Below are 115,343 nucleotides of genomic sequence, written 5' to 3'. Positions count from 1 at the left end.
GTGATGTCTATCTGACATTTACGCATGACATTCATGTTGCGCAATACGGTGTTTTTGCCTCGACAGCTGAAATTAGCCTGGAAGGGGCGGAGCTGCAGGTAGAGACCAGGATTCTTAACGAAACAGGGGAAGCCGCAGAGATCAGCGTACTTCACACTCTTGTAGATGAGGATGGCATCAATGCGGGAACTTCGGTGGAGCTGTTGCCGGCGGCGGGCGGTACGGAACTCAGTCAACAGGTCATTCAAGTGAAGGGGCCGAAGCTCTGGTCGCCGGAAGCCCCCAATATGTATACACTCATTACAGAAATTATCTGGAAGGGTGCAACGGTTGATGAGGTCCGCACTCCCGTCGGCCTCCGGAGCATTCACTTCGATCCGGCAGAAGGGTTCAAGCTGAATGGAGAGGCTCTTAAGATCAAGGGAGTCTGTGTACATCATGACGCCGGTTGCCTCGGCGCTGCCGTTCCCGGCGATGTCTGGATCCGGCGGCTACGCTACCTTAAGGACATGGGCTGCAATGCCATCCGTATGAGCCATAATCCGCCAGCTCCGGTTCTCCTGGATTTGTGTGATCAAATGGGATTTATGGTGATGGACGAAGCCTTTGATGAATGGGAAGGCGTCAAGAACAAATGGTCTACCGGACATAATGTATATCCTCCCAAGCACTTCGGTTATTATGAGGATTTCCCGGACTGGGGCATTACGGATATTCAGGAGATGGTGAAGCGCGACCGGAATCATCCTTCTATTATTATGTGGAGTATCGGCAATGAGGTAGACTATCCTAATGATCCTTACTGCCACCCCTCCTTCCAGACGATGACCGGCAACAATGATGCCAACAAGCCTGCTGAAGAACGTGTATATGATCCGAACAAGCCGAATGCTGAACGTCTTGCTGTCATAGCTAGAAGACTGGTGCAGGCTGTGAAGGCATGTGACAAGACACGGCCAGTAACGGCGGCGCTCGCTTATCCGGAACTAGCTAATCTTATCGGTTATTCCGATACGCTCGACGTGGTCGGCTATAATTACAGGGAGTCTTTATACTTCAAGGATCGGAGCGCTTACCCGGATCGTGTGCTCTACGGCAGCGAGAATTCGCCGGGACTGCAGGAGTGGCTGGCGGTCCGCGATAACCCCGATATTTGCGCACAGTTCATATGGACTGGAATCGACTATCTGGGAGAAGCGCATGGCTGGCCGATTCGGGCCTCGCAGGCAGGGTTCATGGACCTTGCCGGCTTCCCGAAACCAAGCTATTATTACCGCCAGAGCCTGTGGAGCGATACGCCGATGGCTTATCTCGCCGTCCGCAGGGCAGAGGAACCGGGAATATCTGATACCGGTGGACGCTCAGGCGGTAAGCCAAGCTGGAACTGGGAGCCGGGCGAGCGGTTGATTGTAGACGGTTATACCAATCTGGCGGCTGCGGAACTGTACCTTAACGGCAAGCTGCTCGGGGTAGGACGTCCTGATGAGAGCGGAGAGCTGCTGCTGAGCTGGGAAGTGAGCTTTGAACCGGGAACGCTGCTTTTAACGGGGAAAGACGGACAGGGCAGAACGGTCAAGCGGGAGCTTCACACGGCGGCAGCGCCGGAGCAGCTAAGAGTGACAGCCGATACCCTGCAGCTGCGGGCCAACCTGCGGGATATCGCCCATGTGGAGCTCGACATTGTGGATGCGGCGGGCACCGGAGTATACGGCGCGGAGGTTCCTGTCACGGTGACCGTAGAGGGAGCAGGTGAACTATTGGGATTGGAGAATGGAAATGTGCAGGATCTGGAGCCTTACCGCTCCCATACGCGAAATACCCATCACGGCAAGCTGCTGGCCTATATCCGGGCCGGAGCCGTCTCCGGAACGATTAAGCTCACTGCGGTCATTCCGGGATTACCGCAGGCTGAGCTTGAAATAAGCTCTTTATGAGTTGGACGGTATAAGTCTAACAACACCTCAGCCTTAGAGGGAATACCACAGTTGGTTCTAATAAAATGACTGCTGCCAATTCCGGCGCAGTCATTTTTATTTTTACTTTATCCAAACCCCTGTAATCTGACAGGACGCAATCGTCCGAATGTGCGGCTGAAGCGGTAGATGGTATTGAAGCGGGCACAATTGGAGTATGAGCATATTGAGACTAAGGAGACTTCGGAGTTAATCCATAGGGTGTGCGGCGATCCGGTAGGTCATTTCACGGCGGGTTCAACAATATGATTAGTGGCCTGAATATGTTGATTAGGACTATTTCGCTGCTTGTGATTGTGATGTCGTCCACTTCATTACGGGGATAGTGATTGTGTTGGTTCCGGTGCCTTTGTCCTACATCGCCATGAAGACGGGCAAAACGAATTATATGCTGGGGATAGAGGCGCAGTGGATACGGAGGAGGAGTGCGGATCTGGCCCATATTTTGACCAGCGGAGAGGATGCAGAGGATCGCACGTTCTCGGTTATAGTCGAGCGCTCAGGGATCTGGTACGACAAGCTGTATGATCAGACTCCACAACCCGGATACGAGGAGATACATATTGAATCGGTGCTCGTTAACCATGGTTAGCGGGAAAAGCTATGCCATTGTCGGCAGAACGGGGCGGGCCGGCGAGTCCATCCTCATCAAACTACTCACCGGGATGTACGATAACTACGAGGGAGAAATCTTCATTAATAATAGGAACCTTCGGGAGTACAGCTACCCTGAGCTGAAAAGCATCATCGCAGTGGTCTTCCAGAATTACGCCAGATACGCGCTGGCGATCCAGGATAATGTCCGGCTGGGGAATATCCTGAAGCTGGATGAAGAGCGAATCCTTCACAATAAAAGAAAGATGAATCTGGGTGAGATGGTTCTCTGAGGCTGGAAGCCGGTCTCGATACTTATGTTGGCAAAATCAAAGAGAACAACCTGGATCTCTCCGGCGGGCAATGGCAGCGATTGGCGATAGCCAGACTGTTGTACTCCAACTCAACTGAGCCTACTGCTGCCTGGACCCCATCGAAGAGAGCAGGCTGTATGAGATGTTTGGCAGCATCCGCGCAGACCGTTTCACTCCCACAGGCTGGGTGTTGCGAGAATCTCGGATGAGATCCTGGTGGTGCGTAGCGGGCGGATTGCGGAGCAGGGCTCCCATGAGCAATTGATGGAAAATCCGGACGGGATATACCGGAAGATGTTTGTCAGCCAGAAGTCGTGGTATGAAGCAGAGAGCATAGTGCAACATGTATAGAATACGGGGGAAGGGTTTCCTGAGGAACGGAGCCCAATACCTGCGGCTTTTATTTCAGGTGAATCCAGGGATGTCTTACGTGTACATCAGGATTGCTTTGCTCCAGGCGGTCCCCTGGGTGCTGCGGCTGCCTATGCTACGCAACAAATAGACTTCAAGATGATTCTCTTTTCCTTGGGCGCACTGGCATTTATGTATCTGTTCTATCATGTCTGGATGGACTCGGGAACTGTTATGAGGAGATTTACGGGCTAAGCGTGGGCAAGCACCTCAACCCGATGGTTTTTAAGCGAGCAGATTTGATACAGGTCTCTGAATCTGAGGACATGGGGCGGCTGGATTATATGAATTCGGCTGTGATATTCTTGTTTATTTTCTGATGAATCGAACTCAAATTCAATTGATATATTGCTGAATAATTATGCTTTCTGATATTTAGACAACAGCTTTAAAGTATAGCAATAATAAAGGCAGTTCTAAAAAACACTCCGGTTAACAATTGCATATCATTGCTATTTGCAAAATTGTCTATACATTGCTATATTTCGAATGGAATTGAAATACAAATCCATAATCGTATCTAATAGTCTGAACGAAAGGTGAGGATTAAAATAGAAGAAGAAATAACATTGAAGGATAAACTTGAGTACTTTCATTTAGTTTTTGCGGAAGAATTTGATTCGATCTTTTCAGCTGAAATCATATGTTGTGAAAAATGTGTAGTTGAATTTATGAAGTGCTGGCCTGGTGTCTATTTGAATGACCGGGATTTTCATTCATATTCTATACAAATTTCGTCATTGTATTTCATGATGCGATTCTGTGATTTTATAACTGAAGATGAATTTAAGAAATTTTCCTCTGATTTAGTATGTCCACGCTGCGACCAAAAATTAGATGGAGTTATATATCCCTATAATATGCCTTTTAATGTTCCATATGGATTTGAGCAACTTATAGAGGAAATCACTAATATAGCATATGAAACCCCCTTTTTACTACTAGCACATCCTTTTGCAAATGAGGTTTTTCAAGAAATCAGTTATATATCTCAAACAGTAGAAGCTAGGGTTTTACCTGATATAGTTTATAGAGCTCGAATATTTAATAATGCAATAAATTATACTGTAACTGATTTTTTTGCTTCTCCTAAAGAAAAGATTGTTGAGGGAAGATATAATCATGCTGGCCAACAAGTATTATATCTATCTCAGGAGCCAGAAACATGCTTTCATGAGCTTCGTTCGCCCAAGGAGGGGGTGATAATTGCAGGCCTTCGTATAAATAAACCTATCAAAGTATTAGACTTAACAATGCAAACTCATGATTCAGACATCATTAAAATTATAAGATGGTCATCTTTAATGAATTCACCAAATGGAGGAGATGGATGGCATAAACCTCACTATGTCTTTACGAGATTCATTTCAGATTGTGCTAAATCTTTGGGATTCAATGCCATTAAATATCCAAGTGTTCGTTTTAATGAAGGTGTGAATCTTGCACTAATTAGTTATTCGGAAAATTTTAAAAAAATTCAATTTGATGAAATGTTTTTTTTTAATGCAAGCGATACTAAACTTGAAGAGCTAAAAAAAATATTAAGTAGAGATATACTTTGACGTATTGATTGTATATCTCTGCTCTTGGCTTATCTTGAATCAGTGAAAAATAAAAAACGCTTGAATCTCAATTCAAGCGTTTTTTGATCTTAAGATTTTGACGGGAGAATCAAGTAGATTTCCGATATGAATTTTGTGTCAACGGTAATTAAACATGATCAAGAATGTCGATATGTAATTTTAGCTTCGATAACTGTATTGGGTAGTTAGAGAAATAATAAAGGATTGCAAAGAGCACTATAAAAGAGCTTCTAATTGTAATTTTATCATATTGGAGAACTTACTTTAAATGGGGATTCCAAGGAAGGGTTTAGATAGAATTTTTCCTTGTCATTGTTTCTTGAATATTATAGTGGAATTTTTAATGCAAGGATGTAACCGTATTCATTTTTACTTTGTTGTAGGCGGAAACCGTATTTGAAAATTTAGGTGAACTCCCTATACCATAAGTTTGAGCATTTAGGTAAGAGTGCTTTTATTGCTTTGAATGTAACCAAGTAACATTCGATACTCAAGCAAGGATCTCTCCTTCCCAATTCAGTAGAATGATGCTCAAACATCAATGCGCCGTTTACATAATTTAACTCTGAATAGCACGCAAGTTCTACAAAATCTATCTCCTGAAAAAAGTTAAAGACAGAAAAGGGTTTGGGTTAACAAGTCATTCTACTAGGATCTAAAGTCCTGGATTTGTTTTGTCTCATTGTGAAAGTTATTTGCGAACAAAACAAAAAATAGATATTTGTGGAGGAATATGGATTTTGAATGTCGAAAATAAGACTAAAGAAGTGAGTCTTTAGGCACGAATAGTTCTATATGATAAAAAATACTAGGAGGTAATGAAAATGGGCATTGATTTAGCTAAAGATGGAAAATTATTATATCATTTAACTAAGTTAGATAATCTTGAATCCATTATAGAACATGGACTTATTCCAAGGAGAACTTTATTAGAAAGTGGAGCTATCTTTGAGGATGTTGCTAATCCTGATATAATACATAAAAGAACTCAATTGGGGCTTGATATTTATACCCCTTTTCATTTTCACCCATACTCTTCATTTGATGTTGCTGTAAAACATACTTATTGGAAAGATGAATTTGTTTATATTTGTATAACACGAGTTAAGGCAAAGCATAATAATTTTAAAATTCTTCCCAAACATCCTTTATCAATTGATGAATGTAATTTACTCGATTATGACGAAGGTTTTTCTGAAATAGATTGGGCTGTGTTAACCAAGAAAGGTTTAATTGATGAATACTCTAAACATGTCAAGATGGCCGAATGTTTGACTGATCTTACAGTGCCTGCAGAAGGTTTTCATTCAATTAATGTGCGCAGTGAGCAAACGAAACAATTGGTTGAGGATATTTTAGATCAATACGGGATAAATGGTAATAGACCCTATGTCAACATTAGAAGTTGGTTTTAAGCCCGCTATAATTAATTCTATATAGAAAGGAGGAAGTTAATTGATAACCTATACTTCAGGTGATTTATTAAAGTCATATACAGAAGCTTTAGTTAATACAGTCAATTGTGAAGGATATATGGGAAAAGGGATTGCTTATCAGTTTAAATTGCAATTCCCAGAGAACAACAAAGATTATATAAAAGCTTGTAAAAGTGGTATCCTCACGGTTGGGAAATTACATTACTCCAACGAACAGGGAAAACTAATTATTAACTTTCCAACAAAAGATAAGTGGCGTGAGAAATCTAAAATTTCGTATATAGAAAAGGGCCTGGATGCGTTAAATGATCTTATTAGACAACTGAAAATAAAGAGTATTTCCATTCCCCCACTAGGTAGTGGTAATGGCGGTTTAATATGGGGAGAAGTTAAGCCACTAATTGAAAAAAAATTAGAAACGACAGCTCTTACTACAGACATTCTTATATTTGAACCTTCCAAGAGCTACATTTCTCAACCTACTGCTGAACCTAAATTAAGCACTTCGGCTTTGGTATTAATGGAAATCAAGAATCAACTCCTTCAATTTAATAAACTTCGGCTACAGAAAACAGCATTCATGGTAGATATTTTTTCTGAAAAAAAATACTTTAATTTCCAAAAACATTTATATGGACCTTATGATAATTCTATAACTATTATCAGTCGAAATATTAGAGAATATCAAATTTATCATAATGTGAGAAATACTGAAGAAGCTAAGTCTATTCTCTTTAAAAAAATAGTTAGTGAAAATGTTGAGTTGAAATTAACATTTTTAGCACCCTTAATTGAAAGAGCCTGTACTTTTATTAATTCGATAAATACTGATCACGAATTGGAATGTCTTACAACTATACTCTTCTTAATAGAGGAAGATGGTACTCTATCTGAAGAGGAAATTATTAATAAATTTTTATCATGGTCAGATGATAAGGCTAATCGATTTTCTAGACAAGAAATTATGCAGGGAATAGCATTTTTAATGCAAGCTAACTTACTTAAAAAAGAATTAATAGGTTATACCATTATTAAGAATAATATTCATTAGGTGGACAAATATTATTTTAGCAATAGTCATTAAGTAAAAATTTGATTAATCCTCCTCAACATTTTGGGAAGCCTTTGATTTTTAACTCAGAAAACTTAAATCAGATTATCCTACAGAAACTTTTATAGTTTGTATTCAAAATCAAAGGGACAGTCAGCTTAAACATTTTGTTTAATGGATATTCCTCTTTGAATATTTTCCCCCTCATCTTCACCTCTTTCTTGTATTTTCGTAGTATTTTAGAGGAAAGTTTTTGAATTATAGTATCGTTGGAGGGACAGAAATGTTAGATGACTCAGAAAAATCATCAGTATCTGAGAAAGATGAATTGAATAAAACTTATAATGTCTCTGATAATACAAAGTTGGCGATGGGGAATTCTATAAGGATAGGAATCATCCCTGAAACTACAAAAATAGGAATGGCAGCAATGGAGGCTACAAGAATAGGAATCTCATCAGAGGCAAGGATGGCAATGTTTGATTTTCTTGAAAATGGAATTTATTATGATGCAACAAAAGTTGGGTTAGCAGCAATGGAGGCTACAAGAGGAATCTCACCAGAGGTACGGATAGAAGGATTAAATTTCGCAAAGATAGGAATTAATCCTGAAGTGACAAAAATGGGTATGGCAGCAAAAGAGGCGTTTAGAATAGGGATCACCCCTGAAGCAACAAGAATAGTGACGGCAGCAATAGAGGCTACCAGAGTAGGGATCATACCAGAGGTAAAGATGGCATTAGAGGCTGCAACTAGCAATCAATTTAAGAATCTAGTTGTACCAAAAGAGACTTTTGAAAAAGCATACCCATCCTTAAACATAGATAATCAAAATGTAAAGAGCATATTATCTGGGATTTCTCCATCTAAATTCAAAATTGAAAATGAGGTTTTGGAAAAAGGTGAAATAGACTCATTCTTTGTAATGAATGATACGAGTGATAAAATACCAGTTAAGTCAATGGTAAGTACAGTTAGTTCAACTGAACTACTTAACAGTATAACAAAAGAAGAAGCTTTGTCGTTCTATAATTATTTGGCAAAATTCCCGATGCTAGGGCTTGAACATAATGTAGGAAAGAAAATATTCGATGAATTAAATAACATTAAAATAAGAACTGTTCACAACAATACTCTATTATTCAGAGCAAGACCAAGGGATTCTGAAAAAAGAGAAATTCCATATACTACAGAAGAAATGTTTTCTGCACCTTATGGGGTCACAGGAATTGGACGTTTTAATTATTCAGGACATGGGGAGTTATATACTTGCGATAACAAAGATGTTGCAATAAAAGAATGTTTGAAAAATAGCAACATTTCTGTCGATATTATGAAACTTGAATTGATTAAAACAGTTGATTTAATTGATTTAACTGAAAAGGATACTCCATTAGTCCAGTTTTGCAGCTTTAGCGTAAATACTTCATCCGGTTTAGAGTATTTAGTACCTACATTTATTGCTCAATGTGCAAAAAGAAAGGGGATTACAGGCATAGTCTTTAATAGTAGTCAAGATAGTAATGCTTTAAATTATGTCTTCTTTGATTACTTGAGAGGTTGGTTTAAAGCGAGTCTAGTAGGAACAAATGTGAGATAAATAAAAATTTTATTTAGTTTCTATCACTACTATGTTTAGAACTTTACAACTCATGCGATATGACTAGAGTTGTTTAAAAATTTTGACGGTGCTGTAAGCCCCGCCAAGCTAGGACTCTCACAAATAGTCTGGCCTGATTTACAAATCAGGCAGTGTACATCCAAGCCCGCATTAAGCACTCTACTTGTTTCAAGGTAATACCCCGCTTTTTGGGGTTATTTTTTGTTTTTTCCTATACTGTGACGGCGTCAGCCCCGTCTGCTGCTTGAACTGGCGCATGAAGTGGATCTCGCTGGCGTAGCCGCTCATTTCGGCGATTTTTTTGACGGAGATGTCTGTGGTGGTGAGCAGGTATTTGGCATGTTCGATCCGGCTGGCAATAACGTCGGCCATCGGGCTTACGCCGAAGTAATCTTTATACAGGTGCTGGAAGCAGGAGCGGCTCATGGTCAACTCGTGGGACAGCCCATCGATGGTCCAGTTCAGGAAGGGCTGGTTGAAGATTTTGGTGCGGATGACGGACATCTTGTTGAAGTGCGTGTTGCCGACTTCCTTCTGGGTAGAGTGAATCCGGTTGCTCAGCTTAATGAAGAATAGGCGCAGATATAATTCGATCGTCTCGTCCTGATGCGGGTTCTCGGAATACACCTCATAGCACAAATGGTTAATGATGATCGACAGCTCGTTCAGGTCGCCAATCGGGATGACTTCATCCTTGGGGATCGCCAGCCGCTCCAGCAGCGCTTCATCGTCGGGGTTGTCCAGCCGGAAATGGAACCAGTCATTGGTGAACTGCGGCCCGTATGCCCGGTAGAGCTGAGGAGTATGCTCGCTGTACAGGATGAAGGAGTCCGGCCCTGTCACCCGGCTCTCTCCCTCCAAAGTGAAGATGGCCTGGGTCTTCAGCAGCAATAGCATATGGTCGCCCGAGCCCTGGGGCCGGTTAATGATGAAGTCCGCGTCATGGCTGTGATTGTAGCCGATATTGTGTATGTTCATAGGAGCCTCCCACATAGCAGATAGATCTATTGTAATAGCAAATAGGCTGCCTTGCAAAGGGAGATTGCACAATAGGTTAGTACTTACGCACGATGTGTAATTGTCCTGCGGCCAGGGTTTATCTATGCTTAAGACAGGTAGGAGTAAGAGCTTACAATGAAGGCTGAGGCCGGAGAGGATGATCGTGATGAAAGAATGGACGGGTTATACCAGAGGGGTGAATCTCGGAGGCTGGCTGTCCCAGTGTCCGTATCAGCATGCCCATTATGAGAGCTTCATTACGGAGAAGGATATTGAGACGATTGCTTCGTGGGGCCTGGACCATGTCCGGCTGCCGGTGGATTATGAAGTGATAGAGGATACAGGGAATGCAGAGGCTTACGCCGGGTTCAAGCATATCGACAACTGCATCCGCTGGTGTGCTGCTAATGGGCTGAATCTTATTATTGATCTGCATAAGACGCCGGGCTTCTCCTTCAATAGCGTGGCCGAGAATTCCCTGTTCGATGACCCGGCGCTCCAGGAACGGTTCCTGAATCTGTGGAAGGCGATTGCCAGCCGGTATGCCGACTATAAGGATACTGTGGCTTTTGAATTATTGAATGAGATTGTGGAGCAGGACAGCAGCCGCTGGAATGCGCTGGCCCAACGGACGATTGCCGAGATCCGCAAGCATGCCCCAGAGACCAAAATTGTCATCGGCGGCATCCAGTGGAACAGCGTGCATACCCTCGGGCTGCTGGATCAGCCTTTTGATGAGAATATCGTATACACCTTCCACTTCTATGAGCCGTTCCTGTTCACACACCAGCGTGCGGCTTGGGTGGAGCAGATGCCAAAGAGCAGCATGGACTATCCGGGTGACCTGGAGAACTACCGCAGCACTTCGGCGGCCATTGGCGCTTTCGGCTCGGGGCTGCATGCAGAAGGTATCCACGAGATGGGTCCAGCATACATGACCAGCCTGATCCAGAATGCCATCGACGTTGCAGCAGAGCGGAATGTGTATCTGTACTGCGGCGAGTATGGAGTCATTGAGCAAGCCCCATCTCAGAGCGTGGTGAACTGGTACAAGGACGTGCACGGGGTGTTCGAGCAATACAAGATCGGGCGGGCCGCATGGACGTATAAAAAGATGGACTTCGGCATCTCCGACCGCTACGACAGCAGCATTACGTCTGAGATTATTTCTTATTTGTAGGCGTGGATAGAGAGAACTGGAAGAAATACAGACAAGGGAAAGTGGCGGAGGGAAATAAATGAAACTACAAATTACAGATAAGCCTGGAGTATCGATATCCAAGGGGATGATTGGGCTCTTCTTCGAGGATATCAACTATGGTCTGGACGGCGGGCTGCATGCCGAGATGATTGAGAACCGTTCCTTTGAGTTCATGAAGGCGCAGGGTGACAGGGAGAGCTACAGCGAGAGTCATGACGGTCTTTATGGTTGGACAGCTTATCCCGCAGAGGCAAGTGGAGCCACACTTCAGATTGGGGCGGAGCATCCGCAGAATGAGGTGAATCCTCATTATCTGGCGTTTACCGCCGGGGAGACGCAGAAAGCTTTTACCAATAAGGCCTATGATGGAGTCTCTCTGAAGCAGGGACTATCGTATGAGGTATCCTTCTATGCCAGAGCGGAGGGTTATGCAGGCGGCATTGAAGTTTCGGTTGAGCAAAATAGTACGGTTATGGCGCAGGCTGTCATCGCGACAGCGGTAGGGGAAGAGTGGACACGTTATACAGCGCAGCTTAGCTGCAATGAGCCTGTATTGTATGGGGATTTCGTCATCCGGCTGGATGCTCCGGGTATGGTCTGCTTCGACTTCGTCTCCATGATTCCCTCCGACGCGGTGCTGGGTCTGTTCCGCCGGGATCTGGTCGGGCTGCTGGAGGAGATGAAGCCAGGCTTCCTGCGGTTCCCCGGAGGGTGTATTGTTGAGGGCTATAACCTGGAGAACCGTTACCAATGGAAGCGGAGTGTGGGAGCCGCCGAGCAGCGCAAGAATAACAGCAGCCGCTGGGCTCTGCACGGCAATCATGAAGAGAATCAGTACACGAGCGAGTATAGCCACTATAATCAGAGTCTGGGGATCGGTTTTTATGAGTATTTTCTGCTGTGTGAATATCTGGGAGCGCGGCCGATTCCGGTGCTGAATGTCGGGCTGGCTTGCCAGTTCCAGTCTACAGAGCATGTGGGCGTGCATGATGAAGATTTCCAGGAGTATATCCAGGATGCGCTGGACCTGCTGGAATTCGCCAACGGACCGGTGGATTCACCGTGGGGCCGCTTGCGGAGTGAGATGGGTCACCCAGAGCCGTTTGGTCTGGAGATGATTGGAATCGGCAATGAGCAGTGGGAGACGGAGCATGCAGACTTTTTCACCAGGTACGATCTGTTCGAGCAGGCGATTCATGCCAAGTATCCATCTGTGCAGCTAATCGGGTCTGCGGGGCCGGATGTCAGCTCAGACAACTACACCCGGGCGTGGGAATATTATCGTAAGCGGGCTGCGGGTAATCCGAACTTCGTCTACGCTATCGATGAGCATTATTATGTGAAGCCGGAATGGCTGTGCGAGAATGTGCATTTCTATGATCAGTATCCGAGAGACATCAAGGTGTTCGCCGGGGAATATGCGGGTCACTATGGCAACGGGATGAATTCGCCGCACTTCAACAGCTGGGGCGCTGCGCTGGCAGAAGCTGCATTCCTGACAGGCCTGGAGCGCAATGCCGACATTGTCGTGCTGGCCTCTTACGCTCCGTTGTTCGCCAGACTCGGCTACGCTCAGTGGTCGCCGGATATGATCTGGTTCGATGGGGAGAGCAGCTACGGTACGCCAAGTTATTATGTGCAGCAAATGTACAGTACGCTGATGGGAACAAAGGTGCTCCAGACCGTACATGATCAGGAGGAGATTCCTTACACTGTTTCTTATGATGAGGAGCAGCAAGTCCTTTATGTGAAGCTGGTGAACACCCTGGACCGTAAGGTTCAGGTAGAACTGGAGACCGCGCTGTCCTTAACTGGACGCGGGGTGGCGTATGTCATGCAGGGGCAGGAGGCGGACGTGAACTCTATTGAGGCTCCGCGCAACATCGCGCCTAAGCTTGTGCCGCTTGAAACCGCGGACTCGATGGTGTATGAGCTGGGGCCGAAGTCTTTTCATGTGCTGCGGATGGAGTGCGGGGTAAGGTAAGGTGATTTGGGCGAAAGTAATGCTCGAAAGATCAAATAAAAGGAATATGGGGGAGACGTGAGGTTGCCGTCTTCCCTTCTTTTTGTAAGAGTGAGTTTAATTGTATTCAGTACATCTAAAAGTAGCCTAAAGCCCGGATAAGCTGAGTTAACTGTATTCTGTACAATTAAAATGAGGCGAAAGCAGACTTTTAGATCATTTACTTTTAAATTGATGTACCAAATGCAATTAAACCGCACATAGAGCCAGCATTGTTCAGTTTAGTTGCATGAAATACAGTTAACCCTTCGCCAACGCGCATTGGAGGTTTGACACCACCCACCTCCCGGTATAAAATAAACTCAAATGATAGATAAACATATCATTATAATAATTAAAGTATCATTATGTTAACTGAAATATCACTCATCCTACAGCAGAGGCAGGCCTATATTCATGAAAACCAGTGTTAAAGATACCAAACGGAAGGCCATTCTGGATGCATCGACGGAGCTGCTGGCGATGAAGCCGACGGCTACACTGCAGGAGATAGCAGATCACTCAGGGATCGGTATTGCGACGCTGCACCGGTATTTCTCTACCAGGGAGCTGCTGCTGGATGCGCTGGCGCTGAATGCGATCGGGCTGGTGGAAGAAGCGCTCGGGGGAGTTACCGCAGAGGAGCATGATATGCTCCCATTCCTGACGGAAGTGTTCGAGGTGCTGATTCCTTTGGGCGGCAAGGTGTCTTTTCTCAGCTCTGCAGCCTCAGTGGACGAGAATCCGCATATTGTAGCCGAGGAAGCAAGGATCAAGCAGCCGCTGCGTGAAGCGGTGGAGGGCTGGCAGGCACGCGGTCTGCTGAATACCGGAATGCCCGCCCACTGGATCATCACGGTCATGTATAATCTCTTGTTCGTTGCCTGGCAGGAGATTCAGAAGGGGAATCTGGCGAAGAATGACGCTCCGAAGCTGCTGGTTAATACAGTCCTCCAAGGCTTCGGCAGAACAGGGCAAGGGGACAGCAGGTAACCGTGAAGCGGGCTGGTTCCCTAAGGTGGATAGAATCTGGAGTGGAACAATAAGGAGGAACCTGTATGTCAACGCTGCAAGTAGAGATTGTGAGCCGGCTGGATGAAGAACAAAAACGTGAGGTCGCCAGGCTATATTATCAGGCTTTTACCTTGAAATTCAGTGGAATATGGATCTTCTCCCGTGAAGAGCAGGATATTGTGGAGGTGCTGAGCCGCTGCCTGCGTTATGACAACGCCCTGTACGCGGTGTATGAGGGAAGGGTCGTAGGCTTTGCCGGTCTGGAGACAGGCGATGGCTTCTTCATGATGCTGAGCTACCGTTCGCTCAGACAGACCTTCGGTGTGCTCGGCGGCGCTTGGCGTTACGCAGCTTATGGCTTCTACCGCCTGCTCAATGGCAATACCCCCTCTAATGCAGTGCATATCGATCCGCTTGTAGTGTCCGAGCAGGCCAGAGGGCTGGGCGTCGGAACCCGGCTGCTGGAGGCCGTCTTCGCGTGGTCCCGGGAGGCGGACCGCAGTAAGGTGATGCTGGAGGTTGTCGATACGAATCCGCTGGCGAAGAAGCTGTATGAGCGGGTGGGCTTCCGGACCTTCAAGGTACAGAATACCCGCTTGTTCTCCGCTCAGGCCGGCTTCCACAAAGTGCTGCATATGGAGAAAATGCTGAATTAGCCCGGCACTCATTCCCGATCCGCAGGAGGATCGGGAATTTTCGTGTTTTGGGAGAGGGGGAGATGAGGAAAGAGGGGCTGGATAAATCGCCCGAAAGACTGTATATTAGACTATACATTAAGTTAGTAAACTTAATTAACTATATATAGAACGGAGTATGAATCGTGAGAATTCAAACAGCCGGGACCCCAAAGGTCATGCGCAATCTGAATGAATTTCTGATTCTGGACCAGATCATCGGCGGCGGACCGCAATCCAGAGCGGATCTTAGCCGGTATACCGGCTTAAGCAAGCCTACGGTATCCTCGGCCATTGCTCATCTTATAGAACGCGGACTGGTCAGAGAGACCGGCAGAGCGGAGAACACCCAGGGCCGCAAGGCAACACTAGTGGAATTCAACCCGAAATGCTTCTATACCCTAGGGGCCGAGGTCGGGGGAAGCGGTCTGCGGATAGCACTTGCGGATATGGGCGGAGAGATCTGCTATTACAAGCAGCTGGCTATGCCGGAGGGCGGGCTGACAGAGACGGTGTGTCAAGACTTCCTGGTTCAGAGCATAGAGGGACTGCTTGCGGATTCCGGGATCTCCCGGGAGAAGCTGCGGGCGGCGGCCTTCGGCATTCCAGGCGTGGTGGACCCGGCAGATGGAAGCGTGTCTGACCTGGTTGCCCCGCTGCGCGGGTGTGAAGCGGTGCTCGCGAGGGCTAATCTGGCCCGGCTGATCCCCGTGCCTGTCGTGACGGAGAACGATGTCAACCTCGCCGCTCTGGCAGAGTATACCTCTTCGGGGATGGCGGCAAGCGGCTCTCTGCTGTACTTCTCCATCGGCGCAGGAACCGGGGGCGGTCTCATTATTCATGGGGAGATCTACCGGGGGCTTGGCGGCGGTGCAGGCGAACTAGCCAATCTGATGCTGAGCGCAGGCAGGCTGGAGGATGTGTTGTCTACAGACGGATTAAGGCAACTGGCCAACCGGATGGCAAAAGAATATACAGGCGCAGGTGATACAGCGCATCTGCTGTCTACACCTGGAGGAACGGCAGCACAGATATGGGATGCAGTGCGCAGAGGCGAGCCTCTTGCACTGGCTATTATCGAGGCCTACTGCAATCTGCTTGCAGAGGCGGTGGGCAGTATTTGTACCGTGATGGCTCCAACGACTGTGGTCCTTGGAGGCGAACTGGGCAGCCATGGGGATATCCTGCTGGAGAGACTGGAATCCCGGCTCGGGGGGCTTCACCGGAAGCCCCGGCTGGCTGCTTCCAGCCACGGGGACAAGGATGTGGTACTTGGAGCGGTCCAGACCGCGGTCCAATTGGCTTTTCGTGAGATGCGGGCATAAGGAGCATAAGCTTATATTTTATAGAATGACGGGGGAATCCTAGATGAATATGTTAACTGCCGGAATTGATGTTGGCGGCACCAAGACACTGCTATGCCTCACAGATGAAGTAGGAACGGTGCTTGAACAGTACAAGGTGGAAACGCAGCTGAGCCGGGAGCCGGAGGTGTTCTTCCGCTGGTTATTCGCCGAACTGGAGCAGCTCTGCAAGCGTAACGGCACTACGCTCGCTTCTCTGAAGGGAGTGGGCATCGGGTTCCCTGGAGTCATGAATGAGCGTACCGGAACACTGACCAGCGCACCGGCGCTCAATTGGCCTGCAACCACGGATATTCGTCCGGTAATTGCCGATTATTATCCCGGACTGGTGGTGCTGGATAATGATGTGAACATGGCAGCTATGGGCGAGTATGCAGCAGGCTCGGCTGCCGGATCTGAGCATTTCATTATGATCACAGTCGGTACTGGTGTGGGCAGCGCCTTGTTCCTGAACGGCCAGCTCTACCGGGGAGCCAGCTTCGCTGCGGGTGAGATTGGCTATCTCATCGTTGAGCCGGGAGCGGTTCATGCTGCTGCCGATCCGGAGTACAGTGAGTTCGGCCCGTTTGAGATGGAGGTATCCGGCACGGGAATCGGGGCGAAGGCGGCGGCCAGGCTGCACGGGAACAACAGTAGTTCATTGATCAGAGAACTGGCGCAGGGCGATGCGGTCCGGGCGGAGCATGTATTTGCAGCCGCGCAGCAGCAGGATGAGACGGCACTGGCGCTGCTGGATCATGCGTATGAACAGATGGCGGCGGCGGTCAAGAATATAGCGATTACGCTGGATCTGGAGCTGGTCATTCTCGGCGGTGGTGTTGTGGAGAAGAACCCGGGCTATGTGCAGGAGGTTGCAGCGCGGATCAGCCGGTATACTCCTGAGCAATCCTTAACTGTCCGGCAGGCGGTGCTCGGCAATCAGGCGGGAGCAATAGGTGCTGCGGCGGCGGCCCGAAGCAGGCTGAGCGCAGGAACCGGACAGAATTGAGGCTATGAATATGAGACGCGGAACAAGTATAATGAGATTCTCTGTAGGCAGCAAGGAGAGCGAGGTCCTGCTGAAGATGCGCGGTCTGTACCTGTTCACAGGTCTGGCCGGGGGCAGCTTCAACCCTTATGTCACCTCTCTTCTGGTTCATCAGGGCATGACGAGCCAGAGGATTGGAGTGATGATGGCATTCGGCACCTTGCTGGCGATTCTGTTTCAGCCGTTATGGGGAATTCTGGTGGACCGCTATCAACGAACAAGACTGGTACTAATGCTTACCCTGATTGTTCCCGGCACCATAGTCTATCTCTACAATGTAAAATGGCTTGTCGTCATTGTGCTAGTATACAGCTTGTATACGATTTTTCAGAGCACCCAGACGCCGATTGCCGACGCTTATGCAGTGAATGCAGCTTCAGCCGCAGGCACCTCGTTCGGGACCATCCGGCTGTTCGGCAGTATCGGCACGGCGCTGGGAGGGTACTTCGGCGGACTGTATCTGAACTGGATGGGGGTCACCGAGCTGTGGATTCCCTTCCTGCTCTTCAACCTGCTTGCTCTTATCCTCGTGATGACCATTCCCGTGAATGTGCAGCGGCGGGCGCAGCATGTAACGTTCACCAGCGGAATCAGGCAACTGCTGGGTAACCGGGTCTTTCTGCTATTTCTCGCCGGTTGTTTTCTGGTGAACCAGACGCTTACGGCCTTCAACTCCTTCTTTGTGCTGACCTTCCAGATGGCGGGCGGGAGCTTCGCGTGGTCAGGCATCGCCCTGATGATTGCTTCCATTACCAGTGTTCCGGCAATGCTCGTGGCCGCAAGAGTCCTGAAGAAGTACGGCTATGAGAAAACATTGATGCTGGCCTCCGTTGTCTACATGCTCCGCTGGGCGATCCAATGGCTCATTCCTGTTCCCGGTGTTATGATAGGTGTCCAGACGCTGCACGGCATGTCTTTTGGTTTCTTCTACATTGCAGCCGTAGAATATGTGGCCTCCATTACGGGTAAAGAGCTGCAAGCCACAGGACAAAGTCTGTTCAATATGGTGTTTGTCGGTCTTGGTGGCATTGCCGGGAATCTGCTGAACGGGTATCTGCTGGAGACCGGCGGACCGGGACTGATGTATTTCTCCTGTACGGTCAGCGCCGCGCTCGGCGCATTGCTGCTGTACAAGGTAAGCTCAATTTCACGTAAGCAGCAGTCTGAATAAGAAGAAGGGGGAAGCTCTATGAAGCGCAGTTGGTATAGTCGGATGCTATTCTCATACTTCCCTGTCTTCCTGCTTGTAGTCACTGTTCTAATCTTCCTGGCCTTCATGGTCATTACGGAGCTGTCCCGCAGCGAGACGGAGAAGGCTAACTACGTATCCACCAGCTATGTGGCGGATACGGTGGAGCGGACCTTGAATGAGATAGAGCTGGGGGTGCTGCAGGAGATCGGAAATAACTATTCCTATAATGACTTCCTGGATGCGCCCTCCGGCACGGACTCACCGGCAGGCAGCTCGTATGAAATTGTGCAAAGTATGAACCGTCTATCCGAACGCTTCAGCCTGATTGATTCAATCTATGTCTACCGTAACAAGGACAAGCTGATGCTGGGCCAGAGCGGATACGTGAATCCGGGGCAGGGCCAAGGGCTGGAGGCAGAATATTTGCAGCAGCTCTCTGCGAATAAGAATAAGCAGCAACAGGGGTGGAGCGCTGTACGGATGGTTCAGCCCAGGAACTCTAAGGACTTGCGGCCGGTGATCAGCCTGGCCAGCAGGCTGCCGATTCCTTGGGGCTCCGACGGTTATATTGTTATTAATGTCAGTGTGTACCGCGTAGAGCGTCTAGTGGACAGCTTGACGAGTGGAGAACTGTCCTTCCTGCGGATCAAGGATGTCTCGGGAACGGCGATCTATGATTCTGCTCCGGCCGCAGACGGCGAGAATAACAGAACGCTCTCGAAGGTCGAGGCGAAGAATCTGGGCTGGACCTTCGAGAGCGGACTCCGGGCCGGGCGCTTATTCGATTGGATCTCGGTGATCTCCTACGTCTGGTTCATTCTCGGGCTGCTGACGATTGCGCTGGGCGTAGTGTATATCATCTACATCACCCGGCGGAATTACCGGCCCATCCATCAACTGATGGTGCGGATTCAAGGACTTCAGCCTGCGGCCCAGAATGCCGCACCTGGCGTAGCTTCCGATGAGCTGGCCCTGATGCATAATGCGCTGGACCGGCTGGTGCAGATCACTACCGACTATGAGCGGGAACGTTATGAGAATCTGGTCATTCAGCGACGGGAGCTGTTCCAGGATTTCCTCAGCGGGCAGCGGCTGGAGGATGTGGCAGAGCGGCTGGAGACGCTGGACCCCTTCGAGGGCACCAGGGAGTTCGAAGCGTTCGTTGTATTCACAGCCGAGCTGAACCGGGAGAAGGACTGGCATGCGCTGCCTGCTCAGGATCAGAACCTGCTGAAATTCGCCTTAACCAATGTACTGGGTGACCTGATGGCAGATAAGCAGCTTCAAGCCTGGGCCGAGTGGATCAGCGGGGAGCGGCTGGGGATGATTATTGGCCTCCGGTTCCAGCCGGTGAAGGATGACAGTGATACGATGCTGGAGCTGGCAAGAGACTGCCACCGCTGGATTATGGATAATCTGCGGGTATCCCTGACCTTCGGAGTGGGTACGGTCGTCCGGGACTGGCGGGAGATCCGGGATTCTTACGCGGCAGCGGCTGAGGTGCTCAGTCACAGGCTGGCCTTGGGAACAGATATTGCTGCAGTCCAAATGGATCAGCAGGACGATTCCGGATTGAAGAGCTATAAATACTTCGGAAGCTTCACCCAGCTGGTCCGTGAATTCCGCTTGTCGGGCGAGAACTGGCGAATCCGGCTGGACGAAATCTTCGATTCCTTCCGCAAGGACCGCCTGAAGGACGAAGAGATCTATATGCTGCTGGAAGTGCTGCTCCAGGCGCTGGAGCAGGAGCTTAAGGGGATAGCGGAGACGCTGGACCGTCAGCTCGCGGCAGCATGGAGCAGCGGTCTGCGGGAACGCATCCGGGGCAGCACCAATCTTGAAGAGATCCGGGAGCTGCTGACCGGCTGGCTGAATGAAACCTACCATGTCTATGTGTCGGTCAATGAGCTGAAGAGCCACCGGGTGATGATTACCGAGGTTAAGCATTATATAGAAGAGCATTATGCGAATCCTGATCTGTCCTTGAATCATCTGAGCGAGCGGTTCCAGATCTCTGCGAAATACGCCAGCTACCTGTTCAAGGAAGAATTCAATATGAAGTTCGTGGACTTTCTCGCAGAGCTGCGGCTGATGAAGGCCAAGGAACTGCTGGAGACGACTTCAGAGAGCATACAGGATATTGCCCTGCAGATTGGATATGCTAATTCCATTACCTTCGGACGGGTCTTCAAGCGTATTACGGGCATGACCCCGGGGGATTACCGCAAATCGAAGCTCCATAAAGATGAATAAGCAATGCGTAAATCCGGCTTCAGCTGATTCCGGGTTTGCGCTTTTTTTGATTATTGTGGGAGGTCTGGTGCAATGGGTAGTAAATACATGACATGACTAGTTATATATGAGTTAGATATTTAGGTTTATGGATACGATTTTCGTGAAGCATTCCTGCGATAATTGTATATTCAGAATGAAAAATGCTGCAATTCCATTGGGTTTTTCATGAAAATTCAATAAGAAACATGTATATTGTCGAATTCCGCAAACGATGTAATAATTCATCACATGGTCAAGCCGTAAGCATCATACAGAGACAACAGGCTGATTGAAATCAGAAATCGAAAGGGATAGGTGATAGGAAATATGACAAATGATAACGGTAAAAGAAAGTTGGCTCTCGGTCTCTCAGCGGTTCTTATGTCATCCATGGTATTGTCTGCATGCTCGTCTAAAGATTCCAGTGAAGCAAGCGGCAACGGTGCAGCACCAGCCGGCAGCTTGAAGATCGAAATTTTTGACCGTGGCAATGCGCCGGCCGGTGTTACGGCATCCGATAACTTCCTCACCAATTATGTTAAAGAGAATTTCGGAAAGGCTAACAATATTAATGTGGAATTCGTTCCTATCCCCCGCTCGGAAGAAGTGACTAAGCTTAATGTCCTGATGGCCAGCGGAACCGATGTTCCTGATATCGTCTTCACCTATGATTCCGGGACCTTCAACAAATATGCCGAGCAAGGCGGGCTGACGGATCTGACTCCGCTGCTGCAAGAACACGGACAGAACCTGACCAAGTTCCTTGGCGAGGATACTTTGCGCTACGGTCAATACGATGGCGTCCAGTATAGCATTCCCGCCAAACGCTCTACGATAGGTAAATATGCTTCCTTCATCCGTCAGGATTGGCTGGATAAGCTGGGGCTTCCCGTTCCGGCTACCTCAGAGGAGCTATATAATACACTGACCGCCTTCAAGACCAAAGATCCGGGTGAAACCGGCGGCAAAGTGATTCCTCTGGGCATGACGATTGCAGCGGCGCAGTATGATTCGCTGGTCTGGTCCTTCATCAAGCCGGTCAGCGAGCAGGAGCGCTTCGAGCTTACGCAGAATCTCAGCTCCCGAGACTACCCGATTCTGCTGCCCGGATTCAAGGATGCCATTCAATATATGAACAAGCTGTATAACGAAGGGCTGATCAGCAAGGACTTTGCCCTGGATGAGAATAAAGAGACCCTTACGCAGAATATCGGGAACGGGCTTGTGGGCGCATTCAGCGATGATAACGATGCGATCTTCTACCCTGACGGTACTTATGATGTTCTGACGAAGAATAACCCGAAGGCTGTGCTGAGCGCCATTGATCCGTTCACGAACAGCGAGGGGAAGACGGCCAAGCCGGTATCTGCTCCGAACGGGATGTACATTATGATTCCGAAGTCCAGCAAGCATGCGGTGGAAGCTATCAAGTATCTGGACTGGATGTCTACAGAGGGTCATTTGCAATATATCCAGAACGGGATTGAAGGCGAGCATTATACGCTGGAAGACGGCGTGCCGGTCTCCATTCCGGATCTGTCTGTCGAATCCTCGAACAAGCTGTCTGGCGGCGGGGATATCGGGATTATTGCGAACGGACGGATTTTTGAGAGCCAGGAGAAGAATAATGAGGCCTTCGTGAAGAGCTTCCGCACCCAGTATCAGGACATCATCGCGAAATCACTGACGATTTCCACCACTAACCCGATTGAGCCGGTGTTCACCAGCCGTCCGATTGAGGCCGAGAGCAAATACGGCACGACACTTAGCGATAAAATCAAGCAGCTAATGGTGAAAGCTACAATGGTCCCCCCTGGTGAATTCGAAGTCACCTATGAGAGTATGCTGAAGGACTACATGTCGAGCGGCGGACAGGCCATTCTGGATGAACGCAAGGCTGCCTACAGCGAGCAGAAATAATTGAATTCGAGGTCCGTGAGGGAGGGGAGCGGCAGGGCTGCCGGTCTTGGCTGCTTCCCCTTACAGCCTCAGGGGCACAGTGGAGGAGGAATCGTTGTGGGATACACCCGTTATTTCCGCAGAAATTGGCAGATGTACGCATTGCTGGTCTTACCCATGCTGTTCTTTATTATTTTCAAATACGGTCCAATGTATGGTGTGCAGATTGCGTTCAAGGACTTCAACTTCTTCAAAGGCATTGGTGGCAGTGAATGGATTGGTCTTGACGGATTCCGCGAGGTATTTGCGAATCAGGACTTTTATATAACCTTACGCAACACGTTGATGCTGAACTTTCTGGATCTGATCGTTTCTTTTCCCGCCCCCTTGATTATTGCCATTATGCTATTTGAGCTGAAGGTGGTCTGGTTCAAGAAGCTGTCTCAGACGATTCTGTATATTCCGCATTTTATTTCCTGGGTAATCATCGGCGGGATTGTGTACCAGCTCTTTGGCCAGCAGTCCGGGATGATTAACAACCTGTTAACGAGCCTGGGGCTGGATGCCATTCCTTTTCTCTCTGACAAAAATTATTGGCTGATCACGTACCTGCTGACTGGTGTCTGGCAGAGCGCAGGCTGGGGGACGATTCTCTATCTGGCGGCACTCGCGGGCATTAATAAAGAGCTCTTCGAAGCGGCGGAGGTCGATGGGGCCGGAAGAATCAAGCGCATTCTGCATATTACGATTCCGGGGATCAAGCCGACGATTGTTACGCTGCTGATCATTAATCTGGGCAACATGATCTCGATTGGCTTCGAGCGGCCGTTCGTAATCGGTAACCTTGCGGTTATGGAATACTCGGATGTGCTGAGTACCTTTGTCTACCGGATCGGTCTGGAATCGGGGCAGTATACGCTGGCTACGGTGGTTGGATTGTTCCAGGCGGTGGTCGGACTTCTTTTCCTGCTGGCGGCGAATTATATCTCCAAGAAGCTTACAGACGAGAGCATCCTATAATCAACCTTTGGATCGGGAGTGTACATTATGAATGAAAGAGCAGCTAACAAGGCGTTTGATACATGGATTGTGATCTGCTTAACCTTATCGGTGCTGGCATGTCTGATTCCGTTCGTGCATATTCTCGCGGTCTCCTTCAGCGGAACCGTCCCGATTGCTTCGGGCAGAGTCACTCTGTTCCCTATGGACTTCAATATTGAGGCGTATAAAAAAGTGTTCAGTGATGCTGCGATGATCCGCTCGCTGGGCTTCACGATATTCCTGACGGTGCTGTTCACAGCGCTGTGCATGATGATGACGGTTGCGGCGGGCTATGCCCTGTCGAAGAAGGATCTGAAGGGCCGTAAAATCTTCATGTTCCTCATTGTCGTCACCATGTTCTTCAGCGGCGGTATTATTCCAGAGTATATTCTGACACGGGAGCTGCATTTGCTCAATACGATCTGGGCGCTGGTTCTCCCTGGACTTATTAGCCCCTTCTATATGATTATCCTGATTTCTTTTCTGGCCGGTATTCCTGACGCGCTCAAGGAATCTGCTGAGATTGACGGCAGCAGCCAGTTCGGGACGCTGATCCGTATCATTCTGCCGTTATCCATGCCGGTGCTTGCTACCCTAAGCCTGTTCTATGCCGTCGGCAGATGGAACGGATTTCAGGATACGCTGATGTATATCACGAAGCCGGAGCTGTATCCGCTCCAGCTTAAGCTCTATCATATGATCCAGAACAGCCAGGTATCCGATCTGATGAGAATGGAGGGGAACGCGGTCAGCACGGTTGTGCCGGAGAGTCTGAAGGCGGCTACTGTAATGTTCGCCACAGTTCCTATTCTGCTCGTCTATCCATGGCTGCAAAGATACTTCGTCTCGGGTGTAATGACCGGAGCCGTGAAGGGCTGAGGCTATTGACTGGTACTGTATTGGCTGGTGTGGGTGCAGGTTCAGTATAAATCACGCCCTAACAGGGCTGGCAGATAGGGGAGTCGAGCAGATGTTCAAGAAGATAACGGACATTAATGACAAATGGACAGAGGAATCCATGGAGCTGCAGATCAGTGAGCGGGAGAGCCGGTACTTCGGGGGCGTGCGTGATCCGCTGAGCGGTGTAGCCTGGCCGAATCATACCGGCACGGCCCAGTATCTGGCGGCATGGGCGGCAGCCCTGGTGAATCCGCAGTCCCGGTATTACCGGGATCTGGAGCTGCTGGAGCAGCTGCATGAGGGGATGGCATTCATGCTGCGCTTCCAGCATGAGGACGGCACGATCTCGCCGGGCTGGACGAATTATCATTCCCCGCCGGATACGGCGTTCGTCGTGGTCGGATTAGCCAATATCCTCACGCTGCTGGAGCGGCAGAGCTGGCCGCCGCTGCAGCCGGTGACGGATCAGATTCGAGCCTTCCTTGTGCGGACGATTCCGGCGATGCTGACCGGGGGTGTACATACCCCCAATCACCGCTGGGTGCTGACTGCCGCGCTGGGGTCTTTGTACCGGATATTTGCCCTGGAGGAGTTACAGGCAAGAGCCGGGGAATGGCTTCAGGAGGGGATGGACATTACGCCGGACGGCGAATGGACGGAGCGGAGTAACGGAATTTACAATACGGTCAGCGACATCATGCTCTATTACGCCGCGCAGGATCTGAACCGTCCAGAGCTGCTGGAGCCGGTCCGCCAGAATCTGCGGATGATGAAATACCTGGTTCACCCGGATGGTGAGGTGGTCACCGATTACTCGGGGCGGCAGGATTTCGGCAGCGTCTACTCGCTGGCTGACTATTATCTGTGCTACCAGCTGATGGCTGAGCATGACCGAGACCCGGAATTCGCTGCTCTTGCGGAGCTGGCAGGCCGCTCGGTTATCCATCCGGGTTCGCTGCCCAATCAGATTATGCTGGGGTTCCTGCTCTATCCGCAGATGCAGGCGGCTTCAGTCTCGCCGGGAGAATTGCCGGACAGCTACCGCAAGGTGATCAATGGCACGTTTAATCGTCAGGAGCTGATGGGCCGAATCGGTCAGGACGGCTACGGCGGGCCTGTCCGCCACAGCAAGCAGCATACGGAATTCGGTGCTCCGGTTGCCCGTGTGCGCAGCGGAGAGACCAGTGTAAGCGTGATGACCGAGGCTTCCTCGCTGTTCTCGCTGCGGCATGGCCGGGCAAGGCTGCTTGGGGTTCAGCTGGCTTCAAGCTTCGAGCCTGGACTGATTACGATGGATACGCTGACGGAGATTTCGGGCGGCTATCGTCTGGAGTCTGTAGCCGGAAAGGGCTATTACGGCACCATTCCGGGGGACAAGCTGCCATCCCGGACCGGCTTGCCTTGCAGCCCGTGGTATCTGCTGCCTCATGGAGAGCGGCCGCTTACCCATAACCAGACGAGCAGTGTCTGCGTGAAGGTAAGCGAGTGGGAAGCTGGCTGGGATCTGCATTTCTCAGCGCCGTCTCCGGCAGATGTGCTGACCCAGATCGTCCTGCTCTTCGGCAGCGAGGGCAGACTTGAGGGCTCCGAGCTGACGCCGGTGCCGGGGATGAGCGAGGCTTCCTTCTGGACCGCCGGAACACTCCGCTATAGCGCAGGGGAGGACTGGATGGAGCTTGAGCAGGGCTGTCATGAGCATCACCTGGCCGATATCCGCGGGATGAGCTATCCCGAAGGCTGCCAGAAAGTCATCGTAACACTCATCACTCCTCTGGAATATAGCCTGCGGATTCGTCTTTCCTGACAGATGCCTATATAATGAAAGGGTTATCAGGATTTATCAGGACTTAAGGGTTCAGCCAGATTAGAAATTACGGTGTATGGAGGTAAGCTGCGCAATGAATATTTCATTTAATACCCCCGCCACTTATTGGGTGGAGGCGCTTCCAGTCGGGAACGGACGGCTGGGGGCTATGATTTTTGGCGGCATCGAGAAGGAACGTCTGGCGCTGAATGAGGACACACTGTGGTCCGGGTACAAGACAGACTGGAATAATCCGGAGGCCCGCGAGGTTCTCCCTGAGGTCAGGGCGCTGATTGCAGAAGGCAGGAATGAAGAAGCGGATCAGCTATGCAAAAAAATGATGGGCCCCTACGCCCAGTCCTACCTGCCGTTCGGGGATCTGCTGCTTACGATGGAGCACGGGCAGACCATAGACGGGGAATATAGCCGGAAGCTGGACTTGTCCACAGGTGTTGGTACCGTCTCCTATGTAATCGGCGGTGTCCGCTATACCCGGGAGGTCTTCGCCTCTCACCCGGACCAGGCGATCATTGTCCGCTTAACGGCCAGCGAGGAGAACCGGCTCAGCTTCCGGGCGAAGCTGGACAGTCCGCTCCGCCACCGTTCGGAAGCAGAAGGGGAGCACTACACGATTACCGGACATGCTCCTGAATATGTAGCACCGAATTATTACGAAGTCGATCAGCCGGTCCGTTACGGTGGAGAGTCCCCCCGGAGTCTGGAGTTCCACGGCCGTCTGGCTGCGGTCCAGACTGGAGGCCGCCTGGAAGCTACTGCTGACGGTATCCAAGTTACCGGCGCAACGGAAGCGGTTCTATACTTCAGTGCGGCGACCTCGTTCGATGCGGAATCGGGCACAGTGAAGGCGGATTACGATGTGCGGCAGCAGACTGCGCAAACGGTACAGCGTATCACTAATGAGCCTTATGCCGGGCTGCTGGGCCGTCATGTTGACGACCACCGGGAGCTGTTTGACCGGGTAGAGCTGCATCTGGGAGAGAGCCTGGCTCCGGAGGGCATGCCGACAGATCAGAGAATTGCCGCCTACGGCAGCAATGATCCGGGGCTGGTAGAGCTTCTGTTCCATTATGGCCGTTATCTGCTGATTGCCAGCTCCCGCCCCGGCACACAGCCGGCGAACCTCCAGGGCATCTGGAATCAGGATACCCGGGCGCCGTGGAGCAGCAATTACACGCTGAATATCAATGCGGAGATGAATTATTGGCCGGCAGAGATCTGCAATCTGTCCGAGCTGCATCAGCCGCTGATTGACTATACCCGGAGGCTGGCGGTCAACGGCAGCGAGACGGCCCGGATTAACTATGGCGCACGCGGCTGGGTAGCCCATCATAACGCCGATCTCTGGGCGCAGTCGGCTCCCGTTGGCGGCTACGGCGACGGAGATCCGGTCTGGGCATCCTGGGCGATGGGCGGGGTATGGCTTACCCAGCATCTGTGGGAGCATTATGCCTTCAGCGGCGATCTGTCCTATCTGCGGGAGACCGCGTATCCTGTGATGAAGGAAGCGGCCTTGTTCTGCCTGGATTGGCTGATCGAGAACCCGGACGGGTACCTGATTACCTCACCATCCACTTCTCCTGAGCACAAAATCGTAGACGGCGGCAAGAAGTATGCCGTCAGCGAAGCGGCAACCATGGATCTGTCGCTGATCGCGGAGCTGTTCACGAACTGCAGCTTTGCTGCCGGATTGCTTGGGCTGGACGGCGAATTTGCAGCTGAGCTGGAGACTGCTCGCGCGCGGCTGCTGCCGTTGCAGGTAGGTGCAGGCGGCCGGCTTCAGGAGTGGTCAGCGGATATGGAGGATGAGGATGTGCATCACCGCCATGTCTCCCATCTGGTCGGGGTCTACCCGGGCAGATTGATCACGGAGAAGTTAGTTCCCGAGCTGTATGAAGCAGCCAGAACCTCGCTTGAGATTCGCGGAGACGGCGGAACCGGCTGGAGCCTGGGCTGGAAAATCGGACTATGGGCCAGATTCAGACAGGGTGACCGCGCCAAGCAACTGATCACGAACCTGCTGACGCTGGTTCAGCCGGAGGCCGTTAACAATGAACGCGGCGGTGTCTATCCGAACCTGTTCGACGCTCATCCGCCGTTCCAGATTGACGGGAACTTCGCGGCTACAGCCGGAATTGCCGAGATGCTGCTGCAATCCCACCAGGGTTATCTGGAGCTTCTGCCCGCCTTGCCTTCAAGCTGGAGCGAAGGTAGAGTGAAGGGGCTGCGGGCGCGCGGCGGCTATGAGGTGAACCTGACCTGGAGTGCTGGCGTTCTCGGACAAGCGGAGGTTACCGCTCATCTTGGTGGAGAGTGCTCCATTATGGCAGAACGTCCGGTAACTGTGGAGCGCGGAGAGCTCCGGCAGCAGATGGAGCCTGGATCAGATGGATTGGTGCGTGTTCAGATGCAGGCTGGGGAACGTGTCGTTATCCGGTATGCAGCAGTATAGTAGTATGGTAAATAAAGCAGAGTAAATCAGACCGAGTAAATATAGTCTGTACAGTTTGCAGCACACTTCAGATGGATGGAGTGTGCTGTTTTTGCGTTGTTCGGGTAGGCGCGTGGGCCAAATGTATGCGAAAAACTGACCACATTGCGCCGGATGGTGATGTGCGGACCAAATGTAATCGAAAAACCGACCACATTGCGCCGGACGGTGCCATACGGACTAAATGTAATCAAAAAACCGATTACATTGCGCCGGACGGTGCCATACGGACTAAATGTAATCGAAAAACCGATTACATTGCGCCGGACGGTGCCATACGGACTAAGTGTAATCGAAAAACCGATTACATTGCGCCGGACGGTGCCATACGGACTAAGTGTAATCGAAAAACCGATTATATTGCGCCGGACGGTGCCATACGGACTAAATGTAATCGAAAAACCGATTACATTGCGCCGGATGGGATGTGCGGACCAAATGTAATCGAAAAACCGACCACATTGCGCTGGGTGGTAGTGTGCGGGCCAAATGTAATCGAAAAACTGACCACATTGCGCTGGGTGGTAGTGTGCAGGCCAAATGTAATCAAAAAAACCGATTACATTGCGCTGGATGGTGATGTGCGGACCGAATGTAATCGGAAAACCGACCACATTGCGCTGGGTGGTAGTGTGCGGGCCAAATGTAATCGAAAAACAGGCATGACAAGACAGAGGCCTTGTCACCCCCAGGAATGAAAATAAGTCGGGTGCATCAGTCGCATCCCGACTTTTATTTTCGTATTAAACCGATTACATTGTGCTGGCGCGAGGGGGAGCCGGGTGTATGCGGAAAACCGCTAATTTCCCCAGCCCCGCTTATCATTTTGTTATCAATCCTATCAAATTGTTATTTGTAAACGATTTCCAATCGGCTATAATCCATTATGTAAACGCTTTATTATGATGAATCTAAGGAGGGTACAGATGCTCAAGCCTAAACGAATAATGAGCCTCACGCTGGCGCTGGTCGTCCTCGCAGCCTCGGTGCTGCCCATGCGGACACCGCTCTATGCGGCGGCCGAGGGAGGCCCGGCCGTTGTTCTCGCTTCGGACTATGAGGATGGCACCGCGCAGGGCTGGACCAAGAAAGGCGACGAACAGCTAACGGTAACGAAGGAAGTCTATCATGGAGGCTCCTACAGTCTGTATGTGGATGGACGGACCAAGGATTGGGAAGGGCCCAATCAGTTGCTAACGGACCAGATGACTCCGAATACAGCCTACACCGTGGGAGCATGGGTGAAATCTCCGGCGCCGGTCAAATTCACGGTACATACCAAAATCGGCGAAGCCGAGGATTGGAAGGCTGTAGCGGAATTGAACGGCGGGCAATGGTCTGAGGAATGGACTTATCTGGAAGGTACTTATATTACAGGCGATAAGGTAGGCTTCACGGAGATCTATGCGGAAGCCGCAGCAGGAACTGCATTCTACTTGGATGATATCAAGATTACCGCCGCTGCGGTTGACGTCCCGGAGGGGGAGGAAGGGCTGCGTACGGATTTTGAAGACGGAACGCTTCAGGGCTGGAAGCACCGGATTGGCCCGGAATCGTTGTCGGTGAGTCAGGATACGGCCAATACCGGAACTCACAGTATGCTGGTAGAGGGAAGGGAGCGCAGCTTCTACGGGCCAAGCCTGAGTGTGAAGGAGCATCTGCGGCCGGGCAAGAGCTACCAGTTCTCGCTGTATGTCCGCCTGAAGGAGAAGCCGGAGGCAGACAAAAGCCTGCAAATGACCGTGTATAAGAAGGCTGGCTCCGAGAGCTGGAATGCGATTGATAAGGTTAGCATTAAGGCTGATGAGTGGGATCAATGGCATCTGCTGAAGGGGAATTTCCAGTACAGCGACCAGCCGTCCGAGCTGAACCTGTTCGTGGAGACGCCTTATATTACAGAGGATACCGTCGATACCTTATCCTTCTATGTGGATGATGTAACCGCCCAGCCTGCTACAGAGCTGAGCATTGAACAGGATATTCCGTCGTTAAAAGACATCTACGCTGGTGACTTCGCCATCGGAGCCGCAGCGTATTCCTGGCAAATGGAAGGGGTCTACGGAGAGCTGCTGAAAAAGCATTTCAACAGCATCACAGCCACCTATGAAATGAAGCCCAAGTTCCTTGCGCCTTCCGAAGGCACCTATGTCTTCGACGGTGCGGATAAATATGTGGAGTTTGCCCAGGCAAACGGGATGGGACTTCGCGGACACGCACTGCTCTGGCACATCGATGCTGCGGAGTGGATGTTCACGGGTCCTGACGGCCAGCCGGCCAGCAGAGAACTGCTGCTTACGCGCCTACAGAGTTATATCGAGACGGTTATGCACCGCTATAAGGGCAAAATCTACGCCTGGGATGTAGTGAACGAAGCGATTGCCGACAATGGCGGCGGTCCGGACGGCATGAGAATCACGCCTTGGTATACCCTGATAGGCCCGGATTATATCGAGAAGGCGTTCGAATTCGCACGTGCGGCCGACCCGGAAGCGAAGCTCTATTACAATGACTATTACACCGAGGTTCCCGAAAAGCGTGAGCATATCTACAAGCTGCTGAAGACGCTCAAGGCGAAGAATCTGATTGACGGCGTGGGCCTCCAGTCTCACCATGGCCTGTATTCACCGTCCATTCCGGAGATCGAGAAGACGATTCAGCAGTTCTCCCAGCTGGGGCTGGATATTCAGATCACCGAGCTGGATGTCGATTCGGGCATTAGCCCGTCCTCCCCGCTGCCGGCGGATATCGCTGCACGGCAGGGCAAGCGCTATAATGATCTGTTCGAGTTATACAAGAAGTACAAGGACACAATCTCCTCGGTCTCTATCTGGGGCGTGCAGGATGAGAAAAGCTACAATAACCATGCCATGTTATTCGATGAGCAGCTGAAGGCGAAGCCTGCTTTCTGGGGAGCGGCTGATCCCTCCAAGCTGCCGGACATCCATAATGTAGCTGTGGCTCTGGAGGGTACGCCTCAGACAGGCGAAGCCGGGCAAGCCCTGTGGAGCAAAACAGCAGGGATTCCGCTGGAACAGGGCAGTACAGTAACTGCCAAGGTTCATACGCTGTGGGATACGAACAATCTGTATGTGAAGGCAGACGTTACCGATGCTAGTCGGAACGCGGAAGACAAGGTTGAGCTTTTCCTGGATGAGAACAATGGGAAGACTACGGCTTATCAGCCGGATGACCGCAAGATCAGCTTACTGCGTTCGGGCTCCGGGACCGAAGGAGTCAGCTTCACCAGCACAGAACGTGAGGGCGGTTATATCATTGAAGCGAAAATTCCGCTTATAACCGTCAAAGGTTCCGCAGGCGCGGAGTTGGGTCTTGATATCCGTGTCAGTGACGCCAGTGTTCCGGGTTCTGTTCCTGCCTACTGGAATGATAGAAGCCAATCCCAGGATACGGATACCAGCCGTTACGGAGTCCTCCAGCTCTCTGCAATGCCTAATTCAGCGGAGTCAGTGAAGGGTCAGGTGCAGATTGACGGGCAGATGGATGCGGTATGGGAGCTGGCGAAGCCTTTTGAAGTTAAATTGGCTTCCTCGCCTTACAGCACCACCGCAGAAGCCAGATCAATGTGGTCGGAGGACAGCCTCTACCTGATCGTAGACGTGAAGGATGCCGTTCTGAAGGCAGATGCTGTAAATCCATGGGATCAGGACTCCGTGGAAATCTTCATCGATGAGAATTTCAACAGAACCCCTTATTACGAGGGGGATGATGGCCAATACCGGATTAATATTAATAATGTGGCTTCCTTCGGCGGAGGCGCCTCGGATAGCAGATTGACCAGCGCGGTAGTCCATACGGACACCGGGTACCGCGTGGAAGCGCAGATCGACTTCGGCACGATTAAGGCAAAGGCGGGAAGCTCCATCGGGCTTGATCTGCAGATCAATGATGATCGGGGCGACGGCACCCGCAGTACGATTAAGTGGAATGACAGGGGAGAGGATACCTGGCGGGACACCTCCAATTTCGGGATTTTGACCTTTGTGGCGTCTGAGGCGGCACCGCAAACCCCTACAGACGGGACTTCTACGTATCCATCGTCAAGCTCGACACCATCCGTGAAGGCACCTGCTCCGGCGGCAGTGAACTTCACGGACGGCAAGCTTTCCGTTCAGGCTTCCCCGGATAAGGCAGGAATCCTGCATGTGAATCTCATGCCTGAGGCCGTCCGCCAGGCGGTGCTTCAGTCGCTGGACAGCGGCATTCTGAAGATCGCCGTTAAACCTGCGGCAGGAGCCGAAATGCTACAGCTCGGGCTTCCGCTTCAGAGTCTGGCCGCACAGCCGAAGATTAAGGAGATTCAGATTGAGAGCGGCTTCGGGGCGGTTCTGAGCCTGAATACAGAGCTGCTGAAATTGCAGGATACACAGGCAGGAGATGTTCTACAGCTTCAAGTGAAGCGTGTGGCCCAGGACGGATGGCCGGCAGATGTGAAGGCCCGCTTGAATGGAGCGGCTGTACTGGACTTCTCGCTCACTATCCATGGAGCCAAGATTACAGCAGTTGACGCAACGGCGCTTACCTTGCTGCTGCCTTATGAACTTAAGTCAGGCGAGCGGGCGCACCAGCTTGTGGTATATCAGGTGCTGGAGAATGGGCGGCTTGTAGTTGTGAAGGATCGTCAGTATGATCCGGCTACAGGCTATGTCTCCTTCAAGACCAAGGAGCTTGGACAATATGCGGTTGCCACGGTGAAGCTAACCGATCACAAGGGCAGCAAATGGGCAGCCGAGAGTGTTGAAGCTCTGACTGCAAAAGGAATACTTCCTCTGGGAGCAGAGGCTTCCTATGAGACCGGGGTATTGATGAACCGTGCGGAATTTGCCCAGCTTCTGGTCGATGCTTTTGACCTTCACGCTGACGCAGCCGCTCCAGGCTTCAAGGATGTCAGCATGGATTCCCCATATGCCGAGGCTATCCACATTGCTGGAGCCTTAGGCATTGTAAAAGGTAGAGCAGACGGGCTCTACAGTCCCAACGCTACACTCAGCCGTCAGGAAATGGCGGTCATGCTGAACCGGCTCGTCCAGCTGGAGCAGATCGTGCTGAAGGGCGATTCCCCTGCTGTGCACAGCTTCAAGGATCTGAACCAGCTGAGCGGGGAAGCTTCGGGCGCTATTGAGAAGCTGCGGGCTGCCGGAGTCATCCAAGGCGCACAGAACGGCAACTTCCTGCCGAAGGCCCAGATGACCAAGGAGCAGGCTGCCGTGGTAGTATACCGGATAATCAGCCTCAATCAGTAGAGTAGTATCCGCGAGTCTATAGCACTGATCCAAGCAGCGGTTCTCCCAGGTAAGGGGCCGCTGCTTTTTGCGATGGGAGGGAGCGTACCATGTGGGAGGACAATCGATGGATAGAGGTGTCGCTAGGAGCGAGTGGATGTCAACAGGGAGAGTGAGCCGCTTGGAGCGTTTGGACATTGATGAGTGGAGAGTAGTGCCTGGAACGGGTGGATGTTTGTGATGGGAGTAATATGGCTGCGGTGTCTGCTTTAGGGGACTGTTATGTCTGCATTGTCCGCGTTGCCCCAGTACTGTATGAGGAAATAGTTGGATTTTGGGCACTTGTTCGCGCGCGGAAGAGACCCGGCCAGACAATAGGTGGAAAAAAGGCACTTGTTACGCCGGGGTCGGAGCAAAAAGAAGAAATTCACAAAAATATATAGCATAAATCCACCTAATTTCCTCAAAAGCTCCAAACCGGCTAAATTAAGATACATTTGTCCAACTAATTCTGTAGTAGGCTGTGCAACCATCGTTTGGACGGCGGCACAACTGGAAGGTACTCGATGTTGCCGGGGTACCTCAGAGTTGCCGAAGTTTCTCATTGCTGTTTGAAGTTGTTTGAACCTATTCTAAGCTACAATCCACGATGTCATGTCCGTAACGGATTGTCCTTTTGTAGTAACCTTGCCCCCGCTTAAACAGCGGAGAGGACGGAACGATTGTGGAAAAGCGGCAGCGGTCGCCTTGGTCTCCGGATTTTCACCGCTAAGGGAAATAAATAAAATCTGGAGATCACAGCGATTGTAACAACGGTCCGTTCGCGGAGCGTCCACCCAAGTGCTACCGTAATGCTACGTCCAAAACTGTTGTGGTTATCATTTTGTTATCAATGCTTTGTATTTATCATGTATCTGTCATGTCCGGCTAGGTATGATTAATTTATAAACTAAGTAAACGGATACACGTTGACCAGCAAAGGGGAGCAGAAGCATGAAAAACATGGTTACGCCAGCCAGCGTAAAAGGCGAGAAACTGGATGTCAATGCGGGGAGTCCCCGAAAAAAATCGAAATGGACCAAGAACCTTAGTCTCGATCTGATGGTTCTGCCGGCTTTGATCCTAACCGTGATCTTCGCCTATATTCCAATGACGGGCCTTGCGATTGCCTTCAAGAATTACAAGCCGGGCTTAGGCTTTAGCGCCTCCAAGTGGGTGGGGCTGGAGCATTTTGAATATCTGTTCAGTATTCCCGAGAACGTTCAGATCATCTGGAACACACTGATTATTGCCGGTCTGAAAATGATCGCCAACCTGATCGTTCCTTTCTTGTTCGCACTGCTGCTGAATGAGATCCGCAAGATGGCATTCAAAAAAATGGTACAAACCATTGTCTATATGCCCCACTTCCTGTCATGGGTGATCCTGGGCGGTATTCTCTCCGACCTGCTGGCCAGAGACGGCGGCCTGATCAACCAGGTGCTGGTCAGTGTATTCGGCATCCAGCCGATTTTCTTCCTGGGTGACGGGAACTGGTTCCGGTTTGTCGTAGTAGTGAGTGATGTCTGGAAAGAGTTCGGCTTCAACACTATCGTCTTCCTGGCCTCCCTGGCGGGAATTAACCCGGCACTCTATGAAGCGGCTGAGGTAGACGGAGCAGGACGCTGGCAGCAGACCTGGTCGATTACGATGCCGGCCATGCTGCCGATTACCATCGTGGTAGGAACACTGGCGCTGGGTAACGTGCTTAACGGAGGCTTTGACCAGATCTTTAACCTGTATAACGCGCTTGTCTTCGATAAAGGGGACATCATCGATACATTTGTCTACAGACTAGGAATTGTTGACGGTAAGTTCAGCTTCTCCACAGCGGTCGGATTGTTCAAATCCGTTGTCAGCTTTGTCTTGATCGTAACAGCTTACCGCCTTTCGTATAAATTTGCTAACTACCGTATTTTCTAGAATGGAGGCTAATAGGGCATGTATCATAAAACAAAACCTTACCGCATGTTCACCGTGTTCAACTATATCCTGATGATCGCAGTTTCAATTATGTGTGTTGTCCCTCTGATTCACGTTCTTGCTGTATCGTTCAGCGGGAAATCGGCAGCCAATGCCAATCTGGTGGGTCTGTGGCCGGTAGATTTCACGGTGGACGCCTACACCAAGACCGTAGCCAATGAGAATTTCACCCGGTCCATCTGGGTGACGCTGCAGCGCACGGTGCTGGGAACGCTGTTCAGCATGGGGGTAGTCATTCTGGCTGCCTATGCGCTGTCCAAAGAGAACGCCCGGTTCAGACGCCGGAACATGTATATCTGGCTGCTGGTCTTCACCATGCTGTTCAGCGGCGGTCTGGTGCCAATGTACATTCTGATTCAGAAGCTGCACCTGATGAACTCCTTATGGGTGCTGATTCTGCCGGGTGCCGTCTCGGTCTGGAATATCATTCTGCTGCTTAACTTCTTCCGGGCCGTGCCCAAAGAAATGGAAGAAGCCGCCTTCATCGACGGCGCAGGTCATTTCAGAACACTGTTCAGCGTGTATCTCCCGGTATCTATGCCGGCTATTGCTACACTGTCGCTGTTCACGATTGTCGGTCACTGGAACTCCTGGTTCGACGGCCTGCTGTATATGACGGATCACCGCAACTATCCGCTGGCGACCTTCCTGCAGTCAGTCATTGTCCAGCAGGACTTCAGTAAGGTGACTGTACGGCCGGAGGATCTGGAGAATATCTCGCAAAGAACGGTCAAAGCCGCTCAGATCTTCATCGGGATGGCACCGATCCTCATCGTGTACCCATTCCTGCAGCGTTTCTTCGTGAAGGGAATTGTCCTCGGGGCGGTTAAGGAATAGCCGTCCTTCCTATTAAAGGGGGTGATGCACGCGCTGAAAGCTGAAAAAGATTGACTCATATAATTAATATGATTAAATTTTAATTAAAGGGGTGCAAGATTAAATGATAAAGAAAATGAAATTCTCTGCGGCGGCAGTGTTATCCACAGTCATGCTGGGCAGCTTGCTGGCCGGCTGCGGCGGAAATGCTGACAACAAGAAGGCGGAAGGGGATAACAAGCCGGCGGCAAGCGAAGACGCTATGTATTCGGCTCCCTTTGAGAATGGCAAATATACAGAACCGGTAACCATCTCAACCGTATTTCCCATCGCAAGCAGCCTGAAATTCAAGAATGGCGAAAATATTGAAAATAACGTGCACACCAAATGGGCCAAGGATACGCTGGGTATTGACATCAAGTATCTCTGGACCGTAAGTGACCAGAACAACGCCTATGAAACCAAGCTGCGCCTGATGCTGACCTCAGGTGAAAAAATGCCGGACATCATCTCATTCCGTGGAAGCCCTTCCCTGATCTCTGATCTGATTGACAGCGGCCAGTTCACCGATGCGGGCGAATTGTTCGACAAATATGCTTCCGATATCTACAAAAAAGCGATGGCCGAAGAGCCAACCGTATGGAATCCCTACATGAGAGACGGCAAGCGGATGGGGATCCCGATTCTGGAAAACGCTTATAATAATGACCCGGTTATGTATATCCGTGAGGATTGGCTGAAGAAGTTGAACCTTAAGGCTCCGACGAATCTGGCTGAGCTGGAAACCGTGCTCGATGCGTTTACGAACCAGGACCCTGACGGCAACGGCAAGAAGGATACAACGGGACTGGCTGTAGGCTTCAAAAACAATCTGAACACATGGATGTCGGAAGCCGGATGGGTCTTCGGGATGTTCGGCGCCATGCCTAATCAGTGGAACAAGACGGCGGACAACCAGCTCGCTTACGGCTCTGTTCAGCCGGAGATGAAGGAAGGCCTGGCAACGATGCAGAAATGGATGAAAGAAGGCTATATCTCCTCCGAATCCGGTCTGTATGATGAGAACAAAGCAACAGAAGCTTTTACAGCAGGCAAAGCCGGTATCATTGTCGGCCCTTACTGGATGACAGGCTGGCCGCTGCCGGATCTGCAGAAGAACGTTCCAGGTGCAGTGCATAAGGCTTATCCGCTTCCGGCAGGCCCGGATGGCAAGGTAGGCAGACACGGCACGAAGATCGCCTCCGGTGCTGTATTGATCAACAAGGATATGGAGCATAAAGACGCATTCTTCGTCTACCAGAACTATCTGTTTGATAACTGGGCTAACCCGGACAGTACAACCTTCGTGAACGGCTTCGCCAAAGGCTACGATTATGATATCGCTGAAGACGGAACCGTCCTGAAAGAGCAGGATACGGATAAGATTCCAGGCGGCTGGGTGGATGCGATCCGTTATACCCTGACTTACGATGGAGCCATTATTCCTAACCTGATGATGAATACACTGGCCAAGCTGGCCGGCGGTGCTGAGCCTGCTAACCAGTATGAGAAGAATCTGTCCGAGCGTATTCCTGAGCAGATCTTAGCAGCCAAAATCATCGTCGATCAGAAGGACAGTGTAATGCCTGAGATGTTCACAGGTACGCCTACTGAAACTCAGCTCTCCCGTGGAGATATGCTGGAGAAGCTGGAGAAGGAAATTCTGAACAAAATTATTTATGACAAAGCGCCGGTAGACGAATTCGATACCTTTGTAGAGAAATGGAAAACTACAGGCGGCGATAAAGTGACCACAGAGGTCAATGAATGGTATCAATCTCTATCGAAGTAAAGATACGGAGAATCAGGGCGGCCCCCAGGCCGTCCTTTCATTTGGAGGAGGGCAATGTGAAATATCGTCTGTCTATCTTTCAGTGGCTGTCGTTTGTTCTGATGCTGATGCTGCTGATTATCGTAGGTGCGTTTTGGCTCATCTACCGGCTGAACGTGAAGGACATTCAGAATGAGCTGAGAAAAAATAAAATGTACGAGGTTGAATTCATGACCTCCCAGCTATCCACGCAATTTGAACAGGTGCTGACAAATACCATTACTTTGTCACAGGACCAGTCTGTGCGTGGATATCCTTATATTCTGAAGTTCGGGGATCAATATTCCAAATATGAGATGAAGCTGACTATCATCGATAAGCTCGCCCTGAACACCGCCTCTACCTCCTGGAAGAATACGGTTATTCTGTACTATGAGGATGAGAAAGAGACGGTATCCTCTGATTCCTCCTTCTCCTTCAGCACCTTCAGCCCTCCGGAGCAGGCGCGGAACCGTTGGGTGCTGCACATGGATAAGGAAGGCAAGGGATATTACTCCAACATCATGCGCAGTCATATCAGCTCGCTGTTAATTGAAGTCAGGATTTCGCTGGATAATCTGGTGAAAATGATGGATCAGTATGTCTCCGGTATGCCGCTGCTGTACGATGCCTCTGAGCGGGCCTTTATTCAGCCGGGGGCAGCATTTCCGCAGGAGCTGTTACAGTCGATCAGTCCTGGGATTAACGGGAACAGGGGAACCATCTCCGCTACAGAGAATCGTGCAGAGTATCTGATTAACTATATGAAGTCGGACATGCTGGATTTGTATTTCATAGACGCCTATCCCAAGCGCCAGTATATCGAACCGATTAACCGCAATAACCGGCTGTTCCTCTATGCGGTACTGGTGGTGCTGGTGGGTATTATGTTCTACACGCTGCTTCTTCGCCGTCAGGTGCAGAAGCCGGTGATTATGCTGCGCAAGGCGATCGACCGGTTCGACCGGGGCGACTTTTCCAGCCGTGCCGTCGATCTGCAGGTCAATGAGTTCAAGGTGTTGGGTAATTCCTTTAACCGGATGGCGGAGAATACCCAGACACTGATCGAGCAGGTTCTGCTGGGCGAGCTTGAAGTGAAGGAAGCGAAGCTGAAGCAGTATCAGGCGCAGATTAATCCGCATTTTCTCTATAACTGCCTGAATTTCATTCAGAGCAAAGCAAGCATCGAAGATTATCATGCGGTCACCGCGATGACGCTGCATCTGGCTTCCTACTGCCGGTACATTCATAAGATTGAACAGCTGGATTCTACGCTCCAGGATGAACTGGATTTCGTCGAGCATTATCTGCACATGGTCCACCTGCGCAAAAGAGAGATCACCTTCGAATTCGGTGTCACAGCGGAGGCGGGCAGATACCGGTTGCCAAGGATGATTCTGCAGCCGCTCGTGGAGAACTGCATTAAGCATGGCATTGAACCGGGCCTGAGGCCCGGCATCATCTCGGTTGCCGCCGAGGAAGATGATTCGTATCTTCTGATTACCGTGAAGGATAACGGAATCGGCATGACGGAAGAACGGCTCGGTGCGGTCCGCCGCCATATCGAGGATAATATTATCAGCAATGAACAGCTCGGAACGGGGCTAAGGAATGTGAATCAGCGGCTGCGATTGTATTTTGGCAAGGACTCCGGGTTATCCGTAGACTCCGTGCTGTCCGAAGGCACCTGTTACCGGATTCGGATTGAAAAGGAGGGAGAAGCTCATTCTGCAAATTCTGCTGGTAGATGATGAACAATATGTCGTAGATGATCTGGAGCTTGCTTTTCCATGGCAGGACTTCGGGATTGAAAAAGTATATAAAGCCTACTCCGGCGCCCAGGCGTTGCAGATGATCGGGCAATACCCGGTTGATATAGTCATTACGGATATCGCCATGCCCGGGATGAGCGGGCTGGAGCTGGTGAAGCAGGTGCGGAAGACCCACCGGAGAATCAAGTGTATTCTGCTAACCGGCTACGCCGAGTTCGAATATGCCAGGGAAGCCCTTCAGTATGGGGTGGCAGAGTATCTTGTTAAGCCGCTGGATCACCAGAAGCTGCGTGCTGCTCTGGAGAGCACGATTAAGACGATTAAGAAGGAAATCGACCGGACGGCATCTTATGAGCAGGCGATGCTGGCCTTCCGGGAGCATCTCCCGGCGCTGAAGGATAAGCTGCTGGCCGAGCTGATTCAGGGCAAATCCTATCCGCAGGAACGGCTGAAGGACAAGCTTAGCGGATATCAGATTGATTTTCAGCTGAACGACCGGGTCTTCCTGATTCTGATCCGTCTGGAGGAGCATTTCACGAACTTCGGGCCGGACAGCCAATTGCTCTTTGAATACGCGGTGACGAACATTGCCTGCGAGCTGCTGGGCCCGGGCTTCGAGCTGTGGCATGGCCGGGATGCTTACGAGAACCTGGTGTTTATTGTGAAGAGCAGTGAAGCGGGGGCGGTTGACCCGGACAAGATTCTCAAGCAGCTAACCCATAATACCCATCAGCTGCACAGCAGTGTGAATGAATATCTGAATGGCGGAATCTCGGTTATTCTGTCCTACCCGGGGGAATTCCCGCTGGATATCCGCGCCATGTATGAGGATTCCCAGTCGGCGTTAAGACAGCAAGTGGGCAATGATCAGGGCTATTTCATCTCCTTGACGGACAAGCAGAAGAGCTCGCCGGTCCAGCCGCTCAAGGACTTATATGCTTCCCCGACACTGATGCATCTGCTGGAGACCGGCCAGTGGCATGGGTATAAGGAACGGTTGCAGCAGTTGAGAGAATTCAGCAACAACCTGCCGTCGTATAACGAAGAATATATTGAGGAGATCCGTACTATGATTCTCGGCTCCTTTCACTATATTGCCCATAAGAATCATAGCCTGCTCTCCGATCTGGTCGGGCGGGAGCTGCTGGATAAGACCCTCTTCCGTTCCGTGTCCCAACTGGTCAGCTGGGGTGAGGCGCTGGTGGATACCCTGCAGGGCAAGCTCGAACGGGATACACAGAATAACCGGATGGGCATCGTCAAGGAGATGCAGAGCTGTATCGCGTCTAATCTGGCAGAGGCCAGCCAGCAATTCGTTGCGGACGCGGTCTCGCTTCATCCGGCATATGTCTCCAGACTGTTCAAGCAGGTCAGCGGGATCAGCATCAGCGAGTATATCCTGAATAGGAAGATGGAGCAGGCCGTAGCCAGCCTCCGCAACTCCGAGCTGAAGATCTATGAGATCTCCGAGCAGCTTGGCTACGCCAACAGCCAATATTTCATCAAAGTGTTCAAGGAGCAGTTCGGCATGACGCCCCAGGATTACCGGGGGAAATTGTAGGGGTTAATTTTAAGCTCACCGCGCACAGTTAGTATGTATTAATGCTAAGGAAATTATAGATTACAAAATGTTGATAACTCAGAAGAAAAGGAGTTAGGGATGAATATAAAAAATAGAGGACATGATTTCTAAGAAATTCAAGTATACCACCTGCCCAAGGGGCTATATAATGGTATAACTGAATTGATGGATACTCTATTTGTTGTGGCATTTAAAATATGGGCAGGCGAGGATTATTGTAAGGGATGTACAAAAAGAATGGAAAACTCAATCAATACTAAAGGTTTAGTGATAGCTTAAATAGCACGAAAGGTACTGTGCTCGCTCACTGCAGAAACAAGATTTTCGCTAAATTTAAAAAATATAGACTGTGAAGAACGTGCTTCCGCCCGAATTTTTGAAGAAATGGTGTGAGCTTCTCATTAGGAATCACCGATTACAGAATGTTCGGGTAATAAGGCCACCTCTTTTCGGGTGTTTTTAGGTATAAAAACACTGTAACGAAAGAGTGGTCTTTTTCTATCTTTTGCTAACCAGCACATTTTTTAAACTAATAATCGAAATTCACAATCTACTTCGCTTTACTTGTTTAGTTCTTATGGTACAAATACTTGCGATGATTTCAACATGGATTTAAGAATTCTTAATTAATCAAGGTTTTTTTTAGATGCTGTCGAATATTTATAAGCAGAAAGTTTACAATATAACTGTGGAGGAAATAATGAGCTTAATAGTTGAGCAAGTTCGAATAAGAAATTTTAGATCTTTAAAAGAAGTTAATGTAAAATTAGAACCCCTTACTCTATTAGTTGGAACAAATAATTCGGGAAAGACTTCCTTCCTAAAAGCATTAGAGTTAGTCTTTGGTATTGATCAAAAACAAATTCGCAAGGAGGATTTTTATACTGATGCTTCAACTCAGTTGAATTCTGCTCAAGAATCAAATATTGATGTCCTTCTTATACCAGTTAATCAAGAAGGGGAGAGAGTACGTACATTTAATGAAGCATGGTCTAATTATTGGGGAGAAGCATTAATCCGAACTGATGATAATGATTTTGAACATATTCCAATAAGGACGATTATAGGGTTTAATACTTCAAAAAGAGATTTTATTATTCAACGACATGTTCTTTCGAACTGGGAGGAAAATCCAAAAGATTGGCGGCAGTCATTTCTATTAGGAGAAATCCCATTGGAGAAAATGGAGAAAATTCCATTACTTTATTTAGATGCACAAAGGGATATTCAGAAAGAGATGAAGAATCCACTCTCTTTCTGGGGGAAATTAATAGCTGATATTGATCTTGATAAAGAGAAAATTGAAAGTATTGAAACTGATCTTATGCAACTTAATAAATTAATTTTAGATAGTAGTAGTATCCTATCACATCTACAAAAAAATTTGAATTATTTAAACAATGTCTCTTTTGATGAACATAAAGGTGTGGAAATAACGCCCGTTACAAGGAAAGTTAGAGATATCCAAAGAGGCATTGATGTGCTTTTTAGCGAGTTTGGCACTGAAAGTTTTCCTTTGGAATATCACGGTATGGGAACGAGAAGTTGGGCGACATTATTAACATTTCGGAGTTATGCTTCATGGATTGAGAAGGTAAGTAAGGAAGAACAAATGCCATTTTGGTGTATTTTAGCATTAGAAGAACCAGAATCACATCTTCACCCACAAGCACAAAGAAAAATATTAAAACAAATGACAGCATTTGAAGGTCAAAAGATAATAAGCTCTCATTCGCCGTATATAGCTAGCCTTGCACCTCTAAATTCAATTCGACATTTTAGTAAGAATCGCGCAGAGACAATTGTTTCTTATGTTGATATGTCAAAATTAAGCAAAGAAGAAATTCGGAAAATAAATAGAGAAGTTATGAATACTCGTGGTGAATTGCTTTTTTCAAAAACAATTATTTTGTGTGAAGGAGAAACAGAAGAACAAGCACTTCCAATATTTTTTGAAGCTTATTTCGGTTATACTCCATTTGAACTTGGTGTGAATATTGTGGGAGTAGGTGGCAAAGGGAAAAAATATCTTCCGTTTCTACATGTTGCTGAAGGGTTGAAAATTAATTGGCTTATTTTTTCAGATGGAGAACATGATGTATTAAATGAATTGGAAAGTGCTTTATCATTAATAGATTCAAGTCTTACTGATTCTCGTGTAATCTACTTAGAAAATCACGAGAATTTCGAGGAATATATACTAGCAAATTATCCTGCAGAAGCCAAAGAATCAATAATTGATTGTGATGCAAAGAATGAAATTCATAGAATGGCGCTAAGTAAAATGGAACTATCTAATGAAGATATTTTGCGAAAGTTAAAAAGTGGTAAAACAAAATATGCTACTATGATTGCTGATAAAATTACCAATAGTAGTGACGAAGAGGAACGAGTTCCAGAAAAAATAAAACAACTCTTTCAAAAAATTAAAGTCTGATAATATTTTTATATGAGGGCGGTGAAAATCTGTGGATTATGCCTTATCTGCAAGTCAAAAACAAGTAGTTGAGCATATTGAAGGTCCTTTACTAGTGAATTCCTCACCTGGAACTGGAAAGCAATTAGCGACAGTGAAGAGACTAGCAAACATTATCCGAAATCATAAAGGGAATTTTAAAATATTGATTTTAACCTTTACTCGTATAGAGGCACAACAAGTTAAAGAAAGAATAGAGCAGGAATTTGAGAAAGAACATAAGGAAGTTTCTGATCGTTTTTTTATAGGGACTATCCACCAGTTTTCGAAGGAAATTGTTGAGACACGTGGTGATACTTTAGGGTTAAGTACCAAGGAAATTATTCTAATTGATAGTAATGAGATAGAGAATATCTTAAAAAATATTCTAACTTCGGATTCTAGTCTAGGTTCATTTTATCAAAATTCACCTCTTGAAAAAAATGATAAATTAATAAGAGATGTTTCATTTTATATTAGTAATCAAAAAAAAATGTTGAAACAACCTAAATTGATTAAGGAGCATGAGAATGAAGATCAAAAGTTTTTCGATTCGATTTATTACGAATATGATCTTTTCCTAAAATCTCAATCTTTAATAGACATTGATGATCTTATCTTACTTGCTTATAGAATTCTTAATGAAAGGGCATCAATTAAAGAAATCTATCAACGAATCTACAAATTTGCATGTATTTTTGAAGCGCAAGATTTGACCTTTGCTTCTTTCGAGTTATTACGTACTTTATATCCAGACAAAAATAGTAATATTATGTTTGTTGGTGATAAAAATCAAGCGATTTATTCCTTTAGAGGTTCAATTACCTCATTTATGGAGGAAATTGAAAATCATTATAGCCCTTCTATTGTAAATTTGACACAGAATTATCGATCATCGGTCGAGATTATTTCTATTTCTAAAAAACTAATGCCTTCATCATTAAATATAAGCGCCAACTCAGCAATTAAAGGTGAAGTTATACTAAAAGAGTTTGAAAATGAAAATGCAGAAGCTATATGGATCGCAGATAATATAATGAATCTTGTGGAGTCCAATCATAAAAAGCTTATTCAACAAATTCAGTGGGATAACATAGCGGTAATTGCAAGAAATCGTTATATTTTAAGAAGCATTGAGAAGCAATTTTTAAAACGAAATATACCGTTTGCTAATAGAACTTTTGGGAATTTGGAAAGTGAATCAACACTTATGAAAGTTTTTGAATTAGGTATGAGACTAATCATAAACCCACAGGATCAATATTATATTGAACAATTTCAAAGTTTATTGAAATTTAAAAGTAGTTCAATCGATCATAAAAAATCTTTTGAAAGTGGAAAAGTATTACTAAATTATTTTGAGAAACATGTTGCTGATAATTGGAAGGATACTTACAAGATACTATTAAAATCTTGGGCTTTAATATGGGGGACGGAGATTAGATTTTCAGATGCTCTCCATCTATTAGAGAATTACTTTGTCTCAAGTTCACAAACACAAGATATTGAAGTATTGAATATTATCATTAGTGATATAAATTTGTGGCGTGATTACTGGGTGAACTACGCTTCAGGAGCAAAAGAACATAATTTACTCGGATTTAGAAATAAAGTTTCTTCATTATCAAAAGTGTCTTCCAGAGGCATTAGTTTGCTTACTGTGCATTCCTCTCAAGGCAGAGAGTTTGATGTAGTTTATGTTATTGGTTTGAACGAAGGAATATTTCCAACAAATGAAGAAACTACAGATGTGGATCGAAATATTTTATATGTAGCAATTACTCGGGCTAAAGTTTTACTTTATCTTTCGTATACGAGATCAAGTATCTATTCAGATAATAAAAAAAGGATACCTTCTCGTTTTCTCAGAGAAATGGGATTATTATAAATGTGGTTAAGAGAGGGGGATAGTCCCAAATAAGTACTTTTTCTTAAAGTGTCTTATTTTAATGATACTTTCTTTCCAAATATTTATGATAGCACAGGCTTCGGCTCTATTGGGCCGAGGCCTTTTTTGTCGTCGGATGTAGGCAGAAAAGTGAATACACCGGGCGTTCGCGAGGGTGTGTGTGGGATTTTATTAGCTAAAATTTAAATATGATAACCGATTGACATAAATATGTTAACCGGTTATCATAAAATTGCATCCGAAATGTATGCGCATTCAAAACAATTATAAGTATGGGGGGAATTCAGTTGAAATTGAGAAAAGCTGCAAGCTTCGCTATCGCTCTGACGGTGGTCACCGGGTTACTGGCAGGCTGCTCCAAAGGGAATTCAGCAACCAATGCTGGCAAGGAAGACAAGGGGAATGAGGGAACACAAACAGAGCAAGCCTCCAAGGACGTTAAGCTCACGTTCTTCAATACCTCCGCAGAAGTGAACACAGTGTTCGAGGAGCTGTTCAAGAAGTATCATGAGCAGAATCCGCAGGTGACAATTGAACTGATTCCTACACCGATCGGCGGCGCGCAGCTTGAGAAGTTCCAATCCCTGCTGGCCTCCGGCAATCCGGCGACAATCGTGAACTTGGATGCAGGCACCATACTTCAATATAAGGATGATTTTCTGGATTTAGAGCCGGAGAAGGCGAAGTATGAAGCGCTGACCAATCCGGGAGCCATCGATGGCGCATTGCTGGACGGACAATTCCTGGGTATTCCCTGGACTGCCCAAGGCTACGGTCTGCTGTACAACAAGCGTGCGGTAGAAGAGGGTATCGGCGGTGCTTTTGATCCTGCATCGGTGAAGACCCGTGATGATCTCGAAGCGATTTTCAAGAAGATCGAAGCCTCCGGCAAAGCACCGGTCATGCTTCACGGAGCAGACTGGTCGCTCGGCGCCCACTATCTGGGATTGACCTATTCCCTGCAGTCGCAGAAGGTGGAGGACAACCGGAAGTTCGTGGAGGAGCTGAAGAACGGGCAGGTTCAACTGACGGAGAATCCGCAGTTCACCGGACTGATGGATACCTTCGATCTGCTGAAAAAATACAACGCGCGTAAGAGCGACCCGCTCGTTGCCGATTATAACCGCGACAGCGCGGATTTCGCCAAGGGAGCTGCCGCCTTCTACTTCATGGGAGACTGGAGCTGGGCGGTTATCGGAACACTGGAAGGCCGCGATGCCGACTTCGGTATCCTGCCGCTGCCTATTAGCAATAATCCAGAGGATTTCGGCAACGCGCAAGTCGCCTACAGCGAGCCTAAGCTGTTCGCCATCGATGATTCGAAGTCTACGCCAGAGCAGCAGGAGGCCGCCAAAGCGTTCATCGAATGGATGGTCAGCAGTGAGGACGGACAAAAGGCCATTATTACCGATATGGGGCTGTCCATGCCGTACAAGGATCTTAAGGCGAAGAGCACGAACGTCATGTCTAACGCTGTCAGCGAATACGTGAAGCAAGGGAAGATTATCAACATCGGTGTCATCAATTACCTGCCGCAGGATTACTGGGCCAAGACCGGAGCTGCGATGCAGAAGTATCTGGTAGGCAATATCGACCGCCAGGGGCTGGCGCAGGAGGTTCAGGATTACTGGAAATCGTATGCAGGGAAATAGAGAATCTCTTCGTTTGTGCTAAAAGAACAGGCTGAACCGGGATATTCTCCAGTTCAGCCTGTTAAGAGGAAAGGGGGCAGCACTATGAACAAAAAGCTATCACTGAAGAATGCGGGGACGTTTCTGGTCTTCGGAGGTCCCTCTATCTTCGCTTTTGCCGCCGTTGTGATCATACCGTTCATCGTCGGCTTATATTTGACCTTCACGAATTGGGATGTCCGGACAGGCGACAGCAGCCTGATCGGCTTCACGAATTATCTGGAGGTGTTCCGGGATAAGGTGTTCCTTCAGCAGCTGTGGTTCACCCTGAAGTATGTCTTCTTCACCGTGGTGATTGCCAATGTGTTCGCTTTCTTCATCGCACTCGCCCTGACGAGAGGCGGGAGAGGTGAGCAATGGCTGCGCACAGGCTTCTTCACGCCAAATCTGGTCGGCGGGATTGTACTCGGATACCTGTGGCAGACGCTTTTCTCACAGGTGCTGCCTTACCTTGGCGCTAAATACGGCTGGGAGCTGTTTCAGACCTCATGGCTGACGAATACGGGGACGGCATTCTGGGCGCTGATCATTGCGACCGCCTGGCAGCTGGTCGGGTATCTGATGATCATTTATATCGCGGGCTTCACAGGCGTTCCGAATGATGTGCTGGAGGCGGCGAGCATCGACGGGGCGGGGCGGACTTCGGTGATCCGCAGAATCATCCTGCCGCTGACGGTTCCTGCGATCGTCATCTGTATTTTCATCTCCCTGTCCCGATCCTTCTTAACGTATGACATCAACCTGGCGTTAACCAAGGGCGGACCGTTCAATTCAACGGAGCTGGCCACCTACCATATCGTGCAAAAAGCCTTCCTGTCCAATCAATACGGTGTCGGCCAGGCAGAGGCAGTCGTTCTGTTCGCTGTCGTCGCGATTATCGCCTTGACGCAATCCTATCTGCTGAAGAAGCTGGAGGTGGAATCTTAATGAATGCTAACCGGCGCATCCTCCCGGGCCTGCGGACAGGATTCCTGTACCTGCTGCTGTTGGCCTTTTTAACACCGTTCCTGCTGATTATTATGAACTCCTTCAAGACCACCCAGCAATTCTTCGAGAGTCCGCTGTCGCTGCCGACAACGATAAATTTCAAGAACTATGCCAGCGCTTTTGACAATATGGACTTTATGCAGGGGTTCATGAACTCGCTGATCATTACGGGGATTTCCGTTACGATCATTATTATTTTCTCGGCGATGACCGGGTACTTATTCGTCCGTTACAAATGGAAGGTGAATTCCATCCTCTTCTTCCTCATGCTGGCCTCCATGGCTCTGCCCTTCCAGGTACTGATGATTCCAATGGTCATGCTGTACGGGAATATGGGGCTGTTGAATACCAAGCTGACGCTTTTGTTCATGTATCTCGGCTTCGGAGTGCCGTTCGGCGTCTTCACGTTCCACGGCTTTATCAAAGGGATTCCTTACGAGCTGGAAGAATCGGCGTTTATCGAAGGGAGCAGTACGCTGCGGACGTTTTTCAGTATTGTGCTGCCCTTGCTGAAGCCGGTGTTCGTTACCCTGCTGGTGCTCGATGTGCTCTGGATCTGGAATGACTATCTCCTGCCCAGCCTGGTGCTGCTGTCGCCGGATCAGAAGACACTGCCGCTGTCCACGTATACCTTCTTCTCCTCCTATTCCGTGGACTATGCGCCGCTGATGGCCGGGCTGATTATGACGATCATTCCCGTGCTGATCATCTACCTGTTCCTGCAAAAACAGATCATCAAAGGAATCACAGAAGGGGCGCTGAAATAAGGGGGAGCGGGGAAGTCCCAATTTACACCGCAGTGACGATTACGCTTCAATAGCTGAAATCCATGCGAAATTCATCTATAATTGGAACTAAAAAGCAAGGTGGTTTCTATGGCGAATCTGAAGGATGTTGCGAAGCAGGCAGGACTTTCTGTGAATACAGTGTCCAGAGTCCTTAACAATAGAGGGTATATTAGCGACAAGACGAAGGAGAAGGTCTACCGGGTGATGAAGGAAATGAACTATCAGCCGAATGAAATGGCTCGGGCCCTGTTCCGCAAAAAATCCAATATGATCGGGCTGATCATCCCGGCGATTTCCCATCCTTTTTTTGCCGAGCTGACCGCTTATCTCGAATATTACGCAGACCTTAAGGGCTACAAGCTGCTGCTCTGCAATTCCAACCGCAACGTCTCCAAGGAAGTGGATTATATCGAGATGCTCAAAAAAAATCAGGTTGACGCCATCATCATGGGCAGTGCCGTGCTGGATGTGCAGCATTATCTTCACCTGGACCTGCCGATCGTCTCCTTCGACCGTGTTATCTCGGAGGATATCCCCGTGGTCACCTCGGATAATCTGGAGGGCGGCCGGCTGGCTGCCCGGTTATTAACCGGCCAGGGCTGCCGGCACACGGTCTATATCCAGCGGGGGATCGACGGTCCCCAGCATCACTTCATGCTGGCCGGCCTGAGAAGGCAGGGGTACGAAGAAGAGCTGAAGCGCGCCGGACTTGCGCCGCTGTACTTGCAGCTGGAGGTCAATGAGGGGAGCTACACCGGAGGGGACACCGCCATTGCCGCCTACCTCCAGGAGCATCCTGAGATCGACGGCGTATTTGCCAGCAGTGATGTGATTGCCGCCGAGGTCATTCATGCCTGCAACCTGCTCGGCAAGGAGATTCCTTCAGCCATGCGCATTGTGGGCTATGATGATGTGCAGCTCGCCTCCATGATCTCACCGCGTCTAAGCACTGTCCGGCAGCCGATTCAGGAGATGAGCGAAGCCATTATGGAGCTGGCGGTCCGGCAGATCGAGGGCCAGGCGGTGGCGATGGTGAACACGTTCCCGGTAACGGCTGTGGAACGCGGCACGACCTGATACTCAGGACTGGCAGTTTCTCTGCCAGTGTCTGCCTTAATAGAGCGTCAGGTTTAAATTTATGGATTGGATCATTAAGAGGAAATCACCTAACCTATTAGGTTCGGTTTTTCGCATAATCAGAGATAAGTGTATTCGGTGCAACTAAAAACAGTGAAAAGGAAGGTATTCCTCTCCTAACTGTATTTCATACAACTAAATTGCTGGAATGGGCGAAAATCCAGGTATAGAGGTATTTTAATTGCACGAAATACAGCTAAACTGAGATTCGCCAGTATATCCGGCGATTTAGCTGTACAGATTGCAATTAAGCCATTCTTACAGTTTTAAAGCTGCTGCTGCCCTATTATATCAACCGGTTAACATAGAACCTTGCCTTGTTCTGCTGAACAGAGGAAGAAGGCTGACCCGGGTCAGGAGGTACGGATGGCTGTAACCATCAAAGATGTTGCCGAGAAGGTCGGCGTCTCCGTCACTACCGTCTCCCGTGTGCTGAATAACCGGGGATACCTCAGTGAGAGTCTGAAGCAAAAGGTGAACGATGCCATGGAGGAGCTGAATTACCATCCGAGTGAGGTGGCACGCTCCTTGCTGCGCAAGAAGTCCAATATTATCGGCCTGATTCTGCCGGATATCTCCCATCCGTTCTTCGGAGAGGTAACCAAGCATATTGAGGCCTATGCCTATGAACAAGGCTATAAGCTTATGCTGTGCAATTCCCTGCATCACAAGAAAAAAGAAAAGGAATACATCGATCTGCTGCGGGCCAGCCGGGTTGACGGCATCATTATGGGCAGCCATACGATGAGCGTGAGCGATTATAAGTCAATCAACCTGCCGCTGGTGTCGCTGGACCGGCAGATCTCGAAGACGATCCCGTTCATTGCCTCGGATAACTATCAGGGGGGGAGTGCTGGCCACCCGGCTGCTGCTGCGCAAAAAATGCCGGAGTATCGCCTATCTCAGCGGGAATCTGCGCCTCAATCTGCTGGCCAAGCAAAGGCATGACGCCTTCCTGGAGCAGGTCAAGAGGCAAGATGTGGAATATACCGTCCGGCAAACCGATCTGAACGGATTTAAGTATAAGGATTACGAGAAGCTGGTCAGCAGTCTTTTTGAGGAACGCCCTGAGCTGGACGGCGTATTCGCGAGCAGCGATATGCTGGCGCTACAGGTGCTGAAGCAGTGCAGAAGGCTGGGCAGAGCCGTGCCCAGTCAAGTCAAGGTCGTAGGCTATGACGGAATTGCTGCCTTGGAGGCGGAGGATCTGACTACTATCGTCCAGCCGATCAAGAAGATGGGCGAGCTGGCTGTTCAATATCTGCTTCAGCAGATTGCCGGCGAGCCGGTTCCGCTGGAGACGATTCTTCCCGTCCGGTTATCGGAGAAGGGGACCACTTGAAGCACGCAGGATTCATTCACATTCGAACGATATGGAGGAAATATATATGGATTTCATTTACCGCGTAGCCCCGGATTTACGGGAAGGGATCGCTGGCCTGCCGCCGCTGCATTTGCCGGAGGATCTGGCCGCAGCCCGGAATATGGTTCCGCCGCCTACTGAAACGTCGGACTGCGTCCGCATTACGGAACGGGTTCTGATTGCCGGTTCCGGGCCAGTTCGGGTCAGAATTTATGAACCGGCTCAGCGAAGTGAACATAAGCTGCCTGCCCTGCTCTGGACCCATGGCGGCGGCTATATTCTGGGCCAGCCGTGCGGTGACGATGCGTTATGCGAGAGCTTCGTCCTCGCGGCCAACTGTGTGGTCGTGTCGCCCGATTACCGGCTTGCCCCGGAGCATCCGTACCCGGCAGCCATTGAGGACTCTTATGCAGCGCTTGTGTGGCTGGCCGATATCAACAATGGGCTGAGCATCGATTTGGCCCGGATTGCCGTTGGCGGAGCGAGTGCAGGCGGCGGTCTGGCAGCGGCTCTGGCCCTGATGGCGAGAGACAAGGGCGGTCCTGCCCTCTGCTTCCAGCTTCCGCTGTATCCGATGCTGGATGACCGCAACATTACACCTTCGAGTTATGAGGTCACACACCCGGCGGTGTGGAACCGGGCGAACAACCTGGTGGCGTGGGAGATGTACCTGGGCGGCCCTGCCGGAGGCGCAGACACCTCCCCGTATGCGGCACCCGGCCGTGCGGATCAACTGGCGGGACTTCCGCCCGCCTATATCTGCGTCGGACAGCTCGACCCGTTCCGTGATGAGACGATTGAATATGTGGCCCGGCTGGCACAGGCCGGTGTAGAAGTGGAATTTCATCTCTACCCGGGGGGCTATCATGGCTTCGAGCATGTTGTCCCTGCAGCCGAAGTCAGCCGCAGAGCCAGAGAGGGATACATCCATGCCCTGGCAAGAGCCTTGAACTCTTAAATTGTAAAAAGAGGACGGGTTTTTGAAAGTATTGTGTACACAGAGACCATAGAATGGATATGACACAAGGATACTGGAGTACCAAGGGGGAGTGCGGGTGTTTAAACTCGGAGAGACAATACCATTTGAAGATAAGGCGAACGATGTGTTAACAGTGGGCGAGCTGCTCGTGGATATGATCTCCAATGAATACGGCGAGGATACGGTAAGTGATGGATATACCCGTTATTTTGGCGGATCGCCTTCAAATATTGCCATTAATGCGGGGAAGCTGGGCATCCGGTCGCATGTGGCTTCGGCGGTGGGCAGGGATAGCCTGGGCAACTATCTGATCAACCGGCTGCAGAGCGCCGGAATGGCGACAAGCGGCATCCAGCAGGTCGATGATTCTACCAGTATGGTGGTGATTACCAAGAGTCAGGCTACGCCGGTTCCGATCTTTTACCGTGCAGCGGATTACCGGCTGGAGTACAATGAGGCGCTGGAGCAAGCCTTGATTCATTCCAGAATTGTCCACTTCTCCTGCTGGCCGATCTCCAGGACCCCATCCCGTAGGGCGGTGGAGCGGGTGATCCAGACGGCGCGGAAGCATAAGGTGCTGATCGGCTTCGATCCCAACTATCATCCCTCGATCTGGCAGAAGGGGGAGGACGGGGTAGCGTATGTCAAAAGCATCATCCCGAAGGTGGATATCATCAAGCCTTCCGAGGATGACGCTGAGCGTCTGTTCGGTCCCGGCACGCCGGAGGAGCAGATCGCCAGATTCCTTGCGCTTGGCGCGAAGCTGGTCATTCTGACGCTGGGCAAGGACGGGGCACTCGTCTCCACCGGCAACGAAACGATGTCGTTTGCGACCAAGGCGACGCAGATTGAAGATACGACGGGAGCAGGAGATGCCTTCTGGTCCGGATTCTATACAGCTATTATCAAAGGGTATACGCTCACAGAAGCGCTGGAGCTTGGATCTGCTGTCAGCGCGTACAAACTGAAATTCACCGGTGCGGTAGTCGATCTGCCTGCGCTTGCGGTCATTAAGCAACAATTCAACCTGTAGGAGGCTTCTTAAGATGACACTGAAGAATCAAGTACAGTTAATTACCTATCCCGATTCCCTGGGCGGAGACCTGAAGCAGCTCCATCAGGTGCTGCGCGGTCCCTTCGCCGGGCTGTTTGCCGGGGGGATTCACATCCTTCCGCCCTTTCCTTCTTCGGGGGACCGCGGCTTTGCGCCGCTGACTTATCTGGAGATTGAGCCGGAATTCGGCAGCTGGGAGGACATCCGCAGCATCGGGGAAGAATTCGATGTGCTGGTGGATCTGATGGTCAATCATATCTCCAGGCAATCGCCGTATTTCCAGGACTTCCTGGAGCATGGCCGGGCTTCGGAATATGCGAATCTGTTCATCACCCTGGACAAGATCTGGGAGAATGGCGAGCCTGTGCGTACGGATATTGAGAAGATGTTCCTGCGGCGGCCGCTGCCTTATTCTACGTTCACTACCTCCGGAGGGGTGGAAGAGAAGGTCTGGACCACTTTTGGCAAAACGGATCCTTCCGAGCAGATTGATCTGGATATCCATTCTCCGCTCACCCGCGACCTGCTGCGGCAGTTCTTCCTGAACTTCAAAGAACAGAATGTCAAGATTGTCAGGCTGGATGCGGTCGGGTACGTGATCAAGAAGCTGGGCACCAGTTGTTTCTATGTGGAGCCGGAGATCTATGAATTCCTGGACTGGATCAAAGAGATGGCCGACTCGCTGGATATAGAGCTGCTGCCGGAGGTACATGCGCATCACAGTATCCAGACCAAGCTATCGGAATACGGCTGCTGGATCTATGATTTCATTCTGCCTTACCGCGTGCTTGAGGCGCTTACCGGCAGATCCAATACGGCGCTGTACGACTATCTGCGGACCCGTTCGCCTAAGCAGTTCACGATGCTGGACTGTCATGACGGTGTTCCGGTGAAGCCGGATCTGGACGAGCTGATTGATACCAAGGAAGCGCGGGAGCTGGTGGATCTCTGCGTGGAGCGCGGGGCGAACCTGAGCCTGATTCTGTCCGAGGAGCATAAGGCCCCGGATGGCTTCGATGTCCATCAGATCCGCTGCACCTATTACAGCGCACTGAATGAGGATGACAATGCGTACCTGGCAGCAAGGGCGATTCAATTCTTCGTACCGGGTATTCCGCAGGTCTATTATGTAGGCTTGCTGGCTGGCCGAAATGATCTGGAGCAGGTCGCCCTGACGGGGGAAGGCCGGGAGATTAACCGCCATAACTATACGCTAGAGGAAATTGAAACGGAGAGTGAGCGGGAGGTCGTGCAGCGTCTGATGAAGCTGGTCCGCTTCCGCAATGAATATAGCGCCTTCCATGGAACCTTCCGGGTGCTGGAGGCAGAGGCGGATGAAATCAGGCTGATGTGGGAGCAGGGAGCAGCATATTGCCGGCTGCATATTAACCTGCAGAATTATAAGACTGTTATCGAATATATAGATCAGCAGGGACAAGAAGCGGTATACTGGGTCTGATTCTAATTCGTTAAGGGGGAATGATGATGGCTACAATGCAAATCAGCCTGTTCTCGGCAAGTCTGAAGCGGGAGGTCACGATCCAGGCCATATTGCCAGTGGATCTGCCGGAGGGCTGGGGATTGCCGGCCTGGTCGGGCCAGCCCTTGAGATCACTCTATCTGCTGCACGGCTTCTCCGGCAGCCAGAACGACTGGCTGAACTTCTCCAGGATCAGGGAGCTGGCAGACAGGCATCAGGTGGCAGTATTCATGCCGGCCGGGGAGAACCGCTTCTATGTAAACGATGAACTCCGGGAAGAATATTACGGTGAGTATATCGGCAGGGAGCTGGTAGACTTCACCCGCAAGCTGTTCCCGCTATCAGCAGCCAGAGAGGATACCTGGATCGGCGGCTTATCCATGGGCGGCTACGGGGCAATCCGCAACGGCCTGAAATACGCGGAGCGCTTCGGCCGGATCATCGCCTTATCCTCGGCCTTAATTCCGTATAGAGTTGCCAATATTTCCCCAGACTATAAAGACGGAATTGCCAGTTATTCCTACTATGCCAGCGTCTTCGGCGATCTGAGTAGGCTGCTTGGCAGCGACAAAGACCCTGAGCAGCTGGTGCGTGATGTGAAAGCGCAGGGACTTGCCCTGCCGGAGCTGTATATGGCATGCGGAACCGAGGATATGCTGCTGGATGTGAACCGCCGGTTCCATCAGTTCCTGGAAGGCGAGCAGGCCGCCCATTACTATGAAGAAGGCCCTGGCGATCATAACTGGGCATACTGGGATAAGCATATTGAAGCTGCGCTGGATTGGGCGGCTGCTCCTGTGAGCTGATTAATAATTGGGAAAAGTGGCGGAAGGGAATTTTGGAACTGTAGGAGCGGTAGCGTCCGCCTTTGTGTTTGAATTTCTACCGCATAGTGCGGTTTAATTCAGGAAATTCAAACACAACAGCGGCCGGAAGTCCAAAACTTCTCTGGAGTCACGGCTATCCCAATACTAATAATTTTCACGTACTCAATCGCAAATTGCATACTTATACGCCCCTGGGTCCGGCCTAAGAAGGTATCGGCTCAGGGGCGTGCTGAATTCCGGGGAAAGGAAGAGGCGGGGATGATCCGAACCAACAGTATCGTGTTCAAATTTGCGTTGCAGATGACAGTGATTCTTGCGATCCTGCTGTCCATCCTTGTTCTGAGTAACATCTACTCCCTGGAGGTGGTGCGGAGCAATGCACTGACCAGCTCGCGTAATACACTGGCCCTCTATCAGGCCAATATTCATAATAACTTCAACAATTTCTCCAAGGACCTCATTGAGGTGTTCGACCATAACGTGGATACTGCGGTGAATTCGGCGGGGATGGATGAGAACAGCCGGTATTTCAAGGTCCAGCAGCTCAAGAATAGCCTGCAGGCAAAAATAGCAGGCGATAATTCGAGCGACGGCATGTTCATCAGGCTCTCGGATGAGCTGGTGCTGGAGCAGTTCAACCGCCGGATTCAATCGGAGGATAAGCTGGCTCTGGTGGATTTTATCAATATGCATAAATTCAGTACGGCTCCGGCAGAACATAGCGGGGAATGGAAGGTCTTCCAGATCCGCGGCGAGTCCTACTTGTTCAAATACATTACTTATTCAGGAGTCAGCTTCGGAACGCTGGTGAAAGCGGACACGCTGCTGGCTATGGTTGATAGGGGAGGCAATGATAAGAACCGTTATGTGCTGAGTGACTCGGAGGGAATGATCCTGGCAGCGAATAATATCTCTCTTAATGAAGGGGATACGACGCTTAAGAGCTTAAGCAGGCAGTATCAGCGGGATTATCTGATTGTATCTGAACCGATCGGCGAGTTCGGGCAGATGACTCAAATGGTTGCCAAGGGCAGTCTGTTCTCGGGCCTGAAGCTGATTCAGTGGGGGATCGCCCTGCTGGCGGTTCTCTCGGTCATCGTGGTGCCGCTGGTGCTGAGATTCCTGACGAGAGATGTGCTGAGGCCGATTCTGGAGCTGGTGAAGGCGGCGAAGGCGGTCGAGCAGGGGCAGCTGGAATACCAGATTCCGCAGAATACCCCGTATTCCCTGGAATTCCTGAAGCTGTTCCATGCGCTGGAGTCCATGGTCAGTGAGATCAAGGATCTGAAGATTCAGTCCTATGAAGAACAGATCGAAATCAGCCGCGCCGAGATCAAGTATCTACAGATGCAGATCCGGCCCCATTTTTTCCTGAATGCGATCTCAACGATCACCAGCCTAACCTATCAGAATAAAAACGAGGAGATCCGCCGCCTGATCCACTGCCTCTCCGAGCATCTCCGGTATATGTTCAGAGGAGGGCTGATGGAAGTGACGATGGAGGAGGAGATCCGGCACACTGAGAACTATATCCGGATGCAGGAGATCCGTTATCCTGAGCAGATTTTTTTCATGATCGAGATGCAGGAGGAAGCGCGGCAGGTGCCGGTTCCCCAATTCATGATTCAGACCTTTGTGGAGAATACGTTCAAGCATGCTATGTTCGTTCAGGAGCTGCTGTCTATTTTCATCAGGGTGCGGATGGAGCTGCGGGACGATAGTCCATTTGTCAGTATTGTCATTGAAGATAACGGGGCGGGCTTCGCTTCTGAATGGCTGGATCAGCCGGAGCGCGAAGAGGCAGGGGAGGACGGAGGCAGAGTGGGCATTGCCAATATCCGCAAGACTCTCAGACTGCTCTACAAACGGGAAGATCTGCTCAAGCTGTCGAATATCGAGACTACAGGTGCGAGAGTTGAGCTATGGATTCCTGTGAAGCCACTCGAATGGGGCCAGCCCGGCTTAGAGGGAGGATAATATGCGTTGTATGCTGATTGACGATGATATTCCTACAATTGAAGCGTTGCGCGGTATTGTGAATTGGGAGGAATTCGGAATTACGGAAGTGCTAACCGCTCATAATATACAGGATGCGAAGCAACTCTTCGAGCACGGCGAGCCGGATCTGATGATTTGCGATATTGAAATGCCGCGCGGCTCGGGCATTGAGTTGATCAAGTGGGCCAGAGAGCGTCAATATGAGGGCGGATTCATCTTCCTGACCTGTCATGAGAGCTTCACCTTCGCCTCCCAGGCGATCTCATATGACGCAGACTCGTATCTGGTCAAGCCGCTGGACAAGCAGGAGCTGGAAGCGGCGCTGCGCAAGTCTATGGATACGCTGAAGAACAAAATCATGTTAGGCGAATACAGCAAGCTGGGCCATGCGTGGCTGAAGAACCAGGATCTGATAGAACGCAGCTTCTGGAGCGATGTGCTGACGGCGACAATCTCTCCCCGGCCACAGCTGATCCAGAGTGAGGTGCAGAAGCGGGAGCTGTCCATCCCGGTGTATGCAGAATACAGGCTGCTGCTGGTAAGTGTTCCCCGCTCCCAGATTGAACGGGAATGGGATGAGAGCATCTTCCATTATGCCCTCTCGAACCTGGTCTCTGAAATTCTCAGCAGCCGGGTGGGCAGCGGCCGGATGATTGCCTATCAGGTCGATAAAGTATTCTACAATGCGATCATTGTGGAGAGTCCGGAGGATATGAAGGAGCTGGAAGTGAGCGCCGGAGAAATCATCCGGCTGTCCAGACAGTATCTGAAATGTACGGCTACCTGTTACTTCAGTGAGCCTGCGGCGATCTCCCGCCTGGCGCAGCTTAAGACGGAGCTGGAGCAGGCGGACGAGGCGAACATTATTTTCCGGGGGAAGCTGCATTTGCCGAATAAGCCCTTCCAGGTAGATCTGACCGAGCGCTTCACCCTGGATACGGAGCTGTTCACTCTGCTGTTCGTCCAGAAGGAGAAGGCGCAGATTGTGAACCGGCTCAAGAAAGAACTGGAGCTGCTGACGAGTCTGAACAAGCTGGATGCGGCTACGCTCCATTCGATCCGCGAGGACCTGCTTCAGGTGGTCTATTCGCTGCTCGCGCGGCACCACATTCAAGCCCACCGCCTCTTCGAGGGCGAGCTCAGCCAGCAATTGGCCCAGGATGCCGAGAGCAGCGTGTTCGACTTCATGAAATGGGCCCAGGCGCTGACGGATAAGACGCTGGATTCCATTAAGGAAGTGCTGCAGTCCGAAGGGGTGGTCGAGCGGGCCAAACGGTTCATTCAGGAGCACTATACCCAGGACCTCAGCCGGGAGGATGTTGCCGCAAGCGTATATCTGACCGCGGATTATCTGGCCAAGGTGTTCAAGCACGGGACCGGCCAGAGCGTGAAGGAGTACCTGAACGACTGCCGGATCAGAGCGGCGAAGCAGAGGCTGGTGGAGAGCACGGCGAGCATCGGGGAGATTGCCATGGATACCGGCTTCGATACCCTCTCCTATTTCTCCACTGTGTTCAAAAAATGGACAGGCGAAACCCCGGCAGCCTACCGTTCCAAACATAAGCACTAGGATCGGAAGAGGCTCCGCGTTTCCCCGAGAGAAGCAGAGCCTCTTGCGATACATTTCGTTTCCTAATCATAAGTCAACAGAAACTGTACTACCTCGGTCTTCAGCGCTTCGTGAAATTGCACACGATCAAAGCCTGGCGGGTCCTGTGAGGGGGGGAAGGCGGGTGAAATCATCGCAGCCGGAAAAGGACTCAGGAAGGAAAAGTGTCCGGCATTCTCCACCGTCCGATAGTGAATCATCCGTGGTTCGGCAACACCATTCAAGATGATCTGTGCGTGAAATGGAGGGGTGTACGGGTCCCGCTCCGCGTCCAGCATGAGAATGGGGAGACGAACGCCGCTTAATGCCCCCTCATTCCGGAACCAGACGGACGCCGGGGCCAGTAAAATTAGGGACTGGATTCGCGAATCCAGAGGAACATTGATTTGCTGCTGCTTTCCGTTTGGGCTCTCATTAGGAAAGGAGGTTGGGATGCCGCCAGCTGCTGCCAGCGCGGTGTAGCCGCCCATGGAATGCCCGATGACCGAGAAGCTTCCCGGCCGGATAAGCCCCTTGAACCTCTCATCTTCAAAAAACCAGTCGGCGGCCATGCGAAGATGCCGGGGGCGATAGGTGAGGTTAGGGACCGTACCTTCCCAACTATTATCGTTCCGGTTATTATGCGGATGTTCGGGCAGGCCAACGATAAAGCCGCTGCGTGCCAAATGCCGGGCAAGCGACCCGTACACAAACGGCGAACCGCCTGTACCGTGTGACATGAGGACCAGCCGAAACTTCCCCTCCCTCGGCGCCGCGTCTCTGGCCACTTCCAACGGGTATTGCCCTAGACGGTCCGCCTGTTCCGGTACGTCTGTCGGATACATCACGATCATAGGATAGGTCACCCTCAAAGAGTTATCTGTAATTTGTACCTCGCAGCATCCTGCGTATCCTTCATTCATATATGCTTCTGTGTTCATCTTAAATTCTTCCTCTCCTTGAGCGGTACGCTCCTAAGCTGGCGGGCTAACGGGAATATATATGTCCAATACCGAATCCTCGTTCGTCGGTCCCAGATACCGCTGGTCGTAACGTGCGAACTCCGGGGCATTCGTACGAACGCTGCCAGACTGGGGTAACCACGTCTCGTAAATGTATTGGAACGTATCGTTGAGCCTCGCTAATGTTCCCTTATGAGTAAAAACCGCATAAGTTGCCGCGGGCAGCAGCTTAGCGGCCATTCCCAAGGGAACCGTACTCTCCTCGCTGGCCGCCTCGACACAAGCGGTATAAGTAACCTCCCACTGCTCGCCCGTAAGTTCAATGACCGCATAAAACAGGTCTTCCGTATCCGGCTTGCGCGTAATTTCAAACACACGCTGCCTAAAGCTCCGCCATAGCATTCCGACCTCGTCCGAATTGACACCCGGTATCGACATGCCGACCAAATGCAGGTTGTCCAGGCAGACAAAAGCTGGCACGAGGGAAATACCGGTATTCAAATGTTGCAGCCCCGCTTCATCCAAAGGAAGCTTCTCCATGGCCCGGAACAACGTGTCTTTCATGTCCCTTTGCTTGCGAAATTGTCCCGGCGAGATGGAGAACATTTTCCGAAAGGCCCGGGCGAAGGATTCCTGGGACTCGAATCGGTACTGGATGGCAATATCTATAATCCTTTGGCGGGTATGAAATAAGTCGTATGCCGCATGTGTCAATCTCCGCTTACGGATGTACTCTGAGACGGAGCATCGGGTCACTGACAGGAAGATCCTGTGAAAATGGTAAGGCGAATAGCCGGCAGCCTCCGAAACCTTGGCGCTTAAACTTTCATCGGTCAGATGATTCTCAATATAGGAAATAGCCTTGATTACTGAATCCTTATAGTTCACATGAATGCCTCCATAGAGATATTATCACTGTACGACAGCTGAAACGCCCGGTTATGATATTTTTTGCGGAATACAGCAGGGCGACTTGTATTACGTTTATTGTGAGTGATTTTGTTGAATAATTCCACAGGACGAACAGCAGCACGTTTTTTCAAAAAAACAGCCCGTATTATTGAAAGCCTGCCGCCCTCCAGGACCGGTACAATGAGAGTGTAAATACAGAACAGGAGGCATGATGATAATGAAGAAAAAGGGGTTAGGTTCACTGCTGCTGTCCATGGTAATCTGCGGTTCGCTGCTCTCCGCCTGCGGCGGCAATTCCAATACATCGTCCAAGAATTCCGGGGATACGGAAGCGAAGGCCAAGGTGGCTGAGATTGTATTCGCACTGCCCTCCTTCAACCGGATTCCCGATGATCTCAGCAAGGTGACCGAGGCCATCAATGCCATTACTACCGCGAAAATCGGGGTGAAGGTGGACTTCCGACTCTTCGGCCCGGCAGATTATGCCCAGAAGGTCAATCTTGCGCTCCAGAGCGGGGAGAAGATGGATATCTTCACCACCCTCGGACAATTCTCCAACTATGTATCCAAGAGCCAGGTGGCTCCGCTCGAAGAGCTGCTTACCGAACACGGCAAAGAGCTGACAGCCATTCTGGACAAGGATTTCGGGCCGGATATTCTCAAAACCACCACGATGGACGGACATATCTACGGCATTCCTGTGAATAAAGGGATGGCGCTGCCGACCAATATCATCTACAACGCGGATATGCTCGCAGAGGCGGGCGTAGCAGCAGACTCCATCCAATCGGTAGAGGATCTGCCTGCGGTGTTCGGCGCAGTGAAGCAGAAGCTGCCGGATGTAGTTCCGTTTGGCCCAATTAATGTGAATCCGACAGATACCGGACTTGTGAACTGGATGAAGGGTGCGAGCAAGGTGGATTACCTGACCGATACCACCGGAGTCGGTGTCGTGATCGGTGATAACGGGAAGGTCGTTAACTTCTACGAATCGGATGTCTTCAAGAACGGAATTCAGATGATGAGAGACTGGTTCGAGGCCGGGTATCTGCAGAAGGATACCGCAACCACTACGATTACAGCGATGGAGATGGTCTCCTCGGGGCGCGGCTTCTCCTTCCTGGGCGGCTACAGCGGCATGGAGGTTGGCAAGCAGCTGAGTGCACAGGTCGGCAAAAATATTGAGACCAAGCGCATCGCACCGTTCTACTTCGATACAAGCGCCGTGAACTCGGTGACCTGGATGGTCTCCAGTACCTCGAAGGAGACGGAAGCCGCTGTGAAGTTCCTGAACCTGCTCTACACCGACAAAGAGCTGATCAACACCATTCTGTTCGGAATTGAAGGGGAGGATTACATCAAGGTAGATGAGCATCATGTGAAATTCCCTGAGGGCATGGACGCAAATACGGTACCTTATACCTCCATGCTCAGCTCCGGGATCGTCGGCTCCGAATCGCTTCAGTATCAGATGGAGGGAATCAACTGGTCGGATGTGGAACTGAAGCTGAAGGAGAATAAGGATACCGAAAGATCGCCGTATTTCGGCTTTATCTTCGACCAGGGTCAAGTGAAGACGCAGATGAGTGCTGTGAACAACGTAGTGAATCAATTCCTGCCGGCACTGGTCAGCGGATCGGTAGATCCTGAGAGCATTATTGCGAAATTCAACAGTGCGCTGAAGGATGCGGGTGCACAGGACATTATAGACAGCAAGCAGCAACAACTGGATCAATGGCTTGCCGCGCAAAAACAATAATTTGAATAAGCCTGCTGAGGGTAGAGCCGCTAATGGAGGCTCTGCCCCCGGCAATGGAGGTGAATCCGGCATGACTGCCAAACCTAAATCCAAGCCACTCAAAAAAACACTTCCTTTATTAATTCTCGCGGGTCCGGGACTGCTGTATTTTCTCATTAACAGCTACTTCCCCATGTTCGGGGTGTTCATCGCGTTCAAGGATGTCAATTATGCCAAAGGCATCTTCGGCAGCGACTGGATCGGCTTCAAGAACTTCACCTTTCTGTTCCAGACCAGTGATGCCTGGATTATGACCCGCAACACCCTGCTGTACAATCTGACGTTTATCGCGCTGGGAACCGTAGTTTCGATCATCATTGCCATTCTGATGTCGGAGCTGCTGAACAAGCTGTACTCGAAGCTGTTCATGACCGGGCTGATTCTGCCGAACCTAATCTCGATGATCGTGCTTTCGCTGCTCGTCTTCGCCTTTCTGAACGCCGACAGCGGGTTCGTCAATCATTCGATTCTGCGGCCGCTGGGGATACCGGAGATCAACTGGTATTCGGAGGCGAAATATTGGCCGTACCTGCTGGTCCTTATTCAGATCTGGAAGACGGCAGGCTACGGCTCAATTGTCTATTTTGCCTCGATTGCCGGCATTGACAAGAGCATCTATGAGTCGGCCAAAATCGACGGTGCCGGGAAGCTCAAGCAGATCCGCATGATTACCCTGCCGCTGCTGAAGCCGACCATTATTGTGCTGGTGCTGATGTCGATGGGCCGGATTTTCAACTCTGACTTCGGCCTGTTCTATCAGGTTCCAATGAACTCTGGTGCGCTATACAGCGCTACCCAGACGATTGATACGTATGTCTACCGCGCCTTGATGCAGCTCAATGATATTGGAATGTCGGCAGCCGCCGGTCTGTATCAGTCGCTGGTCGGCTTTGCCCTTGTGCTTACGGTCAATGCCATCGTCAAGAAGGTCAATCCAGAAAACGCTTTGTTCTAGGAGGAAATTCGGATGATCCAAACAAGAGGAGAACGAACGTTTACGGTGTTTTCTGCGGTCGTGATGATCCTGCTGACGGTTTTTGCTTTTTTGCCCTTCCTGCTGATTGTGATCGCTTCATTCACCAATGAGACAACCCTGATCCGCAACGGGTACAGCTTTTTCCCGGAGCATCTAAGTCTAGACGCGTACCGGTATATTAAGTCCTCGGCGTACATTTTCATTAGAGCCTATGGCGTTTCTTTTCTGGTGACGATCCTGGGAACCGTGATAGGACTGCTGATAACAAGCATGCTTGCTTATCCGATGTCCCGGTCTGATTTCAAGTATCATAATACGCTGGCGTTTGTCGTCTTCTTCACCATGCTGTTCAGCGGGGGGATTGTGCCTTCGTACATCATGTGGACCCAGTATTTCCATATCAAAAACACGCTGTGGGCGCTAATCCTGCCCAACCTGCTGGCGAACGGGTTCAACGTCCTGCTGGTCCGTAACTACTTCAAGAATAATGTGCCGCTGGAGATTATCGAAGCCGCTCAGATCGACGGTGCCTCGGAGCTGCGGACCTTCTTCCGCATCATGCTTCCGCTGTCCATGCCGGTCATGGCAACCGTAGGGATGTTTATGGGCCTGGCCTATTGGAATGACTGGATCAATGCGTTATATTTTGTATCTAAGCCGCAATTGTACGGTATTCAGAATCTGCTGATGCAGCTCATGAGCAACATCCAGTTCCTCAATTCCGGCCAGGCCGGGAATGTACTCGGAGCCGACACGGTATCGCTGCCAAGTACAGCGGTGCGGATGGCGATGGCGGTGCTGGGTATTGTGCCGGTGCTGTTCGTCCTGCCGTTCATGCAGAAGTACCTGACCCGCGGCGTGGTTATCGGAGCTGTTAAAGGCTAAATATGATAGGAGATGAGCGTATGAAAGTGCAAGAGGTCATTGACCGGATTCTGCTCGATTGCTGCGGGGGACGGAGGCTGGAGCAGACCTGTGATGTGCTGGCGGGCGGCAGTGAAGAGATGGAGGTCACAGGGATCGTCACTACGTTCATGGCGACGGTGGAGGTCATCAAGGAAGCTATTGCTGCTGGAGCCAACCTGATCATTACCCATGAGCCGACCTACTATACCGGCAATGATACGCTGGACTGGCTGCAGCAGGACCCCGTATATCTGGCGAAAAAAAAGCTGATCGAGGAGCACGGCCTTACGATCTGGCGCTTCCATGACCATATGCATCTGGCGGATACGGACCGGATCTACGACGGACTGCTGAAGGAGCTGGATTGGGCAGATAAGAAGCTGGACGACAAGGACGCCTGGGGGTATCTGATCGAGGAGACCACAGTCGGTGAGTTGGCAGGCTTCCTGAAGCAGCGGCTGGGGATGAAAGTCATTCAGATCGTCGGCAACCCGGAAGCGCCCTGCTCCCGTATCGGCATCCTTGTCGGCGGCGGCAGTCTGGGCCTCGGCCGGGAGCAGATGCCGATGGAGCTGATGCAGGAGAAGGGTCTGGATGTGATGGTCTGCGGCGACATTACCGAGTGGACCTTATGTGCTTACATCAATGATGCCGCCATGCTGGGCATGAACAAGGCGATGATCGTGATCGGTCACGAGCGCTCCGAGGAATGGGGCATGAAGTATATGGCTGAGTGGCTGGCGCCGCTGGTGGACGGGGTTCCGGTTACATTCGTGGATGCGAGGGAGCCGTTCGTGTATTTGTGAGACACTTGGGATTGGGCGGCTGCTGAGTCTGAGTGAACGGGCCGTTGTTCCATGAGTGTTCCGTTCCTCCGGGCGGCTGCTTGTTGATGGACTGTAGGGCCCTTATTTCTCAATAAAAGCCCACTTTGCGCCGACTGCCGGACTGAGATGCACTTATCGGCCCACTAATTGATATTAATCGGTGGTATTACCACCAATAAGGGCCATGGAGTCCGTAACCTGCGTAAAAAGCGGCTTTTGGGCAGAATAAGCGCCTCTCAGTCCGCTGGGCGGATGCCGCAGAGTCAAATGCAAATGATGCTCGGCCAGGCCCAGCCCCAGCCCCAGCCCTGATATGCCGCAAGCCTGGCATAAATCAAAGGCAGCCATCCCCCGCTACGGGAGGATGGCTGTCTTTTATACTACTGCAAGACGTAATTGCCCGTAGCTCTGTACTTACCTGCCTGGGCATCCGGCGCTTTAGCATAAGCCGAAGGGGCGGAGGCTATCAGCAGCAGGGAGGTAAGCAATACCGTAAGCCTGCCCATATCTATTTTCATCCGAGTTCTCCTCTCTTCCGGTTCTCCAGTAAATGATCTACTGCCGCCTGCTCGATGGGCAGCCCCTTGGTGTAACGCTCCATATAGAGAGCAAAGCCGTCCACATCAGTAGGGTCAGGTGCTACCTCCTGTCCTTCCATGTTACAGAACACCTTAGAGCTCAAGTAATCCGCCAGGCTCTCGTTCGGCTCCTTATGTATCATATAAGAGGCCAGAATGGCTATTCCCCATGCTCCGCCTTCACCAGCCGTAGACAGGACTGAGACCGGAACATTCAGTGCAGCGGCACAGATCCGCTGGCCGACCTGCGGGGTGCGGAACAATCCGCCGTGCGCTGAAATACGGTCAATGTTTACCCGTTCCTGCCCGGTCAGAATCTCCATTCCGAGTCTTAACGCAGCGAAAGCGCTATACAGATGAACTCTCATGAAGTTAGCCAGCGTGAAACGGCTCTGTGGCGAACGGACGAACAGCGGACGCCCTTGGGCAAAGCCGGTGATATTCTCGCCTGAATAGTAGCCGTAGCTCAACAAGCCGCCGCCATCCGCATCCGCTTCCAGCCCCTGGCTCAGCAGGACGCTGAATAACTGGTTCATGTCGGGCTTCAGCCCCATGGCTTCATGAAATTCACGGAACAAGCCGATCCAGGCATTCAGATCGCTGGAGCAGTTGTTGGCAAGAACCATCGCGACAGGACTGCCTTCCGGCGTAGCCACGATATCGATCTCGGGGTAGACGGCGGAAACATTCTTTTCCAGTACAAACATGGCAAAGACCGATGTCCCCACGGAAACATTGCCGGTACGTTTCCTCACACTATTCGTAGCCACCATGCCGGTCCCGGCATCGCCTTCGGGCGGGCATAGCGGAATGCCTGCCTGTAAGCTGCCTGACGGGTCCAACAGCCGGGCGCCCGCCTCATGGAGATTCCCGGCGTGTTTCCCGCCCGTGTACACCTTGGGCAGAATCTCTTGCAGCGTCCACGGGTAGCCTCTACCTTCCAGCAAACGGTCAAACTGCTGAATCATATCCTCATTGTACTGCTTCGCCGTTTCATCCACAGGGAACATCCCGGAGGCGTCACCGATGCCCAGCGCCTTATTCCCGGTCAGCAACCAGTGAACGTAGCCCGACAGGGTGGTCATATACCGGATGCCGGCCACATGAGGCTCATTGTTCAGAATTGCCTGATACAGGTGGGCGATGCTCCAGCGTTCAGGGATTTTGAATTGAAAAGCGCTAGTCAGCTCCGCTGCGGCTTCAGCCGTTGTGGCATTGCGCCAGGTACGGAAGGGAACCAGCATTTCGCCGTACTGGTCCAGCACAATATACCCCTGCATCATGGCCGAGCAGCCGATGGAGCCGATTTTTTGCAGAGTGACGCCATAGGTCTGCTGAACCGCTTGCTGTAATTGCTGGTAGGCTGCTTGCAGACCTTGAACTACTTCCCTGAGATCGTAAGTCCAATAACCCTTAGTGAATTGATTCTGCCATTCATAGGTGCCGGAGGCGATCGTTTCAAAATGGTGATCGATCAGCACAGCCTTGATTCGCGTGGACCCGAACTCAATCCCGAGCGACGTTTCTCCCTGAACAATCGCCTGTTTGACGGAATGCGTCATGACAGCCTTCCCCCTCTAGCTAAAATTGTCCAGAATATAACATATATAAGCAATAGTGTACAACCCCTCCGCTCTTTTTTGAACCGGTTTTGCCCTAATCCGCTGTTGCAAATCTGCAATGCACCCCCCGTAACAAAAATATTTTATTTTTTTTGGCCGCGCTAAAATGTCTTGAAGTCTCATCTCCAACCCTTTGTCTGATCCGCCGGGCAGGATATGTCATGGAACGCTTGATTTCATACCCAGCCAACCCGGCTGGAGAAAAAAAGTGTGGTTTTTTTGCGACTTGCAGGCCCCGCGGGAATATAGATGAAGCACTAAAGAAATTAACGAAAAGCAAAAAGAAGCGGAGGGGAAATTTGGAACTGGAGGAGCGGTAGCGTCCGCCTTTGTATTTAGATTTCTACCGCTTGGAGCGGTTCAAATCAGGAAATCTAAATACAACAGCGGCCGGAAGTCCAAATGTTCACCGCAGCGACGACCAAGCTTTGAGTTCAAACAAGCCAGTCGCAAAAAAACAACAGAAAAATACCTTGAATTCAAGGCTTTTTGGAGCTATTGACCGGTGCTTTTTTCTGTATTACGATGACCTTGAGAAAACTTTCACAAGGAAAACGAGACTCATAGAGCAGCAATTAGGAGACACACAGAAGGGCCATTATTTTTTTTAACAACTGTAGTGAAATAATTCACATAAAGAGGAGCAGATGAAATGACAAAAGTAATTTCAGCCGCCAAAGCAGCGGAACTCATCAAGGACGGAGACACGGTAGCGGCAAGCGGATTTGGATTATCCTGCTGGGCAGAAGAGATGGGGATCGCCATTGAAGAGCGCTTCGTACAGACCGGACACCCGAAGAATCTGACCGTGATGCACGCCAGTGCCGTCGGCAACCGCCGCGACAAGGGCATGAGCCACCTGGGCCATGAAGGCCTCATCAAACGCTGGATTGGCGGTATCGCGATCGCTTCCCCGGGATTGGCCAAGTTGATTGAAGAGGATAAATGCGAAGCCTACAACCTGCCTCAGGGTGTGATTACCCAGCTCTACCGCGAGATTGCCGCCAAGCGCCCGGGTGTGATTACCAAGGTGGGTATGGAGACCTTCGTCGATCCCCGCGTGGAGGGCGGCAAGATGTCCCCGTCTACCAAGGAGGACATTGTGAAGGTGATTGAACTTGAAGGTGAAGAGTGGCTGTTCTACAAGACCTTCCCGATTCAGATCGCCCTGATCCGTGGAACTGTAGCGGACGAGAACGGCAATCTGACGCTGGAAAAAGAAGGCCTGCACATGGAGGTTCTGCCGATCGCCCAGGCGGTCCGCAACTCCGGCGGCATCGTGATCGCCCAGGTAGAGACCGTGGCCAAGAACGGCACCTTGAATCCGAAGGATGTGAAGGTTCCGGGCATTCTGGTAGATTACCTCGTCGTGTCCACCTCGGAGAATCATTACCAGACCGAGAATACGCAGTATAATCCGGCGTTCTCGGGTCATGTCAAAGTGCCGGTCGAGTCGATTGAAATCCTGCCGCTGGATGAGCGCAAAATCATCTCCCGCCGCACAGCCGTAGAGCTTCAGCCGAATACCATTCTGAATCTTGGAGTCGGCATCCCGGTGAATGTAGCGAACATTGCCGCTGAAGAGGGCGTGGACGACCAGCTGATTCTGACGACAGAGGCAGGCTCGATCGGCGGGGTTCCAGCAGGTCTGAAAGACTTCGGCCATGCGTACAACTCCGAGGCGATTGTAGATCATGATGCACAGTTTGACTTCTATGACGGCGGCGGTATTGACCTGTCCGTCCTTGGCCTGGCCCAGACAGATGAGTCGGGGAATGTGAATGTCAGCAAATTCGGCACACGGGTAGCGGGCTGCGGCGGATTCATCAATATCTCTCAGGCGGCGAAGAAGCTGGTGTTCGCGGGTACTTTTACAGCGGGCGGGCTGCAGATCAAGGTAGAGAACGGCAAGCTGCACATCATTCAAGAGGGCAAAGCCAAGAAATTCATCTCAAAGGTACAGCAGATCACCTTCAGCGGATCCTATGCCGCCAAGGTAAAGCAGCCGGTTGTGTATGTTACGGAACGCGCCGTCTTTGAACTGCTGAACGGTAAAATGACCTTAACCGAAATCGCGCCAGGTATCGACCTGCAGACAGAGATTCTGGATCAGATGGACTTCAAGCCCGTCATTTCACCGGACCTGAAGGAAATGGACGCGGCTATGTTCCAAGAGAACTGGGGCATGCTGAAGTCAATTATCGCCGATAAGAACCGGGTGCTGCAGGAAGTGTAGTTAATGTAAGTACCGTAAGCTGAACTTATAAACCAACTAAAAGAGGGATGATACCATGAACGTACAGTTGAACCGCTGGAGGATCTTGATTGCATCAACGATCATTAATATCTGTGTAGGCGCCATTTATGCTTTCAGTATTTTCGCACTGCCATTAACGAAGGTTTTCAGCGTGAGCATGCCGGATATTATGATTGCTTTTACCATTAATGCAGCGATTTCCCCGATTCCGATGATCCTAGGCGGTAAGCTGGTGGATAAAGGGGGGGCCAAGAAGGCAGTCTTTATCGGCGGTGCGATGTTCGGGATTGGATTCATTCTCTCGGGCCTGGCTACTGCACCTTGGATGCTGTATATCACTTATGGCGTCATTACCGGGATTGGCCAGGGAATCGTGTATTCCTCGACCATTGGCAACAGCGTGAAGCTCTTTCCGGATAAAAGAGGTCTGGCAGCGGGGATCGTTACAGCCGGATATGGCGGCGGCACCATCGCTATCGCTCCTATCGCTAATGCGCTGATCACCAGCAGTGGTGTACAGTCTGCCTTAATTACACTCGGTGTTGCTTTCCTGGTGATTATTCTAGGGCTTGGCTTGCTCGTCAAACCTGCCCCGGCCGGTTATGCTCCTGAAGGCTGGACCCCTCCGGTAACCGGAGCCGCCAAGGCGGGAGTGAATGTACCATGGAACGAGATGATCAAGAAGCCGCTATTCTATGTGATTGCCTGCCTGTTCCTGATCGGTGCCCTGTCTGGTATGATGGTAACCGCGAATGCATCGGTAATCGGTCAAAAAATGTTCGGCTTAACCGCAGCCGCCGCAGCGCTCTACGTCAGCCTGTACTCACTGAGCAACTGCCTGGGCCGGGTGTTCTGGGGCGCAGTGTCCGATAGAATCGGCCGGGTGAACTGCCTGCTGATGATTTATCTCGTCATTTCGGCTATGATGCTCACCATTGCTCTAACGACTTCCGTGGCCGGATTCGCTGTCGCGATTGCCGGGATCGGCTTATGCTTCGGCGGAACAATGGGCATCTTCCCGTCCATTGTCGGTGAGAAATTCGGAATGAAATATTACGGTGTGAACTACGGGGTCACCTTCATCGGCTACTCGGGAGCCGCATTCTTCGGACCGAGAATTGCCGGCAGTGTAGCGGCAGCCAATGACGGCAACTTCACGAATGCCTTTTACATCGCGCTGGTCATCTCCCTGGTCGGCTTCGCCTTAACCTTCGTCTACAAAGCTATGGAGAAGCAGAAGCCCGAGCCGGAAGTGGCTAAGGCGGCTTAAGAAAGTCCGGAAGTTCAAATAAACATCATTAATTAATATATGGAGGTCATTATAATGTCGATTACACAACTGTTAGGAATTAAATATCCGATTTTCCAGGGCGGTATGGCTCAGATTGCTGTGTCTCCACTGGTAGGCGCTGTGTCCAACGCAGGCGGGCTGGGCATTATCGGCTCCGGCGGCTTCACCGCCGACCGGCTCCGTGACGAGATCCGCAAGGCCAAAGCAAGCACCGACAAGCCTTTTGCCGTCAACCTGATGCTGATGATGAACAATATCCCTGAGCTGATCCAGGTTATTATTGAAGAAGGCGTGAAGATCGTAACTACAGGTGCAGGCACGCCTGCTCCATATATGCCCATTCTGAAGGAACATGGCATTATCGTGATTCCGGTCGTCCCTTCCGTCAAAATCGCCAAGAAGATGGAAGCACTCGGAGTTGACGCCATTGTTGCTGAAGGTACTGAAGCAGGCGGACATGTAGGTGAAACTACGACGATGGCCTTGCTGCCGCAAGTCGCCAGCGCGGTATCGATTCCGGTAATCGGGGCCGGCGGAATTGCCGATGGACGCGGGATTGCCGCTGCTTTTGCCCTCGGAGCACAGGGTGTTCAGGTGGGAACCCGGTTCCTCGCGACTGTGGAATGCCCGACACACGAGAACTTCAAGCTGGCGGTCATCAACGCCGATGATACCAGCACAACCGTAACTGGCCGGAGCCTTGGCGGTCCGGTAAGAAGCATCAAGAACAGCATGATTGCCGAATTCCTCAGAATGGAGAATGAGAAGGCATCGCGTGAGGAGCTGGAGAGCTTAAGCCTGGGCTCGCTGCGCAGAGCTGTGTTTGAAGGGGATACCGATACCGGGTCCGTGATGGCCGGACAGATCTGCGGGATGGTTAACAAAATTACCACCGTGGAAGAGATGATTACCACCATGTTCGCTGAGGCGCAGGAAGTCATGGACAAGATGGGCAAAGTAACCTTTGAAGCTGTAGCACATGCCTAATTAAGGTTTTGCTAACCATTAGCCAAATGGTATCATTTATATAATGATGCGGTTTGGCTTTTTGTCTAGGTGGAATGTAAGCGTTAATCTCATGGGTTAGGACTGATGAAGGTGACCAAAAAAAATAAAAATGCAGGTAAACCCGCTTTCGAAGAACTCGTGGAAGAGTATCCGTCTACGTTATTTGTTACCGATCAGAACGGGAATATCCTGATTTCCAATGAATTTACTGCTCTAACCATCGGCATCCATCTGGAGGAGCTGCTCAAGGCGAACGTCCAGGATCTGGTGAAGGCGGGTTATTACAACAATTCCATCACAATGGAGGCGATTGCGACCAAGCAGAAGGTCTCCAGGACCGTCAATACCTCCAGAGGCTTCCATGTGTTCTCGTCGGCCATTCCCATTCTGGACAAGGACGGGGAGGTACAGCTGGTCGTTACTACCTCCAATGAATTCAGCCAGGAGCAGAACTATTATGAAGCGAATGTGCCTGTGGCCCAGCAGATCCATAAGCAGCTAGGCGGTATGGCGGCAGAGAAGAAGAAGGGCATCGTGGCTGAGAGTCTGGCGATGAAGCAGATTATCAAGGTCTGCAACCAGATCGCCTCTTACGACAGCAAGGTGCTGATCTACGGCGAATCCGGCACGGGCAAAGAGGTGATCGCCAAGTACATCCATCTGAAGAGTGAGAAGTGGAAGGGGCCGTTCATTGCCATTAACTGTGCCGCGATTGCTCCGTCCTTGTTCGAATATGAACTGTTCGGATACGAGAAGGGCGTCCTAGAAGGGCAGACCGAGGTCAAGGCGGGCATGATTGAGATCGCGAACGGCGGGGTGCTTTTCCTCGATGAGATTGCCGATTTGCCGCTGGAGATGCAGGCCAAGCTGCTGCGGGTGCTGGAGAACAATGAAGTGCGGCGGGTGGGCGGCCTGACGAATATCCCGGTCAATTGCCGGGTAATCTCTGCGACGAATCGTGATTTGTGGAGTCTGGTCAAAAAGGGGCTGTTCCGCGAGGATCTGTATTACCGGATTAATGTGATTCCGATTCATATTCCGCCGCTGCGCAACCGGAAGCTGGACCTGGTAGGGTTAATCTCCAGCTTCATCACCAGCTTCAATGAGATGTACGGCAAGAAATATGTGCTGAGTGCCGAAGAATTCGATAAGATGCTGAACCAGCCCTGGCATGGGAATGTTAGAGAATTAAGGAATTACATCGAGCGGCTGGTGGTGACCGAGCATGTGGGCCAGAGCATACAGGAAGAGGAGCAGATTGGCGACTGGTTCTCCCTCGACCACTTCATTGAGAAGAATAAGCATCAGCTCGCAAGTCTGAAGGATTTCACTGCTGTAGCGGAGGGCCATTATATCAAAAAAGTGCTGCAGGATTGTGCCGGGAACGGGACGGAGGCGGCCAAGCGCCTGAACGTTGATCGGTCGGTAATCTACAGAAAGCTGAAGAAGATGGAAGAGGTGCTGCGATTTAAATGAACCATTCTCCAGGTTAAGGCGTATTAACTACTATGCCTATTAATCTATGGAATGGAGTGAAGTGAATGAAATTGTCAATATTGCGCCGCCGCTCTGCCTTTTGGACGAGGACCGTGCTTTCGGCTGCACTGGTTCTGACACTTACGGCTCCGGCTGTTCAGGCCACCGCCGTTCCCCCTGCTTCTACCGCTCCAGCAGCAGCCACTGCAGCAGCCAAGCCGCTGACAACAGAGAATGCTGCGGCCTTCCTCAAGCAATTCTTCAGTTCGGATGCGGTGAAAGCGCAGCTATCCGGTGCGGTTGTTGTGGTGGTGAAGGATGGCAAGACGGTTATCGAAGAAGGCTTCGGATTCGCGGATAAGGCTGCCAAAAGTAAGGTAGACCCAGACAAAACAGTCTTCCGCCTGGCCTCCGTCTCCAAAACCTTCACCGCCACTGCTGCCATGCAGCTCGTGGAGCAGGGGAAGCTCGATTTGAAAGCGGATTTCCAGACTTATACCGGTTCGATGGCCTTCGACAACCCCTTCGGGGTTCCGGTAACTGTGGGGGATCTGCTGACTCACACCACCGGTTTCCGTATCCAGGACCCGCTGCCGGAGGATATCAACCAGGATTTCACCACCAAGGTGTCGATTGAGGATTACGTGGTGAAGCATATGCCGCCTGTGGTGCGTAAGCCGGGCACCTCTTACATGTATGATAACTTCGCTTCGTTGCTGCTCGGTCTGGTGGTGGAAAAAGCCAGCGGGATGCCTTATGAGCAGTATATGGAGAAGCATGTCTTCGCCCCGCTGAAGATGGATTCAAGCGGCTTCCTGCTGGAAGGCAAGCTGAAGGACAATCTTGCTACAGCCTATGACGCTACGGGCAAAGAGGTCGATCTGTATAATGTGACGCCAACCGTGATGCCGCATGGCGGCATGCTGTCTACTGGCGATGATGTTGCCAAGTTCATGACGGCTTTTCTGAACGGGGGAGCCGTTGACAATAACCGTATTCTTAAGGAAGACACTGTAAAGTCTATGGAGGAATACCGCTCCACAATTCATCCTTTGCTGCCGAACACTACCTACGGCTTTGAAGCGCCGTTCCAGCTTCCCGGAGCTGGCAGCAGCTCCAAGATTATCACCAAGGCCGGTGATTTAATCGGCTTCAGTTCGTATATGTTCCTTATTCCCGAGCAGAACACCGGGGTGTTCATTGGCTATAATCAGCAAAGTGCACTGCGGGAGCTGTTCTATCCGGCCTTTATCCAGACGTTCTTCCCGCAATATGCCGCACCAGTGAAGCTGGATGCCTACAAGCCGATGAGCGCTGAAGCGCTGAAGGCATTCACCGGCTACTATGCGGATCTTCGTATGAAGAGTCTGGTGTCTACAGTCTCCGTGCAGAATGGTGCGCTAATGATTAATGACGCTTTGCTGGGTTCCCGCAAGCTGATTCAGGTAGATGATAATCTGTTCACGGATGAGCTGACCGGCAAATTTACAGGCTTCACCATGAAGGATGACGGAGGAAGCGCTTATCTGAAGGAGCCTTACCTCAATCCGTTCAGCTACGGGCAAAAGGGGCCGGATGGCGTTGGTTATGCCGACGTTCCCGCGAGCCATCCTTATGCCACTCCGGTGCAGATGCTCCAGTCGCTGGGGTATCTGACGAATGATGCCACGCTGAGCTTCCAGCCTGAGGCAGGCGTTACGCGCGCCCAGTATGTGCGGCTGATGATGGAGAGCAGCGGGCTTAAGGGCAGCACTACTGGGAAGCAGGCCTTCCCGGATCTGCAGGGCCATCCCGATGCCGCTTACATCCAGCAGGCTGTTGAGATTGGAATGATTGAAGGAACGGCCAGCGGAGAGTTCCAGCCGGACCGGGTCATCTCCCGCCAGGAGGCCGCGGTTATGGTATGGAGAGCATACAATAAGCAATACCCGGATAAGCTGTTCGAGAAGGTGAAGCTGTCCGGCACTACGGACAAATGGGCCGTTCCGGCCGTGAAGATGGCCGTGGCCCTGGGCCTGTACGGACCGGACTTCAAGCCGGATGCCAAGGGCGCTATGGATTACAAGTCCAAAGCAGCGCTGAGTAAGAAGGAGAACGCCGCCATCCTGTATGCGCTGTTCACGAACCCGATCAACCAGATCGTGAGCCAGCTGTCGGCGCAGGCTGGGGACGGCGGGAAGTAAGGGATATTTGGGGGGACTGTCCCAGCGGGCAGCTACCTTGATAATGAGTGACAGGACCGGCCTTGGGCCGGTCCTGTTTGGTTATGGCGCTCCTGATGTTGCGGGAAGCGGGCTGTTGGCGGGCATGAGGTGCATAAGTACACTTGATTTCAAAAATAGTTGGCGGATTGAGCACCAGGCATATGGCCCGAATGTATGTGGAAAACAGCATACATTGTGCTCAAACGTAGGTGATGGCCCGAATGTATGTGGAAAACAGCATACATTGTGCTGGTACGCAGGCATATGGCCTGAATGTATGTGGAAAACAGCATACATTGTGCTGGTACGCAGGCATATGGCCTGAATGTATGTGAAAAACAGCATACATTGTGCTGGTACGCAGGTATATGGCCTGAATGTATGTGGAAAACAGCGGACATTGTGTTCAAACGTAGGCGAGCAAATGAGGAGCATAACTGCACCTGATTCCGTCCAGTGCAACTTACTGTTGTGCAGACTTAGCGCCCAGGCCCTCCAGCCATGCGGCCAGTTCCGTGGCATGGCTGCGCATCGCGGCGTCCAGGGGAGTGAGGCCATCCCATGCTGAGCGCCAGTTTAGTTCGGCTCCCCGGGCGAGCAGGTATTCGGCAGCGGCGCGCTGTCCGCCGTGGCAGGCACACCAGAAGGCAACGGTTACCTCGTCTGGTGCTGCTGAAGCAGAGCTTGCGCCCCAAGGGTAGCGGCGCGGGAGCGGATGTCCGGCGAAGTGTGCCTCTACCGCATCAAGCAGACCGAGCGCCGCCGCGTGCCATAGCGCAGGCTGCGCGCCGCGCTCTACCAGCCGGTGCGCCGCACGCCACTGTGCGAATGCCACCGCATCGTCTAGCGGGGTCCCGCCTGCGATGACGGCGCCCGGGGCCTCGATGTCGGCCCCGGCATCGAGCAGGAGATCTAGCACCTCGACATCATCGCAGCTCGCCGCCCAGTGCAGCGGCGTCTCGCGGTGCGGCCCGCTGAACTGCGCATTTACCTCCGCGCCTGCCTCAATCAGCGCGGTAACAACCGCTGCATTGTTGGGATAATGCCCCGGCCAGTCGGTAGCAATATGCAGCAGCGTGCGGGACATCCCGCGATCAGTGCCGCCGCCAGTGTTCTCACCGTTTGCCCCAGCGTCTCCGTGATTAGTACCGTCGCCAGAGTTGTGGCCGTTTGCCTCAGCGTCTCCGCGATTAGTACCGCCGTCAGTGTTATCGCCGTTTGTCCCAGCGTCCCCGCAATCGTTGCCGCCGCCAGTATTCTCGCCGTTTGTCCCAGCGTCTCCACTATCAGCAATACCAAGGCTCACGCTACTAGTTCCAGCCTCGCTAGTTTTCCCGCCGCCAGTCTCAGCGTTACCATTATCTTCACGAATAATCTCAGCACTGCCAAGGCTCACGCTACTAGTTCCAGCCTCGCCAGTCTCCCCGCTGCCGGTCCCTTCATTACTCGCACGTCCCTCTTCAGTCCCAGCAATTCGGGCTGTAGCCAGCCCCGGGTTTCCGGCAAGTAATTGAGTCAACCCCGGCACATCGCCTGTACGAATTGCCTGCACAACAGACTTCGCCAGCGGATCATCAACAGTCAGCCACATGATGTCTTCATCGCTCATAATAGAACTCCCTCCGTTCATCCGCTATCACCCCAGTCTGCGACATCCTGCCAACAATTTGCGGGGTTTAGCTGCGACAGCCCTTATGTTACAGCGGTGCACCCTGGTAACTGTGCTGTCAGACTGCACCGCTGTACATGAATATAGTATATCCTTTCTCTACTCTGCCCTCAAACTCGCATATTTTCTCCCGCTGAAGCGTGGGATATCCATACGGCTCTTCGCTAAATCTGTACTCATCGCTAATCCTACTGCTCTCCGCTAGTTCCGCGGAACCCCGCAACTCCTACTGTCCTTCACTAACCTCAGGACCACTCTGCACCCCGGTGCTTACTGCATCGGTGAAGGTGTCGGTGGTGTGGAAGTAATAGGAATGCTGGCCCGGGGACAGCTTGGTAGTATATTGATAGATTCGGCCATCCGCATAATTATTGTCACTTGGATTGGCAGGCTGCATGGTGCGGACGACGCCATCCAGAATCAGCTCCATAGCGAACGGGGCCTGATTGTCGGCATCCGTATAAGTGACAGTGAAGGTATAGTCCGTCTGTGTGGTGCCAGTAGTGTGATTTACGCCGCCTGCGGTCAGGGTGGGCGCGCTTCCGCTGACCTTATTGGTAGCTTTAATCTCGTCAACCAGCATTTGGCCTGGAGTGACGGTGTTTTGTTTCAGCCAGATGGACATCTTGAGCGTCCGTTTATCGATGGCAGGCGTTAGGGCATTGAGATTGAATTGCAGATCGCTCCAGGACGCCGGAACCTCGATCCAGCCGCCGGTCAGATTATAGGTTCGTTTACCGTCATTGATTTCAATCCGGGTCCTGAGATCAGGTGAGGCAGAATTCTTCAGCGTAATATTCAGATATTGATAGCCGCTCAGATCGACCACATCGTTCCACGGCTGGAACTTCGCCGCTGAATTTACGCTTGCCGGTGTCTGGGCGAATTGTCCGGCCGTGCGCCCGTCTGCGGTAAGCTTGGTGAATGTTCCCGTGCCGCCGTTCTGATTATACCAGTTGACCCAGGTAGTATTGGCCGCCGAACCTCCCCAGAAGCCGCCGCCTCCGAAATCATCATAGATTAGCGGAGTGGAAGGGTCCGGCAGCGCCGGAGCTACAGTGTAATGCGTGGAGCTGTAGGTGTACCCGCCGGATGGGTCTTTGGCGCGGACATCGACTCTTTTATTCGTATAAGGCAAGGATTGGCTCTCATCAATGACCGCAGCATAGACCGCACCGCTCACTGTGGAATACACATTACCGGAGACTGTCATCGGCTGATAGGGCAATCCGTTTGCCGCATATTGGGCCTGGCTCAGGTCCTCCCCCGCACGCGCGAATACCGTTACATTGCCCCGCACCCATTCCCCAATCACAGGCGAGAGGACCGGCAAGGCGGGCGGCACCGCTGCGGCATCGGCACCTGTTCCCGGAGTAGCGCTCAAGCCCATAACGGTATAGAGCAATCCGGCTTGAATGCTAATACTGAACTCGTTGTACCGCCACTGGTTGGTATCATCCAGATAGAGCGAACGGTCCTGATACCACGGACTTACGCTGCTCTTGTTCTTGGGGTCCTTCATATTGGGTCCACTGACCATGGCTCCCGGAAGGATAATCCCGGTGTCCCCCGGCGTATTGGATTCCTCATTGTATCGGGTATGCGGGAACATTACATGATGGGTGCCGATGCCGGAGACCCAGCTGATATTCCACGGATTCTCTCCGAATACCCAGTACATCCCCTTCAGCACCCCTTGCAGCGCTGCCGGATCACCGAATAATTCATAATACCGCAGCAGATCGCCCAGGTAAGAGGCATGAGGCTCGTTCACCCCGAAGTTTTTGAACTGGTTCAGCACCCCGTACGGGGTATCATCGGTCATGGAGAGGAAGTAATCCGCTTGCCCCTTCAGCAGGCTATGAATATGAGATTGTGTGGCAGCATCGGCAGCCGGATAGAATTCAGCCATGGACATTGGACTCATGTCCCAGTAGTTGGTGGAGGAAATGTCGCCCAGGGTTAGAGCGTTAATTGTAGCGGTGGCAGCATTCTTGTATTTGGCTTCGCCGGTCAGCAGGTAGAGCTCAACATCCGCCAGCAGCTTGGAATTGGGAATCCCGCCTCTCGTGGAATAAGAGCCGATAGGTCCGTCAGGATGGGCAACCACATATTCATAAAAGATTACCGCCGCGCTCTCACATTGTTCAGCGAACTCCGTAAGCTCCCCAAGCTGAGCGGAAGCGATATCCCCTTGGTTAATCGCTGTGCGGATTGCCCGTGCGGTGGCGGCAAGCGTACCTGCTGACTTGGCCGAGCCGCCGACACTCAGGTCCGTCAGCTTGCGGTCATCGGCGGTGCCGGAGACATTGTCGGTGGATTTCTCCGGATGGACGAAGGAGGCGTTGTTGCGGAGATTGTACATCTCCCCGCCGAGCTGATCCGCGAACTTAATCAGGTATTCGCTGCCGAAGACGGCTTCGTCCACCAGGTCAGGAATCCCGTTGCTGTCGTTATCGTACTTCACGCTGTCATGGTCAGCATAACGGATGTAGGCCAGGGCAATCTCCGCGCCGACCCACTGGTTGCCGCCGTATTTGCCGTAATCTCCGGCGTCATACCAGCTGCCGGTCAGATCATAATGGGTCAGGCCGTCCGCAGATTGCGCATCATCCAGATGGCCTGCCCCGTGGTAGAGCTTGGCTGAAGGCGCTACACTGCTGTACCCCGCAGGATAAGCATCGCTGGTCGCGACCGAGGCGCGCAGCAGCCGGTAGAAGGCGGTCATTTCATCCTTGTATTGATCCCACAGATTCGGAGCAATCTCAAAAGCGTAAGAATACACCTGATTACTCCGCACTCTATAGTTGTTCCCGGAATCTGTGAGCGGGGTGAAGCCGATCGAGTAGACATGCTTGTTCCAGTGCAGACCTTCATAGGTCATCGTGCCTGAGTAGACTACGTTAGTTCCGTCGACTATTTCATAAGTGGCATCTGTGACCGTGGTGTCCGAGATGAATTTCGCGTTCTTGATATCACCTGCGCTATATCCGGCCTGACTCACAGCAATATCAATTACGGAGGAGGCCTGGACAACACTCAGCGCCTGGACACTGGTGGCGACTTCATCGGAGGTTGTATCGGTGGTGCGAAAATAGTAGGTATGAGCGCCTGCCGGCAGCTTCGTTAGGAAGCTGTATTTTTTGCCGTCCGTATAGGTTACATCTGTTGGGTCGGATTCACGCATTACATAGGCGGTATCATCGATAATGACCTGAACAGCGAAGGGGGCTTCATTATCTGCATCGGTATAGACGGCTTCAAAGGTGAAATCCGTATTCTGGTTGTAGCTGCCGTCCGTATTGGCTGTCATCCCTGCCGGGCTTAGCTGGGGAGCGGACCCGCTGGATGCTGTAGTGAACACAATATCATCGACCAGCATCTCGCCGTAAGTCCCGCCGCCTTGTCGCAGCCAGATTTCCAGCTTCACCTTCTTCTTCTGAATCTTGGGCGATAAGGCATCGAGATCGAACTGCAGATCGGTCCAGGCAGCCGTGGCGGGAACATAACCCCCGGTCAGATTGTAATTGGTGATGCCGTCGCTGATCACGACACGAATGAGGGACTGGGCATACCCTGCATTGTTCAGCGACAGATTCATATAACGGTAGCCTGAGAGGTCGAAGGTCTCGTTCATTGGCTGAAACTTGGCCCAGGAGGAGGAGGAGCTTGGGGTTTGTGTGAATTTTCCAATGGTGCGGGTGCCTTGGGTGGTCTTGGTGAAGGTTCCGCTGCCGCCGCTCTGATTGAACCAGTTGGTCCAGTTCTGCTTGAACACGCCTCCGCCGGCGAAATTATCGTACAAGAGAGGGTGAGCGGGACCCGGCAAGGGAGCGACAGCAGCGGCGGCAGGCCGGGGGGACAGAGCAACACTGCATAGAATTAACAACAGACTGAGGCTTACAGATACGAACTTGTTAAATCTCTGGGGGAATGGACTTCGAATGAACATCGTAGTAACCTCCTCATAATGGAATATCGTTAACCCGGCTCTCCTTTCCTTTATATGAAAACGCTTGCAAAAGTAGCATAAAAGAGTTACTATCACTTATCCATGATGAATTACAGGAAATATGTGATCTATACTAGGGGTGTAGAGGGGCTATATCTATGAAACGGGGGACAAATCGAAGCTGGCGGCACAACATGCGGAAATAGATCACAGAAAAGCGGAAATAGATCATCTACGCTTATTTATTGCAAGTGTACTGTGGTACACAGAAGAACCTGAAGCTGCCTGGCGATGAATTGGCAATCGAAAGAGGGGGACATCATGTATAAAATTCTCGTTGTGGATGATGAGCCGAGAGTGAGTGCAGGAATCCGAAACTTCCTGCTCACTTCGGAGTTGAACATCACGGAGGTGGAGACGGCCATCAATGGCTTTGAAGCGATTGACTACTTGAGGATGGACCATTTCGATCTGGTGCTGACCGATATCCAGATGGGCCGGATGAGTGGAATTGAATTAATGGAGAATATCTATATGGAGCAGTGGAATGTTCCGGTGATTGTCATTTCGGCCCATGAGAAGTTTGATTTCGCCAAAAAATCGCTCCGGCTCGGAGCCAAGGATTATCTGGTGAAGCCGGTGGAGCGGACGGAACTCCTGCGGGTAGTCCGCAAAGCATTAACCCAGAAGGAGCTTCCGGGGAAAAGCGCGCAGGGGGAGCACAAGCACATCCAGGAGCATTCCCGGCGCGAGGAGTGGCTGATGGAGCTGGTCACCGAGCGGAATCTGTCGCAGCAGGATATTGAAGAGATCACCGGCGAATTGGGCGGCCTGCTGCAAGGGCCCTATTTCGGAGTGATCTCCATCCGTATCGATTACAGCCAGGCCGGATTCAGCCGCCAACAGGTTACGCTGCATGACCGCAAGCTGCTGAAATATGCGGCTCTCAATATTATGAACGAAACGTTATCCGAATGGGATGGCATCACCTTCAACGGCTTCGGCCATTCGATCATCAGCATCATCCAGTTGTCCGCTGAAGATATGGGTGACCCCCAGGTTAGAGTGCACTCCCAGATCCAGATGATCGGGCAGATGATCGCCATGAACCTGAAGCAGCATTTGAATGCGGAGGCGATCATCGGACTCAGCACACTTGGCGGGGGTGTCTCTACGCTTCCGGGACTGCTGGAAGAAGCGGATACGGCTGCCGGGCGGAGCAGCATTCATCCCGGGCAAAAGGTGTTCTATTATGGCGATATCGCCATGCAGGAGCATCTCAGCAGAGGGCAGCAGCAGCCGGATTCCGCGCAACAGCCGCCGCCGCAGAACCCGGCCGGAGATCCGAGTGTAATCTCACGGATTACAAGCTACATCCAGAACCATTACCGGAATCCGGCGCTGAAGATCCAGGATATTTCCGAGGAGGTGCATTTCAGCGCCGCCCATCTGGGTTATATTTTCAAGCGTGATATGAAAACCAACCTCTGGGACTATGTGACTGCACTGCGAATGGAGGAGGCCAAGCGCCTTATGATTGCTACGGACAAGAAGCGGTATGAAATCGCCTATGCGGTAGGGTATGAATCGCCGGAGCACTTCAGCCGGATGTTCAAGCGGGTGCTGGGCCTCACTCCGGCAGAATTCCGCAAACAGGCCAGAGGAGGGGACCGGGCTGAAGCTGAAACCTAAACTCAAGCTCAAACATAAAGTCATCCTCGCCTTCCTGCTCTGCATCGTGCTCCCGTTCCTAGTGGTGGGCTGGATTTCAGCGTATGTGGCGCTTCACACGATCAAGGAAGAGGTCGGCAGTACCACCCTGCAACTGGTGAAGCAGAATCATGTCACGCTGGACAAAACGATATCGGCGATCAATGACCGGACGATCACGCTGCTGGATAATCATTTTTTCAGCAATCCGGCAGGGTACAGCTTCTGGACGGGGATTGATACCCTGAATGAAATCCAGCAGGCTGACAACATTCTGGAGAGCTGGTCTACCGGCGGCACAGAATATGCGATATATATGAAGAACATTGAGCGCAGGGATACGCCGTTCGATCTGTCTCACAAGACCAAAGGGTTCAAATATCTGGACCAGGTGAACAGCGGATTGCCGGACGTGATGGTCAAGCAGATGGATATCAGCGGGGCAGGGGCGCTGCGCGTCATTCCTTCAGCTACGGGCGAGCGGACGGTCTCCTTCATGCGCAGTATTCTGAACCCCCGGAATTATAACGAGGTGATCGGGCTGCTGGTCGTCCATAAGGTTGAGGTGATGCTGACCCGGGATATGGTCTCGGTGGAGCTGCCTGCTGCGGCCGGAGCCTTCTTATTCAATGATAACGGGGAGCTGCTGATGTCCACCGGGTCAGGCAGCATTTCTGCGGCCGAGATCGGCAAGAACACCGAACCGGACGCCGCTTACGGCTATACCTTCGCACAAGAAGGCGGGGAGGAGTGGCTCTATGCGTATTCGGACAGCTCCAGATTCCACACCCGGTTATTGTACAAAATCCCGCTGGCATCCATTACCGGCAAGCAAGTCTGGTTTCAAAAGCTGCTGGTGCTCATCTCCTTTGTTTTTCTGGCTTTTGTCCTGATGTTTGTTCTCTATCTGGTAAGACTTGTCGTCAAGCCGGTCGTGAAGCTCGTCTCTGTGATGAAAATTTATGAGCCCGGCATCAAGCTGCCGTTGTCCGAGGAGCCGCTCCGGCATGATGAATTCGGCATTCTGCAGGGATCATTCGTGAAAATGACCCGCAGGCTGGATCATTCGATTGAAGAAAATTACGGGATGAAGCTGAAGCAGAAGGAATATGAGCTGCTGATGCTCCAATCCCAGATTACCCCCCATTATCTGTACAACACCCTGGACTCGATCTACTGGTATGCGCTGGATAGCGGAAACGGCGAGGTGGGCGAAATGGTCAGGGACTTGTCCATGCTGCTGCGCATCGGACTTAGCCGGGGCCGGACCATGATTACGGCCGGGGAAGAACTGGAGCATGCCCAGGCGTATACCCGGCTGCAAACCAAACGTTATCCGGGTACCTTTGAGGTCTGTTGGCAGATTGAGGATACCTTGAGGGACTATGAGACGCCCAAGGTCATTATCCAGCCGCTGATCGAGAATGCCATTCTTCACGGCGTACGCGGGATGGACGGAGAAGGAGAGATCCGGGTATCTGCTGTTCAAGCGGAAGGAACGCTCCGCTTCATCGTCGAGGACAACGGGCATCTGCCGGTAGATCTGGAGGAGCTTGCCGCCATCCTGCGGGAAGAGCATAGTGCAAGAGGCTACGGAATCCGCAACGTGCACCAGCGTATCCAGCTCCATTACGGCGAGGCCTACGGATTAACCTATGAGCGAACCGGGGAGGGGTGGACACGGGCGATCATTACCTTGCCGCTGCGCCGGACGAAGACCGAACCTGCCGGCAACTGAGTGATAAAAGATCACGTTTTTACAGGAATCCATCATCGAAGCGGTGGCAGGATGGTTCTATAATTAGTCCATGAAAGGAGTAATGGACATGAGTAGAACCACCGGATTCTCAAGCTTTATCCATGCCATGTGGAAGTACAAGGCGCTGACACTGATGATGCTGCCAGCGGTGCTTGTCCTGCTGGCGCACAGTTATCTGCCGATGTTCGGCATCTTTATTGCCTTCAAGAATGTGAATTATCTGGACGGGATTTGGGGCAGTCCCTGGGTAGGCTTCGATAATTTCCAGTTCCTGTTCTCCTCGGGGGATATGTGGAGAATTGTAAGAAACACACTTCTGTACAGCTTGACCTTCATGATTATGAACCTGGTGCTGTCGGTATCGATTGCGGTAGCCATCAATGAGATCCGGCGGCGGCTGCTGGCGAAGGTGTATCAGAGCTTCATCATCCTGCCGCACTTCCTGTCCATGGTGGTGGTGAGTTATCTCGTATACGCTTTCCTGCAGCCGGATCACGGCTTCATCAATGCCACAGTGCTTAAGGCCTTCGGGCAAGACCCTGTCTTCTGGTACTCGGAGAAGGAATATTGGCCTTACATCCTGGTGTTTGTCAACGCCTGGAAGCATGCGGGCTTCGGCGCAGTGATCTATATCGCGGCGATTGCCGGAATCGATCCGGAATATTACGAGGCGGCGCTGATTGACGGGGCTTCCAAGTGGAAGCAGATTACGCATATCACGCTCCCTTTTATCCGGCCGGTCATCATTATTATGACGATTCTGTCCATGGGCAGCATCTTCAGCTCTGACTTCGGACTGTTCTTCCAGGTGCCCATGAATTCGGGAGCGCTGTATCCGGTAACAGATACCGTGGATACGTATGTCTACCGCGCCCTGATGCAATTGAATGATATCGGAATGTCCTCGGCAACGGCGCTGGTCCAATCGGTGGTGGGCTTCATTATGGTCATTGCCACCAACAGTATGGTCAGACGGATTGACCGGGAACAGGCACTATTCTAATCAAAGGAGAATCATCATGGCGAATGACACCAGCAGCTCGATCGGCGGAAACTCCGCATTGTCAAATGTACTTTTAAATCTGGCCTTTGTGATCCTCTCACTCCTTTGCTTTTTGCCTGTTCTGCTTGTGATCATTGTCTCCTTCACAGACGGGCAGTCCATTCTGACTCAGGGGTACAGCTTCATTCCGAATAAGTGGTCCTTCATTGCCTATGAGTCGATCTTCAAGGACTGGATGACGATTGTGTCGGGATATCGCGTGAGTATCACCATCACTATTGCAGGTACAGCGCTTAGCGTGCTGCTCATGGCAATGTATGCTTATCCCATCTCGCGTGCGGATTATCCGTTCCGTAATGTGTTTACCTTCTTCCTGTTCTTCACGATGCTGTTCAATGGAGGAATGGTCAGCAGATATCTGATCTATACACAAGCGCTGCATATCAAGGATTCGTATATGGCGCTGATTCTGCCCATGCTGATTGTGCCGTTCAACGTCATTATTATGCGGACCTTCTTCCAGACGACCATTCATCCTGCGGTGATCGAATCGGCCAGAATTGACGGTGCGGGGGAGCTGAGAATCTTCCTGCGGATCGTGCTGCCGCTCTCGTTGCCGGTCCTGGCGACCATGGCCCTGTTCAGTACCATCGGCTATTGGAACGACTGGTTCAATGCACTGCTGTATATCACCAGCGAGGATAAGTATCCGCTGCAGTATCTGATGATGCGTGTCCTCAACGATGTGCAGTACCTGCGCAATAATGTGGAGTTGGCTGCCCAGAATCCCAATATGATGAAGAATCTTCCGAACGAATCCCTGCAGATGGCGATGGCGGTGATCGGGATGGGACCGATTCTGATTGCGTATCCGTTCTTTCAGAAGTATTTTGTCAAAGGCCTGACGGTCGGGGCAGTAAAAGGCTAAAGCGTGGTGGAACCGGCATCAGCACAGGCTGCCTGCCGTTCTATATAGAAGCATAATCATCTAGGGGAGGGTTAATATGACAAAGTTAAAAGGGCGCAGACCGCTATTCACGGCGATTCTTCTGGTTCTGGCGTTATCCTTGCAAGCGTGCTCAGGCGGTAACAACGGGGGTTCTGCCGAACCGTCAGCTTCAAGCAGCGCGGCCGCTACGAACAGCACGAGCAGTGCGGAGCCTGCCGGTGGTGCGGAAGCACTGAAGCCTTACGAGGTATCCATCATCTACTTCGGTGCGCCGCAGCGGGATGACGCACTGGTCGAAGCCAAGCTCAGTGAATATTTCAAGGAGAAATTCAATGCCACCGTGGATCTTCAGCCGATTGCCTCCAGCGAATACAAGCAGAAGACCGAGCTGATGCTCAATGCCGGAGAACCGATGGACCTTGTATTCACCGCTTCCTGGCTTAATTTCTTCGGCAATGTGGCCAAGGGCGCATTCCTCGATCTGGATGATCTGCTGGCCAAATACGGGCAGGGCATCTCGGAGAACCTGAATCCGATCTATCTGGAGGCTCCGCGCTACAAAGGCAAGCTGTACGGCATTCCAACCAACAAAGAGATTACCCAAGGCAAGGCTTACACGTACCGCAAGGATATCATCGACAAATATAATATTCCTATCGAGGATATTAAGACGATGTCCGACTTTGAACCCTGGTTCAAGCTGCTGAAGGAGAAGGAGCCGGGGCTGATCCTGGACTTCATTAAGGAGTCGGGCGAAGGGATGATGTATGAGACCCGTTCGAACTTCCGCGCCATCGGACCGACGCCGAACAAGATTCCTTTATTCCTCTATGACTACACAAATACGGATAACATCCAGATTAAGTCAGTCGTTGATCCGGAGATTTCATCCATTGCCCAAGCAGAGTATGAGCTGAACCGCAGTTATTACGAGAAGGGCTACATCAACAGCGATGCTGCTACGACAACGACAGAGATCGGTGACTTAAGAAAGCAGGGTAAGATCTGGATGCAACAGGCCGTCTGGAAGCCGGGCGCGGATATTGAGTTGAAAATCGCCTCGGACAATAAATATGATTTCGTGTCCAAGGTAATTGAGGAGCCTATCGTCACTACGGATCTTGCGGCCGGATCCATGTTCTCCATCTCCCGCACCTCCAAGGACCCCGAGCGGGCTATGATGGTCTTGAATGCGCTGCATACCGATCCGTATGCCGTGAACCTGTTCGTTAACGGGATCGAAGGCACCCATTACAAGAAGATCAGCGAGAACCGGATCGAGCCGATTGCCGATTCCGGGTATGGCAGCTCGGCCCTGTTCTGGGTGGTCGGCAATCAGCTGATCAATTATCTGAAGCCGGGCCAGCCGGATGATCTGTATACAAGCTGGAAGCAATTCAATGATGAGGCCAAACGCTCTCCATTGTTGGGCTTCGTCTTCGACGAATCGCCGGTGAAGAACGAGATTACCCAGCTTACCTCGGTCATCGGTGAATACCGGGCCGCAAGCACGGGTGCTATTCCTGACCCTGCCAAAATGCTTGCGGAACGCAATGAGAAGTTGAAGAAGGCTGGCATTGAGAAGGTCAAGACCGAACTGCAGACCCAGATTGATGCCTGGAAAGCCGCGCAATAACTGACAAGTGGAAAAGATGGCAGGAGGTCCGTTGTTGCCGGGCGTCCTGCCCTCTAATTTGTAGACGAGAAAGGAAGACCTGGAGATTATGGAGACTTGGATCAACGAAGCCTGGGACTATGCCCAGAATAAATTAAGCCGTACACGGAGCCGGATCGGGGCCACCTTCCCGAATGCCACCTACGGCGGACAATATGATGCACGTGACCTGGATTGCTGGACCAACGGATTCTGGCCGGGCATTCTGTGGCTGGCTTACCGGGCCACAGGCGATGAGGAATACCGGCGCATTGCCGAGAGCTGCGAGGAGCAACTGGACACGCCGCTTCAGGAATATGAACAGCTTCATCACGATAACGGCTTCCTCTGGAGTCTGTCAGCGGTTGCTGATTACAAGCTCACCGGTAACAGGCTGTCCCGGAGAAGAGGGCTGATCGCTGCCAGTCATCTGGCCAGCCGGTTTAATCTCAAGGGGAATTTCATCCGTGCCTGGCTGCATGAAGGCAGTGAAGGTCTGGCGATCATCGATTGCATGATGAACCTTGGACTGCTGTACTGGGCCAGCGGGGAACTACAGGACCCGCGGTATCGTCACATCGCTGTCGCCCATTCGGAGATGGCGCTGCGGGAATTCATCCGGGAGGACGGCTCGGTACATCATATCGTCCGCTTCGATCCCGAGACGGGAGAGCGGATTGAGGCGCTGGGCGGACAAGGGTATAGTCCGGATTCCGCCTGGTCGCGCGGATCAGCCTGGGCGATCTACGGATTTGCGATCGGGTACCGGTATACAGGTGACATCCGGTTCATGAATGCCGCCAGAGCGGCAGCGGATTACTTCGTTGCTGCGCTGCCGGAGGATCTGGTGCCGCCCTGGGATTTCCGCGCGCCTGCCGATCAGCTATGGGCCAAGGATTCAACGGCTGCTGCCTGCGCGGCCAGCGGAATGCTGGAGATAGCGTATCTGCTGGAGGGCGAAGAAGCCGACCGGTACCGGAAGCTCGGAAGTGCCATCACGGAATCGCTGTTTCGCCACTACGCGCCTGAAGATCCGGCGGAAGAGGCGCTCATTACCAAGGGAACCGGCAGCTTCCCGGCTGGTGCCGAAGTCGAGGTGCCGATCATCTACGGCGACTATTTCTTCCTGGAGGCCTTGCTGAAGCTCAAGGGAGAGAATGAAATCTTTTGGTAGAGGGAGCGGATTCATGGTAAGGAAGGAGGACTTAATTTGAGCAAAAGAAGAGTGGATCATGTCGATCCGTTCATCGGGGTGGACGGGGAGAATAACTGCCTGTGCGGGCCTTATCTGCCGAACAGTATCGTAAGGCTTGGACCGGATACCCTGCCACCGCACCTATCTCACGGGTACGACAGCTCGCGGCCGATTATCCGGTTCAGTCATACGCATGTCAGCGGAACCGGTGGCGGCGGGCGTTATGGCAATGTCGGCTTCACCCCCTATACCGGAATGCCGAGGTTTCAGTTGGACCCTTATGAGAAGGGGGATGAACATGCCGAAGCTGGCTATTACAGCGTGAAGCTACTGCCTGCCGCCATCCAGGCTGAATTGACCAGCACGATGCGGACCGGAGTCCACCGTTACACCTATCCGGCGAATGATTTGGCGGGTCTGCTGATTGATGCCGGGGCGGTGATTCAGGTTGGCGGGGATGAACCGGGGAAGACCACCGGAGTCTCGACCGGGGGTTATATTGAAGTTCTGTCCGAGTATGAGCTGGCAGGCCGCTGCGACCTGCGCGGGGGCTGGGGACACGAATTCCCTTATTCCGTCTACTTCTATATTCGCTTCGATCAGCCAATACAGAGCCATATGCTGATGGATGCGGGCGGAGTACGCCAAGGGCCGTCTGTAGATGGCGCGAACTGCAAGGCTTCCCTTAGCTTCGGCGATTGCGGAGTCCTGGTGGCGAAGACTGGCATCTCATATGTTAGTGTCGGCAAGGCCAGGGCCAGTGTAGACCGGGAGGCAGCTGCCGGATTTGATGACATCCTCCAGGCGGCCAGTGACATCTGGGAGGATAAGCTCAGCAGAGTCACAGTGGAAGGGGGCAGCGTGGAGCATACCCGGCTGTTCTATACCCTGATGACCCGTCTGTTCTGTATGCCGAGTGACCTCGGAGTAGATGATGAGAACTTCGCCTGGGAATCAGGGGTCCGGCATTATACCGACCTGTACGCGCTCTGGGACAGTGTGCGGAATGCCAATTCGTTGATTACACTGCTCGACCCCAAGCTTGAAGTAGATATCCTGAATTGTCTGCTGGACATCGCGGACCATACCGGCTGGCTGCCGGACGCCTGGATCATGGGGCATAGCGCCATGATCCAAGGCGGAAGCTCTGCCGATATTCTGTTCTGTGAAGCGGCGCTGAAGAAGCTGGAGGGGATCGACTACGCGAAGGCCCTCAAGCAGATGCGCAAGAATAATGAGGTTCCTTCACCGGACACCTGGCTCTATGGCCGTCATCTTAAGGACTATCATACTCTGGGGTATCTGTCCACGGATGTGAAGAAGAACTGTGTGTCCCGCCATATGGAATATGCCTATCAGGACTGGTGCATCGGCCGTCTGGCCGAGGAGCTTGGGCAGGAGGAGACGGCTACGGAGTATTATACAAGCTCGGAGAAGCTGTGGAATCTGTGGCGGGAGGAGCTGAAGTGTTTTGCACCCCGGCTGTCCGGCGGGGACTGGGTCCCTTCATTTGACCCGGAATCCTGTCTGCCGGATTCATGGAATGATCCGTATTTCTACGAGGGCACCAGTCTGCAATGGTCGTTCAGCACCCATCATGATTTTCATGGACTTGTTGAACGGCATGGGGGAGCGGAGGCCTTTGTCCGGCATTTAGATTATTTTTTTGACGGGGGCTTCTATAACTCCAAGGAAACGATGCTGCATATTCCTTATCTATATATCTATGCGGGCAGGCCGGACCGGGCGGCTGACCGGGTACGGGAATGCCTGGAGCAATACTTCCGGGCTGAGCGTGACGGGTTGGGGGATAACGAGGATATGGGCTGCCAAAGTGCCTTTTACATCTGTTCAGCGATGGGCTTGTATCCGTTGATGGGTCAGGACCTCTATTTCCTGGTGCCTCCGGTATTCAATAAGGTGACGCTGCTGTTGGGAGCACAGGCGAATCCGGTTCCTCTGACGATTGAGACACAAGGAGCAGGCAGCGGGTCCGGCAAAAGGTATATTCTGTCTGCTTCGCTGAACGGACAGGAGCTGAACCGCGCCTGGGTCCGCCATGAAGAAATCGCCGGAGGAGGCACGCTTCTTCTGGAGCTGGGCGTTAAACCCGGGGAGTGGGGAAGCCTTATTCCACCTTCTCCGCTCGCGGAGCGGGAGCAAGGCAAACAACTGTCAAGGTAGGGCAGTAGGCTCAAGGAGAGAATGTCCATGCAGAGCTTAAAAAACAAATGGCTGCAATATCTCGTGGGAGATACGCTTCGTCCGGAATCGCTGAAGCGGGTCCGCGATGCCCGGGATAAGATGCTTTATCATCAGAAGCTGCTGTGGGTAGATATCCCGTATCAGGAGAATGCAGCGGATGTATTTCAGATCATCCTCCGTTTGAAGGAGATGGCCATCGCGCTGAAGTCTCCCAAATGTACCTATTATATGGACTATTCATTAAGGCTAAGGATCATTTATGGATTAGAATGGCTGTCTGAGCATAGATACAACGAAACCTGTCAGCCCTATGGCAACTGGTGGTATTGGGAGATTGGCGTGCCGATTGCGTTACTGGAGACGCTGCTGCTCATGGAGAATCTGCTGGATACAGAGCTTATAGAGCGTCTGCTCCTCCCCGTAGACAAATACGTGGGTGATCCGGCCTTTCATGCTCAGTGGTTCGCAGCGAAGGCTCCGCCTGCAACGGGAGCGAATCTGGTCTGGAAATCTACGGCGGCTGCCCTGGCTGCCGTTATCCGGGGCGACGGGCAGAAGCTGTCCGCCGCCCGGAATGCATTGCTTCCGCTGTTCAGGTATGCGAAGGAAGGGGACGGCTTCTACGAGGACGGCTCCTTCCTTCAGCATGACAGATATGCCTATACTGGCGGATATGGAGTCTCGCTGCTACATGATGTGGTCCGCCTGATGGTATGGCTGCACAGTACCCCCTGGGAATTGCCTGATGAAGCTCGGGATTTGACGGCCGGGTGGATTAAGGATTCATTCGTGCCTCTTATGTTCAGGGGTTCTATGCTGGATATGGTGAGCGGCAGGGAAGTCTCGCGGGAGGATTCGCAGAATCATGAGAGCGGACACTCCGTCATCACCTCCTGCCTGCGCTTCTCCCGCATACTGGGTGAGGCGGATCAGGCACGGCTGCTCTCCAGGGTGAAGGGGTGGATAGTTGCCGACACCTACAAACCGTACATCGCCGAAGCGCCGACGGATACCGCAGCTGAGGCTGGAGCGCTGCTGGACGATGAACTTGTGCCGCCTGCCCTGGAAGAGAACTTCTGCAAGCTGTTTGCCCGTATGGACCGGGTGGTGCTGCAAGGTCCGGGTTTTGCCTACTCGATCAGTATGTTCTCCAGTCGGATCTACAGCTATGAATCTATCAACAGGGAGCATCTGAAGGGCTGGTATACATCGTATGGTATGAGCCATCTGTACAATAGTGACTTGGGACAATATGCGGACGCCTTCTGGCCGACCGTTGATCCCTACCGCCTGCCCGGAACCACCGTAACGAAGACATTGCAGGAGGAGGGGGCCGGGCAAGGCCGCTTAAGCAACAGGGCTTACGTTGGCGGGGCTGTACTTCATAACCAATATGGCGCCATTGCGATGGAGCTTCAGGATGTCGTTAACGAAGGCGATGGACTGACCGCGCTCAAAAGCTGGTTTTTGTTCGGTAACCGTATTGTTGCCTTAGGTTCGGATATTAAGAGCTGTACTTCTGCCAGAGTGGAAACGATTATAGACAACCGGAAATGGAACCCGGCAGGAGACCATACGATTACAGCAGACGGAACAGAGATTTGCCGGACGCTGGGACTCACAGATACCATTCAGCCTAAGTGGATTCATATGGCGTCAAGTACCGGGGGCGCGGGTGTGGGGATTTATTTGCCTGAACGCTGCTGCGTCCGTGCCTTGCGCGAGGCCCGGCAAGGGAGCTGGAAGGCCATCAATGATGCCGGTCCCTCTGAGAGAGTAGAACGGTTATACCAGACGTTGTGGTTCGATCATGGAGCAGCGCCACAGGGAGATACCTATGCCTACATGCTGTTGCCTGGCTGGAGTGAAGAAGAGACGGCTGGTTTTGCCGGGGCTCCAAGTATACGGATTGTGGAATTGAATGAACGGGTGCATGCGGTGGAAGATACCGGATTGGGGCTATTCGCCGTGCATTTCTGGCAGCCAGGCTGGTATAAAAGCGGGGGGATTGCTTGCAGCGGTCAAGCCTCTATTGTGCTGCGTAGGAATCCGGCAGGCTGGAGTCTAGCTATAGCTGATCCGACACAACTGCAGCGCCGTCCAATCGAAGTGGAGATTGAAGTGGATCGGCCTGTTTCCAGGGTGATCAACAAGTCAGACCGGATAATGGTTGACCTCGGTGGATCTGGTGAACTAAGTGGCCCGGGTGACCGAAGTGACCCAAGTGACGCAGGTGATTCAGGTGAACCTAGTGATTCTGGAGACACCGGGGCCCCTGGAAACCCCAGAAAGGTTAGACTGGTGTTCGACCCTGACGGTGCCGGGGGCGATTCGTTCCATGTGGAGCTGGGGGCCTGAGGCGAATCTATGAAAATGCACTTCAAGTGAATGACTCTGCGGAGTATGGTAGAATAATCCCAATGATTTTAGAGGGGGAGTACCATGCAGATTTCAATTACCGATGATTTCGCAGATGAACGTTTCCTGCAGTTCGTAAGGTATCACTTCTGCGGTGGCCGTGAATCCGTCTTCAGGAGCGATCTTGACACGGTGACTACACTGAAGCTTGAGGGCTGCAAGCTCTCAAGTCTACAGGGGATCGAACAATTTACGGCGCTTCAGGAGCTGGATTGTTCGTATAATGAGTTAACCGTGCTTGACCTTAGCCAGAATGCGGAACTCTTTACTGTGAACTGCCGGAGCAACCGGCTGATTGAGCTGAATACTCAGCCTAATCGGCTGTTGAAGGAACTGGATTGTAGCAGGAATCATATCCGTACTCTGGACCTTAGCCAGAATCATGCGCTGGAGACGCTGGAGTGTCATGAGAATATGTTGTCCAACTTAGAGTTAAGCAGCAATCCCCGGCTCAAGGTACTGAATTGCAGTTATAACTCGCTGCATGAATTGAAGCTTAGTGACAATACGGCGCTGGAGCGGGTCGATTGCGGCAGCAATTATATCATTGAGCTGGATATGGCAAGCTGTACAGAGCTGACGGAAATCCGCTGTAACCATAATCATTTAACCCGTCTGGACACCAGTGGTAATCCTTCACTTACGAGTCTGCGATGCTTCAATAATCATCTCACGAGTCTGGACCTCAGTCACAATCTGCAGTTGACCGAACTGTATTGCTCTGAGAACAAACTTACGGTACTGGATACGAGTCTTCATTCGCAGCTTGTACAACTGGATTATGCCAATAACCTCATTACGCAGCCGGATCATATGGTAGAGGGAGTAGGGATTTTTCAATATGACACTACCTTTACCTGTTATAAGGCGCAGCTTCAAATCAGGGGGAGTGAGCTTGCCGTTACAGCGGAAGTTCCCACCAAGGCCGCAATGAGCGGCTTGACTTCACAGATTCAGAAGGTGTGGGCCGGGCTGGAGGGGCTGCTTGACCGGGTATTACAGCTAATTGCGGACGCTCATCCTGATGAAGATGTGAATGAGCTGGTGCTGGCCGACTTGACGTTTGCCGAAGACCACTCCTTCCGTATCGGCTACGATGCCGGGGATACACCGGCTGGTCAGCTCTGCATCTATGCAGCATTTGACCATCAAGGTGAGCTGGCCGACCAGCTTAGTTATGAAATGTACTAAGCTGGTAAGCTGTGGGTGGTAAGCCGCAGGCTGTAACCCGCGGGCTGCAAAGCGCAAGGAGTAACCCGTAACCCCAAGCTGTAGGAGGTATGTCGCAAGCTGCACGCCGCAGGCCGCAAGGTTTTGCGGCTTTTTTCGGAGATTCAGAGGGATAATCCCTTTGAGTAGACCTAAAGTGTGCGGCAGGCGTGAGTGAGGAGCAAAAGTATACCTCAATCCGTCAAAAGTGGGCGGCGGGCGTGTATTGTGGAGCATCTTTGCCGGAATGCTCGAAATATCATACCTTTTCTCGAATGCATGTAGTTTCTTTCACTACCGGGCTCTATCTATACTATTAAATGAAAGCGCTTCACAAGGAACGAATTTATGAGTGGGGAATGCTGGAACATTGGTGCAGAGAAGCAAGCTTGTATGAAGGGAAGCCGCAACATGAGCGCAGCAACAGCAAGCTTGTGTGTGATGGAAAGCCAGACTATCTGTTTTGTGAAAATGTTGAATACGGCGACAAGGGGGATTATGGATGAGAAGGTTGCTAATGAGAGGAACGTTAACGAGAGGGTTACTCATGAAAAGCGGTTTGATGGTGTTAGTGCTACTGCTGCTGGTCAGCGGCTTGGGAGGAGTAGCGAAACGTGCCCGTGCTGCGGATGAATTCGACGGGATGCGGGAGAATCGGAAGGTGATGCTGACCGGAGGGGCCTCTCTGAATACGGCGGATGCTGATCTTGCCGCAGCCCTTACCAAGCTGGGGAATGAAGCCAGCGGCTACTGGCAGACGATGAACACCGCAGCTGGCCGGACCTATCTGTGGAGCGATAACCCGGGCATCGGGAACTCGATTCATATCCGGGTGACCTATGAACGGCTGAAGACAATGGCGCTTGCCTACGCTACTTCCGGTACCTCTCTCTATGGAGACAGCCTGCTCGGGAGCGATATCGTGGCTGCCCTCGATTATATGTACGCCACCAGATACCATGAGGGGGTAACGCCGGTAGCCAGCGGAACAAGCAACTGGTGGGATTGGCAAATCGGTATTCCTTTGCAGCTTAACGACATAACGGTGCTGATGTACGACTCTCTTAGCCCGGCACAAGTCACGAATTATATGACAGCCGTGGAACGCTTCTCGCCCGCCGTTACCCTGACAGGAGCTAACCGCACCTGGAAGGCGATGGTAGTCGGTGAGCGGGGCATGCTGGTCAAAGACGGGACCAAGCTCGCCGCCGCCCGCGACGGGCTGTCCTCCGTTTTCAACTATACGCTCAGCGGAGACGGCTTCTACCGGGATGGCTCATTTATTCAGCATAACAATATCCCCTACACCGGAGGTTACGGTATTGACCTGCTGCTGGCCGTCAGTGATCTGATGGGGATGCTTCATGGCTCCTCCTGGCAGGTGACCGACTCCAAGCAGTCTAATGTATGGGAATGGGTGTACAACGCTTATCAGCCGGTGATGTACAAGGGCGCTATCATGGACATGGTACGAGGCAGAGAGATCTCCAGGCATTATAGCCAGGATCACGATGCGGGTCATCGGGTGATGCAGGGGATTTTGAGCTTATCCCGGATTGCGCCGCCTGCGCAAGCAGATGATTTCAAGCGGATGCTGAAGGGCTGGATCCTGTCGGATACCTTCAAGTCCTTCAACGAAGATGCACCCGTTCCAGCCATTGCTCTGGCCAAAAGCATTAGCAGCGACCCGGCCATCGAACCTGCGGCAGAGCTTACCGGCTACAAGCAGTTCGCGGCGATGGACCGGGCGGTCCAGCACAGGCCGGGCTACAGCTTCGGACTGGCGATGTATTCCAGCCGGATCGCCAGCTATGAAGCGATTAACAGCGAGAACGCCAAAGCCTGGTATACCTCCGCTGGAATGACCAGCTTATACAACAGTGATCTTGGTCAATACAGCGATGACTACTGGCCGACCGTAGATAATTTCAGGCTGCCGGGAACAACGGTGCTGTCCCAGACCCCTTCAAGCAGCCACACCAGTGCTAAGAACTGGACCGGCGGCACTGACCTCCAGAATCTGTACGGAAGCTCAGGCATGGACCTGCAGTATGGAGATCATACGCTTGGCGCCAGGAAATCATGGTTCATGTTCGATGACGAAGTTGTAGCTCTCGGCGCAGGAATTACCAGCACGGATCATATTGCCGTCGAGACCATTGTGGAGAACCGGAAGCTGAACACGGCGGGCAGCAATACGCTTACTGTAAATGGTGAAGTGAAGCCATCCACGCTGGCTTGGTCAGATACCATGGACCAGGTAGAATGGGCTCATCTGTCCGGCAGCACCGCCGGTGCGGATACCGGATATTATTTTCCGCAGACCGTCTCACTTGCCATGAAGAGAGAAGCCAGAACAGGTAACTGGAAGCAGATCAATCCCCGTCCGGTCACACCTTCTACGCCGGTAACCCGCAATTATATGACCATGTGGCTGGATCATGGTGTCGATACGAGCGGGGGCGACTATCAATATGTCCTGCTGCCGGGCAAGACTGCCGCTCAAGTGGCCGCTTATGCTGCTGCACCCGACATTGAAGTGCTTGCGAATTCATCCGGTGTACAAGCGGTAAAAGAAACGCAGCTCGGTATCGTCGGGGCGAACTTTTGGGAGGATGTGACAAGCTCCGCAGATCTGATCACCGTCAACAAGAAAGCGGCGGTGATGACCCGGGAAGCTGGAGATACATTGGAGCTGTCTGTCAGTGATCCGACGCAAGCGGGCACCGGCGTGATTAAAGTGGAGCTGGACCGTTCAGCAAGCGGGTATACAGCCGACTCGGGGATTACAGTCACTCAATTAAGTCCGACGATCCGGTTATCGGTAAATGTCAGCTCAGCCAAAGGCAAGACCTTCAAGGCCTCCTTCGACCTGGGCAGCGGTACACCTCCTACTCTCCCTGGAGAAGAGGTTATTGTGGATAATAACGACACCACCGGGGTGCTGAAGACGGGAAGCTGGAAGACTGCTGCGGTCCAGACGGACCGGTACGGGATTAACTATCTTCATGATGACAACAGCGGCAAAGGCAGCAAGAGCGTTACCTTTACGCCAGACCTGCCCGCCACCGCCACCTACAGCGTCTATATGATGTGGCCGCAGCATGTTAACCGCGCCACGGCAATTCCCGTTGAAGTCATTCATTCCGGAGGGGCGGCAACGCTGAATATAGATCAGACCACGAATGGCGGAGCCTGGAATCTGATTGGCACCTATTCCTTCACGGCAGGCACCTCCGGGAGTGTGACCATCCGTAATAATGGAACGACCGGATATGTCGCTGCCGATGCGGTGAGGTGGGTGCGGAATCCTTAACAGAAAAAAGGCCTATGCAATGATGCATGGGCCTTCTGCTGCTGCGGTATGCGGTAGGTCGGAGCTTCTTACAGGGAGCTGAAGATAGCTTCAGTTGCAAGTTCGCCTCCGGCTTACAGCTCAACCCGCCAATTCCCCAGCCGTTTGGCGATTTCCGGGTCCCGGTGGGAGAAGAACAGGCTCTCGCCCGTATCAAGTAGGGCAATCTGAGCTAAATCGTCTGCACTCAGCGCAAAATCAAAAATATCAAAGTTCTCCACAATCCGCTCTTTGCGCACGGACTTCGGAATCGCCACGATATCACGCTGGATCAGCCAGCGTAGCACAACCTGGGCGACGGATTTGTTATGCTTAGCGGCAATCCCGGTTAACACTTCATTGCTGAACAGGTTGTTGCGCCCTTCGGCAAACGGTCCCCATGATTCAATCTGTACACCTTGTTCCTTCATAAAAGCAGCGTTATCCGTCTGCTGAAGGAACGGATGTGTCTCCACCTGATTGACAGCAGGAACGACCTTGTTATGGACGATGAGGTCCATCAGGCGGTCCGGGAGGAAGTTGCTGACCCCGATCGCTCTGATTTTGCCTTCATCGTACAGCTCTTCCATCGCCCGCCAGGCTCCGTAATAGTCTCCGAACGGCTGATGAATGAGGTACAGATCCAGGTAGTCCAGCCCCAGCTTCTTCAGAGACTTGGCGAAGGCAAGCTTGGCACTCTCGTATCCGGCATCCTGAATCCACAGCTTGGTGGTGATGAACAGCTCTTCGCGGGGTACACCACTGCGCTTGATGGCGCGGCCCACCGCCTCTTCATTCAGATAACCGGCAGCCGTATCGATTAGGCGGTAGCCTGCCATCAGTGCTTCGTACACAACGTTCTCACATTCTTCGCTATCCGGAACCTGATAGACACCAAAGCCGAGGATCGGCATTTTTACTCCGTTATTTAACGTTACAGTCTGCATGATTTTGTCCTCCTAAGGTATATTTAGTGTAATGGCAAACGGCTAGATGTTCCGGGAAAGTAAACCCGGACAGCAGCACCTCAGCGGGGATTCCGCTGGCTCCCGATTTGCTATACAATAAGCCTATCGCCTTCGTGTAACACGAAGTCAAGCAGGGCTTATTATTTTTTTCAGGGAGGAATATCATGTATACTGTCAAAGAAGCTGCTGCTATAACTGGACTTACTGAGCATGCTGTACGCTTTTATACGGATAAAGGTCTAGTGCCAAGTATTCAGCGGAACAAAAACAACATCCGGCTGTTCGACGACGAATCGATCAACTGGCTGTACGGGATTAGGTGCCTCAAGCAGACCGGCCTCCCCATTGAAAGCATCAAAACCTATGTCGATCTCTGTCTCGAAGGGGATTCGACCATTGCGCAGCGTTTTGCCATGATGATGGAATACAGGGAAGCTGCACTCCTTCAGCTGGAAGAAGCCAAGCAGCGCGTTGCCCATCTGGAAGAGAAGGCCCTTCAATATCAGGCTATTCTGGAGCAGCGCATCCCGGACCTGACCAATCCCGGCAACTGGAGCAAGCTTCAGAAGGAGGGCGTCAAGGTTCCGGCGCGCCGGAAGAGAGTGGTGCGGTCTTCTTAGCAGTCAGGGGAATACTCCTCAGCAGCTGGGGGGATACATATATTAGGTAGCTCAACCAAGCACACTTCAGCTTTTAATCGACTTTTTTCGCCAGCATTCGTCAAGTGCTTTGCCCGTTTACCTTGACACACTGTATACCCCATGACATAATAATTCCAGACTAAATGACTATGATAAGTTGGACATCATAGGACAACGAGAGAGAGCTTTTACTAGATGAGGGGGAAGTTATAATGAAGAAGAAATTTGTGCCAGGCGTTCTGATTATGTTGCTCGGGTTGGTCATTGCAGGTTGCGGTAATGGAAATAAGAATAACGCAGGCTCAGCTGAGACAAACGGTGCTGGAGCAGGTACGAAGACTATTATTGCTGCTACGAGCGGGGTCAGTAACCCTTTTAGCTACGAGAAGGACGGGCAGTTGACAGGTTACGATGTGGAAGTAATGAAGGCGATCTTCAAAGACCTTCCGGAATATAAGCTAGAGGTTCAGGCGATTGAATTCGAAGGGATTCTGACCGGTCTGGACAATGGACGTTTCCAGCTGGGGGCGAACAATTTCAGCTCCAACCCCGAGAGACGCAGCAAATACAATTTCTCACTGCCGATTATCGAGAATGCCAATGTGTTCGTGGTCCGTAAGGATGACAACACCCTTAAGGCGGTAGAAGACCTGAAGGGCTATAAAGCCGTAACCGAAGTAGGCAACTCCGGTGCCACCCTGCTGGAGAATTACAATGAAGCGAACCCGGATGCCAAAGCTGAGATTATGTACACCGACGAGAATTTCGTGAAGCAGTTCGAAGGTATTGAAGCCGGCAAGTACGATGTGCGTATCATTTCCCGTGTATCTGCCGAGAAGGCCATCAAGGAGCATGGCTTCACCAACCTGAAGGTCGTTGCGTTCTCTACAGAGAATAGTGATCCAGGATCTTATATCCTGCTCTCCAAGTCTGCGGACAGCTCCTTGCTAGATACCGTCAACAAGAGAATCAAGGAAATTTATGCTGACGGCACCCTGCTGAAGATTAGCCAAGAGCAGCTTGGCGGCGACTATTTGCCTAAAAAAGAGCTGATGGAGTAACCGGAGGAAGGTGATCGCATGAAATTTCTAGTCTCGGGAGATGCATTATTCTCCAGCAGTAATTTATATAAGACGATGGACCCTGAGCTGCTGGCTTTGCTGCAAGGGGCCGATGAAGCTTTTACCAATGCAGAGTTCGTGACCCCGCGCCTCAATACCGCTCCGGCGGCAGGACGCGGCTACCAGACCAGTGTGCGTCCTAAGGCGCTGGACGAATTCGGGAAGCTTAATATCCGTTATGTGAGCTTTGCGAATAATCATACGGGGGACTATGGGACCCAGGGGCTTGTGGATACGATCGAAGAGGCGGAAGCTCGCGGTCTAACTCCGCTTGGCGTGGGCATGAGCCTGCACGATGCGCGTAAGCCGGTGTTCGTGGATACGCCAGACGGACGGATTGCGGTCATCACCATTGATGTGACGAGAAGCGAAGTGTTCGCTGCCTCGAATCCGGGGAACGGCGTTCCGGCCCGCCCGGGGGTTAACCCGCTGCGCTGGTCGCGTACGTATGTTGTGAACGATCAGGATTTCAGCACCTTGAAGGAGATCAGTGAGCGCATCGGCATCGCCTCCAGTATGGAGGAAGGCAAGCGGATTGAGACCTTCAAGAGCAAATCGGAGAATTACTATGAATTCGGCTCTTTTTTTGAAGGCTATTTAACCTTCGAAAAGGGGGAGCAGTCCCGCGTCAAGACGGCAGCGCATGAGCAGGATCAGCAGGAAATCTACCGCAGCATCCGGGATGCGGTGGAGCGCAGTGATTATGTGTTTGTCAGCCTGCATACGCATGAAGGGGAGAACGAGAACTGGTACTCCGATTATCCGGCGGAGTTCATTGAGACCTTCGCGCGGGGTGCGGTGGATGCCGGGGCGAGCTGTGTCTTCGGACATGGTGCCCACTTCACCAGAGGGGTGGAGCTGTACAAGGGCCAACCTATTTTTTATAACATAGGCAGTCTGTTCATGGAGTTCGAAGCGGGAGAGTCGATTGTATCCCCGGAGATGTTCACCGCCTACGGGTATGCCGAGAACGAAGCTCCATCTACCCTGCACAAGAATAGAACCAAGGACAGCGAAGGGAATTGGCAGGGCTTCTACAGCGACCGCAAGTTCTCGGAGAACTTCCTGGTCATGTTCGATCTGAGTGTGGAGGAGCAGCGGTTCAGCTATGAGCTGATTCCGATTGATCTCAGACTTACCCATGAGACAGTGACGAAACGCGGGCTTCCGGTACTGGCTTCGGACGAAGCGGCGGCTTCCCTGGTGGAGCGGCTTAACAAGGTAAGCAACGAACGGTATCATACTGAAATTATCTATGAGGGCAGACGGTTGACGGTCAGACCGTGTTAGAGCGTCGCCCTGTAAATTGAACGTGGAAGGAAGTAAGACGGCATGGGAGAGATTTTTGATATTCACGCGGTGTTCGCAGCGATACCTCGTCTGTTAGAGGTCCTTCCTGTGAGTCTGCAGATTACGGTCATCTCGATGATCGTCGGCCTTGTGTTTGCGCTGTTGTTCGCCATTATCCGTATGCGCAGAATTCCCGTGCTAAGCCAGCTAGTTACACTCTTCATCTCGTTCATCCGTGGAACGCCGATCATTGTGCAGCTATACTTGACTTATAACGGAATTCCGTTGTTACTCAAATTCATTAATCAGCAGTATGGGACGGATTATAATATCAATGCCATTCCGGCGATGATCTTCGTGCTGGTCACCTTCGCGTTCAATGAAGCGGCGTACAACTCGGAGACGATCCGCGCTGCGCTGCAGTCGGTGAATAAGGGCCAGATCGAGGCTGCTGAATCCCTGGGGATGACGTATCTTCAGGTGCTGAGAAGAGTCATCGTTCCGCAGGCGCTGGTGGTGGCGATTCCGCCGCTGGGCAATGCATTGATCGGATTGCTCAAGGGAACCTCCCTGGCCTTCGTAGCGGGTGTAATCGAAATGACCGCCAAGGGGAAAATCATCTCCGGCAGCAACTTCCGGTTCTTCGAGGTGTATCTCGCATTGGCGATCATCTATTGGGTCATGACGATTCTGATTGAGCAGATTCTGAGATTCCTGGAGAAAAGATTCTCCATTCCGGACTCCGCTGCCGGGGCCATGAACCGCGGCTGGTTCTCTTGGGGAAGGAGAGAGATCTGATGATTAAGGTAAGCCATTTATCCAAGTCTTTTCACGGCAATCTGATTCTGGACGATCTCTCCGTTGAGATTAACAAGGGAGATGTTGTGGCCATTATCGGTTCGTCCGGTGCGGGCAAGTCCACCTTCCTGCGTGCGCTTAACTGCCTGGAGCAGGCGGACCGGGGGATACTGGATCTCGAAGGCTTCAAGGTCGATTTCAGCACGATCACGAACAAGCAGCGGCTGGAGCTACGGAAGCAGACGGCGATGGTGTTCCAGCAATTCAATCTGTTCCAGCACCGGACGGCACTGGATAATGTCAAGGAAGGCTTGAAGATTGTCAAAAAGATGAACGACCGCGAAGCCGCGCAGATTGCACAGAAGCAGCTGGAGCAGGTAGGCCTTGCTGAGCGTGCTCATTACTATCCGAAGCATCTGTCCGGCGGCCAGCAGCAGCGGGTGGGCATTGCCCGCGCCCTCGCGATGAATCCGAAGCTGCTGCTCCTGGACGAGCCGACCTCAGCGCTTGACCCTGAGCTGGTGGGCGAGGTGCTGCAGACGATCAAGAAGACCGCCGCTACCGGTCAGACGATGATTCTCGTCTCGCATGAGATGAGCTTTGTCTATGAAGTGGCGAATAAGGTGCTTTTCTTGGACAAAGGGAAAATCGTGGAGGAAGGGACGCCGGACGAGGTGTTCAATCATCCAAAGTCCGAGCGGGCGAAGGAGTTCCTGCAGAATTATTTCCGTAATAAATCGAGTATTTAAGAGCACTATAGTAGAACCCCCGGAGAGGGCGCAGGTTTGCGCTTTTCCGGGGGTTTTTGTGTGAGTGGAATGTAGTCGAAAAACCGACCACATCTCTGATTACCCGGGTGCCGCATAAAGGACGCACCAGCGTGACTCACTTATCAGGATGAATTAATAACTATCCAGCCGAATCCGCGAGAATCGCAGCAAAATGCAGAAAGCTTGAACAAAGCTGAATTAGTTGCGACTTTTTTGATTTATTCACGTATATAAACCTTTAATAAGACTAAAATACGCCAAAAGGAGCGATGCATCTTGAATTTCATGAACCAGAATGGCGATAATATCCCAGGGTTCAAGCTGCCGAAGTTGAAGCCGGGCATGTACAAAAGGATAGGGGTGGGGGTAGCCGCTGCGGCTGTATTGCTGTATATCGGCGCCACTTCATTCTATACCGTGCAGGAGCAGGAACGTGCAGCAATTCTGACCTTCGGCAAGTATACGAATGAGAGCTCGGCCGGACTCCATTTCAAATGGCCTTATCCCATCCAGGATGTCATTACTGTGCCTGCCGAGCTGACTCAGCGGATTCATATCGGTTACCGCCAGGAGGCTGGAGGAGCTGTGCCCGTGGATGAAGAAGCCATGATGATTACTGGCGATGAGAATATTGTCTCTGCCGATGCTGTAGTCCAGTGGAAGATCAGCAATATCCGTGATTACCTGTATAACATTGATGAACCGGAGCAATTTCTGCGGAATTCGGCCAGTTCCTCGATCCGTGCAGTGATTGGTTCCGAGAAGCTGGATTTTGCGATTACCGACGGGAAGACAGTCATTCAGGATAAAGTCCGGGTGCTGCTGGTTGACCTGCACAAGAAATACAACACCGGCATTCAGATCATAGATATTAAATTCCAGGATATTGAGCCGCCGAGCGGCCAGGTAGAGGAAGCTTTCCGCGAGGTCACGAACGCCCGCGAAGAGAAGAACACGAAGATCAATAACGCCAAGAAGTATGAGAACGATATCATTCCTAAGGCGCGCGGTGAAGCTCAGGCGCTCTTAGAGCGGGCCGAAGGTGAGAAGAAGTCGCGTATCCTGAATGCGCAGGGGGATGTGGCGCGGTTCAATGCGATTTTTGCCGAATATGCCAATAATCAGAGTGTCACCGAGAGCCGGCTGGTTCTGGAGACCCTGGAGACGATTCTGCCTAATGCCAAGATCTTCATTACCAACTCGAATAGTGATACTGTGAACTATCTGCCGTTGAATGAGCTGATGCGCAGCACCAAGGATAGCACCTCTGCTCCTGCCGCTGTGAATCCGGCACCTTCAGCCGCACCGCAAGGAGGAGATGCCCAGTGAAAAGAAACCCGATCATCCTATTAATATCCTCTGTCGTTCTGATTATTCTGCTGGCTGGCTCTATGTACATCGTGAAGGAAGGGGAATATAAGGTTGTTCTCCGTTTCGGTGAAGCGATGCGTACCGTTGAGGAGCCGGGTCTAAAGTTCAAGCTTCCTTTTATCGAGAATGTCTCGGAGCTTCCCAAATACCAGATGACCTATGAAAGCACGCCGACCAATATTCTGACCAAGGATCAGAAGCCGATTGTAGTTGATAATTATACCGTCTGGAGAATCACCAATGCCTCGCAGTTCTTAAGAACCGTTCAGACGGTTAGCGGGGGAGTGCAGCGTATTGATGAAGCGGTATACAACTCGGTACGCCGCAAGCTGTCGGAGATCAATTATGAGAATATTATCAGTGAGGACACGGGACGGGGCAATATTAACGATGAGATCACTAAAGACGTAGTATCTGCCTTAACCCGTGACAATTACGGCATTGAAATTATTGACGTACGGATCAAGCGCACCGATCTACCGGAAGGGAATAAACAAAGTGTATACAACCGGATGATCTCGGACCGCCAGTCCATTGCTGCGCGTTACCTGTCCGAAGGGGATGAGGAATCCAAGAAGATCACCTCCAAGGCAGACCGCGCTTCCCGCGAGCTGATGGCCCAGGCTGAAGCCGACTCCAAGAAGATTATTGCTGAAGGCGAAGGGGAGGCTGCCAAAATCTACAATCTGGCCTATGGCAAGTCGCCCGAGTTCTATAGCTTCTACCGCACATTACAGAGTTATGTGACCACGCTGAAGAATGAGCCGGTCATCATGATCCCGATCGATTCGCCTTATGCCAAGATACTGATGGGACAATAGAATAGTGTGACCATAAAAAGAGCAGCACTCTTCCTAAGATGGAAGAAGTGCTGCTCTTTTAATTGAGCGTATCGCCATTCGGGCAATAAGTGGATTTCTGCCAGGGCAGCTCCCTTTTACAGGAAGATCAGCAGCAGTGTGCCCACTACGAAGCAGTAGTACGAGAAGTAAATCAGATTCCCCTTAGCCATAATGCCGATGAACCAGCGCATGGCATAGTAGGTGGCGACCAGCGTGGTGAGGAAGGCGATCAGGTAAGGCATCGCCAGCGCGGCGCGGTTAGGGTCATGCACGATATCGGATGCGCCCATGATTAGCCCCCCGATGCTGATCGGGATGTAGAGCATGAACGAGAACTTCAAGGCGGTCTCCTGCTTCATGCCGACGGCAATGGAGGCAATCACAGTAGAACCGGAACGGCTGATGCCGGGAATCAGCGCTACCGCCTGAGCCAACCCGACGATGATGGCGTCTCTCACGGTGAGGTTGCCGTCTCTTTTCTGGCCGCGCAGGTTGCGGATCAGCCAGAGGGCTACCCCGGTAATGAGTAAGCTGATGGATACGGTATGTACAGAGGTGAAGACGCGTTCGATCGTATCCTTGAAGAATACGGCGGCCACGGCCGCGGGAATCGTACCGATTATAATGTAGATGCAGAACATGAACTCTGACCGGTATTTGGGTTCGCGCGTCTGCAGGTAACGGAAGAAGCCTGTAATCAGATCCAGGATGTCTTTGCGGAAGATGAAGCAGATGGCAATCAAGGATGCCGTATTCGTTAAGATTTCAAAAGATAGCCCGTTCTGCTCCATGCCGAGCAGACGTTGTACGATGATCAAATGCCCGCTGGAAGAGACGGGGATCGGCTCCGTCACTCCCTGTACGAGCCCTAACAATAAGTATTTTAGCCAATCGAACCAATTCTCCATGAGTTCCTCCTGAATATAAACTGCAATTTCGTTAAGCCTGTCTTCTTCTTAGCCGCTTGGAAAAGACGTACAGCCCGAAGCCGAGCAGGAACAGGGTTGCCGCCGGAAGAATGTAAGGCTTGACGATTTCGTCCACATGCTCCCATTGCGAGCCCAGCTTATAGCCCAGATAGACATAGATCGAAGTGATCGGAAGCATGGCAAGGCAAGTGTACAGACTGAATTTGAACACATTCATCTTGGCAATCCCGCAAGGGATGGAGATCAGCGTTCTCACACCGGGGATGAAGCGCCCGTAGAAGGCTACACCGCTGCCGTATTTATCAAAGAAACGGTCGGAGGCCTCCAGATGATGCGGACGGATGAAAAAATACTTCCCGTACTTAGCAATCGCAGGTCTGCCCCCGAACCGGCCCAGCGCGTACAATGTCAGCGGACCGAAGGTGCCTCCAACAGTCCCGGCCAGAATCGTAAGAATGAGCTTCATGTCCCCCAGATACACCCAATAGCCGGCAAGCGGCAGCACGATTTCGGCAGGTACGAATTCAAACGACAAGGCGATAACGATGCCTGCATACGACAAATCTTTGAAAAAGAGTATAAATTCCGTGATCCATTCTGTCATGCATTTCTCTCCCTTCTCAAACAAAAAGCCCCCTAATTAAAGGGGGCAGTCTCATCAACTGTCAGCACCCTCTCATCTTTGCAAGGCATCCGGGATGCCTCTAGTGCTGTGCCCGTTCTGCTTATAGCATGCCGGTCACAGCGGTATCATCGGGCGAAGCCCTCCACCGAACTCTGGATAAGAGTATTATTCAATTTGATAACATTAAAACACACCTATATACCATTAAGCAAGTTTGGGAGAAGGGAGAAATTTTGGATGAAAATATGAAAGCGTTATTTCAGCTCAATCTTAAACACATCGCCCGCCTGCCCGCCGAAGACGGCCATTCCGCCCTGCGGCAACCGGACTGAAGGATCTTTGCTCACTCTGGAGTGGCTTACGATCATCCCGTCGGCATCATATACAACGAATCCGCCGCTTGGAGGAGCTGTCACGGTCATGGTTTTGCCGGCAGCTTTCTTGTCAATCTTGAACCATACGCTCTGGCCGCCCGCAGGAACGGTGCTGGTTGAGGCCGGGCCTCCGTAGATCGGCTTCACCGCATCGCCGCTGATATACGCATTGCCGTCGATGGTTAGATATTCTGCACCGTTCTGCTTGGAGAAGGTCAGATCGAAGGCGTCTCTGCCGTTCATGACCGGGATTTCAGCCGCATTGACGGCGGTGTTCTCGTCCACAATCCGCGTCCCGGTGGCGTAGCCTTGTTCAACCTCAATAGTCTTCGTCAAGATGGAAGGGGAGAGGTAGAAGAAGGAATTGATTTTCTCATCTACAGCGTAGTAATGCTTCCCGTCCCTCTGCGCCCAGGCCTGCTTCGTAGAAGCATTCAGCGGATTTGCGTCCAGCTTCTGGTACTCGTAAGTGACCATCAGCATTTGACCGACACCGGGGATAGTCAAGTGGGTGTTCAGCTTCAGATAAGTCTTGCCGTTCTTCTGCTGATCGAAGCTCACGGCTGCACTGCCGTCCGGGCTTGTGAACTGTCCCTTGCCGGTATAAATATACTTCTGCGCTGGAATGAGTCCGCCCTCCAGCTCAGGCAGGTTGAGCGCTCCGTCCTTAATGGCTATGGCAGTGGTTGAGCCGACAGTCCCGTATAATCCCGAATAGGCTTCCAGCTCGGCAGGCATCGCTGCTTTGACTGGAGGAGTGAAGGTGGCGTCCGGCAGAATCTTATTAATCTTCCCGGTGTCCTTCAGGTACGTCAGCAGCACATTCGAGGCGAAAATGGTGTTATAGATTGAGCTTCCGCCTGACGAGAGCACCGCGATGGATATATCGGATTCCGGCAGGGTAATCAGGTCAGCGTGATACATGATGGTATCTCCGCCTTTGGACAAGGCCTTGATTCCGTAATCACCGAACGGTGCCAGATCTACGGCATCCCAGCCCAGACCGAAATTGAAAGAGTTGGTCTCCTCGGGTACCCAGAGTCCATTCTTATATTCCGGCTTACGCATCGCTTCGGCGGAGGCCTCCGACAGAATTTCCGGGTGCTTGCCGTTCAGCATCTCGGCGAATGTGGTCAGATCTTCGGCTGTGGAATAGAGGCCGCCTGCTCCGAGGATATTGGCGTTCTCGCTGGGCGTTGCCTGCTTAAGGCCAGGGAAGTAGGTCTTGGCAAGCTGCTGCCGGTCAAAGGTGTCGAGCGGCGTTTTGGTGGAGCTTAGCTTCAGCGGGCTGCTCATGTGCTTATCCAGGAACTCTGTATAGCTGCTGCCGGTCACCTGCTCGATCATCAGCTCCAGCAGCTGAAAACCGTCATTGCAGTATACGGAATAGGCTCCCGGATCGGATTTCAGCCGCTCGGACTGAAGCCTGGTCAGCAGTTCATCGTGATTCTGTGTATCCGCATCGTCCATCAGAATGCTGTTCCCGTAGTGGCTGCCGTACAGGCCGGAGGAATGGTTCATTAACATGCGCGGCGTAATCTTCTTGTAGCGCTCATCGGCCATCTTGAACTGCGGCAGATACGTAGTCAGCGGCTGATCGATGTCGATGATCTTATCCTCAGCCAGCATCATGGTTGCTGCGGAGACATGCATTTTGCTGATGGAGCCGATGCCGAACATCGTATCCTTCGTGACGGGAGTGCCTACTGCCTTATCGGATACGCCGAAGCCGCCGGACAACGTAATTTTACCTTGATCCCTGATAGCATACTGCATGCCGCTTACCCCGTAGTCGGATACGATCTTCGAGCCCAGCAGGCGGGCCGTTTCCTGCACTGGGCTCTCCTTTTCCTGCGCAGACGCCTGGGCTGCGGGGATCACCAGCATGGCCGCCAGTACGACTGAAGTTAACTTGTTCATCTTGAACTCCTCCTCTTGTGTCTCTTAGGTAATCTTCCTGAAGTTATCATACAGGCAGAAGAGAGGAGCGTGGCCCGAATAACCCTGAAACGTTAATAACAATCCCTTAACGTAGAAATTTAGATTAAAAGGCACAAAAAACGGTAACAAAAAGTGAAAGAAGCGGAGGGGAAATTTGGAACTGAAGGAGCGGTAGCGACCGCCTTTGTATTTGGATTTCTACCGCTAAGAGCGGTCCGATCAGGAAATCAAAATACAACAGCGGCCGGAAGTCCAAATGTTCACCGCAGTGACGGCGAAACTTAATGTTTAGTGCATTTTATATAGAAGCTTCGCGTGAAAAGGGGAGGACCACCATATTGTTGAATTCCCGATGCCCGGCTTCAATCGTCATATTGCCGCCGTACTTCTCGCAGATTCTGGAGATATTGGTCAGGCCGATGCCGTGGTATTCCGGGTCGGGCTTCCGGCTCTGCAAAGAGGTGGTCTCCGGGGCGGTATGATTCAGGATGCGGATGAACAACGCGGATTCGCTGGAGTGCATCTGGATCAGAATGTAGCGGTCCTCGGCGAGCCGTACTTTTTTGGAAGCTTCAATGGCATTGTCCAGCATGTTGCCCAGCACGACGCACAGGTCATAACGGTCGATGTGAAGCTCACCGGGCAGCAGCTTGAGCCGGGTATCAATGCGTATGCCGTTCGCTTGTCCGATATTCAGCGTGTTCGTGACCAGCGCATCCACCGCCAGATGGCCGGTGTTGACCCGCTGGTAGGCATCCTCCACTTTATTCAGCGTAAGCTTGATATGTTCGAGAGCCGCCGCCGGATCATCCCGCCGGATACACTCTTCAATGTAGAGGAACTGCTGATGGGTGTCGTGGATAATTCTTTTGATCGACTTGAAGCTGTGGACCGTCTTCTCATAGTTGGCGTCCTGATAGTTCATCTGGTGCTGGAGCTGGGCGTTCTCATGCATGAACTGGAACTTGTCGGTAATGGTATCGAAGATATAGACGATCATCACATTCAGGAACAGGAAGCCGAGAATCGCAATGAAATAATAGATATCCTTCTTCGAGTCTTCGGTGAGGACATTGATCTGATAGGTGCTGATGAGCGGGACGAGCAGGAACATCACATAATACCGGTAGGGCAGGGAGACGCTTCGCCGCTTGGAGATCAGCCGGATGATCTGAATCACCGGGAACATAATAATGCAGCTAAGGATGAGCCCCTTGATGAAGGCCGACCGGTCAATTCCCGCACCCGAGTTCATGCTGGTATAGTCCACCGAATCTATCATTGAGAAAATATACAGCGAGATAAAGCTGACCACTGTCATCAGCACAGCGTAGAGCAGGGAAAAGATCGCCTGGGTCTTCACCTCCACCTTATAGGCTTGCGCCATACTGAAGATCATCAGCAAAGCTACGCCGGAGGAGAATAGAGGGGACAGCGGGGTGACCAGGTAGAGGAAGCAGAGTACCCCGTAGATCAGGAAGTATATGATCCGGTTGGGCTTCCTGACAGCTTTGTCAAATACCGAGGCGAAGAAGAACTGGGTCTGAAAACACATCACCAGCAGCACACAGACGATAAGGGTCAGATTATAGTGAGTCATACGAGCTACCCTTCATGATCATGAATTTGGTGTAGAAGTCCTTAACCTCTTTGATTTTGGATCGGCCGATGGGGAACTCCTGCCCGCCCGACATCAGCACGGAGCCGCCCGCGAACTTGTGGACATGCAGCAGGTTGATAATAATCGAACGGTGGATGTGCAGGAAATGGCTGTCCCGTAAGGCTGAAGCGTACTCGGCAATAATTCCTCTAGTCTCATAGATTCCTGTGGTGGTAATCACATGCAGTTTGCTCTTGACCGTTAGACTCTTGGCCGCCTCAATCCCGATAATATCATCATGCCGCAAGACGACCTCCTCATACCCGGACTTGATGACCATGAATTTCTTATCCTGGGCCTGGAAGTAATCACACAGCTTAAGGATCTTCTCCTCCAGGAGCTGCGGGGCGACCGGCTTGATCAGATACTGGAAGGTAATCACGTCGAAGCTCTCCACCATATATTCTGGATAGCTGGTCAGGAATATGATCTGTTCGTCAAAATGCTTCTGGCTTCTCAAGCGGCGCGCCGCCATAATCCCGTTCATGCCGCCCATCTCCACATCCAGAATCAGGATATGGAAGGGGGCTCCGCCCCGTTCATAGTGGGAGATTAGGTCTTCTCCCGAAGAAAACAGCTCGATTTCAAATTCGGTATCCGTCTTGACGGATAACCCGACCAGAATCCTCTTCACCCGCTCCCGCTGCTGTTCTTCATCCTCACATATCGCTACCCGATACATCCAAAGGCCCCCTTTCACTTCCGGCTCAATGCCTAAGCAGATATTTGTACACAACATTATATAGTATTGTCCAGGGGAATGAGCAGATCAGGGGGCCAAACGCATAAGTTAATCCCTGGACTGCACAAGCGGTGTGCTGAAAATCCGGAGACCAAGGCGAACGCTACGCTTTTACGGGGGGCTTTCCGCCCGCTCCGCTGTTTAAGTGTATGCTCCAGGGACTGTTGTCACTTCCACAGCCGCAGCAGCGGCCCGGCCTCGCCATAGACGGGATCGCGCTCCGGCAGCGGGACTTCGCGGATCTCGGGCACCGCCGCAGCGAGATCCTCCGGAGTGGCCCGACGCGTGTTGTAGTCCGCTCCGCCGGGATAAGCACCGGCTATTTGGAAGTCCTGCGTAGCGGAGAGCCGCTTATGCGCGGTTCCGGCAGGCAGCACCACAACGTCCCCGGCCTTAACGTCGGCGGTGTACCCGGCATCTCCGCCAAGCTGGAGCCTGGCGCTGCCGGAGATCACACCCAGCACCTCATGCGCGTTGCTGTGATAGTGGTGATAGGGGAAGACGCCGTTCACCCAGCTATTCAACCAGCCGTTGTTATTGAAGATCAGTTCGGTGTCTTCCGGGTGGTCCCGGAGAACCCCTTTATATAGCACGGCGGGAAGCTGCGGATTGTTCGGCAGCAGCCCATCCGGCTCGAAGCTGAGCTTAATTATAGATTCGTCCTGCTCCCGGCCTGTAGAGTTATGTTCTGGCATAGCGGATCATCTCCTACGTGAATTTTGGTATATATAGAATTACCCTAAGGTTGGTAATGTATTTCGTGAAAATAAATTTCGTTAAAAGGTGAGAATCCCAGGTATTGATGGCAGTTTAATTGTAACGAAATACAGCTAGTTGAACATTTGGCGGCACTAGTAGACCTGCATTTATAGCGAAAAAACAAGGATAAGTGTATTCTGTGGAGCGACCGAGCCTAGGTTGAGTAACTTAGCAGGTGGAACCCCTGCTTGGAAAGGCGGAAGCCACGTCACCAATAG

80 protein-coding genes and 1 pseudogene (1 of these 81 running past the window's edge) are annotated in these 115,343 nt (G+C 51.5%); 65 read left to right on the top strand and 16 right to left on the bottom strand.

The window, feature by feature from the left end:
• From J2Z70_RS24595 to J2Z70_RS24565, 7 genes are all read left to right on the top strand, one after another.
• On the top strand, positions 1–1,934 hold the 3' portion of the coding sequence (locus J2Z70_RS24595; RefSeq protein WP_209877562.1) for a glycoside hydrolase family 2 TIM barrel-domain containing protein. Its footprint begins 451 nt before the window's first position; only the last 1,934 of its 2,385 coding nucleotides appear in the window; its start codon lies beyond the left edge, outside the window; it ends in the stop codon at positions 1,932–1,934.
• 388 nt (positions 1,935–2,322) lie between these two features.
• Entirely contained in the window at positions 2,323–2,565 is a 243-nt protein-coding gene (locus J2Z70_RS24590) for a hypothetical protein (RefSeq protein WP_209877560.1), read from the top strand.
• Positions 2,558–2,860: an ATP-binding cassette domain-containing protein gene (locus tag J2Z70_RS24585; protein ID WP_209877558.1), complete on the top strand. Its 303-nt coding sequence runs from the start codon at positions 2,558–2,560 to the stop codon at positions 2,858–2,860. The genes J2Z70_RS24590 and J2Z70_RS24585 overlap by 8 nt, the downstream gene beginning before the upstream one ends.
• A 1,001-nt stretch (positions 2,861–3,861) precedes the next feature.
• Positions 3,862–4,854 carry an RES family NAD+ phosphorylase gene (locus tag J2Z70_RS24580; protein WP_209877556.1) on the top strand — a complete coding sequence of 331 codons (993 nt, stop codon included), beginning with the start codon at positions 3,862–3,864 and terminating at the stop codon, positions 4,852–4,854.
• 845 nt (positions 4,855–5,699) lie between these two features.
• Positions 5,700–6,290, top strand: coding sequence for a DarT ssDNA thymidine ADP-ribosyltransferase family protein (locus tag J2Z70_RS24575; protein ID WP_209877554.1), 591 nt, complete (start codon positions 5,700–5,702; stop codon positions 6,288–6,290).
• Positions 6,291–6,330: 40 nt separating this feature from the next.
• On the top strand, positions 6,331–7,362 hold the full coding sequence (gene darG, locus J2Z70_RS24570) for a type II toxin-antitoxin system antitoxin DNA ADP-ribosyl glycohydrolase DarG (RefSeq protein WP_209877553.1): 1,032 nt from the start codon (positions 6,331–6,333) through the stop codon (positions 7,360–7,362).
• 283 nt (positions 7,363–7,645) lie between these two features.
• Positions 7,646–8,962 (top strand): RES family NAD+ phosphorylase, encoded by a 1,317-nt coding sequence (locus J2Z70_RS24565; protein ID WP_209877550.1) that lies wholly within the window; start codon positions 7,646–7,648, stop codon positions 8,960–8,962.
• 189 nt (positions 8,963–9,151) lie between these two features.
• On the opposite strand, the gene J2Z70_RS24560 is transcribed toward J2Z70_RS24565, so the two are convergent.
• The gene (locus J2Z70_RS24560) at positions 9,152–9,961 is read right to left on the bottom strand and encodes a helix-turn-helix transcriptional regulator (protein ID WP_209877548.1); all 810 of its coding nucleotides are present in this window, start codon (positions 9,959–9,961) and stop codon (positions 9,152–9,154) included.
• Positions 9,962–10,148: 187 nt separating this feature from the next.
• On the opposite strand from J2Z70_RS24560, the gene J2Z70_RS24555 reads away from it, so the two are divergent.
• The 13 genes from J2Z70_RS24555 (at position 10,149) to J2Z70_RS24495 (ending at position 28,844) form a co-directional block, all read left to right on the top strand.
• The gene (locus J2Z70_RS24555; protein ID WP_209877546.1) at positions 10,149–11,162 is read left to right on the top strand and encodes a glycoside hydrolase family 5 protein; all 1,014 of its coding nucleotides are present in this window, start codon (positions 10,149–10,151) and stop codon (positions 11,160–11,162) included.
• 58 nt (positions 11,163–11,220) lie between these two features.
• Positions 11,221–13,167, top strand: a complete 1,947-nt coding sequence (locus J2Z70_RS24550) for an alpha-L-arabinofuranosidase C-terminal domain-containing protein (RefSeq protein ID WP_209877544.1) — start codon at positions 11,221–11,223, stop codon at positions 13,165–13,167.
• A gap of 435 nt (positions 13,168–13,602) precedes the next feature.
• Positions 13,603–14,178 (top strand): TetR/AcrR family transcriptional regulator, encoded by a 576-nt coding sequence (locus J2Z70_RS24545; protein ID WP_209877542.1) that lies wholly within the window; start codon positions 13,603–13,605, stop codon positions 14,176–14,178.
• Positions 14,179–14,243: 65 nt separating this feature from the next.
• Positions 14,244–14,855 carry a GNAT family N-acetyltransferase gene (locus J2Z70_RS24540; RefSeq protein ID WP_209877540.1) on the top strand — a complete coding sequence of 204 codons (612 nt, stop codon included), beginning with the start codon at positions 14,244–14,246 and terminating at the stop codon, positions 14,853–14,855.
• A gap of 164 nt (positions 14,856–15,019) precedes the next feature.
• A complete protein-coding gene (locus tag J2Z70_RS24535; RefSeq protein ID WP_209877538.1) occupies positions 15,020–16,198 on the top strand; it encodes an ROK family transcriptional regulator in 1,179 nt (392 codons plus the stop codon).
• A gap of 43 nt (positions 16,199–16,241) precedes the next feature.
• On the top strand, positions 16,242–17,225 hold the full coding sequence (locus tag J2Z70_RS24530; RefSeq protein WP_209877536.1) for an ROK family protein: 984 nt from the start codon (positions 16,242–16,244) through the stop codon (positions 17,223–17,225).
• Positions 17,226–17,256: 31 nt separating this feature from the next.
• The gene (locus J2Z70_RS24525; protein ID WP_245368494.1) at positions 17,257–18,435 is read left to right on the top strand and encodes an MFS transporter; all 1,179 of its coding nucleotides are present in this window, start codon (positions 17,257–17,259) and stop codon (positions 18,433–18,435) included.
• Positions 18,436–18,453: 18 nt separating this feature from the next.
• Entirely contained in the window at positions 18,454–20,709 is a 2,256-nt protein-coding gene (locus J2Z70_RS24520; RefSeq protein WP_209877534.1) for a helix-turn-helix domain-containing protein, read from the top strand.
• A gap of 348 nt (positions 20,710–21,057) precedes the next feature.
• Complete coding sequence (locus J2Z70_RS24515) at positions 21,058–22,650, top strand: extracellular solute-binding protein (RefSeq protein ID WP_209877532.1); 1,593 nt, start codon at positions 21,058–21,060, stop codon at positions 22,648–22,650.
• Between the two features lie 132 nt (positions 22,651–22,782).
• Complete coding sequence (locus J2Z70_RS24510) at positions 22,783–23,649, top strand: ABC transporter permease (RefSeq protein ID WP_209877623.1); 867 nt, start codon at positions 22,783–22,785, stop codon at positions 23,647–23,649.
• A 27-nt stretch (positions 23,650–23,676) separates the two neighbouring features.
• Positions 23,677–24,549: a carbohydrate ABC transporter permease gene (locus tag J2Z70_RS24505; RefSeq protein ID WP_209877530.1), complete on the top strand. Its 873-nt coding sequence runs from the start codon at positions 23,677–23,679 to the stop codon at positions 24,547–24,549.
• 91 nt (positions 24,550–24,640) lie between these two features.
• A complete protein-coding gene (locus J2Z70_RS24500; RefSeq protein WP_209877528.1) occupies positions 24,641–26,374 on the top strand; it encodes a hypothetical protein in 1,734 nt (577 codons plus the stop codon).
• Between the two features lie 94 nt (positions 26,375–26,468).
• Positions 26,469–28,844, top strand: coding sequence for a glycoside hydrolase family 95 protein (locus J2Z70_RS24495; RefSeq protein ID WP_209877526.1), 2,376 nt, complete (start codon positions 26,469–26,471; stop codon positions 28,842–28,844).
• Positions 28,845–28,870: 26 nt separating this feature from the next.
• Here the strand turns inward: J2Z70_RS24495 and J2Z70_RS24490 are convergent, their stop codons facing one another.
• Entirely contained in the window at positions 28,871–29,569 is a 699-nt protein-coding gene (locus tag J2Z70_RS24490; RefSeq protein ID WP_209877524.1) for a right-handed parallel beta-helix repeat-containing protein, read from the bottom strand.
• 240 nt (positions 29,570–29,809) lie between these two features.
• Between J2Z70_RS24490 and J2Z70_RS24485 the strand changes: the two genes are divergently transcribed.
• The 19 genes and pseudogenes from J2Z70_RS24485 to J2Z70_RS24395 all read left to right on the top strand — a co-directional run bounded on the left by J2Z70_RS24485 (position 29,810) and on the right by J2Z70_RS24395 (position 60,402).
• Positions 29,810–34,144, top strand: a complete 4,335-nt coding sequence (locus J2Z70_RS24485; RefSeq protein ID WP_209877522.1) for an endo-1,4-beta-xylanase — start codon at positions 29,810–29,812, stop codon at positions 34,142–34,144.
• 981 nt (positions 34,145–35,125) lie between these two features.
• Entirely contained in the window at positions 35,126–36,085 is a 960-nt protein-coding gene (locus J2Z70_RS24480) for an ABC transporter permease (protein WP_051477928.1), read from the top strand.
• An 18-nt stretch (positions 36,086–36,103) separates the two neighbouring features.
• Entirely contained in the window at positions 36,104–36,982 is an 879-nt protein-coding gene (locus tag J2Z70_RS24475) for a carbohydrate ABC transporter permease (protein WP_209877520.1), read from the top strand.
• Between the two features lie 103 nt (positions 36,983–37,085).
• Positions 37,086–38,792 (top strand): extracellular solute-binding protein, encoded by a 1,707-nt coding sequence (locus J2Z70_RS24470; RefSeq protein ID WP_036724073.1) that lies wholly within the window; start codon positions 37,086–37,088, stop codon positions 38,790–38,792.
• Positions 38,793–38,848: 56 nt separating this feature from the next.
• Positions 38,849–40,561, top strand: coding sequence for a sensor histidine kinase (locus J2Z70_RS33935; RefSeq protein ID WP_036724072.1), 1,713 nt, complete (start codon positions 38,849–38,851; stop codon positions 40,559–40,561).
• Positions 40,515–42,143, top strand: coding sequence for a response regulator (locus tag J2Z70_RS24460; RefSeq protein ID WP_209877518.1), 1,629 nt, complete (start codon positions 40,515–40,517; stop codon positions 42,141–42,143). Before J2Z70_RS33935 ends, J2Z70_RS24460 begins: the two co-directional genes overlap by 47 nt.
• A gap of 721 nt (positions 42,144–42,864) precedes the next feature.
• Positions 42,865–44,601, top strand: a complete 1,737-nt coding sequence (locus tag J2Z70_RS24455; protein WP_209877516.1) for an AAA family ATPase — start codon at positions 42,865–42,867, stop codon at positions 44,599–44,601.
• A 31-nt stretch (positions 44,602–44,632) separates the two neighbouring features.
• On the top strand, positions 44,633–46,507 hold the full coding sequence (locus J2Z70_RS33930; protein WP_209877514.1) for an ATP-dependent helicase: 1,875 nt from the start codon (positions 44,633–44,635) through the stop codon (positions 46,505–46,507).
• Between the two features lie 308 nt (positions 46,508–46,815).
• Positions 46,816–48,180 (top strand): ABC transporter substrate-binding protein, encoded by a 1,365-nt coding sequence (locus tag J2Z70_RS24445; protein ID WP_245368493.1) that lies wholly within the window; start codon positions 46,816–46,818, stop codon positions 48,178–48,180.
• 84 nt (positions 48,181–48,264) lie between these two features.
• Positions 48,265–49,146 (top strand): carbohydrate ABC transporter permease, encoded by an 882-nt coding sequence (locus tag J2Z70_RS24440; RefSeq protein ID WP_036699404.1) that lies wholly within the window; start codon positions 48,265–48,267, stop codon positions 49,144–49,146.
• On the top strand, positions 49,146–49,973 hold the full coding sequence (locus J2Z70_RS24435; protein ID WP_209877511.1) for a carbohydrate ABC transporter permease: 828 nt from the start codon (positions 49,146–49,148) through the stop codon (positions 49,971–49,973). The genes J2Z70_RS24440 and J2Z70_RS24435 overlap by 1 nt, the downstream gene beginning before the upstream one ends.
• 108 nt (positions 49,974–50,081) lie before the next feature.
• Positions 50,082–51,071, top strand: coding sequence for a LacI family DNA-binding transcriptional regulator (locus J2Z70_RS24430; protein WP_036724067.1), 990 nt, complete (start codon positions 50,082–50,084; stop codon positions 51,069–51,071).
• Between the two features lie 426 nt (positions 51,072–51,497).
• Positions 51,498–52,473: pseudogene (locus J2Z70_RS24425) on the top strand (LacI family DNA-binding transcriptional regulator).
• Between the two features lie 46 nt (positions 52,474–52,519).
• The gene (locus tag J2Z70_RS24420; RefSeq protein WP_209877509.1) at positions 52,520–53,452 is read left to right on the top strand and encodes an alpha/beta hydrolase; all 933 of its coding nucleotides are present in this window, start codon (positions 52,520–52,522) and stop codon (positions 53,450–53,452) included.
• Positions 53,453–53,549: 97 nt separating this feature from the next.
• Positions 53,550–54,506: a carbohydrate kinase family protein gene (locus J2Z70_RS24415; RefSeq protein WP_209877507.1), complete on the top strand. Its 957-nt coding sequence runs from the start codon at positions 53,550–53,552 to the stop codon at positions 54,504–54,506.
• Between the two features lie 13 nt (positions 54,507–54,519).
• Positions 54,520–55,986 carry a sucrose phosphorylase gene (gene gtfA, locus J2Z70_RS24410; protein ID WP_209877505.1) on the top strand — a complete coding sequence of 489 codons (1,467 nt, stop codon included), beginning with the start codon at positions 54,520–54,522 and terminating at the stop codon, positions 55,984–55,986.
• Between the two features lie 26 nt (positions 55,987–56,012).
• A complete protein-coding gene (locus tag J2Z70_RS24405; protein WP_209877503.1) occupies positions 56,013–56,813 on the top strand; it encodes an alpha/beta hydrolase in 801 nt (266 codons plus the stop codon).
• Positions 56,814–57,092: 279 nt separating this feature from the next.
• Complete coding sequence (locus tag J2Z70_RS24400; RefSeq protein WP_209877501.1) at positions 57,093–58,811, top strand: sensor histidine kinase; 1,719 nt, start codon at positions 57,093–57,095, stop codon at positions 58,809–58,811.
• Between the two features lie 10 nt (positions 58,812–58,821).
• Positions 58,822–60,402 (top strand): helix-turn-helix domain-containing protein, encoded by a 1,581-nt coding sequence (locus tag J2Z70_RS24395; RefSeq protein ID WP_245368492.1) that lies wholly within the window; start codon positions 58,822–58,824, stop codon positions 60,400–60,402.
• 62 nt (positions 60,403–60,464) lie between these two features.
• On the opposite strand, the gene J2Z70_RS24390 is transcribed toward J2Z70_RS24395, so the two are convergent.
• Entirely contained in the window at positions 60,465–61,361 is an 897-nt protein-coding gene (locus J2Z70_RS24390) for an alpha/beta hydrolase family protein (protein WP_209877497.1), read from the bottom strand.
• A 33-nt stretch (positions 61,362–61,394) separates the two neighbouring features.
• The gene (locus tag J2Z70_RS24385; protein WP_209877494.1) at positions 61,395–62,270 is read right to left on the bottom strand and encodes an AraC family transcriptional regulator; all 876 of its coding nucleotides are present in this window, start codon (positions 62,268–62,270) and stop codon (positions 61,395–61,397) included.
• Between the two features lie 241 nt (positions 62,271–62,511).
• Between J2Z70_RS24385 and J2Z70_RS24380 the strand changes: the two genes are divergently transcribed.
• The 4 genes from J2Z70_RS24380 (at position 62,512) to J2Z70_RS24365 (ending at position 66,780) form a co-directional block, all read left to right on the top strand.
• Positions 62,512–64,053, top strand: coding sequence for an ABC transporter substrate-binding protein (locus J2Z70_RS24380; RefSeq protein WP_245368491.1), 1,542 nt, complete (start codon positions 62,512–62,514; stop codon positions 64,051–64,053).
• A gap of 70 nt (positions 64,054–64,123) precedes the next feature.
• Positions 64,124–65,047, top strand: coding sequence for an ABC transporter permease (locus tag J2Z70_RS24375; protein WP_209877492.1), 924 nt, complete (start codon positions 64,124–64,126; stop codon positions 65,045–65,047).
• A 12-nt stretch (positions 65,048–65,059) separates the two neighbouring features.
• Positions 65,060–65,953 (top strand): carbohydrate ABC transporter permease, encoded by an 894-nt coding sequence (locus tag J2Z70_RS24370; RefSeq protein WP_209877490.1) that lies wholly within the window; start codon positions 65,060–65,062, stop codon positions 65,951–65,953.
• Positions 65,954–65,973: 20 nt separating this feature from the next.
• Positions 65,974–66,780 (top strand): Nif3-like dinuclear metal center hexameric protein, encoded by an 807-nt coding sequence (locus tag J2Z70_RS24365; protein WP_209877488.1) that lies wholly within the window; start codon positions 65,974–65,976, stop codon positions 66,778–66,780.
• A 174-nt stretch (positions 66,781–66,954) separates the two neighbouring features.
• Here J2Z70_RS24365 and J2Z70_RS24360 read toward each other — a convergent pair whose 3' ends face one another.
• Genes J2Z70_RS24360 through J2Z70_RS24350 form a run of 3 tightly spaced genes read right to left on the bottom strand, consistent with a single transcriptional unit; the run spans position 66,955 to position 68,941 of the window.
• Positions 66,955–67,149, bottom strand: coding sequence for a hypothetical protein (locus J2Z70_RS24360; RefSeq protein WP_209877487.1), 195 nt, complete (start codon positions 67,147–67,149; stop codon positions 66,955–66,957).
• A gap of 32 nt (positions 67,150–67,181) precedes the next feature.
• Positions 67,182–67,319, bottom strand: a complete 138-nt coding sequence (locus J2Z70_RS24355) for a hypothetical protein (protein ID WP_209877485.1) — start codon at positions 67,317–67,319, stop codon at positions 67,182–67,184.
• The gene (locus tag J2Z70_RS24350; protein ID WP_209877483.1) at positions 67,316–68,941 is read right to left on the bottom strand and encodes a xylulokinase; all 1,626 of its coding nucleotides are present in this window, start codon (positions 68,939–68,941) and stop codon (positions 67,316–67,318) included. The genes J2Z70_RS24355 and J2Z70_RS24350 overlap by 4 nt, the downstream gene beginning before the upstream one ends.
• 712 nt (positions 68,942–69,653) lie before the next feature.
• Here J2Z70_RS24350 and J2Z70_RS24345 point away from each other — a divergent pair.
• The 5 genes from J2Z70_RS24345 (at position 69,654) to J2Z70_RS24325 (ending at position 77,216) form a co-directional block, all read left to right on the top strand.
• On the top strand, positions 69,654–71,237 hold the full coding sequence (locus tag J2Z70_RS24345; protein WP_209877481.1) for an acyl CoA:acetate/3-ketoacid CoA transferase: 1,584 nt from the start codon (positions 69,654–69,656) through the stop codon (positions 71,235–71,237).
• Positions 71,238–71,292: 55 nt separating this feature from the next.
• The gene (locus tag J2Z70_RS24340) at positions 71,293–72,528 is read left to right on the top strand and encodes an L-lactate MFS transporter (protein ID WP_209877478.1); all 1,236 of its coding nucleotides are present in this window, start codon (positions 71,293–71,295) and stop codon (positions 72,526–72,528) included.
• Positions 72,529–72,582: 54 nt separating this feature from the next.
• Positions 72,583–73,536 carry a DUF561 domain-containing protein gene (locus tag J2Z70_RS24335; protein ID WP_036724044.1) on the top strand — a complete coding sequence of 318 codons (954 nt, stop codon included), beginning with the start codon at positions 72,583–72,585 and terminating at the stop codon, positions 73,534–73,536.
• A 111-nt stretch (positions 73,537–73,647) separates the two neighbouring features.
• Positions 73,648–75,033 carry a sigma-54 interaction domain-containing protein gene (locus tag J2Z70_RS24330; RefSeq protein ID WP_342593053.1) on the top strand — a complete coding sequence of 462 codons (1,386 nt, stop codon included), beginning with the start codon at positions 73,648–73,650 and terminating at the stop codon, positions 75,031–75,033.
• Between the two features lie 65 nt (positions 75,034–75,098).
• Complete coding sequence (locus J2Z70_RS24325) at positions 75,099–77,216, top strand: serine hydrolase domain-containing protein (protein WP_209877474.1); 2,118 nt, start codon at positions 75,099–75,101, stop codon at positions 77,214–77,216.
• A 484-nt stretch (positions 77,217–77,700) separates the two neighbouring features.
• Here J2Z70_RS24325 and J2Z70_RS33445 read toward each other — a convergent pair whose 3' ends face one another.
• Both J2Z70_RS33445 and J2Z70_RS24315 read right to left on the bottom strand, forming a co-directional pair.
• Positions 77,701–78,867, bottom strand: coding sequence for an ankyrin repeat domain-containing protein (locus tag J2Z70_RS33445; protein WP_245368490.1), 1,167 nt, complete (start codon positions 78,865–78,867; stop codon positions 77,701–77,703).
• 265 nt (positions 78,868–79,132) lie between these two features.
• Positions 79,133–82,858 carry a glycoside hydrolase family 9 protein gene (locus J2Z70_RS24315; protein ID WP_209877472.1) on the bottom strand — a complete coding sequence of 1,242 codons (3,726 nt, stop codon included), beginning with the start codon at positions 82,856–82,858 and terminating at the stop codon, positions 79,133–79,135.
• A gap of 321 nt (positions 82,859–83,179) precedes the next feature.
• Between J2Z70_RS24315 and J2Z70_RS24310 the strand changes: the two genes are divergently transcribed.
• From J2Z70_RS24310 to J2Z70_RS24265, 10 genes are all read left to right on the top strand, one after another.
• Positions 83,180–84,550: a response regulator transcription factor gene (locus J2Z70_RS24310; RefSeq protein WP_209877470.1), complete on the top strand. Its 1,371-nt coding sequence runs from the start codon at positions 83,180–83,182 to the stop codon at positions 84,548–84,550.
• Complete coding sequence (locus tag J2Z70_RS24305) at positions 84,441–86,306, top strand: sensor histidine kinase (protein WP_209877468.1); 1,866 nt, start codon at positions 84,441–84,443, stop codon at positions 86,304–86,306. The genes J2Z70_RS24310 and J2Z70_RS24305 overlap by 110 nt, the downstream gene beginning before the upstream one ends.
• Before the next feature lie 88 nt (positions 86,307–86,394).
• Complete coding sequence (locus J2Z70_RS24300; protein WP_209877466.1) at positions 86,395–87,330, top strand: ABC transporter permease; 936 nt, start codon at positions 86,395–86,397, stop codon at positions 87,328–87,330.
• A gap of 16 nt (positions 87,331–87,346) precedes the next feature.
• Positions 87,347–88,258: a carbohydrate ABC transporter permease gene (locus J2Z70_RS24295; protein WP_209877464.1), complete on the top strand. Its 912-nt coding sequence runs from the start codon at positions 87,347–87,349 to the stop codon at positions 88,256–88,258.
• A 76-nt stretch (positions 88,259–88,334) separates the two neighbouring features.
• On the top strand, positions 88,335–89,915 hold the full coding sequence (locus tag J2Z70_RS24290; RefSeq protein WP_209877463.1) for an ABC transporter substrate-binding protein: 1,581 nt from the start codon (positions 88,335–88,337) through the stop codon (positions 89,913–89,915).
• Positions 89,916–90,003: 88 nt separating this feature from the next.
• Positions 90,004–91,107 carry a glycoside hydrolase family 88 protein gene (locus J2Z70_RS24285; protein WP_209877461.1) on the top strand — a complete coding sequence of 368 codons (1,104 nt, stop codon included), beginning with the start codon at positions 90,004–90,006 and terminating at the stop codon, positions 91,105–91,107.
• A gap of 36 nt (positions 91,108–91,143) precedes the next feature.
• Positions 91,144–93,312, top strand: coding sequence for a GH92 family glycosyl hydrolase (locus J2Z70_RS24280; RefSeq protein ID WP_209877459.1), 2,169 nt, complete (start codon positions 91,144–91,146; stop codon positions 93,310–93,312).
• A gap of 27 nt (positions 93,313–93,339) precedes the next feature.
• Positions 93,340–95,691, top strand: coding sequence for a polysaccharide lyase 8 family protein (locus J2Z70_RS24275; RefSeq protein ID WP_209877456.1), 2,352 nt, complete (start codon positions 93,340–93,342; stop codon positions 95,689–95,691).
• A gap of 84 nt (positions 95,692–95,775) precedes the next feature.
• The gene (locus J2Z70_RS24270) at positions 95,776–96,942 is read left to right on the top strand and encodes a leucine-rich repeat domain-containing protein (protein WP_245368489.1); all 1,167 of its coding nucleotides are present in this window, start codon (positions 95,776–95,778) and stop codon (positions 96,940–96,942) included.
• A 565-nt stretch (positions 96,943–97,507) separates the two neighbouring features.
• Complete coding sequence (locus tag J2Z70_RS24265; RefSeq protein ID WP_209877454.1) at positions 97,508–100,276, top strand: polysaccharide lyase family 8 super-sandwich domain-containing protein; 2,769 nt, start codon at positions 97,508–97,510, stop codon at positions 100,274–100,276.
• 113 nt (positions 100,277–100,389) lie between these two features.
• On the opposite strand, the gene J2Z70_RS24260 is transcribed toward J2Z70_RS24265, so the two are convergent.
• The gene (locus J2Z70_RS24260) at positions 100,390–101,241 is read right to left on the bottom strand and encodes an aldo/keto reductase (RefSeq protein WP_209877452.1); all 852 of its coding nucleotides are present in this window, start codon (positions 101,239–101,241) and stop codon (positions 100,390–100,392) included.
• Positions 101,242–101,426: 185 nt separating this feature from the next.
• Between J2Z70_RS24260 and J2Z70_RS24255 the strand changes: the two genes are divergently transcribed.
• The 7 genes from J2Z70_RS24255 to hflC all read left to right on the top strand — a co-directional run bounded on the left by J2Z70_RS24255 (position 101,427) and on the right by hflC (position 108,074).
• Positions 101,427–101,882 (top strand): MerR family transcriptional regulator, encoded by a 456-nt coding sequence (locus tag J2Z70_RS24255; protein WP_209877450.1) that lies wholly within the window; start codon positions 101,427–101,429, stop codon positions 101,880–101,882.
• A 233-nt stretch (positions 101,883–102,115) separates the two neighbouring features.
• On the top strand, positions 102,116–102,964 hold the full coding sequence (locus J2Z70_RS24250) for a transporter substrate-binding domain-containing protein (protein ID WP_209877448.1): 849 nt from the start codon (positions 102,116–102,118) through the stop codon (positions 102,962–102,964).
• Between the two features lie 18 nt (positions 102,965–102,982).
• Positions 102,983–104,314: a CapA family protein gene (locus tag J2Z70_RS24245; RefSeq protein WP_209877446.1), complete on the top strand. Its 1,332-nt coding sequence runs from the start codon at positions 102,983–102,985 to the stop codon at positions 104,312–104,314.
• 42 nt (positions 104,315–104,356) lie between these two features.
• The gene (locus J2Z70_RS24240; RefSeq protein WP_209877444.1) at positions 104,357–105,112 is read left to right on the top strand and encodes an amino acid ABC transporter permease; all 756 of its coding nucleotides are present in this window, start codon (positions 104,357–104,359) and stop codon (positions 105,110–105,112) included.
• The gene (locus J2Z70_RS24235; RefSeq protein WP_209877442.1) at positions 105,112–105,861 is read left to right on the top strand and encodes an amino acid ABC transporter ATP-binding protein; all 750 of its coding nucleotides are present in this window, start codon (positions 105,112–105,114) and stop codon (positions 105,859–105,861) included. Before J2Z70_RS24240 ends, J2Z70_RS24235 begins: the two co-directional genes overlap by 1 nt.
• A 306-nt stretch (positions 105,862–106,167) precedes the next feature.
• Positions 106,168–107,211: an FtsH protease activity modulator HflK gene (hflK, locus tag J2Z70_RS24230; protein ID WP_209877615.1), complete on the top strand. Its 1,044-nt coding sequence runs from the start codon at positions 106,168–106,170 to the stop codon at positions 107,209–107,211.
• The gene (gene hflC, locus J2Z70_RS24225) at positions 107,208–108,074 is read left to right on the top strand and encodes a protease modulator HflC (RefSeq protein WP_342593052.1); all 867 of its coding nucleotides are present in this window, start codon (positions 107,208–107,210) and stop codon (positions 108,072–108,074) included. Before hflK ends, hflC begins: the two co-directional genes overlap by 4 nt.
• Positions 108,075–108,190: 116 nt before the next feature.
• Here hflC and J2Z70_RS24220 read toward each other — a convergent pair whose 3' ends face one another.
• The 6 genes from J2Z70_RS24220 to J2Z70_RS24195 form a co-directional block, all read right to left on the bottom strand.
• On the bottom strand, positions 108,191–109,003 hold the full coding sequence (locus J2Z70_RS24220) for an undecaprenyl-diphosphate phosphatase (RefSeq protein ID WP_209877440.1): 813 nt from the start codon (positions 109,001–109,003) through the stop codon (positions 108,191–108,193).
• A gap of 31 nt (positions 109,004–109,034) precedes the next feature.
• Positions 109,035–109,628, bottom strand: coding sequence for a DedA family protein (locus J2Z70_RS24215; RefSeq protein ID WP_209877438.1), 594 nt, complete (start codon positions 109,626–109,628; stop codon positions 109,035–109,037).
• Positions 109,629–109,903: 275 nt separating this feature from the next.
• A complete protein-coding gene (locus J2Z70_RS24210) occupies positions 109,904–111,943 on the bottom strand; it encodes a serine hydrolase domain-containing protein (RefSeq protein WP_209877436.1) in 2,040 nt (679 codons plus the stop codon).
• 319 nt (positions 111,944–112,262) lie between these two features.
• Positions 112,263–113,564: an ATP-binding protein gene (locus J2Z70_RS24205; RefSeq protein WP_209877434.1), complete on the bottom strand. Its 1,302-nt coding sequence runs from the start codon at positions 113,562–113,564 to the stop codon at positions 112,263–112,265.
• Positions 113,551–114,306, bottom strand: a complete 756-nt coding sequence (locus J2Z70_RS24200; RefSeq protein WP_209877432.1) for a LytR/AlgR family response regulator transcription factor — start codon at positions 114,304–114,306, stop codon at positions 113,551–113,553. The genes J2Z70_RS24205 and J2Z70_RS24200 overlap by 14 nt, the downstream gene beginning before the upstream one ends.
• A gap of 227 nt (positions 114,307–114,533) precedes the next feature.
• Entirely contained in the window at positions 114,534–115,061 is a 528-nt protein-coding gene (locus tag J2Z70_RS24195; protein ID WP_209877430.1) for a cupin domain-containing protein, read from the bottom strand.
• Positions 115,062–115,343: the final 282 nt, after the last annotated feature.

The sequence above is a fragment of the Paenibacillus silagei genome, from assembly GCF_017874735.1.
Classification (GTDB): Bacteria; Bacillota; Bacilli; order Paenibacillales; family Paenibacillaceae; genus Paenibacillus_AQ; species Paenibacillus_AQ silagei.
The sequence above is the reverse complement of the archived record's forward strand: the minus strand, read 5'-3'. Positions and strand labels throughout refer to the sequence as shown.

What these genes read in the sequence shown, in the direction of transcription:
- J2Z70_RS24585 (WP_209877558.1), top strand. Translation starts at nt 2,558, where the DNA reads ATGGTTAGCGGGAAAAGCTATGCCATTGTCGGCAGAACGGGGCGGGCC.
- J2Z70_RS24575 (WP_209877554.1), top strand. Translation starts at nt 5,700, where the DNA reads ATGGGCATTGATTTAGCTAAAGATGGAAAATTATTATATCATTTAACT.
- J2Z70_RS24565 (WP_209877550.1), top strand. Translation starts at nt 7,646, where the DNA reads ATGTTAGATGACTCAGAAAAATCATCAGTATCTGAGAAAGATGAATTG.
- J2Z70_RS24560 (WP_209877548.1), bottom strand. Translation starts at nt 9,961, where the DNA reads ATGAACATACACAATATCGGCTACAATCACAGCCATGACGCGGACTTC.
- J2Z70_RS24555 (WP_209877546.1), top strand. Translation starts at nt 10,149, where the DNA reads ATGAAAGAATGGACGGGTTATACCAGAGGGGTGAATCTCGGAGGCTGG.
- J2Z70_RS24550 (WP_209877544.1), top strand. Translation starts at nt 11,221, where the DNA reads ATGAAACTACAAATTACAGATAAGCCTGGAGTATCGATATCCAAGGGG.
- J2Z70_RS24545 (WP_209877542.1), top strand. Translation starts at nt 13,603, where the DNA reads ATGAAAACCAGTGTTAAAGATACCAAACGGAAGGCCATTCTGGATGCA.
- J2Z70_RS24540 (WP_209877540.1), top strand. Translation starts at nt 14,244, where the DNA reads ATGTCAACGCTGCAAGTAGAGATTGTGAGCCGGCTGGATGAAGAACAA.
- J2Z70_RS24530 (WP_209877536.1), top strand. Translation starts at nt 16,242, where the DNA reads ATGAATATGTTAACTGCCGGAATTGATGTTGGCGGCACCAAGACACTG.
- J2Z70_RS24525 (WP_245368494.1), top strand. Translation starts at nt 17,257, where the DNA reads ATGAGATTCTCTGTAGGCAGCAAGGAGAGCGAGGTCCTGCTGAAGATG.
- J2Z70_RS24520 (WP_209877534.1), top strand. Translation starts at nt 18,454, where the DNA reads ATGAAGCGCAGTTGGTATAGTCGGATGCTATTCTCATACTTCCCTGTC.
- J2Z70_RS24515 (WP_209877532.1), top strand. Translation starts at nt 21,058, where the DNA reads ATGACAAATGATAACGGTAAAAGAAAGTTGGCTCTCGGTCTCTCAGCG.
- J2Z70_RS24510 (WP_209877623.1), top strand. Translation starts at nt 22,783, where the DNA reads ATGTACGCATTGCTGGTCTTACCCATGCTGTTCTTTATTATTTTCAAA.
- J2Z70_RS24505 (WP_209877530.1), top strand. Translation starts at nt 23,677, where the DNA reads ATGAATGAAAGAGCAGCTAACAAGGCGTTTGATACATGGATTGTGATC.
- J2Z70_RS24500 (WP_209877528.1), top strand. Translation starts at nt 24,641, where the DNA reads ATGTTCAAGAAGATAACGGACATTAATGACAAATGGACAGAGGAATCC.
- J2Z70_RS24495 (WP_209877526.1), top strand. Translation starts at nt 26,469, where the DNA reads ATGAATATTTCATTTAATACCCCCGCCACTTATTGGGTGGAGGCGCTT.
- J2Z70_RS24485 (WP_209877522.1), top strand. Translation starts at nt 29,810, where the DNA reads ATGCTCAAGCCTAAACGAATAATGAGCCTCACGCTGGCGCTGGTCGTC.
- J2Z70_RS24480 (WP_051477928.1), top strand. Translation starts at nt 35,126, where the DNA reads ATGGTTACGCCAGCCAGCGTAAAAGGCGAGAAACTGGATGTCAATGCG.
- J2Z70_RS24475 (WP_209877520.1), top strand. Translation starts at nt 36,104, where the DNA reads ATGTATCATAAAACAAAACCTTACCGCATGTTCACCGTGTTCAACTAT.
- J2Z70_RS24470 (WP_036724073.1), top strand. Translation starts at nt 37,086, where the DNA reads ATGATAAAGAAAATGAAATTCTCTGCGGCGGCAGTGTTATCCACAGTC.
- J2Z70_RS24455 (WP_209877516.1), top strand. Translation starts at nt 42,865, where the DNA reads ATGAGCTTAATAGTTGAGCAAGTTCGAATAAGAAATTTTAGATCTTTA.
- J2Z70_RS24440 (WP_036699404.1), top strand. Translation starts at nt 48,265, where the DNA reads ATGAACAAAAAGCTATCACTGAAGAATGCGGGGACGTTTCTGGTCTTC.
- J2Z70_RS24435 (WP_209877511.1), top strand. Translation starts at nt 49,146, where the DNA reads ATGAATGCTAACCGGCGCATCCTCCCGGGCCTGCGGACAGGATTCCTG.
- J2Z70_RS24430 (WP_036724067.1), top strand. Translation starts at nt 50,082, where the DNA reads ATGGCGAATCTGAAGGATGTTGCGAAGCAGGCAGGACTTTCTGTGAAT.
- J2Z70_RS24420 (WP_209877509.1), top strand. Translation starts at nt 52,520, where the DNA reads ATGGATTTCATTTACCGCGTAGCCCCGGATTTACGGGAAGGGATCGCT.
- gtfA (WP_209877505.1), top strand. Translation starts at nt 54,520, where the DNA reads ATGACACTGAAGAATCAAGTACAGTTAATTACCTATCCCGATTCCCTG.
- J2Z70_RS24405 (WP_209877503.1), top strand. Translation starts at nt 56,013, where the DNA reads ATGGCTACAATGCAAATCAGCCTGTTCTCGGCAAGTCTGAAGCGGGAG.
- J2Z70_RS24400 (WP_209877501.1), top strand. Translation starts at nt 57,093, where the DNA reads ATGATCCGAACCAACAGTATCGTGTTCAAATTTGCGTTGCAGATGACA.
- J2Z70_RS24395 (WP_245368492.1), top strand. Translation starts at nt 58,822, where the DNA reads ATGCTGATTGACGATGATATTCCTACAATTGAAGCGTTGCGCGGTATT.
- J2Z70_RS24390 (WP_209877497.1), bottom strand. Translation starts at nt 61,361, where the DNA reads ATGAACACAGAAGCATATATGAATGAAGGATACGCAGGATGCTGCGAG.
- J2Z70_RS24380 (WP_245368491.1), top strand. Translation starts at nt 62,512, where the DNA reads ATGAAGAAAAAGGGGTTAGGTTCACTGCTGCTGTCCATGGTAATCTGC.
- J2Z70_RS24375 (WP_209877492.1), top strand. Translation starts at nt 64,124, where the DNA reads ATGACTGCCAAACCTAAATCCAAGCCACTCAAAAAAACACTTCCTTTA.
- J2Z70_RS24370 (WP_209877490.1), top strand. Translation starts at nt 65,060, where the DNA reads ATGATCCAAACAAGAGGAGAACGAACGTTTACGGTGTTTTCTGCGGTC.
- J2Z70_RS24365 (WP_209877488.1), top strand. Translation starts at nt 65,974, where the DNA reads ATGAAAGTGCAAGAGGTCATTGACCGGATTCTGCTCGATTGCTGCGGG.
- J2Z70_RS24360 (WP_209877487.1), bottom strand. Translation starts at nt 67,149, where the DNA reads ATGGCTGCCTTTGATTTATGCCAGGCTTGCGGCATATCAGGGCTGGGG.
- J2Z70_RS24355 (WP_209877485.1), bottom strand. Translation starts at nt 67,319, where the DNA reads ATGAAAATAGATATGGGCAGGCTTACGGTATTGCTTACCTCCCTGCTG.
- J2Z70_RS24350 (WP_209877483.1), bottom strand. Translation starts at nt 68,941, where the DNA reads ATGACGCATTCCGTCAAACAGGCGATTGTTCAGGGAGAAACGTCGCTC.
- J2Z70_RS24345 (WP_209877481.1), top strand. Translation starts at nt 69,654, where the DNA reads ATGACAAAAGTAATTTCAGCCGCCAAAGCAGCGGAACTCATCAAGGAC.
- J2Z70_RS24340 (WP_209877478.1), top strand. Translation starts at nt 71,293, where the DNA reads ATGAACGTACAGTTGAACCGCTGGAGGATCTTGATTGCATCAACGATC.
- J2Z70_RS24335 (WP_036724044.1), top strand. Translation starts at nt 72,583, where the DNA reads ATGTCGATTACACAACTGTTAGGAATTAAATATCCGATTTTCCAGGGC.
- J2Z70_RS24325 (WP_209877474.1), top strand. Translation starts at nt 75,099, where the DNA reads ATGAAATTGTCAATATTGCGCCGCCGCTCTGCCTTTTGGACGAGGACC.
- J2Z70_RS33445 (WP_245368490.1), bottom strand. Translation starts at nt 78,867, where the DNA reads ATGAACGGAGGGAGTTCTATTATGAGCGATGAAGACATCATGTGGCTG.
- J2Z70_RS24315 (WP_209877472.1), bottom strand. Translation starts at nt 82,858, where the DNA reads ATGTTCATTCGAAGTCCATTCCCCCAGAGATTTAACAAGTTCGTATCT.
- J2Z70_RS24310 (WP_209877470.1), top strand. Translation starts at nt 83,180, where the DNA reads ATGTATAAAATTCTCGTTGTGGATGATGAGCCGAGAGTGAGTGCAGGA.
- J2Z70_RS24305 (WP_209877468.1), top strand. Translation starts at nt 84,441, where the DNA reads ATGAATCGCCGGAGCACTTCAGCCGGATGTTCAAGCGGGTGCTGGGCC.
- J2Z70_RS24300 (WP_209877466.1), top strand. Translation starts at nt 86,395, where the DNA reads ATGAGTAGAACCACCGGATTCTCAAGCTTTATCCATGCCATGTGGAAG.
- J2Z70_RS24295 (WP_209877464.1), top strand. Translation starts at nt 87,347, where the DNA reads ATGGCGAATGACACCAGCAGCTCGATCGGCGGAAACTCCGCATTGTCA.
- J2Z70_RS24290 (WP_209877463.1), top strand. Translation starts at nt 88,335, where the DNA reads ATGACAAAGTTAAAAGGGCGCAGACCGCTATTCACGGCGATTCTTCTG.
- J2Z70_RS24285 (WP_209877461.1), top strand. Translation starts at nt 90,004, where the DNA reads ATGGAGACTTGGATCAACGAAGCCTGGGACTATGCCCAGAATAAATTA.
- J2Z70_RS24275 (WP_209877456.1), top strand. Translation starts at nt 93,340, where the DNA reads ATGCAGAGCTTAAAAAACAAATGGCTGCAATATCTCGTGGGAGATACG.
- J2Z70_RS24270 (WP_245368489.1), top strand. Translation starts at nt 95,776, where the DNA reads ATGCAGATTTCAATTACCGATGATTTCGCAGATGAACGTTTCCTGCAG.
- J2Z70_RS24265 (WP_209877454.1), top strand. Translation starts at nt 97,508, where the DNA reads ATGAAAAGCGGTTTGATGGTGTTAGTGCTACTGCTGCTGGTCAGCGGC.
- J2Z70_RS24260 (WP_209877452.1), bottom strand. Translation starts at nt 101,241, where the DNA reads ATGCAGACTGTAACGTTAAATAACGGAGTAAAAATGCCGATCCTCGGC.
- J2Z70_RS24255 (WP_209877450.1), top strand. Translation starts at nt 101,427, where the DNA reads ATGTATACTGTCAAAGAAGCTGCTGCTATAACTGGACTTACTGAGCAT.
- J2Z70_RS24250 (WP_209877448.1), top strand. Translation starts at nt 102,116, where the DNA reads ATGAAGAAGAAATTTGTGCCAGGCGTTCTGATTATGTTGCTCGGGTTG.
- J2Z70_RS24245 (WP_209877446.1), top strand. Translation starts at nt 102,983, where the DNA reads ATGAAATTTCTAGTCTCGGGAGATGCATTATTCTCCAGCAGTAATTTA.
- J2Z70_RS24240 (WP_209877444.1), top strand. Translation starts at nt 104,357, where the DNA reads ATGGGAGAGATTTTTGATATTCACGCGGTGTTCGCAGCGATACCTCGT.
- J2Z70_RS24235 (WP_209877442.1), top strand. Translation starts at nt 105,112, where the DNA reads ATGATTAAGGTAAGCCATTTATCCAAGTCTTTTCACGGCAATCTGATT.
- hflK (WP_209877615.1), top strand. Translation starts at nt 106,168, where the DNA reads ATGAACCAGAATGGCGATAATATCCCAGGGTTCAAGCTGCCGAAGTTG.
- J2Z70_RS24220 (WP_209877440.1), bottom strand. Translation starts at nt 109,003, where the DNA reads ATGGAGAATTGGTTCGATTGGCTAAAATACTTATTGTTAGGGCTCGTA.
- J2Z70_RS24215 (WP_209877438.1), bottom strand. Translation starts at nt 109,628, where the DNA reads ATGACAGAATGGATCACGGAATTTATACTCTTTTTCAAAGATTTGTCG.
- J2Z70_RS24210 (WP_209877436.1), bottom strand. Translation starts at nt 111,943, where the DNA reads ATGAACAAGTTAACTTCAGTCGTACTGGCGGCCATGCTGGTGATCCCC.
- J2Z70_RS24205 (WP_209877434.1), bottom strand. Translation starts at nt 113,564, where the DNA reads ATGACTCACTATAATCTGACCCTTATCGTCTGTGTGCTGCTGGTGATG.
- J2Z70_RS24200 (WP_209877432.1), bottom strand. Translation starts at nt 114,306, where the DNA reads ATGTATCGGGTAGCGATATGTGAGGATGAAGAACAGCAGCGGGAGCGG.
- J2Z70_RS24195 (WP_209877430.1), bottom strand. Translation starts at nt 115,061, where the DNA reads ATGCCAGAACATAACTCTACAGGCCGGGAGCAGGACGAATCTATAATT.